Annotated in this window: 106 protein-coding genes, 4 tRNA genes, 2 rRNA genes and 1 riboswitch (2 of these 113 running past the window's edge); of the genes, 55 read left to right on the plus strand and 57 right to left on the minus strand. The window is 64.9% G+C overall.

Annotated elements, in window-relative coordinates:
• The 4 genes from QRQ56_RS29035 to QRQ56_RS29050 all read right to left on the minus strand — a co-directional run.
• A 23S ribosomal RNA gene (locus QRQ56_RS29035) occupies nt 1-826 on the minus strand; it reaches 2,020 nt to the left of the window's first position.
• Between the two features lie 408 nt (nt 827-1,234).
• Nucleotides 1,235-1,310 (minus strand) — tRNA-Ala (locus QRQ56_RS29040).
• A 33-nt stretch (nt 1,311-1,343) separates the two neighbouring features.
• A tRNA-Ile gene (locus QRQ56_RS29045) sits at nt 1,344-1,420 on the minus strand.
• A gap of 188 nt (nt 1,421-1,608) precedes the next feature.
• Nucleotides 1,609-3,097, minus strand: a 16S ribosomal RNA gene (locus QRQ56_RS29050).
• Together the 16S and 23S rRNA genes with 2 tRNA genes alongside form the textbook arrangement of a ribosomal RNA operon.
• 1,113 nt (nt 3,098-4,210) lie before the next feature.
• Between QRQ56_RS29050 and QRQ56_RS29055 the strand changes: the two genes are divergently transcribed.
• Both QRQ56_RS29055 and QRQ56_RS29060 read left to right on the plus strand, forming a co-directional pair.
• Nucleotides 4,211-6,274: a peptidoglycan DD-metalloendopeptidase family protein gene (locus QRQ56_RS29055; protein ID WP_438744614.1), complete on the plus strand. Its 2,064-nt coding sequence runs from the start codon at nt 4,211-4,213 to the stop codon at nt 6,272-6,274.
• 152 nt (nt 6,275-6,426) lie between these two features.
• Nucleotides 6,427-8,046 (plus strand): Vgb family protein, encoded by a 1,620-nt coding sequence (locus QRQ56_RS29060; RefSeq protein WP_438744615.1) that lies wholly within the window; start codon nt 6,427-6,429, stop codon nt 8,044-8,046.
• A 112-nt stretch (nt 8,047-8,158) separates the two neighbouring features.
• Here the strand turns inward: QRQ56_RS29060 and QRQ56_RS29065 are convergent, their stop codons facing one another.
• The 3 genes from QRQ56_RS29065 to clpB all read right to left on the minus strand — a co-directional run bounded on the left by QRQ56_RS29065 (nt 8,159) and on the right by clpB (nt 12,319).
• The gene (locus QRQ56_RS29065) at nt 8,159-8,452 is read right to left on the minus strand and encodes a hypothetical protein (RefSeq protein WP_438744616.1); all 294 of its coding nucleotides are present in this window, start codon (nt 8,450-8,452) and stop codon (nt 8,159-8,161) included.
• Nucleotides 8,453-8,468: 16 nt separating this feature from the next.
• Nucleotides 8,469-9,374, minus strand: coding sequence for a hypothetical protein (locus QRQ56_RS29070; protein ID WP_438744617.1), 906 nt, complete (start codon nt 9,372-9,374; stop codon nt 8,469-8,471).
• A gap of 305 nt (nt 9,375-9,679) precedes the next feature.
• Complete coding sequence (gene clpB, locus QRQ56_RS29075) at nt 9,680-12,319, minus strand: ATP-dependent chaperone ClpB (RefSeq protein WP_438744618.1); 2,640 nt, start codon at nt 12,317-12,319, stop codon at nt 9,680-9,682.
• 238 nt (nt 12,320-12,557) lie between these two features.
• On the opposite strand from clpB, the gene QRQ56_RS29080 reads away from it, so the two are divergent.
• Complete coding sequence (locus QRQ56_RS29080; protein WP_438744619.1) at nt 12,558-13,346, plus strand: MOSC domain-containing protein; 789 nt, start codon at nt 12,558-12,560, stop codon at nt 13,344-13,346.
• 123 nt (nt 13,347-13,469) lie between these two features.
• Here the strand turns inward: QRQ56_RS29080 and QRQ56_RS29085 are convergent, their stop codons facing one another.
• Nucleotides 13,470-14,222: a TIGR02594 family protein gene (locus QRQ56_RS29085; RefSeq protein WP_438744971.1), complete on the minus strand. Its 753-nt coding sequence runs from the start codon at nt 14,220-14,222 to the stop codon at nt 13,470-13,472.
• 218 nt (nt 14,223-14,440) lie between these two features.
• Between QRQ56_RS29085 and QRQ56_RS29090 the strand changes: the two genes are divergently transcribed.
• On the plus strand, nt 14,441-15,304 hold the full coding sequence (locus QRQ56_RS29090; protein ID WP_438744620.1) for an alpha/beta fold hydrolase: 864 nt from the start codon (nt 14,441-14,443) through the stop codon (nt 15,302-15,304).
• A 114-nt stretch (nt 15,305-15,418) separates the two neighbouring features.
• On the opposite strand, the gene metW is transcribed toward QRQ56_RS29090, so the two are convergent.
• Both metW and metX read right to left on the minus strand, forming a co-directional pair.
• Nucleotides 15,419-16,081, minus strand: a complete 663-nt coding sequence (gene metW, locus QRQ56_RS29095) for a methionine biosynthesis protein MetW (RefSeq protein ID WP_438744621.1) — start codon at nt 16,079-16,081, stop codon at nt 15,419-15,421.
• A 15-nt stretch (nt 16,082-16,096) separates the two neighbouring features.
• Nucleotides 16,097-17,299, minus strand: coding sequence for a homoserine O-acetyltransferase MetX (metX, locus tag QRQ56_RS29100; RefSeq protein WP_438744973.1), 1,203 nt, complete (start codon nt 17,297-17,299; stop codon nt 16,097-16,099).
• 91 nt (nt 17,300-17,390) lie between these two features.
• A riboswitch (SAM riboswitch) is annotated at nt 17,391-17,470 on the minus strand.
• Nucleotides 17,471-17,628: 158 nt separating this feature from the next.
• On the opposite strand from metX, the gene QRQ56_RS29105 reads away from it, so the two are divergent.
• Genes QRQ56_RS29105 through QRQ56_RS29115 form a run of 3 tightly spaced genes read left to right on the plus strand, consistent with a single transcriptional unit; the run spans nt 17,629 to nt 20,546 of the window.
• Nucleotides 17,629-18,474, plus strand: a complete 846-nt coding sequence (locus QRQ56_RS29105; RefSeq protein WP_438744623.1) for a chorismate mutase — start codon at nt 17,629-17,631, stop codon at nt 18,472-18,474.
• Between the two features lie 36 nt (nt 18,475-18,510).
• Nucleotides 18,511-19,611 carry a histidinol-phosphate transaminase gene (hisC, locus tag QRQ56_RS29110; RefSeq protein WP_438744624.1) on the plus strand — a complete coding sequence of 367 codons (1,101 nt, stop codon included), beginning with the start codon at nt 18,511-18,513 and terminating at the stop codon, nt 19,609-19,611.
• The gene (locus tag QRQ56_RS29115) at nt 19,608-20,546 is read left to right on the plus strand and encodes a prephenate/arogenate dehydrogenase family protein (RefSeq protein ID WP_438744625.1); all 939 of its coding nucleotides are present in this window, start codon (nt 19,608-19,610) and stop codon (nt 20,544-20,546) included. The genes hisC and QRQ56_RS29115 overlap by 4 nt, the downstream gene beginning before the upstream one ends.
• A gap of 82 nt (nt 20,547-20,628) precedes the next feature.
• On the opposite strand, the gene QRQ56_RS29120 is transcribed toward QRQ56_RS29115, so the two are convergent.
• From QRQ56_RS29120 to QRQ56_RS29135, 4 genes are all read right to left on the minus strand, one after another.
• Nucleotides 20,629-21,060: a hypothetical protein gene (locus QRQ56_RS29120; protein ID WP_438744627.1), complete on the minus strand. Its 432-nt coding sequence runs from the start codon at nt 21,058-21,060 to the stop codon at nt 20,629-20,631.
• A 34-nt stretch (nt 21,061-21,094) separates the two neighbouring features.
• Entirely contained in the window at nt 21,095-22,663 is a 1,569-nt protein-coding gene (locus QRQ56_RS29125) for a hypothetical protein (protein WP_438744628.1), read from the minus strand.
• Nucleotides 22,664-22,926: 263 nt separating this feature from the next.
• A complete protein-coding gene (locus tag QRQ56_RS29130; RefSeq protein WP_438744629.1) occupies nt 22,927-23,154 on the minus strand; it encodes a hypothetical protein in 228 nt (75 codons plus the stop codon).
• 223 nt (nt 23,155-23,377) lie between these two features.
• A complete protein-coding gene (locus QRQ56_RS29135; RefSeq protein WP_438744630.1) occupies nt 23,378-24,562 on the minus strand; it encodes a DUF2125 domain-containing protein in 1,185 nt (394 codons plus the stop codon).
• 110 nt (nt 24,563-24,672) lie between these two features.
• Between QRQ56_RS29135 and QRQ56_RS29140 the strand changes: the two genes are divergently transcribed.
• Nucleotides 24,673-25,284, plus strand: coding sequence for a gamma-glutamylcyclotransferase (locus QRQ56_RS29140; protein ID WP_438744631.1), 612 nt, complete (start codon nt 24,673-24,675; stop codon nt 25,282-25,284).
• Here the strand turns inward: QRQ56_RS29140 and QRQ56_RS29145 are convergent.
• The 4 genes from QRQ56_RS29145 to ftsE all read right to left on the minus strand — a co-directional run bounded on the left by QRQ56_RS29145 (nt 25,281) and on the right by ftsE (nt 28,631).
• Nucleotides 25,281-26,054: a lysophospholipid acyltransferase family protein gene (locus QRQ56_RS29145; protein ID WP_438744632.1), complete on the minus strand. Its 774-nt coding sequence runs from the start codon at nt 26,052-26,054 to the stop codon at nt 25,281-25,283. The genes QRQ56_RS29140 and QRQ56_RS29145 overlap by 4 nt on opposite strands.
• 23 nt (nt 26,055-26,077) lie before the next feature.
• Nucleotides 26,078-26,782, minus strand: a complete 705-nt coding sequence (locus QRQ56_RS29150; RefSeq protein WP_438744634.1) for a YdcF family protein — start codon at nt 26,780-26,782, stop codon at nt 26,078-26,080.
• A gap of 228 nt (nt 26,783-27,010) precedes the next feature.
• Entirely contained in the window at nt 27,011-27,979 is a 969-nt protein-coding gene (locus QRQ56_RS29155; RefSeq protein WP_438744636.1) for a cell division protein FtsX, read from the minus strand.
• Nucleotides 27,972-28,631, minus strand: coding sequence for a cell division ATP-binding protein FtsE (gene ftsE, locus QRQ56_RS29160; protein ID WP_438744637.1), 660 nt, complete (start codon nt 28,629-28,631; stop codon nt 27,972-27,974). The genes QRQ56_RS29155 and ftsE overlap by 8 nt, the downstream gene beginning before the upstream one ends.
• A gap of 205 nt (nt 28,632-28,836) precedes the next feature.
• Here ftsE and QRQ56_RS29165 point away from each other — a divergent pair, with 205 nt between their 5' ends.
• Nucleotides 28,837-29,721 (plus strand): MJ0042-type zinc finger domain-containing protein, encoded by an 885-nt coding sequence (locus tag QRQ56_RS29165; protein WP_438744638.1) that lies wholly within the window; start codon nt 28,837-28,839, stop codon nt 29,719-29,721.
• 49 nt (nt 29,722-29,770) lie between these two features.
• Nucleotides 29,771-30,145 (plus strand): response regulator, encoded by a 375-nt coding sequence (locus QRQ56_RS29170; protein WP_298240169.1) that lies wholly within the window; start codon nt 29,771-29,773, stop codon nt 30,143-30,145.
• 153 nt (nt 30,146-30,298) lie between these two features.
• On the opposite strand, the gene QRQ56_RS29175 is transcribed toward QRQ56_RS29170, so the two are convergent.
• Both QRQ56_RS29175 and QRQ56_RS29180 read right to left on the minus strand, forming a co-directional pair.
• A complete protein-coding gene (locus tag QRQ56_RS29175) occupies nt 30,299-31,432 on the minus strand; it encodes a DUF4175 family protein (RefSeq protein WP_438744639.1) in 1,134 nt (377 codons plus the stop codon).
• Nucleotides 31,420-33,372, minus strand: a complete 1,953-nt coding sequence (locus QRQ56_RS29180; protein WP_438744640.1) for a TIGR02302 family protein — start codon at nt 33,370-33,372, stop codon at nt 31,420-31,422. The genes QRQ56_RS29175 and QRQ56_RS29180 overlap by 13 nt, the downstream gene beginning before the upstream one ends.
• Nucleotides 33,373-33,551: 179 nt before the next feature.
• On the opposite strand from QRQ56_RS29180, the gene QRQ56_RS29185 reads away from it, so the two are divergent.
• Both QRQ56_RS29185 and QRQ56_RS29190 read left to right on the plus strand, forming a co-directional pair.
• Nucleotides 33,552-33,935, plus strand: a complete 384-nt coding sequence (locus tag QRQ56_RS29185; protein ID WP_014491654.1) for a carboxymuconolactone decarboxylase family protein — start codon at nt 33,552-33,554, stop codon at nt 33,933-33,935.
• 234 nt (nt 33,936-34,169) lie between these two features.
• Nucleotides 34,170-35,078 (plus strand): NAD(P)-dependent oxidoreductase, encoded by a 909-nt coding sequence (locus QRQ56_RS29190; protein WP_438744641.1) that lies wholly within the window; start codon nt 34,170-34,172, stop codon nt 35,076-35,078.
• 176 nt (nt 35,079-35,254) lie between these two features.
• On the opposite strand, the gene lysA is transcribed toward QRQ56_RS29190, so the two are convergent.
• The 3 genes from lysA to argH form a co-directional block, all read right to left on the minus strand.
• Entirely contained in the window at nt 35,255-36,520 is a 1,266-nt protein-coding gene (lysA, locus tag QRQ56_RS29195; protein WP_438744642.1) for a diaminopimelate decarboxylase, read from the minus strand.
• A gap of 24 nt (nt 36,521-36,544) precedes the next feature.
• Nucleotides 36,545-36,841: an LPS translocon maturation chaperone LptM gene (gene lptM, locus QRQ56_RS29200; protein ID WP_438744643.1), complete on the minus strand. Its 297-nt coding sequence runs from the start codon at nt 36,839-36,841 to the stop codon at nt 36,545-36,547.
• Between the two features lie 99 nt (nt 36,842-36,940).
• A complete protein-coding gene (argH, locus tag QRQ56_RS29205; RefSeq protein ID WP_438744644.1) occupies nt 36,941-38,332 on the minus strand; it encodes an argininosuccinate lyase in 1,392 nt (463 codons plus the stop codon).
• Nucleotides 38,333-38,433: 101 nt separating this feature from the next.
• On the opposite strand from argH, the gene tlpA reads away from it, so the two are divergent.
• The gene (gene tlpA / locus QRQ56_RS29210; protein WP_438744975.1) at nt 38,434-39,099 is read left to right on the plus strand and encodes a thiol:disulfide interchange protein TlpA; all 666 of its coding nucleotides are present in this window, start codon (nt 38,434-38,436) and stop codon (nt 39,097-39,099) included.
• 3 nt (nt 39,100-39,102) lie between these two features.
• Here the strand turns inward: tlpA and QRQ56_RS29215 are convergent, their stop codons facing one another.
• Nucleotides 39,103-39,297, minus strand: a complete 195-nt coding sequence (locus QRQ56_RS29215; RefSeq protein ID WP_438744646.1) for a hypothetical protein — start codon at nt 39,295-39,297, stop codon at nt 39,103-39,105.
• 248 nt (nt 39,298-39,545) lie between these two features.
• Here QRQ56_RS29215 and QRQ56_RS29220 point away from each other — a divergent pair.
• Nucleotides 39,546-39,632: transfer RNA gene (locus tag QRQ56_RS29220), tRNA-Tyr, on the plus strand.
• A 46-nt stretch (nt 39,633-39,678) separates the two neighbouring features.
• On the plus strand, nt 39,679-41,232 hold the full coding sequence (locus tag QRQ56_RS29225; protein ID WP_438744648.1) for a hypothetical protein: 1,554 nt from the start codon (nt 39,679-39,681) through the stop codon (nt 41,230-41,232).
• A 59-nt stretch (nt 41,233-41,291) separates the two neighbouring features.
• On the opposite strand, the gene QRQ56_RS29230 is transcribed toward QRQ56_RS29225, so the two are convergent.
• The 5 genes from QRQ56_RS29230 to QRQ56_RS29250 form a co-directional block, all read right to left on the minus strand.
• Nucleotides 41,292-42,173 (minus strand): 3-hydroxybutyryl-CoA dehydrogenase, encoded by an 882-nt coding sequence (locus tag QRQ56_RS29230; protein WP_438744649.1) that lies wholly within the window; start codon nt 42,171-42,173, stop codon nt 41,292-41,294.
• 190 nt (nt 42,174-42,363) lie between these two features.
• Nucleotides 42,364-43,308: an electron transfer flavoprotein subunit alpha/FixB family protein gene (locus QRQ56_RS29235; RefSeq protein WP_438744651.1), complete on the minus strand. Its 945-nt coding sequence runs from the start codon at nt 43,306-43,308 to the stop codon at nt 42,364-42,366.
• Nucleotides 43,308-44,057 carry an electron transfer flavoprotein subunit beta/FixA family protein gene (locus QRQ56_RS29240; protein WP_438744653.1) on the minus strand — a complete coding sequence of 250 codons (750 nt, stop codon included), beginning with the start codon at nt 44,055-44,057 and terminating at the stop codon, nt 43,308-43,310. Before QRQ56_RS29240 ends, QRQ56_RS29235 begins: the two co-directional genes overlap by 1 nt.
• Nucleotides 44,058-44,196: 139 nt before the next feature.
• Nucleotides 44,197-44,769, minus strand: coding sequence for a cob(I)yrinic acid a,c-diamide adenosyltransferase (locus tag QRQ56_RS29245; RefSeq protein WP_438744655.1), 573 nt, complete (start codon nt 44,767-44,769; stop codon nt 44,197-44,199).
• A 2-nt stretch (nt 44,770-44,771) separates the two neighbouring features.
• The gene (locus QRQ56_RS29250; RefSeq protein WP_438744657.1) at nt 44,772-44,966 is read right to left on the minus strand and encodes a twin transmembrane helix small protein; all 195 of its coding nucleotides are present in this window, start codon (nt 44,964-44,966) and stop codon (nt 44,772-44,774) included.
• Nucleotides 44,967-45,199: 233 nt separating this feature from the next.
• Between QRQ56_RS29250 and QRQ56_RS29255 the strand changes: the two genes are divergently transcribed.
• Nucleotides 45,200-46,093 carry a YihY/virulence factor BrkB family protein gene (locus QRQ56_RS29255; protein ID WP_438744659.1) on the plus strand — a complete coding sequence of 298 codons (894 nt, stop codon included), beginning with the start codon at nt 45,200-45,202 and terminating at the stop codon, nt 46,091-46,093.
• Here QRQ56_RS29255 and QRQ56_RS29260 read toward each other — a convergent pair.
• Both QRQ56_RS29260 and gluQRS read right to left on the minus strand, forming a co-directional pair.
• Nucleotides 46,020-47,309, minus strand: coding sequence for an ATP-binding protein (locus tag QRQ56_RS29260; RefSeq protein ID WP_438744661.1), 1,290 nt, complete (start codon nt 47,307-47,309; stop codon nt 46,020-46,022). The genes QRQ56_RS29255 and QRQ56_RS29260 overlap by 74 nt on opposite strands.
• 71 nt (nt 47,310-47,380) lie before the next feature.
• On the minus strand, nt 47,381-48,277 hold the full coding sequence (gene gluQRS / locus QRQ56_RS29265) for a tRNA glutamyl-Q(34) synthetase GluQRS (RefSeq protein ID WP_438744662.1): 897 nt from the start codon (nt 48,275-48,277) through the stop codon (nt 47,381-47,383).
• A 115-nt stretch (nt 48,278-48,392) separates the two neighbouring features.
• Here gluQRS and QRQ56_RS29270 point away from each other — a divergent pair, with 115 nt between their 5' ends.
• From QRQ56_RS29270 to QRQ56_RS29295, 6 genes are all read left to right on the plus strand, one after another.
• Nucleotides 48,393-49,133 (plus strand): DNA-3-methyladenine glycosylase family protein, encoded by a 741-nt coding sequence (locus tag QRQ56_RS29270; RefSeq protein ID WP_438744664.1) that lies wholly within the window; start codon nt 48,393-48,395, stop codon nt 49,131-49,133.
• Nucleotides 49,130-50,215, plus strand: a complete 1,086-nt coding sequence (locus QRQ56_RS29275) for a DUF2855 family protein (RefSeq protein ID WP_438744666.1) — start codon at nt 49,130-49,132, stop codon at nt 50,213-50,215. Before QRQ56_RS29270 ends, QRQ56_RS29275 begins: the two co-directional genes overlap by 4 nt.
• A gap of 79 nt (nt 50,216-50,294) precedes the next feature.
• On the plus strand, nt 50,295-52,070 hold the full coding sequence (locus QRQ56_RS29280) for a flavin-containing monooxygenase (protein ID WP_438744667.1): 1,776 nt from the start codon (nt 50,295-50,297) through the stop codon (nt 52,068-52,070).
• 58 nt (nt 52,071-52,128) lie between these two features.
• Nucleotides 52,129-53,106: a peptidyl-alpha-hydroxyglycine alpha-amidating lyase family protein gene (locus QRQ56_RS29285; protein ID WP_438744668.1), complete on the plus strand. Its 978-nt coding sequence runs from the start codon at nt 52,129-52,131 to the stop codon at nt 53,104-53,106.
• 214 nt (nt 53,107-53,320) lie between these two features.
• Nucleotides 53,321-53,878 carry an HNH endonuclease gene (locus tag QRQ56_RS29290; protein WP_008142962.1) on the plus strand — a complete coding sequence of 186 codons (558 nt, stop codon included), beginning with the start codon at nt 53,321-53,323 and terminating at the stop codon, nt 53,876-53,878.
• A gap of 162 nt (nt 53,879-54,040) precedes the next feature.
• On the plus strand, nt 54,041-54,379 hold the full coding sequence (locus QRQ56_RS29295; protein WP_438744669.1) for a hexameric tyrosine-coordinated heme protein: 339 nt from the start codon (nt 54,041-54,043) through the stop codon (nt 54,377-54,379).
• Here the strand turns inward: QRQ56_RS29295 and QRQ56_RS29300 are convergent.
• Together QRQ56_RS29300 and QRQ56_RS29305 are read right to left on the minus strand one after the other, a co-directional pair.
• The gene (locus tag QRQ56_RS29300; protein WP_438744976.1) at nt 54,298-54,675 is read right to left on the minus strand and encodes a cupin domain-containing protein; all 378 of its coding nucleotides are present in this window, start codon (nt 54,673-54,675) and stop codon (nt 54,298-54,300) included. The genes QRQ56_RS29295 and QRQ56_RS29300 overlap by 82 nt on opposite strands.
• A 128-nt stretch (nt 54,676-54,803) precedes the next feature.
• Complete coding sequence (locus QRQ56_RS29305) at nt 54,804-55,700, minus strand: DMT family transporter (protein ID WP_438744977.1); 897 nt, start codon at nt 55,698-55,700, stop codon at nt 54,804-54,806.
• Nucleotides 55,701-55,874: 174 nt separating this feature from the next.
• Between QRQ56_RS29305 and QRQ56_RS29310 the strand changes: the two genes are divergently transcribed.
• From QRQ56_RS29310 to QRQ56_RS29320, 3 genes are all read left to right on the plus strand, one after another.
• Complete coding sequence (locus QRQ56_RS29310) at nt 55,875-56,096, plus strand: dodecin (protein WP_438744671.1); 222 nt, start codon at nt 55,875-55,877, stop codon at nt 56,094-56,096.
• 178 nt (nt 56,097-56,274) lie between these two features.
• Nucleotides 56,275-58,179, plus strand: a complete 1,905-nt coding sequence (locus tag QRQ56_RS29315; RefSeq protein ID WP_438744672.1) for a sensor domain-containing diguanylate cyclase — start codon at nt 56,275-56,277, stop codon at nt 58,177-58,179.
• 96 nt (nt 58,180-58,275) lie between these two features.
• Entirely contained in the window at nt 58,276-58,923 is a 648-nt protein-coding gene (locus tag QRQ56_RS29320; RefSeq protein WP_438744673.1) for an HAD family hydrolase, read from the plus strand.
• 12 nt (nt 58,924-58,935) lie between these two features.
• On the opposite strand, the gene QRQ56_RS29325 is transcribed toward QRQ56_RS29320, so the two are convergent.
• The 7 genes from QRQ56_RS29325 to QRQ56_RS29355 form a co-directional block, all read right to left on the minus strand.
• On the minus strand, nt 58,936-60,189 hold the full coding sequence (locus QRQ56_RS29325) for an MFS transporter (protein ID WP_438744674.1): 1,254 nt from the start codon (nt 60,187-60,189) through the stop codon (nt 58,936-58,938).
• A 52-nt stretch (nt 60,190-60,241) separates the two neighbouring features.
• Nucleotides 60,242-61,210, minus strand: a complete 969-nt coding sequence (locus QRQ56_RS29330) for an ABC transporter ATP-binding protein (RefSeq protein WP_438744675.1) — start codon at nt 61,208-61,210, stop codon at nt 60,242-60,244.
• Nucleotides 61,207-62,202: an ABC transporter ATP-binding protein gene (locus tag QRQ56_RS29335; protein ID WP_438744676.1), complete on the minus strand. Its 996-nt coding sequence runs from the start codon at nt 62,200-62,202 to the stop codon at nt 61,207-61,209. Before QRQ56_RS29335 ends, QRQ56_RS29330 begins: the two co-directional genes overlap by 4 nt.
• Nucleotides 62,202-63,119: an ABC transporter permease gene (locus QRQ56_RS29340; RefSeq protein WP_438744678.1), complete on the minus strand. Its 918-nt coding sequence runs from the start codon at nt 63,117-63,119 to the stop codon at nt 62,202-62,204. The genes QRQ56_RS29335 and QRQ56_RS29340 overlap by 1 nt, the downstream gene beginning before the upstream one ends.
• Entirely contained in the window at nt 63,085-64,044 is a 960-nt protein-coding gene (locus QRQ56_RS29345; protein WP_438744680.1) for an ABC transporter permease, read from the minus strand. Before QRQ56_RS29345 ends, QRQ56_RS29340 begins: the two co-directional genes overlap by 35 nt.
• 29 nt (nt 64,045-64,073) lie before the next feature.
• Complete coding sequence (locus QRQ56_RS29350) at nt 64,074-65,864, minus strand: peptide ABC transporter substrate-binding protein (RefSeq protein WP_438744682.1); 1,791 nt, start codon at nt 65,862-65,864, stop codon at nt 64,074-64,076.
• 262 nt (nt 65,865-66,126) lie between these two features.
• On the minus strand, nt 66,127-67,545 hold the full coding sequence (locus QRQ56_RS29355; protein ID WP_438744683.1) for a M20 family metallopeptidase: 1,419 nt from the start codon (nt 67,543-67,545) through the stop codon (nt 66,127-66,129).
• Between the two features lie 274 nt (nt 67,546-67,819).
• On the opposite strand from QRQ56_RS29355, the gene QRQ56_RS29360 reads away from it, so the two are divergent.
• The 3 genes from QRQ56_RS29360 to QRQ56_RS29370 all read left to right on the plus strand — a co-directional run bounded on the left by QRQ56_RS29360 (nt 67,820) and on the right by QRQ56_RS29370 (nt 70,172).
• A complete protein-coding gene (locus QRQ56_RS29360; protein WP_438744685.1) occupies nt 67,820-68,791 on the plus strand; it encodes a S1C family serine protease in 972 nt (323 codons plus the stop codon).
• 22 nt (nt 68,792-68,813) lie between these two features.
• A complete protein-coding gene (locus QRQ56_RS29365; RefSeq protein ID WP_438744687.1) occupies nt 68,814-69,884 on the plus strand; it encodes a phospholipase in 1,071 nt (356 codons plus the stop codon).
• An 81-nt stretch (nt 69,885-69,965) separates the two neighbouring features.
• The gene (locus QRQ56_RS29370) at nt 69,966-70,172 is read left to right on the plus strand and encodes a hypothetical protein (RefSeq protein ID WP_438744689.1); all 207 of its coding nucleotides are present in this window, start codon (nt 69,966-69,968) and stop codon (nt 70,170-70,172) included.
• 76 nt (nt 70,173-70,248) lie between these two features.
• Here the strand turns inward: QRQ56_RS29370 and QRQ56_RS29375 are convergent, their stop codons facing one another.
• The 5 genes from QRQ56_RS29375 to QRQ56_RS29395 all read right to left on the minus strand — a co-directional run bounded on the left by QRQ56_RS29375 (nt 70,249) and on the right by QRQ56_RS29395 (nt 73,050).
• The gene (locus QRQ56_RS29375) at nt 70,249-70,908 is read right to left on the minus strand and encodes a DsbA family protein (RefSeq protein WP_438744690.1); all 660 of its coding nucleotides are present in this window, start codon (nt 70,906-70,908) and stop codon (nt 70,249-70,251) included.
• Nucleotides 70,909-70,995: 87 nt separating this feature from the next.
• Nucleotides 70,996-71,718 carry an LrgB family protein gene (locus QRQ56_RS29380; protein WP_438744692.1) on the minus strand — a complete coding sequence of 241 codons (723 nt, stop codon included), beginning with the start codon at nt 71,716-71,718 and terminating at the stop codon, nt 70,996-70,998.
• Nucleotides 71,715-72,098, minus strand: coding sequence for a CidA/LrgA family protein (locus QRQ56_RS29385; protein ID WP_438744694.1), 384 nt, complete (start codon nt 72,096-72,098; stop codon nt 71,715-71,717). The genes QRQ56_RS29380 and QRQ56_RS29385 overlap by 4 nt, the downstream gene beginning before the upstream one ends.
• 34 nt (nt 72,099-72,132) lie before the next feature.
• A complete protein-coding gene (locus QRQ56_RS29390) occupies nt 72,133-72,618 on the minus strand; it encodes a PaaI family thioesterase (protein ID WP_438744695.1) in 486 nt (161 codons plus the stop codon).
• A gap of 3 nt (nt 72,619-72,621) precedes the next feature.
• Complete coding sequence (locus tag QRQ56_RS29395; RefSeq protein WP_438744697.1) at nt 72,622-73,050, minus strand: acyl-CoA thioesterase; 429 nt, start codon at nt 73,048-73,050, stop codon at nt 72,622-72,624.
• A 97-nt stretch (nt 73,051-73,147) separates the two neighbouring features.
• Here QRQ56_RS29395 and QRQ56_RS29400 point away from each other — a divergent pair, with 97 nt between their 5' ends.
• Nucleotides 73,148-73,696, plus strand: a complete 549-nt coding sequence (locus tag QRQ56_RS29400; protein ID WP_438744698.1) for a TetR/AcrR family transcriptional regulator — start codon at nt 73,148-73,150, stop codon at nt 73,694-73,696.
• Nucleotides 73,697-73,742: 46 nt separating this feature from the next.
• On the opposite strand, the gene QRQ56_RS29405 is transcribed toward QRQ56_RS29400, so the two are convergent.
• Complete coding sequence (locus tag QRQ56_RS29405) at nt 73,743-74,234, minus strand: hypothetical protein (RefSeq protein WP_438744700.1); 492 nt, start codon at nt 74,232-74,234, stop codon at nt 73,743-73,745.
• A 205-nt stretch (nt 74,235-74,439) separates the two neighbouring features.
• Between QRQ56_RS29405 and QRQ56_RS29410 the strand changes: the two genes are divergently transcribed.
• Together QRQ56_RS29410 and QRQ56_RS29415 are read left to right on the plus strand one after the other, a co-directional pair.
• On the plus strand, nt 74,440-74,709 hold the full coding sequence (locus tag QRQ56_RS29410) for a PsiF family protein (RefSeq protein WP_438744702.1): 270 nt from the start codon (nt 74,440-74,442) through the stop codon (nt 74,707-74,709).
• Nucleotides 74,710-74,808: 99 nt separating this feature from the next.
• Nucleotides 74,809-75,894, plus strand: a complete 1,086-nt coding sequence (locus QRQ56_RS29415; protein WP_438744703.1) for an AbrB family transcriptional regulator — start codon at nt 74,809-74,811, stop codon at nt 75,892-75,894.
• Between the two features lie 130 nt (nt 75,895-76,024).
• Here QRQ56_RS29415 and QRQ56_RS29420 read toward each other — a convergent pair whose 3' ends face one another.
• Nucleotides 76,025-76,564: a disulfide bond formation protein B gene (locus QRQ56_RS29420; protein WP_438744705.1), complete on the minus strand. Its 540-nt coding sequence runs from the start codon at nt 76,562-76,564 to the stop codon at nt 76,025-76,027.
• A gap of 156 nt (nt 76,565-76,720) precedes the next feature.
• On the opposite strand from QRQ56_RS29420, the gene QRQ56_RS29425 reads away from it, so the two are divergent.
• The 3 genes from QRQ56_RS29425 (at nt 76,721) to QRQ56_RS29435 (ending at nt 77,756) form a co-directional block, all read left to right on the plus strand.
• Nucleotides 76,721-76,805 (plus strand) — tRNA-Leu (locus tag QRQ56_RS29425).
• Between the two features lie 179 nt (nt 76,806-76,984).
• Nucleotides 76,985-77,287, plus strand: a complete 303-nt coding sequence (locus tag QRQ56_RS29430; protein WP_438744706.1) for a hypothetical protein — start codon at nt 76,985-76,987, stop codon at nt 77,285-77,287.
• Between the two features lie 241 nt (nt 77,288-77,528).
• Nucleotides 77,529-77,756 (plus strand): hypothetical protein, encoded by a 228-nt coding sequence (locus tag QRQ56_RS29435; RefSeq protein WP_438744708.1) that lies wholly within the window; start codon nt 77,529-77,531, stop codon nt 77,754-77,756.
• 37 nt (nt 77,757-77,793) lie between these two features.
• Here QRQ56_RS29435 and QRQ56_RS29440 read toward each other — a convergent pair whose 3' ends face one another.
• Nucleotides 77,794-78,753 (minus strand): AraC family transcriptional regulator, encoded by a 960-nt coding sequence (locus QRQ56_RS29440; protein ID WP_438744710.1) that lies wholly within the window; start codon nt 78,751-78,753, stop codon nt 77,794-77,796.
• Between the two features lie 298 nt (nt 78,754-79,051).
• Here QRQ56_RS29440 and QRQ56_RS29445 point away from each other — a divergent pair, with 298 nt between their 5' ends.
• The 5 genes from QRQ56_RS29445 to QRQ56_RS29465 all read left to right on the plus strand — a co-directional run bounded on the left by QRQ56_RS29445 (nt 79,052) and on the right by QRQ56_RS29465 (nt 85,443).
• A complete protein-coding gene (locus tag QRQ56_RS29445; protein WP_438744712.1) occupies nt 79,052-79,294 on the plus strand; it encodes a hypothetical protein in 243 nt (80 codons plus the stop codon).
• A gap of 28 nt (nt 79,295-79,322) precedes the next feature.
• On the plus strand, nt 79,323-79,571 hold the full coding sequence (locus QRQ56_RS29450; protein ID WP_438744714.1) for a GCG_CRPN prefix-to-repeats domain-containing protein: 249 nt from the start codon (nt 79,323-79,325) through the stop codon (nt 79,569-79,571).
• Between the two features lie 332 nt (nt 79,572-79,903).
• Nucleotides 79,904-82,678: a DUF2235 domain-containing protein gene (locus QRQ56_RS29455; protein ID WP_438744716.1), complete on the plus strand. Its 2,775-nt coding sequence runs from the start codon at nt 79,904-79,906 to the stop codon at nt 82,676-82,678.
• 162 nt (nt 82,679-82,840) lie between these two features.
• Entirely contained in the window at nt 82,841-83,524 is a 684-nt protein-coding gene (locus QRQ56_RS29460) for a response regulator (RefSeq protein WP_438744979.1), read from the plus strand.
• Complete coding sequence (locus QRQ56_RS29465) at nt 83,521-85,443, plus strand: sensor histidine kinase (RefSeq protein ID WP_438744718.1); 1,923 nt, start codon at nt 83,521-83,523, stop codon at nt 85,441-85,443. The genes QRQ56_RS29460 and QRQ56_RS29465 overlap by 4 nt, the downstream gene beginning before the upstream one ends.
• Before the next feature lie 134 nt (nt 85,444-85,577).
• Here the strand turns inward: QRQ56_RS29465 and QRQ56_RS29470 are convergent, their stop codons facing one another.
• Entirely contained in the window at nt 85,578-85,868 is a 291-nt protein-coding gene (locus QRQ56_RS29470) for a hypothetical protein (protein ID WP_438744719.1), read from the minus strand.
• Between the two features lie 238 nt (nt 85,869-86,106).
• Between QRQ56_RS29470 and QRQ56_RS29475 the strand changes: the two genes are divergently transcribed.
• Nucleotides 86,107-86,331: a hypothetical protein gene (locus tag QRQ56_RS29475; RefSeq protein WP_036020653.1), complete on the plus strand. Its 225-nt coding sequence runs from the start codon at nt 86,107-86,109 to the stop codon at nt 86,329-86,331.
• Between the two features lie 70 nt (nt 86,332-86,401).
• Here the strand turns inward: QRQ56_RS29475 and QRQ56_RS29480 are convergent, their stop codons facing one another.
• On the minus strand, nt 86,402-86,824 hold the full coding sequence (locus tag QRQ56_RS29480; protein WP_438744721.1) for a GFA family protein: 423 nt from the start codon (nt 86,822-86,824) through the stop codon (nt 86,402-86,404).
• Nucleotides 86,825-87,032: 208 nt separating this feature from the next.
• On the minus strand, nt 87,033-87,833 hold the full coding sequence (mddA, locus tag QRQ56_RS29485; protein ID WP_438744723.1) for a methanethiol S-methyltransferase: 801 nt from the start codon (nt 87,831-87,833) through the stop codon (nt 87,033-87,035).
• Nucleotides 87,834-87,967: 134 nt separating this feature from the next.
• Here mddA and QRQ56_RS29490 point away from each other — a divergent pair, with 134 nt between their 5' ends.
• Complete coding sequence (locus tag QRQ56_RS29490; protein WP_438744725.1) at nt 87,968-89,515, plus strand: winged helix-turn-helix domain-containing protein; 1,548 nt, start codon at nt 87,968-87,970, stop codon at nt 89,513-89,515.
• A gap of 88 nt (nt 89,516-89,603) precedes the next feature.
• On the opposite strand, the gene irr is transcribed toward QRQ56_RS29490, so the two are convergent.
• On the minus strand, nt 89,604-90,089 hold the full coding sequence (irr, locus tag QRQ56_RS29495; protein ID WP_438744727.1) for a Fur family transcriptional regulator Irr: 486 nt from the start codon (nt 90,087-90,089) through the stop codon (nt 89,604-89,606).
• Nucleotides 90,090-90,287: 198 nt separating this feature from the next.
• Here irr and QRQ56_RS29500 point away from each other — a divergent pair, with 198 nt between their 5' ends.
• Nucleotides 90,288-90,599 carry a hypothetical protein gene (locus QRQ56_RS29500; RefSeq protein ID WP_438744728.1) on the plus strand — a complete coding sequence of 104 codons (312 nt, stop codon included), beginning with the start codon at nt 90,288-90,290 and terminating at the stop codon, nt 90,597-90,599.
• A 3-nt stretch (nt 90,600-90,602) separates the two neighbouring features.
• Here QRQ56_RS29500 and QRQ56_RS29505 read toward each other — a convergent pair whose 3' ends face one another.
• The 3 genes from QRQ56_RS29505 to QRQ56_RS29515 form a co-directional block, all read right to left on the minus strand.
• The gene (locus QRQ56_RS29505; RefSeq protein WP_438744730.1) at nt 90,603-91,172 is read right to left on the minus strand and encodes a DUF2147 domain-containing protein; all 570 of its coding nucleotides are present in this window, start codon (nt 91,170-91,172) and stop codon (nt 90,603-90,605) included.
• Between the two features lie 33 nt (nt 91,173-91,205).
• The gene (locus QRQ56_RS29510; protein WP_438744732.1) at nt 91,206-91,868 is read right to left on the minus strand and encodes a DUF3313 domain-containing protein; all 663 of its coding nucleotides are present in this window, start codon (nt 91,866-91,868) and stop codon (nt 91,206-91,208) included.
• 249 nt (nt 91,869-92,117) lie between these two features.
• Complete coding sequence (locus QRQ56_RS29515; RefSeq protein WP_438744733.1) at nt 92,118-92,756, minus strand: TetR/AcrR family transcriptional regulator; 639 nt, start codon at nt 92,754-92,756, stop codon at nt 92,118-92,120.
• Between the two features lie 217 nt (nt 92,757-92,973).
• Between QRQ56_RS29515 and QRQ56_RS29520 the strand changes: the two genes are divergently transcribed.
• The 6 genes from QRQ56_RS29520 (at nt 92,974) to QRQ56_RS29545 (ending at nt 98,912) form a co-directional block, all read left to right on the plus strand.
• Nucleotides 92,974-94,524: an ABC transporter substrate-binding protein gene (locus QRQ56_RS29520; RefSeq protein WP_438744735.1), complete on the plus strand. Its 1,551-nt coding sequence runs from the start codon at nt 92,974-92,976 to the stop codon at nt 94,522-94,524.
• Nucleotides 94,525-94,731: 207 nt separating this feature from the next.
• Entirely contained in the window at nt 94,732-95,703 is a 972-nt protein-coding gene (locus QRQ56_RS29525; protein WP_438744737.1) for an ABC transporter permease, read from the plus strand.
• The gene (locus QRQ56_RS29530) at nt 95,700-96,539 is read left to right on the plus strand and encodes an ABC transporter permease (RefSeq protein ID WP_438744738.1); all 840 of its coding nucleotides are present in this window, start codon (nt 95,700-95,702) and stop codon (nt 96,537-96,539) included. Before QRQ56_RS29525 ends, QRQ56_RS29530 begins: the two co-directional genes overlap by 4 nt.
• Nucleotides 96,540-96,541: 2 nt before the next feature.
• Nucleotides 96,542-98,161, plus strand: a complete 1,620-nt coding sequence (locus QRQ56_RS29535; RefSeq protein WP_438744981.1) for an ABC transporter ATP-binding protein — start codon at nt 96,542-96,544, stop codon at nt 98,159-98,161.
• 371 nt (nt 98,162-98,532) lie between these two features.
• Nucleotides 98,533-98,706 carry a hypothetical protein gene (locus tag QRQ56_RS29540; RefSeq protein ID WP_438744739.1) on the plus strand — a complete coding sequence of 58 codons (174 nt, stop codon included), beginning with the start codon at nt 98,533-98,535 and terminating at the stop codon, nt 98,704-98,706.
• Nucleotides 98,703-98,912, plus strand: coding sequence for a hypothetical protein (locus tag QRQ56_RS29545; protein ID WP_438744740.1), 210 nt, complete (start codon nt 98,703-98,705; stop codon nt 98,910-98,912). The genes QRQ56_RS29540 and QRQ56_RS29545 overlap by 4 nt, the downstream gene beginning before the upstream one ends.
• Before the next feature lie 10 nt (nt 98,913-98,922).
• On the opposite strand, the gene QRQ56_RS29550 is transcribed toward QRQ56_RS29545, so the two are convergent.
• Nucleotides 98,923-99,201 (minus strand): hypothetical protein, encoded by a 279-nt coding sequence (locus QRQ56_RS29550; RefSeq protein WP_438744742.1) that lies wholly within the window; start codon nt 99,199-99,201, stop codon nt 98,923-98,925.
• Between the two features lie 308 nt (nt 99,202-99,509).
• Here QRQ56_RS29550 and QRQ56_RS29555 point away from each other — a divergent pair, with 308 nt between their 5' ends.
• The 5 genes from QRQ56_RS29555 to QRQ56_RS29575 all read left to right on the plus strand — a co-directional run bounded on the left by QRQ56_RS29555 (nt 99,510) and on the right by QRQ56_RS29575 (nt 106,762).
• Nucleotides 99,510-101,735 carry a fused MFS/spermidine synthase gene (locus QRQ56_RS29555; protein WP_438744744.1) on the plus strand — a complete coding sequence of 742 codons (2,226 nt, stop codon included), beginning with the start codon at nt 99,510-99,512 and terminating at the stop codon, nt 101,733-101,735.
• Nucleotides 101,736-101,826: 91 nt separating this feature from the next.
• Nucleotides 101,827-102,147, plus strand: a complete 321-nt coding sequence (locus QRQ56_RS29560; RefSeq protein ID WP_438744746.1) for a hypothetical protein — start codon at nt 101,827-101,829, stop codon at nt 102,145-102,147.
• Nucleotides 102,148-102,371: 224 nt separating this feature from the next.
• Nucleotides 102,372-103,097: an outer membrane protein gene (locus tag QRQ56_RS29565; protein WP_438744748.1), complete on the plus strand. Its 726-nt coding sequence runs from the start codon at nt 102,372-102,374 to the stop codon at nt 103,095-103,097.
• A gap of 163 nt (nt 103,098-103,260) precedes the next feature.
• Complete coding sequence (locus QRQ56_RS29570; protein WP_438744749.1) at nt 103,261-105,411, plus strand: methyl-accepting chemotaxis protein; 2,151 nt, start codon at nt 103,261-103,263, stop codon at nt 105,409-105,411.
• 289 nt (nt 105,412-105,700) lie between these two features.
• On the plus strand, nt 105,701-106,762 hold the full coding sequence (locus QRQ56_RS29575; RefSeq protein WP_438744750.1) for an MBL fold metallo-hydrolase: 1,062 nt from the start codon (nt 105,701-105,703) through the stop codon (nt 106,760-106,762).
• Between the two features lie 147 nt (nt 106,763-106,909).
• On the opposite strand, the gene aroQ is transcribed toward QRQ56_RS29575, so the two are convergent.
• Complete coding sequence (gene aroQ, locus QRQ56_RS29580) at nt 106,910-107,341, minus strand: type II 3-dehydroquinate dehydratase (protein WP_438744752.1); 432 nt, start codon at nt 107,339-107,341, stop codon at nt 106,910-106,912.
• Between the two features lie 341 nt (nt 107,342-107,682).
• Here aroQ and hemA point away from each other — a divergent pair, with 341 nt between their 5' ends.
• Both hemA and QRQ56_RS29590 read left to right on the plus strand, forming a co-directional pair.
• Nucleotides 107,683-108,912 (plus strand): 5-aminolevulinate synthase, encoded by a 1,230-nt coding sequence (gene hemA, locus QRQ56_RS29585; RefSeq protein WP_438744983.1) that lies wholly within the window; start codon nt 107,683-107,685, stop codon nt 108,910-108,912.
• A gap of 303 nt (nt 108,913-109,215) precedes the next feature.
• Nucleotides 109,216-112,721: the 5' portion of a PAS domain-containing hybrid sensor histidine kinase/response regulator gene (locus QRQ56_RS29590; RefSeq protein WP_438744753.1), read on the plus strand. Its footprint extends 4 nt past the window's final position; only the first 3,506 of its 3,510 coding nucleotides appear in the window; the start codon lies at nt 109,216-109,218; its stop codon lies beyond the right edge, outside the window.

The following is a 112,721-nucleotide window of genomic DNA, read 5'->3' on the forward strand; positions in this document are numbered from 1 at the left end:
AGGCACCCGTTCGGTCCTCCAGTGAGTGTTACCTCACCTTCAACCTGCTCATGGCTAGATCACTAGGTTTCGGGTCTAATACAACGAACTTGACGCCCTATTCAGACTCGCTTTCGCTACGCCTTCGCCTATCGGCTTAAGCTTGCTCGTTAAATTAAGTCGCTGGCCCATAATACAAAAGGTACGATGTCACCCAGAACGTATCTTGGGCTCCATCTGTTTGTAGGTGTCCGGTTTCAGGTCTATTTCACTCCCCTCGTCGGGGTGCTTTTCACCTTTCCCTCACGGTACTGGTTCACTATCGGTCGCTGAGGAGTACTTAGGCTTGGAGGGTGGTCCCCCCGCGTTCAGACAGGATTTCACGTGTCCCGCCTTACTCGTGGATACATCATCGCATTACTCGTACGGGGCTATCACCCTCTGAGGCCCAGCTTTCCTGACTGGTTCCGATTGTCTTTGATATATCACTGGCCTGGTCCGCGTTCGCTCGCCACTACTAACGGAGTCTCTGTTGATGTCCTTTCCTCCAGGTACTTAGATGTTTCAGTTCCCTGGGTTTGCTTGAAACCTCCTATGTATTCAGAAGTCTCATACCTTCTCTTGATAACCGGAAATCCAAAACCTCACGGTCAAGGATCGTTTGATTATCTCTCGCAACCCCAAGACCAAGGTCTTGGAGTTCCGGCTATCGAAGGTGGGTTTCCCCATTCGGAAATCCATGGATCAAAGCTTCTTCGCAGCTCCCCACGGCTTATCGCAGCGTAGCACGTCCTTCATCGCCTCTCAGCGCCAAGGCATCCACCGAACACCCTTAAGGCACTTGATTGCTCTCATTATCAATGTCCACACACTCGGCAGAATGTTGTCTGCAGAATTACCTTGCGGCACGCGCCCTCGATGAACGCTATCTGCAGCCGGACAATGATTAGAAAGACCAGCTTGCTTCGTAAGATCGTTCCGATAGCGAGGCGGTCAAGCTTCGCTAAAAGGATCATTTACAACTCGCTTGTCTCTCAAGCGCAGCCTTGTGAGCTACCTTTGAAAGACGCACGAGCGCCGAAATGATCCGGAGATAATGAAGTCTCGCGTGGCAATTGCTTGCCGCACGATCCAACTCGGATCGATCTCCTCTTTACGATGTCAGAAATCACGCAAGCTGCTGTCTATCCAGACTAGCAGGATGCGAAGTGATGTTTCGCGGACGACGGTACAAGATCTCGGTGATCAAACCATCTGGTGGAGCCAGACGGGATCGAACCGACGACCTCATGCTTGCAAAGCACGCGCTCTCCCAGCTGAGCTATGGCCCCGTAACCAGAAGACGAATGCTCACTCGATGAAAGTGGTGGGCCTGGGAAGACTTGAACTTCCGACCTCACGCTTATCAAGCGCGCGCTCTAACCAACTGAGCTACAAGCCCCTAACGCATATCCTGTTAAGGACCAGGGATTCTGCAAGACTGCAGCCCCAGCGCGTGTTCGTCCGCGAAGAAAGAGAAACGAAGACGGCGAAATCCCGCCAATGCAGCTCAACGATCTGGCGATCTGTTGGCCACTGATGTTTCTAAAACGGTTCGATAGAAGCAAGCTTCTGAAGAACCATCCTTAGAAAGGAGGTGATCCAGCCGCAGGTTCCCCTACGGCTACCTTGTTACGACTTCACCCCAGTCGCTGACCCTACCGTGGCCGGCTGCCTCCCTTGCGGGTTAGCGCACCGTCTTCAGGTAAAACCAACTCCCATGGTGTGACGGGCGGTGTGTACAAGGCCCGGGAACGTATTCACCGTGGCGTGCTGATCCACGATTACTAGCGATTCCAACTTCATGGGCTCGAGTTGCAGAGCCCAATCCGAACTGAGACGGCTTTTTGAGATTTGCGAAGGGTCGCCCCTTAGCATCCCATTGTCACCGCCATTGTAGCACGTGTGTAGCCCAGCCCGTAAGGGCCATGAGGACTTGACGTCATCCCCACCTTCCTCGCGGCTTATCACCGGCAGTCTCCTTAGAGTGCTCAACTAAATGGTAGCAACTAAGGACGGGGGTTGCGCTCGTTGCGGGACTTAACCCAACATCTCACGACACGAGCTGACGACAGCCATGCAGCACCTGTGCTCCAGGCTCCGAAGAGAAGGTCACATCTCTGCGACCGGTCCTGGACATGTCAAGGGCTGGTAAGGTTCTGCGCGTTGCGTCGAATTAAACCACATGCTCCACCGCTTGTGCGGGCCCCCGTCAATTCCTTTGAGTTTTAATCTTGCGACCGTACTCCCCAGGCGGAATGCTTAAAGCGTTAGCTGCGCCACTAGTGAGTAAACCCACTAACGGCTGGCATTCATCGTTTACGGCGTGGACTACCAGGGTATCTAATCCTGTTTGCTCCCCACGCTTTCGTGCCTCAGCGTCAGTATCGGGCCAGTGAGCCGCCTTCGCCACTGGTGTTCTTGCGAATATCTACGAATTTCACCTCTACACTCGCAGTTCCACTCACCTCTCCCGAACTCAAGATCTTCAGTATCAAAGGCAGTTCTGGAGTTGAGCTCCAGGATTTCACCCCTGACTTAAAGACCCGCCTACGCACCCTTTACGCCCAGTGATTCCGAGCAACGCTAGCCCCCTTCGTATTACCGCGGCTGCTGGCACGAAGTTAGCCGGGGCTTATTCTTGCGGTACCGTCATTATCTTCCCGCACAAAAGAGCTTTACAACCCTAGGGCCTTCATCACTCACGCGGCATGGCTGGATCAGGGTTGCCCCCATTGTCCAATATTCCCCACTGCTGCCTCCCGTAGGAGTTTGGGCCGTGTCTCAGTCCCAATGTGGCTGATCATCCTCTCAGACCAGCTACTGATCGTCGCCTTGGTAGGCCATTACCCTACCAACTAGCTAATCAGACGCGGGCCGATCTTTCGGCGATAAATCTTTCCCCGTAAGGGCTTATCCGGTATTAGCACAAGTTTCCCTGTGTTGTTCCGAACCAAAAGGTACGTTCCCACGCGTTACTCACCCGTCTGCCGCTGACGTATTGCTACGCCCGCTCGACTTGCATGTGTTAAGCCTGCCGCCAGCGTTCGCTCTGAGCCAGGATCAAACTCTCAAGTTGGACTTGAACTTTGAACCGGCTGATCACAACGTTTGACGAGGTCCCACCATTTATCGACCGAAGTCGATGTGCTGCCTGCGATTCACATCGCGGGCAACGATGGTGTTTCCTTGAAAACGTGTACCGCCGAAGTCTTTCGTCCGGTCTCGATCAGCAAAGCCGAAGCTTTCCCGAAGCGAGACCCGCAAGGACTCCGCCGTCCACGTTTCTCTTTCTTCATCTTCACTTGTCAAACAGCCCGGGACCTGAGAGGCCCCAACCTTCCTGAGAGGAAGGGTTCCGACACCCTTACCGACGATGAATGAACTCCAATCGACTTGCGTCGACTGTTGTGTCACTCAACAAAGTGAGGAGCATCAGTGGCGCGTTCGCTCGCCTTGGTCAGTGACCCGGCGGCGCCGCGCTCAGTGGTTGGGGTTATAGGCCCCACCTTCCGGGCTGTCAACGCCAATCGTCAACAAATCGTCGCACAGTGGATCGTCGTAAAAAATCCAGCGATTCCAGACTATTAGCGAGGCGCGGAATACGACGATAGCGCCCGGCCGGCAAAAAATCTGAAAAAAAGTTTGGCTCTCTGCAGGCTCCGGAGGGGGCTCCAGACCCACTCCTCGACCCCTCCTCCCGCCCCCTCCAGGGCGCCCCCTGGTTTGAGCCGGGCGGACCCAGCCCCCGTCTCCGGTTGCCCCCGGGCCGGACACCCCTATCCGGCTCAGCCCCGAGCTCGGGGCGAGCTTTCTTCGTCGCCGGACGGGGCTTTTACGGCTTCCTGTTCAGGAAACTTTTTCCATGACAGGCGCCGTACTTGAGCCACAATCCCGCGGCGTTCTGATAAGAGACAAGCTTGAATCGCGGGGGTGCCAGTGGGGGCTGCCTGCGGTTTTCATGGGGTCAGAGGAAGGCGATCTTGCAGATGACGCGGCCTTCCCCGGACATTCGAAAGACATCGAGAGAGCTTTTTCCGTTCAGCTGTTCGTAATTTCGGCCGGTCCCGTCTTGGGGCCTTCTGAGCACGGACGCCTGCGCGGCTTGCCTTTTTCCGGCGATGCCCCTTCAAGAGGGCGACGCTGAGGAGGTTCGGACCGGGCTTCTTGGGTCGTTGATTGGGGGACTTGAGTGAACCACAGGACGTCACGCGGCGCTTACGGGCGTGAGACCGGGATCATCGATCTCGGCCACGAGCCGCCGCTGTCCGTCGATGGTTCGGAAGCCGCCGTGATCGACCGCCGCCGCGTCTCGGTGCAGTGGTTCAGCGGGACAATTTTGACCGGACTCTGCGGCGCAGCCCTGATCGGCGGCGCCGTTTTCGCATCCCTCGACGGCGAAATGACCTTCGCCAAGGTGCCGGAGCGGGTCGAAGGCGCGCTGCGCGGTGCATTCGGCGCCGCGGATCGCGCCGCCACCCTGCACAAGAGCGACCGCCTGCCGCCGCCGAGCGAATCCACGGCGTCCCGCAACATCGTGCGCGTCTCGACCGTCGCGCGCGTCGGCAACCGCGACGTGATGCGGGTGCGTCCCTTCGTGCGGATCGCCGGCAATCTGTCGATGACGACGAGCGATCTGTCGGCGAAGATTCCCCCGTTCAACGCCCAGCGCCTGCTCACCGATGTGGGCTCCGATCCGAAGACCGCAGCGGAAGACCCGAACAATCCCGAGGCCGTCGAGCCCGACGCCGAGGTCTCGTTCGTCACCAAGGACCTGTCGGCCGTGCTGCCGAAGGCCAAGATCTCGGCCGTGGTGGCGCTCGACGACATCCTGATGCGGGTGCGCGATGCCGCCAATTGGCGCGGCAATGGCGGGGTGCGCTACGCCTCGCTCGCCAACGCCACCGCCGACATCTCGGGCGCGACCGGCCCCTCCGACATCCGAACCGCCTATGCCCCCGAGGCCTCGCCGTCCGATCCCTATGCCGGCTTCGAGACGCGCGTGGTGCCGGAAAACGTCACGCTGCTCCCCAAGACCAAGGAGCAGATCACCGGCGGCAATCCGAACGGCGAACGCGTCCATCTGGTCAAGAAGGGCGACAGCGTCGCCTCGGTGCTGCGCGATCTCGGCGCGACGGCCGAGGAGATCAAGGCGATCACTTCGACGCTCGGCCCGCGCGGCCGCGACGGCGGGCTGAAGGAAGGCGAGAAGCTCCGCATCCTGATGGCGCCCGCCAATCCCGGTGCCCGCCTCCAGCCCTGCCGTGTCGTCGTGGCCAACGAGACCATGGTCGAGGCGATCGCGGCGTTGTCCGATCTCGGCAAATACGTCGCAGTCGACGTCTCCAGCATGAACACCGTCGCCGATGCCGCGGCCAACGCCAGCAGCGACGACGATGACGACGATGACGGCTCCGGCGTGCGCCTGTACCAGAGCATCTACGAGACCGCGATGCGCAACAAGGTCCCGATGCCCGTCATCGAGGACATGATCAAGATCTACTCCTACGACGTCGATTTCCAGCGCAAGGTGCAGCCGGGCGACTCCTTCGACGTGTTCTACGCCGGCGAAGACGAAGGCACGGCGTCGAGCGAAAAGAACGACGTGCTGTTCGCCTCCCTCACCGTCGGCGGCGAAACCAAGAAATACTACCGCTATCAGAGCCCCGACGACGGCGTCGTCGACTACTATGACGAGACCGGCAAGAGCGCGAAGAAGTTCCTGGTCAGGAAGCCCGTCAACAACGCCATCATGCGCTCCGGCTTCGGCGGCCGCCGCCATCCGATCCTCGGCTATGTGAAGATGCACACCGGCGTCGACTGGGCCACCGCCTACGGCACGCCGATCTTCGCCTCCGGCAACGGCTTGATCGAGAAGGCCGGCAACGAAGGCGGCTACGGCAAGTACATCCGCATCAAGCACTCCAACGGCTACGAGACCGCCTACGGCCATATGTCGGCCTTCGCCAAGGGCATGGAAGCGGGCAAGAAGGTCCGCCAGGGCCAGGTGATCGGCTTCGTCGGCTCGACCGGCCAATCGACCGGCCCCCACGTCCACTACGAAATCCTGGTCAACGGCCGCTTCGTCGACCCGATGCGCGTGAAGCTGCCGCGCGGCCGTTCGCTCGAAGGCCCGATGCTCGCGAGCTTCGAGAAGGAGCGCGACCGGCTCGAGGGCATGATGAGCGGCCGCGGCGGCGCCATTGCCCGCATGTCCGATGCGACCGGCGGCCCGCTGCAGGTCAGCAACCGCTGATAGCAAACGGCCAGGACCGGCCGGACATTTTCAAACACGATTCGAATTCAACGCGATCCGCGTGACGCCGCTTCGCGCCGTCACAACGTGAAGTTTCGTTTGCCAAAGCCGCCTTGGGAGCGAATACTTTCCAAAAAACGGGAGGTCTCGCCATGAAGAACAGGCTCGCCTGCGCAGCCTCGATCGCTGCGCTTTTGGCTACCACGAGCGCATTTGCCGACAGCTGGGAGGTGACGAAGCTCGTTCCCGGCTCGGCCTTTCATGGCGTGCACGGACTCGGAATCGACAAGGCCGGCCATTTGTTCGCCGGCAGCGTCGCCGGCGCCGCGCTCTACGAGGTCGATATCTCCAGCGGTACCGCCAAGGTTGCAATCCCCTCTCCCGTGGGCATGGCCGACGACATCGCCTTCGCGCCCGACGGCACCATGGCCTGGACCGGCTTTCTCGCCGGCGATCTCTACGCGCGCAAGGGCGACGGCCCGATCAAGAAGCTGGCGAGCGGCCTTCCCGGCATCAACTCGCTCGCCTTCCGCAAGGACGGCCGGCTCTATGCCACCACCGTTTTCCTCGGCGACACGCTCTATGAGATCGACGTCGAGGGCGTCAAACCGCCGCGCCAGATCATGGAGAAGATGGGCGGCCTCAACGGCTTCGAGTTCGGTCCCGACGACAAGCTCTACGGTCCGCTCTGGTTCAAGGGCCAGGTCGCACGGGTCGACGTCGACAAGGCCGAGCTCACCGTCGTCGCCGAGGGCTTCAAGGTCCCGGCCGCGGTGAACTTCGATTCCAAGGGCAATCTGTTCGTGGTCGACACCGCGCTCGGCCAGCTCGTCCGGGTCAATCCGAAGTCGGGCACGAAAACCATGGTCGCACAATTGAAGCCGTCGCTGGACAATCTCGCCATCGACGACAAGGACCGCATCTACGTCTCCAACATGGCCGACAACGGCATCCAGGAGATCGATCCGGCAACCGGCCAGGCCAGGCAGGTCATCATCGGCAAGCTCGCGCTGCCCGGCGGCATCGGCGTCACCTCGGAGAACGGCAAGGATACGATCCACGTCGCCGACGTGTTCGCCTATCGCACGGTGGACGGTGCGACCGGCGAGGTCACCGAGAAGGCGCGCATGCACGCCGACGGCACGACGCTCGAATATCCCATGAGCGCGACGGCGCGAGGCAACGACGTCGTGCTGTCGAGCTGGTTCACCGGCACCGTGCAAGTGATCGACGGCAAGACCGGCGCGACGCGCGACATGCTGCACGGCTTCAAGGCGCCGCATGATGCGATCGTGCTGGTAGACGGCAGCGTGCTGGTGGCCGAGCTCGGCACCAAGTCGCTGGTCAAGGTGAGCGGCGAGCACGGCAAGGACCGCACCACTGTGATCGGCGACCTCGAAGGCCCGGTCGGCCTCGTTCGCGGCAAGACCGACGAAGTCTACCTCACCGAGGCTTTTGCAGGCACCGTGTCCCGAATCGACGCCAACGGCGAAAAAACCGTGGTCGCCAAGGAGCTGAAAATGCCCGAGGGCATCGCGCGCGGCAGCGACGGCATGCTGATCGTGGCGGAAGTCGGCGCCAAGCGACTGATCGCGATCGCGCCCGAGGATGGCAAAGTGACCGAGATCGCTGCCAATCTCCCAATCGGCCTGCCGGGCACGCCGGGTGGATTACCGACGAATATTCCGACGGGGGTCGGTATCGGTGCAAACGGAGTGGTTTATTTTTCGTCGGACGTGGAGAATGCGATCTACAAGGTGGTCAAAAAGTAACGATGGATTGCCCGCCGCCGAAATAGGACGTGGAGACTAACAAGATCGCCGGCCCCTCGTGCATCAGGCCTATCGCGGCCGTAGGGGTTGAGTAAAAAGGTAGAGCTGCATGTCAGCTCGTTACAGTCCAGGTTCCGTCAGATTGCTTCACCATCGATATCTTGGTCTTCGAGGCGTCCTTGAGGGCGGCAAAGGCCGCCGTCTTTGCCGCATCGACTCCAGTACCCGGACTCGTCGGAGAGTTATCGCCCGTAAACTCAGCGTGATAGCCTTTTTTGATCCTGCTAATCTCAATTTTAGTCGTCGTGGGCTGGCCAATAAAGAATGTAACTTGTGATTTCAGATCGGCTTGGTTTTGCGCGTCGTCTTCATCCGTGAAATCCGCGGGGCTAGTAAACGGAGCCATTGCAATCTCCCTTGGGTTATTTCATGGGATCGTGCGCATCGCTGGCGCACTTGATCATAATAAGCCTGACGCCGGTACTGCTCGGGTCGACGGCATAGTTCGCTGGGGGGGCATTGAAGCCAGCACTCACGAGGCACTTGGTTAGCAACGCGGTTCGAGCCGCAAGAATCTTCGGATCGGCCGGGGAAAGATAGCGTTGAACGAGCTGCATGTTCTGGTCGTTCCTGTTGAACGTACCTCCCTGCAGCACCATCGCAGCGGTCTTTTTATCCGACGCCTCCAATGCCGCGTCTCCCGCTTCCGCCGTCGCCTTGATCAAACCTGCAGTAAGCGTTCCAGCACGGTAATAGTCCTCGAGATCGTGAAGCGCAGCGGTCAAGGGATAGGTGGTTGGAGGATAATCAACCTTCTTGATGATGCGGGCTGCAACGTCGTCCCGCTTAGCTTCCATCTGTGACTGGATGATCTGTATGGTCTTGCTAACCAGTAGCTCCGAATCATAAAAACCTCGAGTGGCGTTTACACCTCCCGCGAGCGCGCTCAATGTTCGGACAGTATTTGCTGGAGTGAAAACCGCTCCGGCTGTACTCAGAGCCTGCGTCGCCAAGGCTGTCGTAAAACCGAACTCGCCTCGTTCTCTCGTCAGAGCACTCTCAAAATTGGTGAATTCAGCATCGATGATATACATGCGGAGCGCTATATATTCGTTCCGATGACGCTTTCGGTCCTCGTCGTTGGTCGCGTCCCGATAGTTCAGCGCCATGGCATCCAAGGCCTTCTTCGCGCTCTCTACTTCGGTCGCAACAGGATACAGTCGATCCGGCTGCCCATCGAACGTCTTGCAACCAGACAAGGCTAAGCAGATCAACGCGACTCTGGCACTTAGCACTCGTCCACGACGCAACGCCCCCACGCTACGCATCCCACGCCCCCCTAACTCCCCGTTAACGATTGTGGCGACGACGTGACGGGTTGTTCAAGAAGATTCGTACAGCCGGAGCGATAAAGCGCTTGCCGTGTTTCATTTGCACAACACTCCTTCTGCGTGCAGCGCATCAAAATTGTAGATAGCGTGCATATGTCGGTGAGGCTGCATCAAGACGATTGCGCGGCCGGACAGCCGGGCTCCGGCATTGCCTGCGCCTGCCAGAAGACCCAAAAAAAATCGCCCCGGAGAGGCTGACCTCTCCGGGGCGATTTGTCGTTTCAGGCTTCGAAGGCCGGCGCTCAGTTCAACTTGCGCTTCGCCGCCGGCGCCTCGAACTGCGCGATCTCCGCCGTCCGCGGCGCCTTGCCGTTGAAGGTCAGCACGTTGCCTTCGGACGAGATCGCAACGCTGTCGCCGTCCCTGACATCGCCAGCCAGGATCATCTCGGCGAGCGGATCCTGGACGTGACGCTGGATCACGCGCTTCAGCGGCCTTGCACCGTAGGCGGGGTCCCAGCCCTTGGCGGCGAGCCAGTCGCGGCCGGCGGCATCGAGCGTCAGCACGATCTTGCGATCGGTCAGCAGCTTCTGCAGCCGTGCGAACTGGATCTCGACGATCCGGCCCATCTCGCTGCGCTGCAGGCGGTGGAACAGGATGATCTCGTCGACGCGGTTGAGGAATTCGGGGCGGAAATGCCCGCGCACCATTCCCATCACCTGCTCGCGCACGGCCGAGGTGTCCTCGCCCTCCGGCTGGTTCACCAGGAATTCCGAACCGAGGTTCGAGGTCATGATGATCAGCGTGTTGCGGAAGTCGACGGTGCGGCCCTGGCCATCGGTCAGGCGGCCGTCGTCGAGCACCTGCAGCAGGACGTTGAAGACATCAGGATGCGCCTTCTCGATTTCGTCGAACAGTACCACCTGATACGGCCGGCGCCGCACCGCTTCGGTGAGCGCGCCGCCCTCATCATAGCCGACATAGCCCGGAGGCGCGCCGATCAGCCGCGAGACCGAGTGCTTCTCCATGTACTCGGACATGTCGAGGCGGACCATCGCGGTCTCGTCGTTGAACAGGTACTCCGCCAGAGCTTTCGTCAGCTCGGTCTTGCCGACGCCGGTCGGCCCTAAGAACATGAACGAGCCCGTGGGGCGATGCGGGTCCTGCAGGCCCGCGCGCGAGCGGCGCACGGCGGTTGCGACCGCGCGCACGGCCTCGGCCTGGCCGACGACGCGGGTACCGAGCTGCTCCTCCATCTTCAGGAGCTTCTCCTTCTCGCCCTCCAGCATCTTGTCGACAGGCACGCCGGTCCAGCGCGAGACCACCTGTGCGATGTGGTTGGCGGTGACCGCCTCCTCCACCATCTCGCCGGAGTTCTCTTTGGCCTCGATATCGGCAAGCTGCTTCTCGAGCTGCGGGATCCGGCCATAGGCCAGCTCGCCGGCCTTCTGGAATTCGCCGCGGCGCTGCGCGTTGGCGAGTTCGACCCGCAAGCCGTCGAGCTCGGCCTTCAGCTTCTGGGCGTCGGAGAGCTTGTTCTTCTCCGCGCTCCAGCGCGCCGTCAGCGCCGCCGATTTCTCCTCGAGCTCGGCCAGATCCTTTTCCAGGGTCTGGAGCCGGGACTTGGAGCCGAGATCGCTTTCCTTCTTCAACGCTTCCTGCTCGATCTTGAGCCGGATGATCTCACGGTCGAGCGAGTCCAGCTCTTCCGGCTTGGAATCGACCTGCATCTTCAGCCGCGCCGCGGCCTCGTCCATCAGGTCGATCGCCTTGTCGGGCAGGAAGCGGTCGGTGATGTAGCGGTTGGACAGCGTGGTTGCCGCCACAAGCGCGGAATCGGTGATCCGCACGCCATGGTGCTGCTCGTACTTGTCCTTCAGGCCGCGCAGGATCGAGATGGTGTCCTCGACCGAGGGCTCGCTGACGAAGATCGGCTGGAAGCGCCGCGCCAGCGCGGCGTCCTTCTCGACGTGCTTCTGGTACTCGTCGAGCGTGGTCGCGCCGATGCAGTGCAACTCGCCGCGGGCGAGCGCCGGCTTGAGCAGGTTGGAGGCGTCCATCGCGCCGTCGCCCTTGCCCGCGCCGATCAGCGTGTGCATCTCGTCGATGAAGAGGATGAAGTTGCCCTCGCTCGCGGTCACCTCCTGGAGCACGGATTTCAGCCGCTCCTCGAACTCACCACGATATTTTGCGCCGGCAATCAGCGCGCCGAGATCGAGCGACAGCAGCTTCTTGTCCTTCAGGCTCTCGGGCACGTCGCCATTGACGATGCGCAGCGCGAGGCCTTCGGCGATGGCGGTCTTGCCGACGCCGGGCTCGCCGATCAGGACGGGATTGTTCTTGGTCCGGCGCGAGAGCACCTGGATGGTACGGCGGATCTCCTCGTCGCGGCCGATCACCGGATCGAGCTTGCCGTCGCGCGCGGCCTGGGTCAGGTCGCGGGCATATTTCTTCAGCGCGTCATAGGCGTTCTCGGCGGTCGCGCTGTCGGCCGTGCGGCCCTTGCGCAGCGCCTCGATGGCCGCGTTGAGATTCTGCGCCGTGACGCCGCCCTTGGCGAGGATCGCGCCGGCCTCGCTGGTCTTCTCCAGCGTGAGGCCGAGCAGAAGCCGCTCGACGGTGACGAAGCTGTCGCCGGCCTTCTCGCCGGCCTTTTCGGCGGCGTCGAAGGTGCGGGCGAGCTCGGGCGCCAGATAGATCTGTCCGGCACCGCCGCCGGAAACCTTCGGCACCTTGCCGAGAGCCTCCTCGGTCGCCTTCAGAATTGCGCGGGAATTGCCGCCGGCGCGGTCGATCAGGCCGGAAGCCAGCCCTTCATTGTCGTCCAGCAGCACCTTCAGCACATGCAGGGTGGAGAACTGCTGGTGCCCCTCGCGCATCGCAAGCGACTGCGCGGACTGGACGAAGCCCCTGGAGCGTTCGGTATATTTGTCGATATTCATCTTTTCTGTCCCTCGGCCTGCCCCTGGGGCCCCTAAGGCACCCCAAACGGCATCTTCATTGGGTTTCCGATTACCGCATTGACGTTTCTCAACCGGTAACGGTCGTCATTGACCGGCGTCGCCGCCGGCCTGAGGCAGATGTGGGAAGCAGATTGCGGGTGCGAAAGAGGCGTCTTCACAATTTCGTGCGCTGATCCGCCGGCTTGGCGGGCCAGGGTCGAATCCCTTAAGTAGCGCCATGACAGCAAGCCAGACCGCCGAAATCGCCGGCCTTTACCGCTACCCCATCAAAGGCCTGACGCCGGAGGCCCTCTCCAGCGCCCCCCTGCGGACGGGCCAGACCCTGCCCGCCGACCGCCGCTACGCCATCGAGAACGGCCCGAGCGGCTTCGATCCCGAGCGGCCCGAATGGAAGCCGAAAATCCAGTTCCTGATGCTCGCACGCAATGAGCGGCTTGCCGAGCTCGACAGCCGCTTCGACGACGCCACCCATGTCCTGACCATCCGCAGGGGCGGCCAGGTCGTCGCCAGCGGGGACCTCGAGACCCCCGCGGGCCGCGCCGCCATCGAGCGCTACTTCGCGGAGAATTTCCAGCCGGAGCTGAAGGGACCGCCAAAGCTGTTGTCCGGCCGCGACCACAGCTTCTCCGACGTCGCCCGCAAGGTCGTCTCCATCATCAATCTCGGCAGCGTCCGCGCCATCGAGACCATGCTGGGCGGCACGGCCGTGCACCCCTTACGCTTCCGCGCCAATATCTACGTCAAGGGCTGGCCGGCGTGGTCGGAGCTCGATCTCGTCGGCCAGACGCTCACGATCGGACAGGCGCGGCTGAAGGTGGTCAAGCGCATCGTCCGCTGCCCCGCCACCAACGTGGATCCCGTGACCGCCAAGCGCGATCTCGAGATCCCGCCGACACTCTCGCGCCATCTCGGCCACATGGATTGCGGCATCTATGCCGAGGTGATGGCCGATGGCGACATCGGCATCGGCGACACGGTTGCGATGGAAGCGCCGAAGCTGCTTTAGGCTGGTACGCTGCCGTAGGGTGGGCAAAGCGAAGCGTGCCCACGCAATTCCCACGACCGAAAGAGATGGTGGGCACGGCGCAAGTGTGCCTTTGCCCACCTTACGGCGCCGGTGCCGTCACCTTCAATTCGGCATCACATACGCATAGATCCGGCCGCGCGAGACCGGCGCCTCGCGGACGCGATTGCCGTTGTTGCCGGAGATCATGATCGGATTGCCCTGCGCATCGATGCCGGTGATGATGCCGACATGACCGCCGCGACGGCCGCGCGACATCACCGCGATGGCGCCGACCTGCGGACCGGAGACACGCGTGCCGTAATGGGCGAAGGAGTTCGCCATATCGGAGCCGGTGCCGCGATGACCGGTCTTCTCCAGCACCATGTTCATGAAGCGCGCGCACCACAGGCTGCCGCGCCCGGTCGGATTGCCGCCGACGTAACGGCGCGCCTCGGAGACGAGGCCAGATCCGCCGCCGAAGCCACCGCTGCTCGTGGCCTCGCTCGCCATGCCGCCGCTCGCGCTCATCGCCGTTCGACGGCTTGCGCGCGTGACCATTCGACCACCGCCGGTGATGACGGTTTCACCATTGCCGCTCATGGCTACGCCTGGGCTATTGGTGCTTGGATCATAGCTGGCAAAAGTGTTGCCGAATCCGCTCGTCTGGAGCTGCGCCGCGCTGCGCTCGAAGCGCGAGCTGCGTGCGTGATGGCGGTAATGATGATGTCCGGCGTGGTGCACGTGAGCGTGCCGTTCTGCGCTATGACGATGATGCGGCCGCGCCGAGGCCGGAGAAACAAATGCGGCAATCGCCGCGGAGAAGATCGCCAGCGCGACAACACAACGCGACAGGCGGTACGCAAACAACTCAAGCATTCTGCATCCTTCGTTGACACCCCACTTCCCGGTCGGCCCGTGCGACGGGCCGACATCTGTCTGGCCGTTAAGCCGCCGGATGTGGCGAGAAAAAGACGCGAGCTGCCTGCGAATGGCTGTGATGATTTTGCGCCGATGCTGTTCCAACGCTGCCGCATTGCGGACACCAGCATTAACTGCAATCCTGCAAAGGCGGCTTGAAGAGAGGGAAACGGTTAATGCCCCACGCCACGACCAGGGACGACGTCCGCATCTATTTCGAGGAAGCGGGCCAGGGAACGCCGATTATTTTTTTGCATGAATTCGCGGCCGACTACACCAATTGGGAGCCGCAGATGCGCTACTTCTCGCGCGGCCACCGCTGCATCACCTATTCGGCGCGCGGCTACACACCGTCGGACGTGCCGGATGGCGAGGTCTACACCTACAAGCATTTCTACACCGACGCGCTCGCGGTGCTCGATCATCTCGGAATCGAACGCGCGCATCTCGTCGGACTTTCGATGGGCGCCTATTCGTCGCTGCAGATCGGATTGAACGCGCCGCAACGCGCGCTGTCGATGACGCTGGCCGGTGTCGGCTCGGGCTCGGAGATCGAGAACCTCGACAATTGGCGCAAGCAGTGCCGCGCCAATGCCGAGCAGTTCGAGACGTTGGGCTCGGCCGAAGTCGCGAAGGTCACGCGCGAGGCGCCGAGCCGGATTCCCTTCCTGGTGAAAGATCCGCGCGGTCATGCGGATTTCTATGCCGCGCTGGCGCGGCACGATTCGAAGGGCTCGGCCAACACGATGCGCGGTTTCCAGGGCGGCAGACCATCGATCTACACCATGACCGACGCGATCCGTGCCGCCGCAACGCCGGCGCTGATCATCTGCGGCGACGAGGACGATCCATGCGTGGGGCCGAGCCTGTTCCTGAAGAAGCATCTGCCGGCCGCCGGGCTCGCGATGTTTCCGAAGTCTGGCCACGTGCTCAATCTCGAAGAGCCCGCGCTGTTCAACGAAAGCGTGGCGCGGTTCGTGGCGCTGGTGGAAGCAGGACGCTGGCCGGTGCGGGATGCGCGGTCGCTGGCGGCGCATTAGGCACAGGTAGAGCGGCATACTCCGTCATTGCGAGCGCAGCGAAGCAATCCAGAATCCCTCCGCGGTGACAGTCTGGATTGCTTCGTCGCAAGAGCTCCTCGCAATGACGGAAAACTACTTCCCTCCACCCCGGCTCAGCAGGAACACGCCCTGCTCGCCAAACATGTTCCACACCCACCACGGCAGATTGAGCGGCACCGGGCGGCCGTAGAGATCGAGCGCGACCGAGCGCTCCATCTTGACGTTGATCTCGTCGCAGAGCTGCACGAAATCCTTGATGGTGCAGAAATGGATGTTGGCGGTGTCGTACCAGGTCGCCGGCAGGTTCTCCGTGCGCGGCATGTGGCCGCCGATCAGGAGCTGCAGCCGCATCTTCCAGAAGCCGAAATTCGGAAACGAGACGATGGCGCGGCGGCCGATGCGCAGAAGGTTCTCCAGCACCACGCGCGGCTGCCGCGTCGCCTGCAGCGTCTGCGACAGGATCACGTAGTCGAAGGCGTCGTCGGGATAGTTGACGAGGTCGGTGTCGGCATCGCCCTGCACCACGGCAAGGCCCTTGGCGACGCAGCGGTTGACGCCCTCGCGCGACAGCTCGATGCCGCGGCCGTCGATGCCTCGGGTCTCCAAGAGCTGCAGCAGGTCGCCCTCGCCGCAGCCGACGTCGAGCACTTTCGAGCCGGGCTTGACCATGTCGGCGACGAGAACATGGTCGGCGCGATACTGACCGGGCGATCCGGTCGCAACGCCGTTCAGCGGCAGCACTTCCTGTACAGACATCGCTAGCCGTCCTCGTCAGTCGTTCTTGCCGGTGAGCCCGCGGGCCTTGCCTGCCGATTGCAGGAAGGCACGCGAGATATCCAGGAATTCGGGCACGTCGAGCAGGAAGGCGTCGTGGCCGCGATCAGTCTCGATCTCGGCGAACGACACCCGCGCGCTGGAGGCGTTCAGCGCATGCACCAGCGCGCGCGATTCCGAGGTGGGGAACAGCCAGTCGCTGGTGAATGAGACCACGCAGAAACGGGTCCTGATATCCGCAAACGCCTTGGCGAGCACGCCGTCATGATCGGCGGCGATGTCGAAATAATCCATCGCGCGCGTCAGATAGAGATAGGAGTTGGCGTCGAAGCGCTCGACGAAGGAGGAGCCCTGGTAACGCAGATAGGACTCGACCTGGAAGTCGGCATCGAACGAGAAGGTCGGCAGCTCACGGTCCTGCATGCGGCGACCGAACTTGCGATGCAGCGCCGCGTCCGAGAGATAGGTGATGTGCGCCGCCATCCGCGCCACCGCGAGCCCGCGATGCGGATGGATGCCGTGATCGGCATAACCGCCGCCGTGCCAGTCCGGATCGGCCATCACGGCCTGGCGGCCGAGCTCGTGGAAGGCGATGTTCTGCGCCGAGTGCCGTGTCGCGCAGGCAATCGCCAGCGCCGAGTACACGCGGGACGGGTAGGCCGCAGTCCATTGCAGCACCTGCATGCCGCCCATCGAGCCGCCGACGACGGCAAACAGCGTGTCGATGCCGAGCCGGTCGATCAGCATGGCCTGCGCGCGCACCATGTCGGGAATGGTGATGACGGGGAATTCCAGGCCCCAGACCTTGCCGGTAGCAGGATTGATCGAGGCCGGGCCTGTGGAGCCCATGCAGCCGCCGATCACGTTGGAGCAGATGATGAAGTAGTTCTTGGGGTCGATCGGACGACCGGGACCGACCAGGGTTTCCCACCAGCCGGATTTGCCGGTGACGGGATGCACATTGGCGACGTGCTGGTCGCCGGTCAGCGCATGGCAGATCAGGACCGCGTTGGAGCGATCGGCATTGAGCTCGCCATAGGTCTGGTAGGCGATCTGGAAAGGGGTGAGATCCACGCCGCAATCGAGCCGCAGCGGCTGCTCGGCGCCGAAATGCACGACCTGCGAGCTCGGATGATCCACCTCATGCGACCGCTCGTCGGCGCTGATCGCAGGACTCGGTATCGACTTGACGCCATCCATCTGACCATCGACCTCGTTTGCGATCAAACGCTTGATCGCCACTTGCATCAGGCCATGAAAAACCCGGCCTGAACGATAGGTTCGGCCGGGATCAGAAGCGTCCCCGGCCTGTTTAGCGAGTTTTTTAACGTGGCTGCAAGCCGGCCGGCTCAAATGACCACGGAACGGGCAAAAACTACCGTCTTGGGCGGTTTTCGTCAAGTCGCGGCCCGGATCGCCACAATTCGCCTCTGTCGCGCGGATCGAAAAGGACGTCATTTCTCTTTGCTTTCGCCGTCCTGACTGCCTAATCAGGACATCCCCCATCGGAACCATCGACAGTCCAAGCCATGTCCCAACGTCCGCCCGCGCCACCATCGCTGCAGGAACTGCGCAAGGAGATCGACGCGATCGACGAGGGCATGCATCGCCTGTTGATGCAGCGTGGCGACATCATCGACCGTCTGATCCAGGTGAAGCAGACCCAGGAGGTGGGCTCGGCATTCCGCCCGGCGCGCGAGGCCTCGATGATGCGCGAGCTCGTGCAGCGTCATCGCGGCATCCTGCCGCTCGACACGGTCGAGAGCATCTGGCGCGTCATCATCTCGACCTTCACCTATGTGCAGGCTCCGTTCTCCGTGCATGCCGACATCTCGGCCAGCGAGGCCGCGATGCGCGATTCCGTGCGCTTCAATTTCGGCTTCACCGTGCCTTACGTCGCGCATTTCAGCGCGCAGGCCGCGGTCGAGGCGGTGGCGAAATCCAAGGGCGACCTGGCAATGGTCTCGGCCACCTCGAGCCGCACGCCGTGGTGGCTGGAGCTGGAAGCGGACGGCGCGCCGAAGATCATCGCGCGGATGCCCTTCATCGAGCGTGCCGACCATCCGGCCGCATTGCCGGTGTTCGCGATCTCGCGCGTCGCCGACAGCGCCCTGGTGACCGAGGTCGAGACCTTCAGCGTGCGCGTGTCCGGCTGGAACGCCGAGGTCGCGCGCGCTTTGTCGCCGCTCGCGGAGATCGTGGCGGTGCCCGACACCGCCTTCGACGGTGCCGCATTGCTCGTCTCGGTCGCCAGCGCCAGCATCGATAAAATCAGGGCTGCCCTGATCGAGGCGGGGGCCTCGGTGCGCTCTGTGGCCCTCGTCGGCAGCCACGCAACGCGCTATACGGTGCCCCCGACCGGGGCAAAATCGTAAACCGCGCGCCGCGCCCCGCCATTTTCGGAGTTCAAGATGTCGTCCCGCCCCGTGCCGAATCCCGGCATTCTCGATATTGCGCCCTACACGCCCGGCAAGAGCCCCGTGCCCGAGCCCGGCCGCAAGGTGTTCAAGCTCTCGGCCAACGAGACGCCGTTCGGGCCCTCGCCCAAGGCGATCGAGGCGTTCAAGCATGTGGCGGACCACCTGGAAGACTATCCCGAAGGCACCTCGCGCGTGCTGCGCGAAGCGATCGGACGCACCTATGGGCTCGATCCCAACCGCATCATCTGCGGCGCCGGCTCGGACGAGATCCTCAATCTGCTCGCCCACACCTATCTCAGCCACGGCGACGAGGCGATCTCCACCACGCACGGCTTCCTGGTCTACCCGATCGCGACCATGGCGGTCGGCGCGAAGAACGTGGTCGCGCAGGAGAAGAACCTCACCTGCGACGTCGACGCCATCCTCAAGGCGGTGACGCCGAAGACCAAGCTGGTGTGGCTCGCCAACCCCAACAACCCGACCGGGACCTATATCCCGTTCGACGAGGTCAAGCGGCTGCGCGCCGGCCTGCCCTCGCACGTGTTGCTGGTGCTCGACGCCGCCTATTGCGACTATGTTTCCCGCAACGACTATGAAATGGGAATAGAGCTGGTCGCCACCACCGAGAACACCGTGGTGACGCACACCTTCTCCAAGATCCACGGCCTCGCCGCGCTGCGCATCGGATGGATGTTCGGCCCCGAGCACGTCATCGACGCCGTCAACCGCATCCGCGGTCCCTTCAACGTGTCGACGCCGGCGATGTACGCCGCGGTCGCCGCGATCGAGGACACCGCGCACCAGTCGATGTCGAAGCAGTTCACTGAGACCTGGCGCAACTGGCTGACCGAGGAGGTCGGCAAGCTCGGATTGAAGGTGACGCCGAGCGTCGCCAATTTCGTGCTGATCCATTTCCCGACCGAGAAGGGCAAGACCGCCGACGACGCCGACGCCTTTCTCACCAAGCGCGGCCTCGTGCTGCGCGGCCTGAAGAACTACGGCCTGCCGCATTCGCTGCGCATGACCATCGGCACCGAGGAGGCCAACCGCCTCGTTGTCGACGGCCTGCGCGACTTCATGGCCGGCAAGTGAGCGCCCAGGCGCACTTCCAGCGCGTCGCGCTGATCGGCTTCGGCCTGATCGGCGGATCGATCGCGCGCGCTGCAAAGCTCCAGGGGCTGGCCGGTAAGATCGTCACCACCGCGCGCTCCGAGAAGACGCGCGCGCGGGTGCTCGAGCTCGGCATCGTCGACGAGGTCGTGGCGACCAATGCGGAAGCGGTGAAGGATGCCGATCTCGTCATCCTCTGCATTCCCGTCGGCGCCTGCGGGCCCGTGGCGCAGGAGATTGCCGCGCACCTCAAGCCCGGCGCGATCGTGTCCGACGTCGGCTCGGTCAAGGGCGCGATCGTCAGGGACATGGCGCCGCATCTGCCGAAGACCGTTCATTTCGTGCCGGCGCATCCCGTCGCCGGCACCGAGCATTCGGGCCCCGACTCCGGCTTCGCCGAGCTCTTCATCAACCGCTGGTGCATCCTCACCCCTCCGGAAGGCGTCGATGCGGCGGCCACCGATCGCCTGCGTGCATTCTGGGCGGCGATGGGCGCCAAGGTCGAGGTGATGGAGCCGGATCATCATGATCTCGTGCTCGCGATCACCAGCCATCTGCCGCATCTGATCGCCTACACCATCGTCGGCACCGCCGACGAGCTGGGGCAGGTGACGGAGTCCGAGGTCATCAAATTCTCGGCCGGCGGTTTCCGCGATTTCACCCGTATCGCGGCCTCCGATCCGACGATGTGGCGCGACGTGTTCCTCGCCAACAAGGATGCCGTGCTGGAGATGCTCGGCACCTTCACCGAGGATCTGGCAAAGCTCACGCGCGCGATCCGCCGCGGCGACGGCGAAGCGCTGTTCGATCACTTCACCCGTACCCGCGCCATCCGCCGCGGCATCGTCGAGATCGGCCAGGACTCGGCGGCTGCGGATTTCGGCCGGCAGCACGGGCAACTCGGCAAGAAGCCGTAAGCCTCGTAGCCCGGAAGGAGCGCAAGCGTAATCCGGGATTCTCGCGCGGCACTGTCCCGGATTGCGCTTTGCTACATCCGGGCTACGTCCTCACCCTAAACAAGCGGCCGACGAGACCGGCGCCGACCTGCATGCAGACGCCGAGCGCCCAAGAGAATCCGAGCGCCAGGTTCCAGCCGCCATCGGCGGCTTCGTCGAACACGAACGTGTAGAGGGCGAGCAGGCCGGCTCCGGCCGCAAAGAATGTTCCTGCCGCGCTGACGAGGTCGAGCGCGGCCGAGCGGTGCAGGCTGCGCTCCTGCAGCGGCGGCCAGCGCGGGATGTCGATCCCGAGATAGGCGCCGGCCATGCCGAGCACGATGACCGCCGCCGTGAATTCGATCGTGTCGAACCAGAACAGATCGACACGCATCAGGAGCGCGGCGACGAAGGTCGCGCCAGCCGCGCCCGTCATGGCGAGGCCAAGCCGGGCGACGATCTGCGCGAACCGAAGGATCAGAAGCCCGTCAGACAATCGTCACCCTCGCTTCGCCGCACGCGCTTCATGACTAGAACGGGTAGTACCGGATCTGCGTCATGACGACGTTGTCGTCCGTCTTCGGCGCACCACCGACCCCGGCAAACGCGAACCGCTGCGTGTGGGAATACTGCAGGCCGGCTTTGAGCGTGCCGTAATTGCCCTGGTAGATGGTGTCGTAGAGTCCGGCCGTGATCTGGCGAACCTCCCTGGTGTTGCCGTTGCAGGTCGCGGCCGGCGAGCTCTCGATGCCGCAGCCGGTGTTGTTGTAGAGCGGATTGCCGTAGCCGAACGGCACCGTGCCGACATTGGCGAAATTCGCTTTGGCTTTTTCCAGGCCGGCGTAGCTGTAGAGGTCGAGGCTCGGCGTCGCGTGCCAGATCAGGCCGACGGCGGCCGCCGTGATGGTCAGCGGCAGCAGCGTCCCGTCCTGCGCCACCGCAGCGTCGGGGAATGGCGTCGCCGTGAAGCGTCCGAGCACGCCGTGCGAACCGTAGAGCTGCAGATCGAGGGTTTTCGGAATCAGCTCGGCATAGACGTGGCCGCCGAAGCTGCCGGTGTCGTAAGTGTGATTGGCGTCGTTGAAGCGATCGAACAGCTGGCGATAGAGCGCCCAGGCCTCGACATGCAGCTTGTAGGGGCCGAGCCGCGGATCCCATGCCGCCTTCACCGTGACGTCGGGCACCTGGTTCAGGCTGACATTGTTGAGGTTGTTGAAGAAGCTCCCGCCCGGCCCGGTCAGATTGACTTGGAGGTTCGGATTGAGCACGCCTTGCGGGCCGACCGCGGGCGTTCCGACGGTCGGCACGTTGCCGCCGAAGAAGGCGGTCTGGGCATTCTCGATCGATGCGGCCAGCTTGAACTCCGGTCCAATGTCCTGCCAGACGCGCAAGCCCGGTTGGCGCGCCGCCAAAAATCCCGGAACGGATTCGAAGTCGATCACGCCGGGCGCATCGACGCCGCGCGGATCGATGCCCACCTTGCTCGGCGCGTTCAGCGACCATGATTGTCCGGCGAGGAAGTGAAGGCCGAGATCGCTGCGATCGACCTCGAGGCTGAGCTGCCGCATACGCGGATTGAACGAGTTGGTCGCAACCGAGCTCGCCGTCTGTGCCGCGCCCTCGAAGTCGATTTCGCCGTAGCCGGCAAGATGCGTGTCGGCCCCCGCATTGCCTTCGGCCAGCACCGAGAAGCGGCTCTGGCGCGCCGAGAAGCGCGTTTCCGGAACGTTGAAATTGCGGCTCTGCTGATAGGGGATGAAGTTGTAGACCGAGCCGGTGTCGGAGGCGAGATTGCGCGATCGGTAGATGCCGGTGAGATCGACCCAGCCACCGAATGTCAGCGTGATGCCCTTGTAGCAGACCTTGCCGGCCGCACAGGGATCGACCGGGAGCGCCTTGTATGTCGCGGGCATCGGAGCCGCTTTCGCTTGCGCTTCAACCTGGCGCGTCTTGCGCGCTTCCGAGTCCACCCGTTGCTGCAGCTCCTTCAGCTTGGCTTTCAGCGACTGGATTTCGGTTGCGACATTGTCGTCGGCACGCGCCGCGCCCGAACAGGCAGCGGCGATGCCCAGCATCAGTCCGCAAATGATGATCCGCACTTGAACCTCCCTCTTCTTGGGAAGCAGGTTGGTTTCCTCGCGCCGTCTCCGGCAGCTGCATGCTTCCCTGGTGTGGAGTGATTGGATGTCGGCTGCTGTTATTCGCGGCGAGGCGCATCTTCTGCATCACGTTTTCCTGACGGTCCGGTTCGGAATATTTGCGTGGCCTTCGCGATCGCGTCGCCATTGTCCGAGGTTGTGCGCATTGGGCCCGGCCGGGGCGTGGCCGGGCCCGTTCGCGACGGGCAAGCGATGGACGGCGGTTATTTGCCCTTGGTCGCGCGCATCACCGTGGGACGCGGTGATTTCGGTGAGGGAACGAACGCCATCATGTCCCGCGTCGCGGGACTTGCGAGGCTGCGATCGCCATTCGGATACATCGAGGCATAGGCGGCCGGCTCCTGCATCTGCCACTGCCACTGCGCGAGCGCCGGCGTCGCGGACGCGGCCGAGATGGCGAGCGCGGCAACGAACAGCTTGGACTTGGTCATGGTAGTCTCTCCTGCCTGCGGCTCGCATCATCGTGCGGCCGACAGAAAGAGAGAGCGGCGGTTCGGGCCCCGCATTCCCGCGCGTGCAATCACGATCCGGCGAAGCCGTCGTGAGGGCGATTGCTATGAACGCCTAGCCCGGATGGAGCGCAGCGTAATCCGGGACAGTGCCGCCGCGATCAAGAACCCCGGATTTCGCTCCGCTCCATCCGGGCTACAGGAATCAATACAGCGGCGGGATCTGGCCGACCTTGACCGGTCCGAGCAGCACGGCGCCGTCGACGAACTTCAGCGGAAAGCTTCTCGCCTTCTTGCCTTCCAGCGTGCTCTCGGCGCCGATCGAATTGATGCCGGCGGCAAGGCCGGCATTGGCGTTCTGCTTGATGACCTTGCCGAGGCCGGGAACGGCGCGATCGAGCGCGCCGAACAGATTGTTGAGGTCCTGCGACTTCACGCCGGGCGCAACGCGATCAAGCGTTGCCTGCGGCACGCCCTCCTCCAGCATCTTCTCGATCCCGAGCGCCGGAATCACGCGCTCGAGCCCGGTCACCGTCATCTGCAATTCGCCGTCGAGGCGGCCGTTGACGGAGAGGCCGAGCGTGCCGGCCGCAACCGCGATCATCTCGCCCTGCTGGATTCGCGACTGCACGATCTCGATATGACCGCCGGCGGCCTGGATCTCGCGGAAGCGCTGCGGCCAGGGCTTTGGCGTGAGGTCGGACAGGCCGGTGATCCTGGCGCGCGTGTCGGCCTCGAACGGCTCTGCGAGCAAGGGATGGACGCCCTGAATGCTGCCCTGCGCGACGTGCAGCACGGTCTCGATGACAGGGTGATCGGACTTCGAACCTTCGGCGAGGCGGCCATGCAGCTCGATCTGCTTGGCACGCGCGACCGGCACCTGCAGGCTGTTGTCGAGCCGGTTGAGGCTGGGATCGTCGAACACGATGGAGGCCCGGTCCGGCACGGCCGGCAAGCCGACCACGCTGCTGCGGCCCTTGCTCCAGTTCACCACGAAGGTGTTTTGCGTGACGCCGTCGGTCAACGTCGCGGGCGCGGAGAATTCGGCGATCACGAGCTTGGGATCGTACACCTGGGCGATGACCAGGATGTTGTCGAGCTTGGCCGTGAACGGCGTCTTGCTCGCATTCTGCGAGACCAGGGACACGCTGGCGCCGGAGCACTGGACCTCGAAGCGGAACGGGAAGCCGGCGATCGAGCGCTTGGCGCAATCATAGATGCGGCCGGACTTGGCCTCCTGCGCCCGCCAGGCGTCTGCGGCCACTTCGGCCTGCGAGGCCGCATAGAACCAGAAGCAGCTCCACGCGACGGCGAGGACCAGGACGAAAACGGGTGCGATGAAAAGGCCCCAACGGGAGCGACGGCCTGCGGCAACGGTCATATTGGACATGCGGCGACCCTTTGACCCCAGATTTTGGCAAATGTAAGCGAGGCTGCGACGGGGCGAAAGGCGGAGAATTCGCTTCGCTTGGGGGCCCCATTCTGGTAGCCGTGCCCGAAATGTCGGAAATTACCCTTCCCTCCGTCACCACCGCCAAGGGCGACCTCTGGGTGTTCGGCTACGGCTCGCTGATGTGGCGGCCGGGCTTCGACTTCGAGGAGCGCGTCCCGGCGCGGCTGGTCGGCGAGCATCGGGCGCTCTGCGTCTATTCCTTCGTTCATCGCGGCACGCCGGAAAAGCCGGGCCTGGTGCTCGGGCTCGACCGCGGCGGCGCCTGCCGCGGCATCGCCTTCCGCGTCGCCGAGACAAACCGCGCCGACGTCGTCGCCTATTTGCGCGCGCGCGAGCAGGTCACCTCGGTCTATCGCGAGGTGATGCGCTCGGTCTGGCTGGAGAACGACGCGCGCCAGCGCGTCTCCGCGCTCGCCTATGTCGTCGACCGCGGCCATGTGCAATATGCCGGCCGGCTCTCGCTCGCCGAGCAGCACCGCCATGTCGTCCAGGGCCACGGCCAGTCCGGCGCCAACCGCGACTATGTCACCGCGACGGTGAAGGCGATCGAGGCCGAGGGCTTTCGCGACACGCAGCTGCATCAGCTCGCGACCATGCTTCATGGTGATACGCATTCCCTGCACGCGCCGCCGCCGGGCGAAGACCACGAAAACCGCTAGCCGCCCGTCGGCGCGTAGCTTGGCGAAGAGCCGATCAACTGCTCCTGCTCCTTCCGGCCAGCTTCGACGAGGCGGCCGGTTGCCTCCTCGATCGCACCTTGCACGCGGGAGAGAAATTCGTCCTTCGGCAGGCCCGGCGGCAACGGCGCGAGGAACTCGACCACGAGCGTGCCGGGATAGCGCATGAAAGTGCGGCGCGGCCAGAACAGGCCGGAATTGAGCGCGATCGGCAGGCACGGCGCGCCGCAGGACGAATAGATCTGCGCAAAACCGGTCTTGTAGTCGGGCGGTGCGCCTGGGGCGCGGCGCGTGCCTTCCGGGAAAATGACGAGCTGCTTTCCACTGCGCACCGCCTCGCGCGCCCGCCGCGTCATGTCGAGCAGCGCCTTCACGCCGGCGTTGCGGTCGATCGCGATCATCCCGGTCTTGACCAGGAACTGACCGAACACCGGGATCTGCATCAGCTGGCGTTTCAGGATGAAGATCGGCCGATTGAAGAAGCCGGGCAGCACGAACGTCTCCCAGAACGACTGGTGCTTTGCGACGATCACCAGCGGCCCTGCCGGGATGTTCTCGACACCGCGAAATTCCACCCTGATGTTGCAGACCACGCGCATCAGGGCCAGCGTCGCCTTGGCCCACCATTCGGCGACCGTCAGCATCGCGCGCGGCGGCAACGCGAAGGTCGGCAGCGCCACGATCGCGAGGCACACCAGCACGGCGTAGAACAGCACGTTGAACACGAGCGAGCGCAGGAAAATCAGGAACATCGCGGATCCGATAAATTTGCCGATCAATTGGCCTGTGCGGTGGCGGGCCGCTTCGGCTGCAGCCCGGGAGGCTGCTCCGACATCTCGGGCGAAAGGTCAATCCCGAAATCCTCCAGCCGTACCCGGAGCTCGGCCGCGATGTACTTGACATATTCCGACAATAGCAGCCGCAGGGTGGACGGCGAGGTCCACCACGGCTCCTCGCGCCATTTGTCGCCGACGACGGCGAATGGGATCAGCCTCGTCTGCGGCATCGCATGCGAGAACTCCACCAGCGCGCGCGGCATGTGATAGTTCGAGGTGACCACGATCAGCGACTTGAAGCGGCGGCCCTCGGCCCAGCGCCGTGCCTCCGCGGCATTGCCGCGGGTCGAGAGCGCGGTGCGGTCGAGATCGACGCAACAGGTCATGAAGGACTGGTTCTCCGGCAAGGTTCGCGAGATATCGCTCGCCGTCGAGGTGGGATGCACGCCGGAGATCAGAAGCCGCCTGCCGTAGCCGGCGGCGAGCAGCTCCATGGCGTCCGACACCCGGGAGGAGCCGCCGGTCAGGACCACGATGCCGTCAGCCTTGCTGCCGGGCGCGACCTCGGCGCCGTGCAATTGCGATAGGAACGCGATGAAGCCCGCCGCAGCGCCGACGAAGGCGAGCGCGATCGTCGACACCAATGCCGCACGCAGCCAGCCGCGCGGCAGTTTCGGCGATCGATCGTCGGTCGGCGAGGCCATGTGATGTCAGCAATCCCTTCCCTGGGGCGATTTTAAAACGTTTTGGGGCGAAGTGGAGTCCCGGTTTCCCCTCTCCCCTTGTGGGAGAGGGTGGCTCGGCGCGAAGCGGCGAGACGGGTGAGGGGTCTCTCTCCGCGAATTCGACTCGACGTTCGCGTACGCGGAGAGAACCCCTCATCCGGCGCTTCGCGCCACCTTCTCCCACAAGGGGAGAAGGAAGAAATCACCTCAATCCACATCGTTCAACGTCGCAAACAGCGTCTGGCGCGAGGCCACGGCGGTGATCGCGCCGATCAGCACGGCCTGGACCGCGAGCACGATGTAGCCGGATGGCCGCAACGAAAAGGTGCCGAGCAGCGCGGCGAACTGGTCGCCGACGGGGGTCCCGGAAAACCACCCCGCGATCGACTCGGAGAAGCCGAACACCAGCATGGCGGCGCCGCCGCCGATCACGCCGCCTTCAAGGCCGAGCCTGAGGAAATGACGCAGGAAATGATTGGCAATGTAGCGATCGCCGGCGCCGACGAAATGCAGCACCTCGACGATCGGACGGTTCGCTGCCATGGCGCCGCGGGTCGCGAACGAGACCGAGATGATGGTGGCGACGATGACGAGCGCGAGGATGCCAAGGCCGGCGAGCACGGTGGCGTTGGTCATCGAGCGCATCCGCTCGATCCAGGCGCGGTGATCGTCGACGCTGGCGCTAGGGGCGACCTGGGTCACCCGTGCGCGCAGGGCGCCGAGGTCGATCGGCGTGCCGGGCTGCACCCGCGCGATGATCATGCGCGGCACCGGCAGATCGTCCATCGACAGGCCGGTGCCGAGCCAGGGCTCGAGCAGCTTGCCGCTTTCTTCCTTGCTGAACGGCTTGACCTCGACGACGCCGGCTTGCGCGCGCATCGCTTCCGTCACCGCCGCGGTGTCGCGATCGAGATCGCGCCCCGTCTGCGGGCGGACCTGGATGGTGATTTCGCTCGCGACATCCGACTGCCATTCCGCGGCGGAGGCGCTGACCAGCAGCACGGTGCCCGTGGTCATCGAGGCCAGGAAGGTCATGATGGCGACGACGGCGACCAGCGCCCGCCCCTGGATCGAGGCGCGCGGCACGATCGGCGACATGATGCGTGCCTTGGCCGGAAGCTGCGGACGCTCCTGCCCGAGGTCGACCAGCACGCCGCGCTCGTCGGTCCTACTCATAGACGTGCAGCCGTCCCTGATGCAGCACCAGCCGCCGCGCCTCGTATTGGTCCATCAGACCGATGTCGTGGGTCGCGATGATGACGGCGGTGCCGGATTTGTTGAGCTCGATGAAGAGGCGCAGCAGGCGGCGTCCGAGCGTCGGATCGACGCTGCCGGTCGGCTCGTCCGCGAGCAGCAATTGCGGCCGCGAGATCACGGCGCGCGCGATCGCCGCGCGCTGCTTCTCGCCGCCCGACAGGATCGGCGGCAGCGCGTCCATGCGTTCGCCGAGCCCGACCCAGCGCAACAGGTCGATCACCTCCTTGCGGTAGCTCGACTCGCTGCGGCCCATGACGCGGAACGGCAGCGCGACGTTCTCGTACGTCGTCATGTGGTCGAGCAGGCGGAAATCCTGGAGCACGATGCCGATGCGCTTGCGCAAATCCGCGATCTCGTCCTTGCCAAGCTGCGAGATGTCGTTGCCGAACAGATTGACGAGTCCGCGCGTCGGCCGATGCGACAGGAACAGCAGGCGCAGCAGCGAGGTCTTGCCGGCACCGGAGGGGCCGGTGAGGAACTGGAACGAATGCGCCGGGATCTGGAAACTGAGGTCGCGCAGAATCTCCGGCCCCAGACCGTAACGCAATCCGACATTTTCGAACCGAACCACGTTCAGCTCCGTTCGAGAGGGGGGCGCGGGTCGCACGGCTCTGCTCCACCATGCGCGATCACCGGGTTTTGCCGCCGTTATGGTTTCCGGTTCGTTAACGGTCGGCCTGTAGCATATTTGGTGGCACCCTGGCCGCCCCGCTCGCTCCGACGGGGCCATCGCCGGGACCTCGTTCCAGTCCTCGCCCATGCATCAAGGCTCGTCCATGCATATCGTCTGCCCCCATTGTATGACATCCTACGCCATCAAGCTTGCGAGCCTTGGGGCAAACGGGCGGGCGGTCCGCTGTTCCCGCTGCAAGGAGACCTGGATCGCCCATGCCGAGGACGCCATCGAGGAGGCGTCCGTCCCGGCCATGGCCGCAGCCAGCCAGGCCGACGACCAGGCCGACCTTGCCGAGCAGTGGAACTCCTACGCCAAGGACGACGGCGCCGCTGATGCGCCCGTGGTCGACAGCCCCTCGATCGCGAGCGACTGGCCCGAGGAAGAGGCCAAGGACGCCGAAACGGAGGACGAGTGGTCCGCGGCCGCCCGGGCAGCCGAGGAAGAGGTCGTCGGCGCGCAGCACCAGTCCTGGTTCCGCAACCTTTACAGCCGCCGCGGTGCGCGGGTCAGCCGCCCGGTCGCCACCGCGTCGCCCAAAAAATCCTATTTCGGCCTGCCGACCGCCTGCGCCGCCATGGGCGCGCTGGTGCTGGCGCTGGTGATCTGGCGCGGCGACATGGTGCGGCTGCTGCCGCAGACCGCCGCCTTCTACAAGCTGGTCGGGCTCGAGGTGAACCTGCGGGGCCTCGCCTTCAAGGACGTGAAGCTGTCCAGCGAGACCGTGGACGGTAAGCAGGTGTTGGTGATCGAGGGCGTGATCGTCGGCGAAGGCAAGAAGGCCCTCGACATTCCGCGGCTGCGCTTCGCCGTGCGCGACGCGCAAGGCGCCGAGATCTACGCCTGGAACGCGGTGCTGGAGCAGACCGTGCTGCGGCCCGGCGAGCGCGCCTTCTTCCGCTCGCGCCTCGCATCGCCCCCGCCGGAGGGCCGCAATATCGACGTTCGCTTCTTCAACCGGCGCGACATTGCCGGCGGCAGCGTATAATCAGCTCGCAGAGTGCCGCACGGGAAGCTTCGTCCCAAGGGTTGATCCGATGCCCAAGATCCTGATCGCCGACGACGAGGATTCGATGCGCCAGCTGGTGGCGCGCGCCATCGCCATGGACGGCCACCAGACCGTCACGGCGCAGGACGGCGCCGAGGCGCTGGAGATCCTGACCCGCGAGGATGGCGCCTTCGACCTGCTGCTCACCGACATTCAGATGCCCGTCATGGACGGCATCGCGCTGGCGCTCTCCGCCGCACGCGATTTCCCCGATCTGACCATCCTGCTGATGACCGGCTTCGCCGACCAGCGCGAGCGCGCCTCGAACCTCAATGCGCTGGTGCACGACGTCGTGACGAAGCCGTTCTCGGTGGCGGATATCCGCACGGCGGTCGCGGACGCGCTGGCGGCGAAGAAGGCCTGACGCAAGACTGCGGACCTGCACTCCGCTGTCATGCCCCGGCTTGACCGGGGCATCCAGTACGCCTCGGCGGACGTTGCAGAAGCGAGTTCGCCAACGCGGGTCACTGGAGTACTGGATCGCCCGCCTGCGCGGGCGATGACACCGCGTGTGACGCTAAAAATCCTTCAGCAGCCGCTCGATGTAATCGAGCTCGATCTGCGGCCGCGAGCTCTCGCCGAGGCGACGGCGGAGCTCTTCGAGGATGCGGCGGACACGCTGGGCGTCGATCTCGCCGGGGATCTTGACCGTGTAGTCGTCGCCGAACTCACGGCCGTGAAGCGGGCGTCCCAGCGGATCGGTCTGGCTACCGCCGCTCTGCTGTCGGCCGGCGCGATTGCCGGGACCATCACCCTGACCTTCGCCATCGCCCTGCTGCATCGCCTCAGCCATCTTCTGCGCGCCCTTGCGCATCGCATCGAGGGCCTTGCCCTGCGAGTCCACGGCACCGTCGGCGTTGCCTTCGCCGAGCTTCGAGCCGGCATCACCCATGGCGCCGTCGGCGGCGTCGAGGCTGCCGTCGTCATCACCCTGGTCACCGTCCTGATCGCCGCTCTGGCCCGGATCGCCCTGCTGGCCTTTCTGCCCCTTCTGGCCCTTTTGTCCCTTCTGCGTGAGACCGCGCTTGGCCATCTCGTCCTGCAGCTTCTTCAGGCGGTCGCGCAGCGACTGCTGGTCCTGCTGCAGGTCCGACATCGACTGGTCGCCCTGCTTGCCGCGCGAGCGGTCACGCCTCGTGTCCTGGCCCTGCTTGAAGGTCTTGTCGCGCAATTGCTGCTGCTTGCGGATCATGTCGCTGAGCTCGTTCAGCGCCTGCTCCATCTCGCTCTCGCCGGATTGCCCGGGTTGCGCCATCTGGAGATTTTCCATGATCTGCGCGAGCTGCTCCAGCAAGCGCTGGGCGGCCTCCTTGTTGCCTTCCTTCGCCGCCTTCTCGATCTGCTTCAGGAGCTCGTCGAGATCGCGCTGCGTGATGACGTTGCGGTCGCGGTTGGAGGATTGGCTCCGTTCCGTCGCCCGCTTGTATTCCTCGAGTTTCTGGATGGAGTCGGACTGGTTGCCGAGGCTCTTGCCGGATTCCTTCTGCCGGAGGCTGTCGCCGGATTCCTGCATCGCCTTTTCGGCACTGTCGAGCAGCGCGTCGGGATCCTGATCCAGCTGGGCAGCCGCCGGCGAGATGCCGCCGAGCAGCAAAGCGAGGCAGGCGATCGACATCGCCCTGAAGACTGGCAAGCGCGCTAGCTTCCGCATTTCCGGTCCCGCGTGAATTGGTTGGACTTGTCGTCCCCCGCCTTGTTGGCCCGGTTGTTCGCCGACTTCCGGTAGGCCTGAAGCTGCTCGCGCAACGTGTCCTGCTGCTGGGCCAGATCCGCGAGCTGCTCGGGCGTCGCGTTCTGGGTCTTCTGTCGCAGCTCGATCGCCTTGTCGAGGATGAGCTGGACCTCCGCCGGGAACGGCTGCCGCGGCCCGAGCGGATTCTGCTCGGCGCGCCGGGCGAGATCGCGCACCTTGCCGGCCATCGCCTCGCGCAGCTTCTGCGTCAGCACCCTGAGCTCGTCCTCGCTGGCGCCGCGGTCGAGCGCGGCCTTCAGCGCATCCTGCGCCGCGCGCAACGCGGCGTTGACGCTGCCGGCGACACCGTCGTCCTCGATGGTGGTCGCGAAGGCCCACATGCTCGACACCACGTTGCGCAGCGCATCGTCGGTGCGGGCAACTTCGAGCTGGGTCGCAAGGCTCCGGAGGCCGAGATAGCAGCCGGCATCCGGCGTGAACAATTCGGGTGCGATCATCAGCGCGTCGAGCGCGGCGTAAACGTCGGAATTCTTGTTGGCGTCGAGTGCGAGGATGCGGCGCTGCTCGATCAGTGCGCGCGCGAGCGAGTTGGTGAACAGGCGCTCGGGCAGGCGCATGTTGAAGGGCTCGCTCCGCGCCTCGTTGCCGGCCTCGTCCTTGGCGGTGAGCGTCAGCGTGACGTCGGCGCCGGCATAGGGATCCTCGCTGAGATCCTTCACGGTCTGGCCGACGCCGTTGCGGGTGCGCGCGTTGGGCAGCACCAGCGGGAATTGCGGCGGCTCGAACAGCGGCCGCGCCGCGGTTTTTGCGTCGGAATTCTTGCCGTCGGCCCCCTTGCCGCCGTCCTTGGTGTCGTCGGGGCGCAGGGCGATATGCGCATCCGCGCCGGTCGCGCCGTAATCGTCCTCGATCTTGTAGGAGAGCTGGAGCCCGCCGCGCGCCTGGCGCTCGGGATCCTTGGCGAGCGCGATCGTCGGCGGGCGGTCCGGCGTTGCCGCGAACGCCCATTGCGGCTGGCCGGAGGGCGCGCGGACATGCGCAGTGCCGTCAGCGGTGATGGTGAAATGCTTTTCGTTGGTACCCTTGGGTGCGGCCTCCGCGGGAGCAACCTCCTTGAGGCCGCTGGAGACGACGACATCCAGGGCGCCGCCGGAGGAGCGCACGATCAGGGTCGAACCGGCGGGAACAGACAGCGGGCCGGAGGCCGGCAGTGCGGCGGCCTCCTTGTTGGCCGCCGACAGGATGACCGGCGGCTTGCCGGTATAAAGCGGTGGGGTCACCCAGGCATCGACGCGGATATTGGCCGGTGCCAGCACGCCGTTCCAGTCGAAGGCCGCGCCGAGCCGCATCGCGCGCTCGTCACCGGCGGCGAAGAAGGTCGCGACCAGCATCACCATGACCAGCGCGCGCAGCGCCCAGGGGTCGTGCAGCGCCAGCCGTGGATGCGGCAAACCGGCGCGGATGCGCTTGAGCGAGGCCAGCGTGCGCTCGCGCTGCGCCTGCCACAGCGCCTGCGCGACCGGATCCTGCGAGGACAGCGTGTCCGTCAGCGTGGTGGCCGGACGGTGACGGATGCCGGAGCCGCGGTCGAGCCGGCTCAGCGCCTCCTCGCGGCGCGGCCAGCGGAAGCGAATCAGGGGCAACAAAGCGGCGATCGCAACGCCGGCGAAAACGACGAGACCGACGGCACGGGCCAGGAACGGCAGCGCCAGCCAGAGGCCGGCCCAGGACGCCACCAGGAACAGGCCGACGACAGTCAGAAGCCGCGCCAGATGGGGCCAGGCACGCTCCCACGCGATGGCATAGGTGGCCCGGTCGAGGGCCTGCGCCAGCTTCAGCCGCGACAGAGCGTCACTGTTGCGGATCGGGTCTGACGGGTCGGGTGTGACGCCGTTCAATCAACTCTCCAGGTTGCCCGGTCCAGCGGAGCCTATCACAACGGCAGCACTGAGGCATCCGTTCCGGTACGGGAGAGACCCCTTTTCCCGCATAACACGAGGACGTGACTGATCCGGTCTGACCCCTTAGTTTCCGCGCGTCACCCAAAGGAAAACGCTGGGAAAGCAAGGGAAACGCCATGGACAAGAAGATGCACGACAAGGGCCTGGAAGTCCGCAAAGCGGTGCTGGGCGAGGCCTATGTCAACAATGCCCTGAAGAACGTCGACGACTTCAACCGTCCGTTCCAGGAGATGCTGAACGAATATTGCTGGGGCACGGTGTGGGGCCGCGAGGAGCTGCCGCGCAAGACCCGCAGCATGCTCAACATCGCGATGATCGCGATCCTCAACCGCCAGCACGAGTTTCGCGCGCATCTGAAGGGCGCGCTCACCAACGGCGTCTCCCGCGACGAAATCCGCGAGATCCTGATGCAGGTCGCGATCTACGGCGGCATGCCCGCCGCCGTCGACAGCTTCCGCATCGCGCGCGAGGTGTTCGCGGAGATCGACGGCAAGGCGTGAGAGGCAGCGCCAATCTCCGTTGTCGTCCTGGGGCGCGCGAAGCGCGAGCTCGGGACCCATAGCCACAGGAAGATGTGGTGGCGGGGACTCGGAGTGACCGCTTTCGCGTAACGACTCCTCCCCTGGGGTTATGGGTCCCGGGCTCATCGCTTCGCGATGCCCCGGGACGACAAGCGAGGAATAATCGTCGCTTCACGTTCAACCAACGACAAATAACAATCCCAAGGAAACACCATGGACATCGGATTCATCGGGCTCGGAAACATGGGTTTCCCGATGGCACGGCGGCTGATCGAGGCGGGACACAGGCTCGTCGTGTTCGACACGCGCAAGGAGGTCAATGGCAAGCTCACCACGCTCGGCGCGATGGCTGCGACGTCGCCGAAGGACGTCGCCGACCAGGTCGAGACCGTGATGGCGAGCCTGCCTTCGCTGCAGGCCTCGCTCGAGGTTGCCACCGGCGCGAACGGCGTGATCGAGGGCAAGCGCGTCAAGCGCTTCATCGACCTCTCCACCGTCGGCTCGGCGATGGCCGTGAAAATTCACGGCCTGCTCGCCAAGCGCAGCATCGTGCAGATCGACTGCCCCGTCTCCGGCGGCGTCGGCGGCGCCGAGAAGGGCACGCTGGCGGTGATGGTCTCCGGACCTAGGAGCGAGTTCGAGCTGCTCAAGCCCGCGCTCGACGTGATCGGAAAAGTGTTCTTCATCGGCGAGAAGCCGGGCGCGGCCCAGACCATGAAGCTCGCCAACAACTTCCTGTCGGCCACCGCGATCGTGGCGACGTCGGAAGCGGTGGTGATGGGCGTCAAAGCGGGTCTCGATCCCGCCGTGATGATCGACGTCATCAATGCCGGCTCCGGCATGAACACCGCGAGCCGCGACAAGTTTCCGCGCGCTGTGCTGCCGCGCAGCTTCGATTTCGGCTTCGCCACGGGATTGATGGTGAAGGACGTCCGGCTGGCGCTGGAGGAGATGAAGCAGCTCGGCCTGTCGATGGAGGTCGCCGATGCCGTCGGGCGATTGTGGGAGACGGTGATCGCCGCGGAAGGCGCCGAGTCCGACTTCACCGCGGCGATCAAGCCGATCGAGAAGAAGGCCGGCGTCGTCGTCGGTGGAGCGAAGGGCGGATTGGCGGGGAAGTAGCGCCAGTGTCGTCCCGGGGCGCGCAAAGCGCGAGCCCGGGACCCATAGCCACAGGAAGATATTTGGCGAAGACTCGGAGTTGCCGGCTCGCGCCCAACTTCTCCCTGGGGATATGGGTCCCCGCCTACGCGGGGACGACACCGATTTGTTGAAGCGCCGTACGTTCCCTCAGCGCCTCACAGCCACGGCGCAGGCTTGTCCATCGCGATCAGTTGCTCGACCTCGATGCGCGGGCGCACCACGGCGTATTGATCGTCCTTCACCAGCACCTCCGGCACCAGCGGCCGCGTGTTGTAGGTGCCGGCCTGCACCGCGCCGTAGGCACCTGCGGTCATGATGGCGAGGAGATCGCCGGGCTTCGGCGTCGGCAGCGTGCGATCGAGCGCGAGATAGTCGCCGGTCTCGCAGACCGGGCCGACGACATCGGCCATGATGGTGGCGGCGCCCTTCGGGGCTTGCGTCACCGGCAGGATGTCGTGATGCGCCTCGTACAGCGTCGGGCGAATGAGGTCGTTCATCGCAGCGTCGATGATGACGAAATTCTTGCCGTCGCCGTGCTTCACATAGATCACTTTGGCGACGAGGATGCCGGCATTGCCGACGATCATACGGCCCGGCTCGAACATCAGCGTGCAGCCGAGATTGTGGCTGACGCGCTTGACCATGGCGGCATAGGCGGCCGGCGCCGGCGGCGCCTCTCGGTCCATGTAATAGGGAATGCCGAGGCCGCCGCCGAAATCGACGTGGCTGATGTTGTGGCCGTCGGCGCGCAGCGTCTGCACGAATTCGGAGAGAATGCGGAACGCGGTCTCCATGCTGGAGAGGTCGGTGATCTGGCTGCCGATATGCACGTCGGTGCCGGTCACTTCGATGCCCGGGAGTTTCGCGGCGCGCGCATAGACCTCGCGCGCATGCACGATCGGGATGCCGAACTTGTTCTCGGACTTGCCGGTCGAGATCTTGGCGTGGGTGCCGGCATCGACATCGGGGTTGACGCGCAGCGAGATGCGCGCGGTCTTGCCCGTCTCGGCCGCAAGCCGCGACAGCAGCTCGAGCTCCGGCTCGGATTCGACGTTGAGGCAGAGGATGTCGGCGGCGAGCGCGGCACGCAGCTCTTGTTCGGTCTTGCCGACGCCGGAGAACAGGATTTTGTTCGGCGGGATGCCGGCCGCCAGCGCGCGCTTCAACTCGCCGCCCGAGACCACGTCGGCACCGGCCCCTAGCTTGGCCAGCGTGCGCAGTACCGACTGGTTCGAGTTCGCCTTCATGGCGTAGCAAACCAGCACCTTTTCGCCGGCGAAGGCGTCCGTGAAGACGCGATAATGCCGCTCCAGCGTCGCGGTCGAATAGCAATAGAACGGCGTGCCGACGGTCTCGGCCAGCTCGGACAGGTTCACCGCCTCGGCGTGCAGCACGCCGTTGCGATAGTCGAAATGGTTCATGGCTTAAGGCTCGGTTGTCGCGGCTTATCTCTTGCCGGGAGGTTCGTCCAACAGCGGGTCGAGGATAAACGGTTTCTTCCTGCCCTTGGCCGCCTCGGGCGCGGCTTCCGCACCACCGGTGGTGGGATTGAACAGGCTCGGCGTTTTCTGGGCGGCGGTCTCGGCGTCGGCCGGAGCTGCAACGTTGGCCGTGGGCGCGTTGGAGGCGGTCGGCGGCAGGTCCAGCGGGCCTTTGCGACCGCAGCCGGCAAGCGCAAGCGCCGTCAGGCTCAAGACAATGATGGCCCACCCCGAGCCGGCCGGGCGAAACTTTGACGTCACGACGAAATCCCCACTACGCGGGCCGCACCATACAGAGATTGGCGTGCTCTGGCGAGAGCCGGATGACCATGAAACATCAGCGAAATTTTGCCTCCAGCCCTATTTCCGCTCTTTTTCCAGCCGCTTCGCCCAGCTCTTCGCCTGGGCCGTCACGTTCTTCGGCGCGGTGCCGCCGAAGCTGGTGCGGCTCTTCACCGACGATTCGACCGAGAGCACGCCGAACACGTCCTTGGTGATCTTGGGCTCGATCGCCTGCATGTCTTTGAGCGGCAGCTCGTGCAGCGCCACGCCGCCCTCGGCGGCCTTGGCCACGATGCGGCCGGTGACATGGTGGGCATCGCGGAACGGCATCTTCAGCGTCCGCACCAGCCAGTCGGCAAGGTCGGTCGCGGTGGCGTAGCCTTCGCCGGCGGCGGCCTTCATCTTGGCCTCGTCGGGGACGAGGTCGCGAACCATGCCGGTCATGGCGCGGATCGCCAGCGACAGCGCCGCAAAGCCCTCCATGGCGCCCTGCTTGTCCTCCTGCATGTCCTTTTGATAGGCGAGTGGCAGGCCCTTCATCACGATCAGGAGACCGTTGAGCGCGCCGATGACGCGGCCGGTCTTGGCGCGCACGAGCTCGGCGGCATCCGGGTTGCGCTTCTGCGGCATGATCGAGGAGCCGGTGGTGAACTTGTCGCTGAGGCGGATCATGCCGACCAGCGGCGAGGTCCAGATCACGATCTCCTCGGCAAAGCGCGACATGTGCACGGCGCAGATCGAGGCCGCCGACAGCGTCTCCAGCACGAAGTCGCGATCGGAGACGGCATCGAGCGAGTTCGCCATCGGGCGGTCGAAGGCCAGCGCCTTGGCGGTGGCGTGACGGTCGATCGGAAACGAGGTTCCCGCCAGCGCGGCCGCGCCGAGCGGCGATTCATTCAGCCGCTTGCGCGCATCCTGGAAGCGGCCGCGGTCGCGCGCGGCCATCTCGACATAGGCGAGCAGATGATGGCCGAAGGTCACGGGTTGCGCGGTCTGCAGATGCGTGAAGCCGGGCATGACGGTGCCCGCATGCTCCAGCGCGCGCTCGACCAGCGCCTGCTGGAACGCCGCGAGCGCGGCATCGGTCTCGTCGACGATGTCGCGGACATAGAGACGGAAGTCGGTCGCGACCTGGTCGTTGCGCGAGCGCGCGGTGTGCAGGCGGCCGGCGGCCGGGCCGATCAGCTCGGACAGGCGGCTCTCGACATTCATATGGATGTCCTCGAGCGCGCGCTTGAACGCGAAGTCGCCCTTGCCGATCTCTGACAAAATCGTGTCTAGACCCTTGCCGATATTTTTCGCATCAGAGCCCGTGATGATGCCTTGGCTGGCGAGCATCGCAGCGTGAGCCTTGGACGCGGCAATGTCCTGGGCAAAGAGGTGACGATCGACGTCGATGGAGACGTTGATCTCTTCCATGATCTCATCGGGACGTTCCGAGAACCGGCCGCCCCACATCTTGTTGCTCATGATCCCCTGCTCACGCCTTGATTTGCCGCACGTTTGCCGGCCGCTGCCAGCCGTATTAAGAGGCCCCTGATAGCCATATCTGCGACCGGATGACAAACGATATGCTCGACAAGACGCCCTCCGCCACGCGCCGGGTCCCTCTCGTCATCGCCACCGTGGCGATCGGCGGCCTGGCGGGCTTTGCCGCGCTCTATGGGCTGGGCCTCGGCCGGTCGCCCGGCGGCGATCCCACCTGCAAGCCGGCGGTCGCAACGGCCTCGAGGATCGCCCCCCTCGCCCATGGCGAGCTGGCGGCGCTGACCATGGCCAGCGCCCCCCTGAAGCTGCCCGACCTCGCCTTCGAGGACGCCGAGGGCAAGCCGAAGAAGCTGTCCGATTTCCGCGGCAAGACGCTGCTGGTGAACCTGTGGGCGACCTGGTGCGTGCCCTGCCGCAAGGAAATGCCCGCGCTGGACGAGCTCCAGGGCAAGCTGTCGGGCCCGAATTTCGAGGTGGTGGCGATCAATATCGACACCCGTGACGCCGAGAAGCCGAAAAACTTCCTGAAAGAGGCCAATCTGGCCCGGCTCGGCTATTTCAGCGACCAGAAAGCCAAGGTTTTCCAAGATCTTAAGGCGATCGGCCGGGCCTTGGGCATGCCCACTTCGGTGCTGGTGGACCCGCAGGGCTGCGAGATCGCGACGATCGCGGGGCCGGCGGAATGGGCCAGCGAGGATGCGCTCAAGCTGATCCGGGCGGCGACCGGCAAGGCCGCCGCGTCGCTTTGAGGTTTAGGCCGTCACGTTGAGATTGCCGCCAACACCCGGGCCGACATTGGCGAGCGAGGGCTGACCGGCGCCGAGCAGCGTCAGGACGGTGGATTTCTCCATATCCGCGTTCTGCTTGGCCAGCGTCGCCGAGATATTCGACTGCAGCGCGCCTTGCTGAGCGGCCAGCATGGTGCTGACCATCGCCATCATGTCCATTACGCGAACCCTCGTACTGCCCGCAGCCTAGGCGCGAGGGGTTAACGGGAAGTAGAGAAATTCCGTCTGTGCCCCTGGCACGCCACCGGAAGGGGTAGATGAAAATATAAAAGCAATTATTAGTTGTTGATTCAATGCAATCCTTGATTGCCGTTTTCAACGTTATCGCGCTTATCAATTGACTCAGGCCTCAGATCGCAGATTATCACTATTGCTGGCGGCGGCGCAGGATCGTCACGGCAATGGAAGGCATCGTGGCCGAGTGGCTTATGGCGCATCCCTGTAAAGGATGAAGCGAGATCATTCGCTCCTGGGTTCGAATCCCAGCGATGCGAAGGGCCCCGCCTGTTGAGCAGGCGGGGCCAATTGCTTGGTGGAATAATGTTATTTGTATTTCAGATACCGATTTCCGATTTCCGATTTTTCGCGAGAAACGAGAAGCGTTCTCGTCGGCCCGACTGGTTGGTCCCCCAAGCTGACAACGAATTTCTTCGCTGCTTTGGCATGCTTCGCGAGCGTCCCCTCGGTGGAATCAATGGTTGGGTAGGAGAAGGTGTGATCTGTAGAGCTCGCAATGCTCTAACTTTCCCCGAAGGGATATCGGGCACCGTCTTCGGCAAACAAAAGACCAGGGTTTGGCAAGTTCAAAAGCAGTTCTTTCACGACGGCAAGTTTACGGGCAAGCTTGAGGTGCGACTGAAGCTGGGCCGGGCCGCCGGCAGCTCGTTTGAGCAGCCTTTTCATGTCCTAGTTGATGAAATTCTTTCGCGACCCGTGCGGATTCCGCACTTTGACGCTCAAGGCCAACTTTACCTACCTACGTGTGGAATACATCTAGCCGAAAAGTTTCGGCGATCGACCGTCGAAGGAAAGCTGTACGAAGAGGACAGCCCCTTTATTGCGGCTGGACGATCGGCGATCTTCATCCAAAATCAGCGAGGAAATGTGCGCAATGTGCCGCCCTTCGCAAAAGAATTTAGCCTTCCACTGGACTACGAGTCGACCGCCAGAGGCTTTGTACGGAATAGAGGGCCTCGAGTTCGACTTTTCTATTGGCGGCAAAGGTCTTGGGAACGAGACGTCCCCGTATTCCTTTGCTTGCATCCTGCAGCACTGGCAGATTTTGCCCGTCAGCTAAGAATCTATATGTTGAGACTCTGGACGGAATTGGAGTGTCTGGCATCCTGCTTGAGACTGTGCACCTGGGGCAATGTGCGTCCCGAACCCAGAGGCCCTCAAAGTCAGTTGTTGCAACAGTACCTCGACACCACTCTCAAACGAATCAAGAGGCTGGAGAATCAGGCAGCTAAAATAATCGGAACTGACGCCTATGAAATTGGCCTTTCTGCATTTGAAACCTTCCGTCCTTCCGACATTAATCGTCTGCTATCGGCAATGGAAGATCTCGACTTTCGATACAATATATCCCGAGTGATCGGCGCCTATGCAGGATTAGCGAAGGGAATAAATGCCGCAACAATTGAGAGGACAGCAGTTACAACTAACATAAACGGCAATCAAATCATCATAAGTCCAGGTCCAGCGACAATCGGCGAGGTGAATTTCATGACAGTTGGGGATAACTACAACGTCAATCAATCTCCTGGCGCAGCCGTTGGTAGAGGAAACGATGTGCGCATCGAGTCGGCATCAATCGTCGTTGGCTCTTCGAATACCGTGAAGGCAAATCAAAGCGCCTCAATTGAAGCATTGATCGAGGCGCTAAAGGCGAGCGGTCTTCCAGAGAGAGATAAATCGACCGCAGTACGTCATCTCGAAAATGTTAAGGAACAGGTAGAAGCGGAGCACCCAGACAAGGGTGTAATCGCTAATTCGTTAGACCGATTGAAATCTGTTTTCACTATGGCAAGCGTAGGCGCAGAACTCTACGAAAAGGGCAAGTCGCTCTTCGATTCATTTGGCGTACAGATTTGAACTCACGACAGGTGGGCACGGCGCAAGTGCGCCTTTGCTCACCCTACGGCACCGCCGCCTTACCGCGTCGGAACCGGCTTGGCGCCGCGGTAATCGTAGAAACCGCGCTGGGTCTTGCGGCCGAGCCAGCCGGCCTCGACGTATTTCACCAGCAGCGGACACGGGCGGTATTTGGAATCGGCGAGCCCCTCGTGCAGCACCTGCATGATGGAGAGGCAGGTATCGAGGCCGATGAAATCGGCAAGCTCAAGCGGGCCCATCGGATGGTGCGCGCCGAGCTTCATCGCCGCGTCGATCGCCTCGACGTTGCCGACGCCTTCGTACAGCGTGTAGATCGCCTCGTTGATCATCGGCAGCAGGATGCGGTTGACGATAAAGGCCGGAAAGTCCTCGGAGACAGCGACCTGCTTGCCGAGCTTGGCGACGAATTCCTTCGACGCCTCGAAGGTGGAATCGTCCGTGGCGATGCCGCGGATCAGCTCCACCAGCTCCATCAGCGGCACCGGATTCATGAAGTGAATGCCGATGAAACGCTCGGGCCGGTCGGTGGCGGCGGCAAGGCGGGTGATCGAGATCGAGGACGTGTCGGAGGCGACGATCGCCTCCGGCTTCAGCACCGCGCAGAGCTCGTGGAAGATCTTGCGCTTGACCTCTTCCTTCTCGACCGCGGTTTCGATCACGAGGTCGCAATCGGCGAGGTCGTCGAGCTTTTCGGCGGACGTGATGCGCGCCATCGCCTTGGACTTGTCGTCCTCGGAGACGGCCTTCTTGGAGACCTGGCGCGCCAGATTGCCGTTGATGGTGGCCATGCCCGACTTGAGACGCTCGGGCGAGATGTCGTTGAGCACCACGTCGAAGCCGGCGAGGGCCGCGACATGCGCGATGCCACTGCCCATCTGCCCCGCGCCGATCACGCCGACCTTCTTGATCACTGCCGCCATAATGTCATCCACCGGAACGGCGCGCATGTCGCGCCTGCTATCCCCCGAGCCGGGAGGACTGATTTAATCAGAACCTTGGCTCGAAACCTAGATTGGATCGCTTCGAAGGCGTGCCCCACGCCAAAGAAAACGCCTCAAAAAAGCAACACCGGCCGGAGTTTATACCTCCGGCCGGTGTTTTCGACGTCTTTTACTTGCCGAGCTTGCCGAGTTCGTCGGTCAGCTCCGGAACCGCCTGGTAGAGGTCGGCGACCAGGCCGTAATCGGCCACCTGGAAGATCGGCGCGTCCTCGTCCTTGTTGATCGCGACGATCACCTTGGAGTCCTTCATGCCTGCCAGATGCTGGATCGCGCCGGAAATGCCCACCGCGACATAGAGCTCGGGCGCCACCACCTTGCCGGTCTGGCCGACCTGCCAGTCGTTCGGCGCATAGCCGGCGTCCACCGCCGCGCGCGAGGCACCGACACCGGCGCCGAGCTTGTCGGCGAGCGGCTCGATGTACTTTGCGAAGTTCTCGCGGCTCTGCATGGCGCGACCACCGGAGACGATGATCTTGGCTGAGGTCAGCTCGGGACGGTCGCTCTTGGCGACTTCCTCGCCGACGAAGCTCGACAGGCCCGGATCAGCCGCTACCTGAACGGTCTCGACCGGCGCGCTGCCGCCCTCGCCTGCCGCGGCGAAGGTGGAGGTACGCACCGTGATGACCTTCTTGGCGTCCTTCGACTTCACGGTCTGGATCGCGTTGCCGGCATAGATCGGACGCTCATAGGTGTCGGGCGCGACCACCTTGATGATCTCCGAGACCTGCATGACGTCCAGCAGCGCAGCCACACGCGGCATCACGTTCTTGAAGCGCGAGGTCGCGGGCGCGACGATCGCGTCATAGCCAGAGGCCAGCGAGACGACCAGCGCGGCCAGCGGCTCGGCAAGATCGTGCGCGTAGAGGTCGCCATCGGCGAGCAGCACCTTCTTCACGCCGGCAAGCTTGGCGGCGGCGTCCGCCGCGGCCTTGGCGTTCTGGCCGGCGACCAGTACCTCGACATCGGCGCCGAGCGCGGCGGCCGCGGTCAGGGCCTTGTTGGTCGAATCCTTAAGCGACGCATTGTCGTGTTCGGCAATCAGAAGCGTCGTCATCAGAGCACCCCGGCTTCGTTCTTGAGTTTCGACACCAGCTCGGCGACGTCCTTGACCTTGACGCCCGCCTTGCGGCCCGCCGGTTCGGTCGTCTTGAGAACCTCGAGGCGCGCGGCGACGTCGACGCCGTAATCGGCGACGGTCTTCTCCGCGATCGGCTTCTTCTTCGCCTTCATGATGTTCGGCAGCGAAGCGTAGCGCGGCTCGTTGAGACGGAGATCGGTGGTGACGATCGCCGGTCCCTTCAGCTTCACGGTCTGCAGGCCGCCGTCGACTTCGCGCGTGACCTTGAAATCAGATCCGTCGACCTCGAGCTTCGAGGCGAACGTCGCCTGCGACCAGCCAAGCAGCGCGGCCAGCATCTGGCCGGTCTGATTGCTGTCGTCGTCGATCGCCTGCTTGCCGAGGATGATCAGGCCCGGCTGCTCTTCTTCGGCGACCTTCTTCAGGATCTTGGCGACCGCGAGCGGCTCGACGCTGCCCTCGGCCTTCACCAGGATGCCGCGATCGGCGCCCATGGCGAGACCCGTGCGGATCGTCTCCGACGCCTGCGCAGGTCCAATAGAGACCACCACGACTTCGGTCGCCTTGCCGGCTTCCTTCAGACGCAGTGCTTCCTCGACCGCGATTTCGTCGAACGGGTTCATCGACATTTTGACGTTGGCGAGTTCAACGCCCGATCCATCGCCCTTGACGCGGACCTTGACGTTGTAATCGACCACCCGCTTTACCGGCACTAAGACCTTCATCGATCCTCTTTCACTCAATTTGGGAGGGGGAGTTATCAACTGGCGCGGAACCTAAAGGCCCGACCTGCCCCGGTCAACGCGCGAGCGGGCCTAATTTTGGCCTTCTGAAATGCGCCGGGCTCGACGATCGGCGCGATGGTTAGCGGTTCTGCCCGGGAACCCAAAGCACGTCGCCGGCGCCATTACCGTTGGCGGCCCGGCTGGCCACGAACAGGAAATCGGACAGGCGGTTCATATATTGAATGCCAGCCGCGCTGACGGGCTCGCCGGGCCGGGCTGCCAGTTCCACGATCGCCCGTTCCGCCCTGCGGCATATGGTGCGCGCCACGTGCAGATGGGCCGCCGCGGGGGTGCCGCCGGGCAGCACGAAGGAGGTGAGCGGGGCCAGCTTGTCGTTAAGCGTGTCGATGTCGCGCTCGAGCCGCTCGACCTGGCTCGCCACCACCCGCAGCCGCTCCGCTTTGCCTTCACGCTCGGGCACGGCGAGGTCGGCGCCGAGATCGAACAGATCGTTCTGGATCCGGCCGAGCATCGCGTCCAGCTCGGGCCGGTCCTGCGCGTGGAGCCTGACCACGCCGATCGCGGCGTTGGTCTCGTCGACGGTGCCATAGGCCTCGATGCGCAGATCGTATTTCGGCCGCCGCTCGCCGGTTCCGAGCGCGGTCGTGCCGTCGTCACCGGTCTTGGTGTAGATGCGATTGAGGATCACCATCGTCAGCGCCCCATTGCCCAGACCGCGACCATCGCGATGACGATCGCGACGAACTGCAGCAGCACGCGCCAGCGCATCAGCTTTTGCGAGGTGTTGGGCGAGCCGCCGCGCATCATGTTGATGAGCCCGAGCAGCAGCACCAGGGCCACGGCGCCGGCCGCCACCGGCAGGATGAAAGTCGTCAGGAGAGATGCCATCGGGGGGTGATAACACCGTGCGCGCCGGTCCGCCATGGTGCCGCCGCAACCCCCGCCGTCATTCCGGGGCAACGCGCAGCGCGAGCCCCGGAACGACAGAGGGGCGCTTCGTGAACTGGCTTTTGGACCAATAATATCAGATGGTAGCGCGATGATTTTCGATTTGCGCCCGTTGCCTGTTCTCCTGGCCCCTCCCTACGTGCAGGGGGAGCGAGCAGCGGTGTAGGTGTCACGTGAAAGCCATCCGCTACATTTACTGCGTCGTGGAGGACGCGTTCTACACGTTCCTTGCCGACGACGGCTGGGCGATCGCGAGCCACATCGCGCTGTCGACGTTGATGGCGCTCTTCCCGTTCCTGATCGTGCTGACCTCGCTCGCCGGCTTCTTCGGCTCCAAGGAACTCGCCGATCAGGCCGCCAGCCTGATGCTGCAGATCTGGCCCAAGCAGGTCGCGGATTCGATCTCGGGCGAGGTCCACGACGTGCTGACCACCACGCGCACCGGCATTCTGACCATCGGCGCGGCGCTCTCGGTCTATTTCGCCTCCAACGGCGTCGAAGCGCTCCGGGTCGCGCTCAACCGCGCCTATGCGGTGGTCGAGATGCGGCGCTGGTACTGGCTGCGGCTGGAATCGATCGCCTACACGCTGATCGCGGCTTTCACCGCGCTCGCCATGGCGTTCCTGATCGTGCTCGGTCCGCTGCTGATCGAAGCGGCGCGACGCCATATCCCGCTGTTCGTCGAATCCAACGAAAGCATCCTGACCTGGCTGCGCTACGGCATCACCATCGGTGCGCTCGTGGTGGCGCTGATCATCCTCCACGCCTGGCTCCCGGCGGGACGGCGCAACTTCTTCCAGATCCTGCCCGGCATCGTCTTCACCATCGTGGCGTCGCTGATATCAGGCATCGTGTTCGGACAGTATCTGGCCCGCTTCGCCAACAATTACGTGACGATGTATGCGGGGCTCGCCTCGGTGATCATCGCGCTGGTGTTCCTGTATTTCATCGCCGCGATCTTCGTTTACGGCGGCGAGCTCAACGCCGCGATCATCAAGTCGCGGCTTCCACACGGCGTGTCGCTTCAAGCAGCGCAGTCGCTAGCGCCCGCGGAGACACAGGCTTGACCAGGAAGGCGTCGGCGCCGGCCTCGCGCGAGGCGGCCTCGTCCTCGCCGCGACCGGACACCCCGATGATCGGGATCTGAGCCAGCGGCGTCTCCATGGTGCGGATCCGCCTGATGGCCTCGACACCGTCGATGCCGGGCAGCACCATGTCCATCAGCACCGCATCGAACGCGCCCTGCGCGAGCCGGCCGACCGCGTCCTCACCGCGGCCGATGAACTCGGCGTGATGGCCGAGTTCGGTCAGGATGGTGTTGAGCACGACGCGGCCGAACGGATTGTCCTCGACGCTGAGAACGCGCAGCGCCGCGACCGCATCCGCTCCGGCCTCGCCCTTGGCCCTGCCCGATTTGCCCGATCCTGTGGCGTCCAGCGATACCGTCAGGGTGAATGTGGCGCCGCCGCCGCGTCGCGGCGCGACGGTGATGTCGCCGCCCATCGCCCGCGCCAACTGCTTGACCGAGGAGAGCCCCAGGCCCGCGCCGCCGAAGCGCGAGGCGATGGTGACATTGGCCTGGGTGAACGGGCGGAACAGGCGCTTGATCTCGGCCATGGTCAGGCCGATGCCGCTGTCGGACACCGCGAAGGCCACGCTGACCCGGCCTTTGGTCTTGGCCTTGGTTTGGGCTTTGGTCTTGGCCTTGCCCTTCTCCTTAGCAGGCGCGATCGCCATCGCCACGCCGCCCTGATCGGTGAACTTCACGGCATTGTCGATCAGGTTCTCGAGCGCGGCGCGCAGGCGGACGGGATCGCCGACCACGAGGCCGGGCAGCTTGTCGGAGATATCGACCTGGGCCTGGAGACCCTTGGCCGCGGCGCGGCCCGCAAGCGAATCGCCGGCGCTGCGCGCGAGCGTCCTGAGGTCGAACAGGTCCTGCCGTAGCGTGCTGCCGCTCTTCCCGGCCCCCTTGCCGGTTCGGGCGGCATCCACGAACAGCGTGGCCAGGCTCGCCAGATGCTCGGCACCGGCCTTGATGGTGTCGGCCCAGCGCCGCTCCCGTTCGCCGAGATCGGAGGTCGCGAGCAGGTCGCTGATCGCCAGAATGCCGGTCAGGGGGGTACGGACCTCATGGGCAAAGGCGGCGAGCGCCGCCTGGACCACGTCGGGCCCGGCCGCTGCGGTGCTGCGCTTGCGCGCCGCCGCGGCGGGTGCGGACCGCTTTCGGCCCCCCCGTTTGGACGTCCGCGTGGTGCGCGCTGGGCGCTTCTTCGCCGCCATGAATCCCCTTCGAAGTATTCCCTTCGGGCCCCGGGCTGTTTTTCGACCATGGCACGGTCAAATACCCGGAGTCACGGCGACGTTTCGCTAACCCCCAGAGAAACTTGACCTAATCCCACCAGCTGGCGGACGCCGGCCGGCGTGATCCCGGCCGCGCGCAAGGCGCGCAGACCGGTCGATTGGCTCGACTTCGACAGCTTCCGCCCCGCCTCGTCGCAAATCAGGCGGTGATGGCGATAGGCGGGTTCCGGCAGGCCGAGCAGGACCTGGAGCAGCCGATGGACGGACGTTGCATGAAACAGGTCCTGGCCGCGCACGATTTCGCCGACGCCCTGGAGCGCATCGTCGACGACGACGGACAGATGGTAGCTGGTCGGCGTCTCCTTGCGCGCAAGGATCACGTCGCCCCAGAGTTCCGGCCGCACCGGGAAACGCTCGCCCCCGGGCTTCTCGCCGAGTTCATTCCACGTCAGGCCGGCGACGCGCCGGCAGGCGGCCGCCATGTCGAGCCGCAGCGCGAAAGGCGCGCCTGACGCCATCAGGCGCGCCCGCTCGTCGGCCGGCAGCGACCTGGCATCGCCGGGATAGAGCGGCGCGCCGTCGGGATCGCGCGGCCAGGGGCCATCCGCCTCGCGCGCGGCAACGAGCTTTGCGATCTCGGCGCGGCTCTCGAAGGCGGGATAGACGAGGCCAAGCGCCGACAATTTGTCGAGCGCCGCGCGATAGTCGGCCAGATGCTCCGACTGCCGCCGCACGGGCGTCTCCCACGCAATCCCGAGCCAGGCGAGGTCCTCGTCAATCGCCGCCTCGAACTCCGGCCGGCACCGCGTCGCGTCGATGTCCTCGATCCGCAGCAACAGCCGGCCGCCCGTCTCGCGCGCGCGGTCGAAGTTCAGCAGGGCCGAATAGGCATGGCCGAGATGAAGCAAGCCGTTGGGGCTGGGGGCAAATCGGAAAACGGGTGGCATCGGTTGCAGGGACCTCGTCATTGCCGGGCTTGACCCGGCAATCCATCTTCCACGACTCTGTTACGATAGGAGATGGATGCGCGGGTCAAGCCCGCGCGTGACAAGTTGAGTGACCATGACCATTCACCTCGAAACCCAGTCCGATCTCGAAGAGGCCGTTCACGCGCTGATCAAGCGCGATCCGCGCCTGAAGCCGGTGTTCGAGATCGCGGGCATGCCGGCATTGCGGCGGCGCGAGCCGGGGTTCGCGGGGCTTGCCCATATCGTCTGCGGGCAGCAATTGTCGACCGCGAGCGCCGCGGCGATCTGGGGACGGCTGTCGGCCGCTTTCGATCCGTTCGACCATGAGGCGGTCGGCCGCGCCCGCGCCGACCGGCTGGGGCGGCTCGGCCTCTCCGCCGCCAAGATCAAGACGCTGAAGCATCTGGCGCGCGAGATCAGCGCGCAGCGGCTGAACCTCGACGTGCTCGCCGAGGAAGACGCCGACGCCGCGCATCACACGTTGATCGCGCTGCCCGGCATCGGCCCCTGGACCGCGGACGTCTATCTGTTGTTCTGCCTCGGCCATGGCGATGCCTGGCCGGCGGGCGACCTCGCCGTGCAGGAGGCCATCAAGATCGGCCTCGGCCTCCAGGCGCGGCCGACGGAGAAGCAGATGGCGCCGCTCGCCGAGCTCTGGCGTCCGCTGCGCGGCGCGGCGGCGCATCTGTGGTGGAGCTATTATCGCGCCGTGAAGAAGCGCGAGGGCGTGCTCGCAGGCGAGGCAAACGCCGTTTCAAACAATGTTGCTGTTGCAAAGGCCTCGCGCGTCAAGGAGAAGATGCCGGCACGGAAGAAGCCGAGGCCATCACCATGACGTCGACCGACTTCGTCGTTGCGCGCAACGACCTCGAGCAGTTCAAGCTGATCGAGACCGCCATTCCCGATGCCGCCACGCTGCCGGCGGATGCACTGCTGGTGAAGGTCGAGCGCTTCGCGCTGACCGCCAACAACATCACCTATGCCGTGATGGGCGACGAGCTGAAATACTGGCAGATCTTTCCGGCGCCGCAGGGGTTTGGCAACATCCCGGTGTGGGGATTTGGCGAGGTGATCGCCTCGAAACATCCCGCCATCGCCATGGGCGAGCGGCTGTTCGGCTATTTTCCGATGGCGACGCATCTGGTCATCGAGGCCACCGACGTCAGCAAGCGCGCGCTGCGCGACGGCGCCGAGCATCGCAAGCAAGTCTCGCCGGTCTACAACTTCTATTCCCGCGCAACGGACGATCCGGCCTTCGCCGGCCATCAGGGCGATCTGCAGGCGCTGCTGCGGCCGTTGTTCATGCTGTCCTTCATGGTCGACGACTTCCTCGCCGAGAACGACGATTTTGGCGCGCGCAGCGTGCTGCTCTCCAGCGCCTCCAGCAAGACCGCGTTCGGGCTTGCTCACCTGCTGCACACGCGCGGCCGCAAGGTGATCGGACTGACGTCAGCAGGCAATGCCGGCTTCGTCGGCTCGCTGCCCTGCTACGACGAGGTCGTCACCTATGATCGCGTCAGCTCCCTGCCGGCGGATGCGCCGGTTGCGTTCGTCGACATGGCCGGCAGCAGCGCGCTGCGGGCCGAGCTGCACCACCATTTCGGCGACCAGATGAAATGCTCGGTGCGTGTCGGTTTGACGCACCGCGCCACCGACGCTGAGGAAGGCACGCTGCCCGGCGCGAAGCCGCGCTGGTTCTTCGCGCCCGACCAGATCCGCAAGCGCGCCAAGGAATGGGGACCCGGCGGCCTCGAGCAGCGTTTTGGCGCGGCATGGTCGGGCTTTGCACCGCTTCTGGAGAAATGCCTTACCGTGGTCGAGAGCCGCGGACCGCAGGCCGTGCAGCGCGCCTATCTCGACACGCTGAAGGGGCGCATTCCGCCTGAGCAGGGGCACATGCTCTCGCTGCTCGGGTAAAGCGCTTTTGGCATGGGCTGATCCGGTATAGCCTTCGACCTCAGAGGAAACGCCGCGAAAGACGGCCACGAGGTCGCGCATGCTCGACAAGACCAAGGATCCATCTGTCTGCACCCAGGCATGGCTCGACGATTTCGAGCGCGCGCTCGGCAAGCCCGAGCCCGCCGCGCTGAATCATCTTTTGCTCGCCGACAGTTTTTGGCGCGACGTGCTGGCGCTGAGCTGGACCCTTCAGACGCTCGCCGGCCGCGAGGCGATCACGCAAGCGCTGGCTGCGCTCGCGCCCAAGGCGCTACCCGTCAAGTTCGAGATCGCACCCAACCGCGCGCCGCCGCGCCAGGTGACGCGCGCCGGCACCGGCAGCATCGAGGCGATCTTCAATTTCGAAACCTCGATCGGGCGCGGCAGCGGCATCGTCCGGCTCGTTCCCGATCCCGCCGACGGCGACCGCCTGAAAGCGTGGACGCTACTCACCGCGCTCGACGAGCTGAAGGGGTTCGAGGAGCAGCTCGGCACTTCGCGCCCGCGCGGCCAAGCCTATTCGCGCGATTTCCGTGGACCGAACTGGCTCGATCTGCGCAACACCTCGCGCGATTACGCGAAGCGCGATCCGGCCGTGCTGGTGGTCGGCGGCGGCCAGGCCGGGCTCGCGATCGCGGCGCGGCTGAAGCAACTGCAGGTCGACACGCTGATCGTCGACCGCGAGGCGCGGATCGGCGACAATTGGCGCAAGCGCTATCACGCCCTGACCCTGCACAACCAGGTGCAGGTGAATCACCTGCCCTACATGCCGTTTCCGCCGAACTGGCCGACCTATATCCCCAAGGACAAGCTCGCCAACTGGTTCGAGGCTTACGTCGATGCGATGGAGCTGAACTTCTGGACCGGCACGGAATTCGAAGGCGGCGCCTATGACGAGGCGACCGGACGCTGGACGGTGACATTGCTCCGTGCCGACGGCAGCAGGCGCACCATGCATCCGCGCCACGTGATCATGGCCACCGGCGTCAGCGGCATCGCCAACATTCCCTCGATTCCGACCCTCGATAATTTCAAGGGTACGCTGTTGCATTCCAGCCGCTACGAGGACGGCGAGAACTGGACCGGCAAGCGCGCGATCGTGATCGGCACCGGCAACAGCGGTCACGACATCGCGCAGGATCTCTATTCCAGCGGCGCCGAAGTCACGCTGGTGCAACGCTCGCCCACGCTCGTCACCAACATCGAGCCGTCGGCGCAGCTCGCTTATGCCACCTACAATGAAGGCACGCTCGAGGACAACGATTTGATCGCCGCCTCGATGCCGACGCCGCTGGCGAAGAAGACGCATGTGATGCTGACGGAGCATTCGAAGCAGCTCGACAAGGAGCTGCTCGACGGCCTTACTCGCGTCGGCTTCAAGCTTGACTTCGGCGAGGCCGGAACGGGGTGGCAGTTCAAATACCTCACCCGCGGCGGCGGCTATTACTTCAACGTCGGCTGCTCCAATTTGATCGTCGAGGGCAAGATCAGCCTCAGGCAGTTCGACGACATCGAAAGTTTTGCGAGCGACGGCGCGCGGATGAAGGACGGCTCGACCATCGCGGCCGACCTCATCGTGCTTTCCACAGGCTACAAGCCACAGGAATATCTCGTGCGAAGACTGTTTGGCGATGGCATCGCCGACCGCGTCGGCCCGATCTGGGGCTTCGGCGACGGCCTCGAGCTGCGCAACATGTATGCGCGCACCGGGCAGCCCGGCCTCTGGTTCATCGCCGGCAGCCTCGCGCAGTGCCGGATCAACTCGAAATATCTCGCACTGCAGATCAAGGCGATCGAGGAAGGGATTTTGGGGCGTGAGGTGAGCACGGCTTAAGCCCGATCATTGTGAGGAGACGATTGCGCAACGCATGACGAACAGGGAGAGACCACACATGCCAGCCATTCTCGGCAGCGGCGAGCACCGCTACCGCGTCGTCGATAATTTCGCGAAACTGCCGGACGGCTGGCAGCTCAGCGACGTCGCCTCCGTCGCGGTCGACAGCCGTGACCAGATCTACGTCTTCAACCGCGGCGAACATCCGATGGTGGTGCTGGACCGCGAGGGCAATTTCCTGCGGAGCTTCGGCGAAGGGCTGTTCTCGCGCGCGCACGGACTGCACATCGACGCCGACGACAATCTCTATTGCACCGATGACGGCGACCATACCGTGCGCAAATGCACCACCGACGGCAAGGTGCTGCTGACGATCGGCATCCCCGCAAAGCCCGCGGCGTTCATGAGCGGCGATCCCTTCCACCGCTGCACCCACACCGCGCTGTCGCCGAAGGGCGAGATCTACGTCTCCGACGGCTATGGCAATGCGCGCGTGCACAAATTCACGCCCGACGGCAAGCTGATCAAGAGCTGGGGCGAGCCCGGCACCGATCCCGGCCAGTTCAACATCGTGCACAATATCGCCACCGATGCCGACGGCTGGGTCTATGTCGCCGACCGCGAGAACCATCGCGTGCAGGTGTTCGACGGCGAGGGTAGATACGAGACGCAGTGGAACAACCTGCATCGCCCCTGCGCGCTGTGCTGCTGCGGCGGGCCGAAGAAACCGACCTTCGTGATCGGCGAGCTCGGCCCCGGCATGGCCGTCAACCGCAAGGTACCCAATCTCGGGCCACGGCTGTCGATCGTGGACGCCACGGGCAAGCGCATCGCGCGGCTCGGCGGCGAGGACGGGCCCGGCATTGCCAGCGGCAAATTCCTGGCGCCGCACGGCATCGCACTGGATTCGAAAGGCGACATCTATATCGGCGAGGTCGGCGTCACCGACTGGAAGACGAGCTTTCCCGACGAGGAGATGCCGGCCGTCGTGCGCGCGAGCCGATGCTTGCAGAAGCTGGAGCGGGTACGGGAGTAGCTGCCATGGCGGGGGGCGACGCGCAGGGTAGCCGGTTCCGCGCTGGCCGGGTCAACCCTTCGGGATCGCTGCTTTTTCAGCGCTTTTGCCATTTCGCCGCCGCATTGCGCGCACCTGAATAAGTCGCTCAACGGGCTTCACAATCCCGTCACGCTGCATGTAGTATGTCAGGACATGCTGCTTCGCAGCGTATATTGGAGGCCGGGAGCGTTACTTGAACGCACATGTCTCGCAAGGCAGTTGGCCGGTGTTGGTGCTGAATGCGGACTTCCGGCCGCTGAGTTACTACCCACTGTCTCTGTGGTCGTGGCAGGACGCGATCAAGGCGGTGTTCCTCGATCGCGTCAACATCGTCGCTCATTACGATCAGGCGGTTCACAGCCCCACGCTGCAGATGCAGCTGCCGAGCGTCGTCTCGCTCAAATCCTTCGTCAAGCCGACCACCCATCCGGCCTTCACCCGGTTCAACGTCTTCCTGCGCGATCGTTTCGCCTGCCAATATTGCGGCTCGCCCGAAGACCTCACCTTCGATCACATCATCCCGCGCAGCAAGGGCGGCCAGACCACCTGGGAGAACGTGGTCGCGGCGTGCTCGCCCTGTAACCTGCGCAAGGGAAATCTCACGCCGGCGCAAGCCAAGATGTTTCCGCGCCAGAGCGCGTTCGCGCCGACCGTGCACCAGCTCCACCGCAACGGCCGACTGTTTCCGCCGAACTACCTGCACGACAGCTGGCTGGACTATCTCTACTGGGATACGGAGCTGGATCCGTAATATTGGTCGCCGAGCACATCGTCAGCGGCATGTAAGGGCGAGATCCATTCCGATATCGCCCTCGGCCAGGACGGCAGCCAAATTCGGTGTCGACAAGCTCCCTCGACGAGAGCCAAATACCTCGTGCAACGGCTCCGTTCGATACGACCAAGGAGACGCGCCATGAGCGAAAATTGGCTTCCCTCGCTGAAGACCGACACTCCGCAGGCCGGCTTCGAACTCGCGGTCAAGCTCTCGAGGATGGGCGTGAAGATCACGCAACCCTCCGACGAAGTTCGTTCACGCCTGCGGACCGCCTATGAGCAGGATTCGGAGCAGCTCATCGCGACGTCACATGTGATCGCGGTGCACTTCCAGTGCCGTCGCGGCGGCGAACAATTGGTGGCGCTGACGTCGGCGCCTCGCTTCGAGGCTCCTCTTCAGGTCCCGAAGAGAATCGTCAGAAGGAGGGAGGAATCCTCGATGCCTTTGAGCGAGTGGATCGCGTCGCCGGTGAGGTAGACCCACTCGCCGGCTCGCAAGGTGATCGCGGAATCCGCCAGACCGAGCGATATGCTGCCTTCAAGGCAGTGCAGCATGATGTTGCCGGGCACCTTGTGCGGCGGGATTTCCGTTCCGGCCAGGACGACCAGCCGTGCCGCCTCGAAATGCTCCGATTTGACGATAGCCGCCGTCTTGGCGTCCTTCAACTGACCGCCAAGCGGCCGCAAATCGACGATCTCTCCCGGTTTCGCATGCTGTAACGCCACGATGTCCTCCCTCGCCACTGGGTGCGCCGCCCGCCAGCAATCCGCCAATCGCCGAAATCGTTCCCGGCCACGCGGCATTGCTGCCGGCTTCCGAGCGCGCGGCAACATTCTCAGCCGTACCGGCTTATTCGCCGGCTCGCAATACGTCGCGGACTGCCACCGGCATCCCCTGTTCGTCAATCGGCCGGCGCAGCCGAGCGCTGCAAGGCCAGCGTCACGCCGCCAAGCGTGAGCGCCATCGCGGTCCATTCGCGATAGCCGAGCGGCTCGCCGAGAATGATCGCGGCGGAAACCACGCCGATCACGGGCACGATCAGCATGCCGGTCGAGGCCGTGGTCGGCGGCAGACGGCGCAGCGTCTCGAACCAGCTGACGTAGCAGATGCCCATCGGCACCAGCGTCATATAGACGAAGCAGCCGAGCCCCAACGGGGTGATCGCGGTGACGTCGGGATGCTCGAACAGCACGCCGAGGACCAGCATCGCGGCGCAGCCGAGCCCGACCTGCCAGGCGACCACGACCAGGGGCGGCATCGGCAGCGGCTTGCGGTTGAGTACGTTGCCGAGCGCGAACAGGATGGCGCAGAGCAGCGCCAGCGCAATCCCGATCAGCTTGTCGGGGCCGAAAGCGAAGCCGTTGCCGCTCAGCAGCAGCGTGACGCCGGCGACGCCAAGGACGAGCCCGAAGATGTCCCGCAGGGTCGGCCGCGCATGCAGCACCGGCCAGGCGAACAGCATCGCCCAGATCGGCATGGTGTAGGCGAGCAAGGCTCCCTCGCTCACCGTGACGTATTTCATCGCGACCGTGCCGAGCCCCATCCAGGCGAACACGTTGGTGAAGGTCGCGAAGGCCAGCCGCGGGATGGCCTCTCGCGGCACGGCAAACGATTCCTTCCGGCCGAGCACCAGCGCGCCGAGGATGAGCGAGGCGCAGACGCCCGCAAGCCCGCGCGCGAACAGCGGCGGCCATTGCTGGAGCAGCAGCTTCATCAGCGGCCAGTTCAACGCCCAGCCCAAGGCCGTCACGCAGAGGCAGAGAGAGCCGATCGTCCTGTCGCGTCGCGCCGAATCCATCATTAGCGCTTAGCAGGCAGGCGCGGCCGGCTCCACCTCGGCCCGCGCATGCGGCCCATCGCGGGACAGGGAACCCGAAGCGCCCTCCGCTTGTTCAGAGTCGACGCCATGGGCGCTCGATGGACGAGCCACCAAACGCCTTGGCCGGCCGCAAGATGAAACAGGGGAAGAGCCATGCCCGCAACCGAGAGTGATCACGTCTACAAGATCCTCGACCTCGTCGGATCGTCCGAGACCTCGATCGAGGACGCGATCAAGAATGCGATCAGCCGCGCCGCCAAGACCGTTCGCGAGATGAAATGGTTCGAGGTGGTGCAGACGCGCGGCCACATCGAGAACGGCGTCGTGCGCCATTATCAGGTGACCCTGCGCGTCGGCTTCACGCTGGAGGGCTGACGCGGCGGCCATGCGGAACAGTCACGCACGGCGCGTGGTGATCATTCGTCTGAGATAAGGCGACTGGGATATCCACAGCCGTATCCGGTCGAGTACGGGTCCGCCGCAATCATCACAAATATTGCAACAGGCCGTTAAGATCAAAGTGAGAGGTTTGCACCGATTTGGAGCAAGCCTGATGGTCACGAGCCGCGAACTCGGCAAGACGCGTCTTCCGCTCTGGGCGGCAGGGTTTGTTGTCCTGATTTGCGTGGCGATCCTGGGCTTGAGTTCCTGGCGAGAATGGGAAGCGCGCAAGGCCGATCTCAGGAATGCCGAAGTCGACGTCACCAATCTGGCTCATTCACTGGTCCAGCATGCGGACGACACGTTCGAGCTCGTCGACACGCTCCTGGTCGGGCTGGTCCACCGGCTCGAGCTCGACGGAACCGGACCGGACACGATCGCAAAGCTGCAGGCCTATCTGCCGACGCGCAAATCATCGGATCGCATCCGCGGCATCTTCGTCTATGACGCGAGCGGCCAGTGGCTTGCCACGACCGAGCGTCTCGACTTCTCCAAGCTCAACAACAGCGACCGCGAATATTTCCGGCGCCACCGCGACTCGCCGGAGACCGGCACGCTGATCGGACCTCCGGTCAAGAGCCGCGCCGGAGGCCAGTGGATCATCACCGCGTCCCGCCGGATCAACGATTCCGACGGCGGCTTTGCCGGCGTTGCCCTGCTCACGATTGACGTCAGCTATTTCGTCAAGTTCTACGAGCGGTTCGACATCGGACCGAACGGCTCGGCTTCGCTGCTCAACACCAGCGGCATCATGCTGGCGCGCACCGGTGACGAGAGCGGCGCCTTCGTCGGACGCGATCTGTCCAATACGCCCTTGTTCAAGGGGTGGGACAGCCGCCCGGCCGCGGCGGTCTACTATTTCAAGTCGCCGCTCGATGGCGTGCAGCGGCTGAGCTACTACCAGCGCAGCAGCCGCTATCCCCTGGTGGTGCTGGCGAGCAAGTCGCAGGACGACGTGCTGGCTCCCTGGCGGCGCGCTGCGACCGCGCGGATGGCCTTCGTCCTCGGCCTCGTCCTGCTGATTGCGGTGATCGGCTACTATCTTGTCGGCCAGCTGCTGCAGCGGCAACGCACCGCCCAGGCCCTCATCGCCAAGGAAGCCAATTTCCGCCTGTTGGCCGAGCAATCCAGCGACATGGTGACCCGCATCGCGCTGGACAACCGGCTGCTCTACGTCTCTCCCTCCAGCGCGCGCATCACCGGCTGGCCGGCCGAAGACCTGCTGGGCACGTCGGCCCTGGCCGGCATTCACGCGGACGACATGGAGCGGGTCGATCAGGCCATCGCGGCGCTGAAGAACGGCGAAGCCGAGGAGGCGCGGTTCGTCTATCGCCAGCGCCATCGCGACAAGGGCGAGATCTGGGCCGAGGCGGCGCTGCACGTGACCCTGGCGTCGGACAGCGGCGCGATCGACGGCGTCGTCGCGGTCGTGCGCGACATGACCGAGCAGAAGGATCTTCAGGACAGGCTCGCCTCGCTGGCAACGACCGACGGCCTCACGGGCCTTGCCAACCGGCGCGCATTCGACGAGCGCCTGGCCGAAGAATGGGCGCGTGCCCGGCGCGACGGCACGCAGCTGTCGCTGTTGCTGATCGACGTCGATCACTTCAAGAAGTTCAACGACCATTACGGACATCTGGCGGGCGACGCCTGCCTGCGCGCGCTCTGCCGGATTCTATCCGCCCAGGCCAGGCGCCCCGCCGACCTGGCTGCGCGCTATGGCGGCGAGGAATTCGCTGTTCTGTTGCCGAACACCGGCCCTGACGGCTGCGCCGAGGTCGGTGAGGGAATTCGCCGGGCACTGCAGGAGCTCGCCATGCTGCACGGGCAAAATCCGTCGTCCCGGCTGGTGACTGCGAGCCTCGGCGGCGCGTCGGCTGTTCCGTCCGAGACGACGATGGACTGCAGCACGCTGGTCGCCGCCGCCGACCGCGCACTCTACGCCGCCAAGGACGGCGGCCGTGACCGGCTGGTGATGTCCGGGCAGGTCATACCATGGCCCGCGAAGACCGCGTGACGGGATCGACCGCTCACCAGGCGCCGCGCGAATTCCGCCTTCGCTCCGGCATTTGTCGTCCGCATTCGGGAAGCGTATGAATCGGAGCGCGGCCGGATGTTCGGCCACTCCGAGAGTGCTGCCGTGACCAATCGAATCAAGCTCGTCCTCTTCGACATGGACAATGTGCTCTGCGACTATGACAGGGCAAAGCGCGTCGCATGTCTGGCGGAGCTTGCGGGGACAAGCAGCGGCGCCGTCCACGCGGCGATCTGGGACAGCGGATTCGAGCTGCTCGGCGATTCCGGCGCGCTCGAGGCTGCCGACTATCTGCAAGGCTTTGGGTCACGCATCGGCTATCCCCTCTCGCTTGCGGAGTGGGTAGAGGCGCGGCGCCGCTCCATGCAGGCGGATCGCGCGATGCTCGAGATCGTCGGCCGCTTGCGACAGAGCGTCGATATTGCCGTACTGACCAACAACACCACGCTGGTGGCCGACCACATCGACACGCTGCTGCCGGAGCTGCGTCCGCTGTTCGGCTCCCGCATCTACACTTCGGCCCAGTTCAGGACGGCCAAGCCGGATCCGCGCTGCTACCGGCTCTGCCTCTCCGAGCTGCAGGCGGCACCCGAGACCGTTCTCTTCGTCGACGACCTCGCGCAGAATGTCGCGGGAGCTGAGGAAGCCGGTCTCCTGGCGCATCATCACACCACGCCGGAGGCTTTCAGGCAGGCGCTCGCAAGGCACGGTCTGCTCGCGGTGTGAGCGGACGCCGGGTCAGGCCAGCTCCGCGCCGCGCCGCTCCGGAACCAGCGCGAGCAGCGCCACGACGTCGAGCAGATAGAGCAACGCCAGAGCACCGATCGCCGTCGGAAAGCCGTAGGATGCGCTGATCAGGCCGACCACAAGCGGACCGAAGCCTGCGACCGCGCGGCCGATATTGAAGAACACGTTTTGCGCGGTCGCCCGCGCGGCGGTCGGATACAGCTCGCTCATCAGCGCGCCGTAGCCACCGAGCATGCCGTTGACGAAGAAGCCCATCACGGCGCCGCCGACCAGCAGCGCCGTGGCGGCGGTCAACTGCGAATAGACCAGCACCATGATTGCGGCGCCCAGCATGTAGACCAGGAACGCGGGGCGGCGGCCGAAGCGATCGGCCGCATGGCCGAACAGGAAGATGCCGAGCGCCATGCCGGCAACGGTGACGGAGGTCCAGACCGCCGATTGGGTGAGGCCATAGCCGAACCGCGTCGAGAGATAGTTCGGCAGCCAGATCATGATGCCGTAATAGCCGAAATTCTGCACCGAGCAGAGGATGACCATGGCGAGGCTGATCTTGGTCGTCTCTCTGTCGGCGACGAGCGAGCGAAGCGAGGCGATGGCATCCGTCGTCGTGGCCCTGTGGGCGAGGAAGATGTCGGGCTCGTGCAGCCTGCGCCGGATCACATAGGCGGCGAGCGCCGGAAACAGCCCGATCGCGAACATGCCGCGCCAGCCGATGAGCGGCAGAAGCATCGGCGTCGCCAGCGCCGCGCAAAGCACACCGAATTGCCAGCCGAGACCGACATAAGAGGTCGCGCGCGCCCGCTTGTCCGACGGCCAGGCTTCGGCGACCAGCGCCATGCCGATGCCGAACTCGCCGCCGAGCCCGATGCCCGCGATGGCCCGGTAGATCATGAGATCCCAATAGCCCTGGGCCAATGCGCACAGCCCCGTGAAGACCGCGAACAGGACGATGCTCCAGGTCAGGACGCGGACCCGTCCGAGCCGGTCGGACAGCAGGCCGAAGATGAAGCCGCCGAGCACTGCCCCGACCAATGTTGCCGTCACAAGCGAGGCCGCCTGCGGCTGCGTCAGATGGAGATCTTTCGAGATTGCCGTCAGCATGAAACCGAGGATGAGAAGATCGAACCCATCCATGGCGTAGCCCAGCGCGGATCCCCACAGCGCCCGGCGCGCGTCTGAGCTGACATCGGTGGTTTGACTCGAAAGCGGCTGCGCGTCAGCCGCGGCGAAACCGGCGTCCTGCATCTGGCTCTCGTTCCCCCTCTCCGCGCGAAGCTCTCGACATCGCCCGTCTGCGTCAGGCGAGATGGCACGCCACGAAATGGCCGCCCGCGCCTTCCTTCAGCACCGGCGCACTCTCCGCGCAGCGCGGCTGGGCGATCGGGCAGCGGGTGTGGAAGTGGCAGCCCGACGGCGGCTTCATCGGGCTCGGCACGTCGCCCTTGAGGCGGATGCGCTCGCGCTTGAGCTTGGGATCGGGCACCGGCACTGCGGACAGCAACGCCCTGGTGTAGGGATGCTGCGGATTGCGGTAGAGGTCGCTGGCCTTGGCGAGCTCGACGATGCGGCCGAGATACATCACCGCGACGCGGTCCGAGATGTGCTCGACCACCGAGAGGTCGTGCGCGACGAAGAGATAAGTCAGATTCAGCTCGGCCTGGAGATCTTCGAGGAGGTTGATGACCTGGGCCTGGATCGAAACGTCGAGCGCCGAGACCGGCTCGTCGCAGACGATCAGCTTCGGCTCGACCGCGAGCGCGCGGGCGATCACGATGCGCTGGCGCTGACCGCCAGAGAACTCGTGCGGATAGCGCCGCATGTGCTCAGCCTTCAGGCCGACCTTGACCAGGAGGCCAGCGACACGGTCCTCGCGCTCTTTCGCCGAGGTCGCAAGATTATGGATGGTGAAGGCCTCGCCGAGGATGGCGCCGACCGTCATGCGCGGATTGAGCGAGGCGAACGGATCCTGGAACACCAGCTGCATGTTCCGCCGCATCGCGCGCAGATCGTTGCCGCCGAGCTGGCGCACGTCCTGCCCGTCGAACATGACCTCGCCGTCGGTCGGCTCGATCAGGCGCAGCACGCAGCGTCCCGTCGTCGACTTGCCGCAGCCGGATTCGCCGACCAGACCGAGCGTCTCGCCGCGGTCGACCGAGAACGACACGCCGTCGACCGCATAGACGGTCCCGACCTGGCGCGACAGCAGACCACCGAGCACGGGGAAATGTTTCTTCAGGCCGCTGACGCGGAGCAAGGGCTCGCTCATGACGCGGCTCCCAGGTTCGGATCGCCGAGATGGCAGGCCATGCGGTGGCCGGGCGAGATCTCGCGCAGCAGCGGCTCCTTCTCGGTGCAGACGTTCATGGCGAACTTGCAGCGCGGCGCAAAGCGGCAGCCGACCGGCGGATTGATCAGGATCGGCACCGAGCCGCCGATCGCCTCCAGCCGCGTCTTGTGCTCGCTGTCGAGATCGATGCGCGGGATCGAGCGGATCAGCCCTTGCGTGTAGGGATGACCCGGGTCGCCGAACAGATCGTCGACGGGCGCCTCCTCCACCACCTTGCCGGCATACATCACGACGACGCGCTGCGCGGTCTCGGCGACCACGCCCATGGCATGGGTGATCAGCATCACCGCCATGCCGAAGCGCTCCTTCATGTCCTGCAGGAGGTCGAGGATCTGCGCCTGGATGGTGACGTCGAGCGCGGTGGTGGGCTCGTCGGCGATGATCAGCTTCGGCTTGCAGGCGAGCGCCATCGCGATCATCACGCGCTGGCGCATGCCGCCGGAGAACTGGTGCGGATAGTTGTGCACGCGGCCTTCGGCGTTCGGGATCTGCACCAGCTTCAGCATCTCGATGGTGCGCTCGAGCGCCTGCTTCCTGGTCACGGCTTCGTGCCGGCGCAGGCTCTCTGCGATCTGCTCGCCGATGGTCAGCACCGGATTGAGCGAGGTCATCGGCTCCTGGAAGATGAAGCCGATCTCCTTGGCGCGGATCTCGTCGAGCTGATTGCTGGTCAGCGGCACCAGATCGCGGCCCTCGAAGATGATCTGGCCCGCCGCGATCCGGCCCGGCGGCATCGCGATCAGTTTCAGGATCGACATCGCGGTCACGGTCTTGCCGCAGCCGGATTCGCCGACGACGCAGAGCGTCTCGCCCTTGTTGATGGAGATGTCGACGCCGTCGACGGCCTGGAGGATGCCGTCGTCGGTGGAGAAGTGGGTCTTCAGTCCCTTGATCTCGAGCAGCGGCGCCATCAGATCACCCGTCGCGCATCGAGCGCGTCACGCAGACCGTCGCCGATGAAGTTGATGGCGACCACCGCGACGAAGATCGCGCCGCCCGGAAACAGCGCCCAGTGCGGGCCGATGTCGAGAAAGTCCTTTGCGTCGTACAGCAGCCGGCCCCAGGTCGGAGTATCCGGCGGAAAGCCGAGGCCGAGGAAGGACAGCGTCGATTCCGCGATGATGGCGGCAGCGACGTCGATGGTACCGGCGATGATCACCGGGCCGAGCGCATTGGGCAGGATATGTCTGATGACCTGCCGCACCGGGCTGGCGCCGAGCGCGCGCGCCGCCTCGACGAACTCCTTCTCGCGAATCGACAGGAACTGGGCGCGCACGAGCCGCGCCACCGGCATCCAGCGCAAGCCCCCGATCACCAGCACGATCAGGATGAAGATGCCGCCTTCGGGCCCGAACACCTGCTTCAGCCCGTCGCGGAACAGATAGATCAACAGCAGCAGCAGCGGCAATTGCGGCAGAGACAGGAACAGGTCGGTGAGCCACATCAGGCCGTGCCCGAGCGCGCCGCGCGACATGCCGGCGAGCGCGCCGATCAGTGTCCCGATGAAGACCGAGACCAGCATCGCGGCGAGGCCGACCGCGAGCGAGATCCGGCCGCCATAGATCATGCGCGCCAGGATGTCCTGGCCGAGATCGTCGGTGCCGAAGGGATGAGCGAGCGAGGGCCCCTGCATGCCGGCGACGATGTCGATCTCGTTGATCTTGATGCGCCACACGAAGGGCCCGACCACCACGGCGAGCACCAAGATGAGGAGCAGGAAGGCGCTGACGACGGCGAGCCGGTGGCGGCTGTAACGCCGCCACGTCTCGCGCCAGGGCGAGTAGACGCGCCGCTCAGCGGAAGGAGATGCGAGGGTCAAGCCAGCCATAAAGGACGTCCGCGATGAGATTGAACAGCACGACGAGGCACGCGAAGACGAAGGTCACCGCCATCACGACCGGCGTGTCGTTGGACAGGATCGAAGAGATCAGCAGCGAGCCAATGCCGGGAATACGGAAGATCTGCTCGGTGACGATGGCGCCGCCGAACACCGCGGGCATCTGCAACGCGATCAGCGTCACGACCGGGATCATGGCGTTGCGCATCACGTGCTTGACGATGACCTTGGCCTGGCCGAGCCCCTTGGCGCGCGCCGTGGTGACGTAGTCGAGCCGGATCACGTCCAGCATCGCCGAGCGCACGAAGCGCGTCATCGACGCCGCCTGGAACAGGCCGAGCACCGCCACCGGCATGATCGCCTGGCGGATCATCTCCAGCACCCAGCGGATGCCGGTCGCCTTGATGTCGGTGGTGTAGACGAACGGCAGCCAGTCCAGCGTGACCGAGAAGATCAGGATGAAGAGGATGCCGGTGAAGAAGGTCGGCAGCGAGAAGCCGACGAAGGCGAGCGTGTTGGCGATCTGGTCGAACAGCGAATAGGGCTTCGTCGCGGCATAGACGCCGACCGGGATCGCGATCATCAGCGCCAGGAGCTGCGCCGAGCCGATCACGTAGAGCGTGGCCGGCAGGCGCTGGAGGATCAGCTTGTCGACGTCCATGCGGCTGACGAAGGAGAAGCCCCAGTCGCCGTGCAGCATGGCGTTGAGCCAATGCAGGTAGCGAAGGTAGATCGGGTCGTCGAGGCCGAACTTGGCCCGAAGTGCGGCCTGCACTTCGGGCGGGACGTTCGGATTGGTCGCCAGTTCCGAGAAGGGATCGCCGGGCGCGAGCGCCAGCACGAAGAACAGCACGGCCGAGATTCCGAGCAAGCTCGGAATCGCGATCAGCAGGCGACGCAGGACATATTGAGACATAGGGGAAGATCCCGCCTAGGTGTGCGCGATCATCCTTCCCGATACCAGTCGAACAGATTGTCGGTCTCGTTGGCCCAGCCGCTGATGACACAGACCAGATTGTTGGCGGCCGCCTCGACCTTCAGACGATGCTGGACCGGAATGAACACGGTGTCTTCCCACATCAGATCGTTGGCCTTGATGTAGAGCGCAGCCCGCTTGACCGGGTCCATCTCCATGTCGGCCGCGTTGATCGCGGCGTCATAGTCCTTGTTGACCCAGCGCGGGAAGTTGGTGCCCTGCCACTTGTTCTCCTTGGTCGCGACCGACGTGGAGAGATAGCGGCGCATGTGCTGCGACGGGTCCGGCTGGCTGAGCGGGATCTGGAACATCTCGATATCGGCGTAGAACTTCGGATAGGTGTCGGGATTGGCGACGTCGGACGAGAAGAACACCGAGGCCACCACCGATTTCAGCTCGACGTCGATGCCCGCCTTCTGACAGGCCTGCTTGATGATCGCCTGGGTCTTCTGGCGCGGACCGTTGATCGAGGTCTGGTACAGCAGCTTCAGCTTCTTGCCGTCCTTCTCGCGGATGCCGTCGGCGCCGGGCTTCCAGCCGCCGTCCTCGAGCATCTTGGCGGCCTTCTCGACGTTGAATTCCCAGGATGTGTTCTTGGAGACGAACTTCTCGGGACCGTTGAGGAAGTTCGCGGTGGTGCGGCCGGCGCGGCCGTAGATCGCCTTCTTGACGGACTCGCGGTCCACCAGCAGCGACAATGCCTTTCGCACGACGGGATCGGAGAACAGGGGATGCTTGGTCTTCATCGACGAACGCTCGCCGTCGACCTCGACGTTCGGGTCGGTGAAGTTGAGCGCGATGAACTCGGTGTCGCCGCCCACGGCATAGACGGTCTTGCCCTTGCCGCCCTTCTCCAGGCGAAGCAGCACGTCGTCCTCGACCTGGATGTTCCAGCCGAAATCATATTCGCCGGTCTGGATCACCGCACGCGCGGCCGAGACGGCATCGCCGCCGCCCTTCATCTCGATCGAATCGAAATAGGGGCGGTTGGCCATGTGATAGTCGGGATTGATCACGCCGCGGATGAGATCACCCGGCTTGAACTCGACGAACTTGTAGGGGCCGGTCCCGACCGGCGCGAGGTTGGTCGGCGCTTCCCGCGACTTGCTGCCCGTGAAGTCGGCAAACAGGTGCTTGGGGAGAATGGTGTTCGGGGCTCCGACGAAGGCGTCCGCCCAGAACGGCGTCGGCTTCGGGAAAGAGATCTTGACCGTGAGATCGTCGATCTTCTCGACGGTAAGGTCGCGATAGCTTGCGATGGTTACGGCCGCAGTGGCCGGATCCTTGATGTACTGCCAGGTGAATACGACGTCGTCGGCCGTGAACGGCTTGCCGTCATGCCACTTCACGCCGGGCTTCAGTTTCCACGTCACCGACTTGCCGTCGGCGGCGAGCAGCCCGTTCTGGATCGACGGGATCTCGGTCGCTAGCACCAGCTTCATGTTGCCGTCCGGGTCCCAGCAGGCGAGCGGCTCGTAGAACAGTCGCGAGCCGTCCTGGTCCTTGGTGCCGGTGGCGAAATGCGGATTGAGCAGGGTCGGACCCTGCCACCACAGCAGTTTCAGCGCACCGCCGCCGCCGCGCTTGGTCGGCTTGTAGGTCGAGGGGCCCTCGGCCATGGCGACGCCGCCGAGCGCGAGGATCTGGTTGGCGAGGGGAGCGGTGAGACCGACCGCGGCCATGCGCTTGATGAAGGCGCGGCGATCCATCCGCCCGTCCTTCACCTGACCGATCATCGAACGCAGTTCTTTATCCAGCATGGTTGTCCCCCGTCTGGTTCCCATCGTGATGAAGACGGCCAGCAAGAGGTGACCGCCCAATTAGCTGGCAGTAGATGGCACACCGAATGGGGGGCGCGTCAACTGCGACCGTGTGTATGCAAACGGTCTTCTGGCTGTCTGTTGGGCAAAACTGCGTCTCACAGCCCATCCGTTCGGCAATCCAGCATCAAAACATGCTGGATTGCACGCTGCACTGCGGAAAATTTGTTCGCCGGATCAGACGAAGTATCGAGGCGAAATTCTACGCCACGGACATGGTCAGCGGCGGCTCGACGTGATCCGGCAGCGGACAGACATAAGGTGTCCTGGCCGTGCGCTTCTTCAGGTCCGCCTTGGCAGTCTTGATCAGCTCCGGATCCGTCAGCGCCTTGATGCCGAGACCGGCCATCGCCTTGGCTGCCTGCACCATGGCCTTGTGGGCGTGTCCGCTCTTGCCCTGCGCCACCACCTGCCAGGTGTGGAACGGAGTACCGATCGCAACCGTGGGTGCGTGCACCTGCACGGTCGGCACCACCCAGCTGACGTCACCGACGTCGGTGGAGCCAACCAGCGGATTGCGCTTGGCATCGAGAGGCACCAGGAAGTCGGCCAGCGGCCGATCGGTCGGCTCCATGCCGATCGCGTAATAGACCGACGCGATGTCCTTGTCGCTCAGCGTCGCGCGAATCTGGCTCGCGAAACCTTCGTCCGACTCATCGAAATGCGGCGGCCCGAGCTCTTCCATCACCCGGTGCAGCGCCTGCTCCAGCGGCGTATTCGGCAGGATGTTGGAGACCGCGGAGATGATCTTCATCTCCACCTTGGTCTCGGTCATCAGCGCCGCGCCCTCTGCGATCTTGGACACGCGTCCGACCAGTTCGTTCATGCCGGGCAGATCACGGGCGCGGATCGAATAGCGCACCCGCGCATGGGCCTGCACCACATTGGGCGCGATGCCGCCGGTATCGAGCAGCGCGTAATGCACGCGCGCATCGCTCGGCATGTGCTCGCGCATGTAGTTCACGCCGACATTCATCAGTTCCACCGCATCGAGCGCGGAGCGGCCGAGATGCGGCGAGGCTGCGGCATGCGAGGTGCGGCCGGTGAAGATGAAGTCCGCGCGCGTATTGGCGAGCGAGGGCGTCACCGCAACTTCCCAGAAACTGTGCGGATGCCAGGTGATGGCGATGTCAGCGTCCTCGAACGCGCCAGCGCGCACCATGAAGGCCTTCGCGGCGCCGCCCTCTTCGGCCGGGCAGCCGTAATAGCGCACGCGGCCCGGCATCTTGTTTTCGGCGAGCCAGTCCTTCACCGCGGTGGCGGCGAGCAGCGCGGCGGAACCGAGCAGATTGTGACCGCAGCCATGGCCGTGCCCGCCGGTTTCGACCGGACGATGCTCGGCGACGCCCGCCTCCTGGCTGAGGCCGGGCAACGCGTCATATTCTCCCATGAAGGCGATGACCGGACCGCCCTCGCCCCACTCGCCCATCACCGCGGTCGGAATGCCGGCGACCTTCTCGGTGACGCGGAAGCCCTGATGATGCAGCTCGGCGAGATGCTCGGCGGCGGACCGTGCCTCGGTGTAGCACACCTCGGGCATGCCCCAGACCCTGTCGCTGAGGTCGATGAAACGCGTCTTGATCGTGTCGACGCCACGCCAGATGTCGCTGCGGTTATCCATGCTTCGATCCGTGATCCCTTGGTCAAACCAAGGGGCAATGGTTAGCAGCTTCACCGCACCGCGCCTAGCAGCGGCGGGAACACCAGCCATGCTGGCATGGCGGGAGCGAGGATGGCCCGCCGCCCGCGTTCGGCCTTTCGAAGATTTCACGCGGCGTTCCCAGGAATAGTTGGGAACGAGGCTTTCAAGACGGCCGCCCCCAGCCTAAATTATGCGTGCTTCGCGCCTCGCTCCGCAGCCATTTCGGAGCGATGCATTCAGCCAGGAGAACTCCATGCCCGCCCTGACCGAATGGAGAGTGCCGCCGGCCAACCAGCCGCGTGCGAGCGACTACGGTTTCGATCTCGACCGCGCGCTCGGATCCGTCGTCGGCCTGCACGCCATCGTTCCGCCCGACGCCTTCAGCGCCGAGACGCTGGGCACCGAACGCGCCGGCAACGGCGTCGTGATCGACGACGGGCTGGTGCTGACCATCGGCTATCTCATCACCGAGGCGGCATCGGTGTGGCTGCACCTCGCCGACGGGCGCGTGGTCGAAGGGCATGCGCTCGGCTTCGATTCCGTCACCGGCTTCGGCCTGGTGCAGGCACTCGGCGATCTCGACGTCGAGCCGTTGCCGCTCGGCAACTCGGCGGAAACTCGGATCGGCGACCGCGTCGTGGTCGGCGGCGCCGGCGGCCGCACGCGATCGGTCGCGAGCCAGATCGTCGCCAAGCAGGAGTTCGCCGGCTATTGGGAATATCTGCTGGACGAAGCCATCTTCACCCATCCCGCGCATCCGAACTGGGGCGGCACCGCGCTGCTCAACGAGCGCGGCGAGCTGATCGGCATTGGCTCGCTTCAGCTGGAGCGTGAGCGCGAGAGCAAGGCCGAGCACGTCAACATGATCGTGCCGATCGACCTGTTGAAGCCGATCCTGGAGGACTTGCGCAAGTTCGGCCGCGTCAACAAGCCGGCGCGGCCCTGGCTCGGCCTGTTCTCGACCGAGATCGACAACCGCGTGGTGGTGATCGGAATCTCCACCAACGGTCCGGCCGCCCGCGCCGAGCTCAAGACCGGCGACGTCATCCTCGCCGTCAACGGCGACAAGGTCACCAGCCAGACCGAATTCTACGAGAAGATGTGGGCCCTCGGCGACGCCGGCGTCGACGTGCCACTCACCGTCCACCACGAAGGCGTCACCTTCGACGTCACGGTGACCTCGACCGACCGCTTCAAGCTGCTGAAGGCGCCGAAGCTGCATTGATCCCGAGTTCAAGGAAGCCGCGATGAGCGAGGCCGTGATCGACGACATCGTGGCCGTGCTGCCGCCGCTGCTGAACGCGCTGGAGGCGCTCCAGTTCTTCCAGCGGCACCTGCACCCGCCGGCCTTTGCCTCGGTGATGAACGCGGTCGGCGCGCCGGACGAGGCGCTGCAGGCGGCGCGTGCCTCGATCGGGGACTGGCCTGAGCAGTTCGCCGACTTGCGCGCGCGACTGGATCGCGCCTGCGACGAAACGCTCGCCGCCTTCAACGGCATCCGCGAAGTCGAGCGCGGCCATGGCGACCTCGTCGCGGTTTTCCGCGCACTGCGCCATCTGCCGCGCGCGCAGGAGGCGCTCTATCCGCTCGCAATGCAGTTTCCACCGGTGAGCAGCTTCTTTCTCAACGTCGCCAATCGTGACAATGCGGATCTGTTGTCGCGGCTCGAAGCCGGCGCGGGCGAACACACCGGCATCTTCCACGATCACAACGAGCCCGGCAGCCGCGGCGGCTTCTCGGTCTATGTGCCCGAATATTACACGCCGGGTCGCGCCATGCCCCTGGTGATGGCGCTGCATGGCGGCAGCGGCAACGGCCGCGGCTTTCTGTGGAGCTGGCTGCGCGACGCGCGCAGCCTTGGCGCGATCCTGGTGGCGCCGACCGCGACCGGTCAGACCTGGGCGCTGATGGGTGACGATGCCGATACGCCCAACCTCATGCGCATCATGGAGACCGTGCGCAGCCGCTGGACCGTCGATGCCTCGCGCATGCTGCTGACCGGCATGAGCGACGGCGGCACCTTCTGTTACGTGACCGGGCTCGAGAGCGCCTCGCCCTTCAGCCATCTGGCGCCGGTGTCCGCGACCTTCCATCCGCTGATGGCGGAGATGGCCGACGCCGTGCGCCTGCAGGGGCTGCCCATCTTCATCACCCACGGCAAGCTCGACTGGATGTTTCCGGTGCAGACCGCGCGCCAGACGCAAGGCGCGCTCGCAGCCGCCGGCGCTGACGTCACCTATCGCGAGATCGACGACCTCAGCCACACCTACCCGCGCGAGATCAACGCGGAGCTGGTGCAGTGGCTGAATGGCGAATGAACAACCTCTCCTTAGATGCGCCGTACCGCCGCGGAACCATCACTCCGGGCCAACGTTATCTGCCGTCACCGGAGGTTCGCTATGAGAACGTTTTTTGGAATGATTTTGGGCGCGCTGCTGCTTGCTGGCGGCGTCTATGTCTACGACTCCATGCAGACCTCGTCCGTTGCTAATGGCGAAGTCGCAACCAGCAATCGCACCATCGTGAACTGGGATGTCGCGAAGGCGGATTGGGATGCGTTGCGCGATCGTGCGCACAAGGACTGGGTCCGCATCTCGCAGAAGTAACGCCCCCGACCAAATGAACAAGGCGCCGTCGCGGATCCGCGGCGGCGCCTTCGTATTGGCGGCAACGCCGCGCGCTTCAGTTCATCTTGGCCTTGCGGGCATCGGCGATGACCTGCTCGAACTCGGCCATGCTGAGCACCCCCGGCACGCGGTATTTGCCGACGATGAAGGAGGGAGTGCCCTGGAAGCCGAAGGCTTCAGCCTGCTCGTTGTTGCGCTTGAGCAGGGCGTCGATGTCGCTGCCGTGGTCGGTCAGATCGCGCTTCAGCCGGTCCATGTCGACACCCGCGGCCGCCAACAGCTCGTTGATGCGGGGTTCGGTCAGGCGCGAGCTGACGCCCATCATGGAGTCATGAGCCTGGTGGTATTTGTTCTGGAACTTGGCCGCGAGCGCAGCTCGCGCCGCCGTGACCGAGACCGGCCCGAGGATCGGCCAATCCTTCATCACCAGCCGCACCTTGCCGTCGTCCTGGATGACCTGGCGCAGCTCGGGCTCGAGCTTGCGGCAATAAGGGCAATTGTAATCGGACCATTCGACGATGCTGATGTTGCCGTCGGGATTGCCGGCAACCGGCGTGTCGGGATCGCGCAGCACCTTCGCTTCAGTCAGCACCTCGTCATCGCCGGCCGCTGCCAGCGCCGAGCCCATGCTGCCAGCGGCAAGCGCGCCGGCCCCGATCAGCGTCAACGCCGCGCGCCGCGTCGGAGCAAATACCTTGTTCTTGAATTCGGTCATATCTCGTCCCGTTTCGGTCCCATCTCCGTCGATACGGTAGGGGACCGGGAATTGTTACAGCTCATATAAGCTGTCGCGGGCCCGATGTCATCGCACCAGCAGCGTGACCGCCAGGGGGACCAGGAACGAGGTCACCAAGGCGTTCAGGCTCATGGCGATGCCGGAGAAGACCCCCGCGATCTCGTCGACCTGGAACGCGCGGGCCGTGCCGATGCCATGCGCGGCGAGGCCCACCGCGAACCCGCGCGCCCGGTAGTCGGTGACGCCGGTGCGGTTCATCAGCGGCGTCACGATGATCGCACCCATGATGCCGGTGAGGATCACCGCCACCGCCGCCAGCGAGGGATCGGCATGGAGGGATTCGGCGATGCCCATGGCAACGCCGGCGGTGACCGATTTCGGAGCCAGCGACACCACCACGTCGCGGGGAAGGCCGGCGAGCTCGGCCAGCAACACCACCGACACCACGGCCGTGACCGATCCCGCGAGCAGCGCCACCAGCATCGGCACGATCGAGGCGACCACGCGCTTGCGGTTCTCGTACAGCGGCACGGCGAGCGCGACGGTGGCGGGCCCAAGCAGGAAGTGCACGAACTGCGCGCCGGCGAAATAGCTGGTGTAGGAGGTGCCGGTCACGAGCAGGAACGCGCCGATGATCCACATCGCATGCAGCACGGGGTTGGCGAGCGGGTGGCGCCGCGTCGCCAGCGACACCGCGTCCGTCGTCGCATAGACCAGCAGCGTCACGGTCAGCCACAGCAGCGGCGACTGCGAGAGATAGACCCACAGCGAAAACGGGTTGTCCTTCATCGCGCATCCCGTTGCTGCAACAGGCGGCTGACGAGGCGAAAGGTCAGCACGGTCGCCAGCAGCGTGACGACCACCGACAGCGCGAGCACAAGGACGATCGCGATGCCGTGGGACGCCAGCAAATCGAGCTTCTGCACCACGCCGACGCCGGCCGGCACGAACAGCAGCGACAGATGCGCGAGCAGGCCCTTGCTTGCCGTCTCCACGCCGTCGTCGCGCAGCGGTCCGACGCTGAGCCAGACGAAACGGTCGCGTAGGAGGAGAATGGATAGAAGCAGCAGCAGGCCGAGCACAGGCCCCGGCAGCGGCAGGCCGACGCCGCGCACGACCGCTTCGCCGATCAACTGGCACAGCAGGATGAGACCGAGACTCGCGAGCATGATGCGCGCATCAAGAGATGCGCCGGCCCGCTTGTCAATCGCCGCGCGATGCGGGAGCCATGCGCGCGCCCTCTGGAGCCGGCCGCGGCATCATCGCCATCAACGTCCCGGTCATCGTGGCGATCAGCGTGGTGCTGCCCTTGTGCTCGGCAAACGCCCTGGCCTCGCAGAATGTGAGCGTGCGGCCGGGCTTGACCACCTCCGCCTTGAACACGAACCGCTCGCCGCGGGCCGGTGCCAGCAACGTGGTCTTGAACTCGACGGTGAGGATGTCGGCCTCCTCAGGCATCAGGGTGAAGGCGGCAACGCCGCAGGCGTTGTCGAGCCCCGCCGTGATGATGCCGGCGTGGACGAAACCGTTCTGCTGGGTGAAGGACGGCGAATGCAACATCGCCAGCTCGACCGTACCGGGCGATAGGCGGACGATCACGATGCCGAGTGTGTGCATCGCCGGCTGGCGGTCGAACATCGCGATCGCCGCCGCCCGATAGCCGGGATTTCTGGGCTCGAACGCAGCCATGGCTCAGGCCTCGGCCGGCTCGGCGAGCTGCCGGAGCGCGATCTCGCGGACGGCATCGGTGAACGGTGCCGATTTGCGCTGGCTCCGATCCATGTGCACGCCGGTGATCTCGCAGATTGCGGCGATCTCCCCGGTCTCGGCATTCGTCATGTCGTGCCGGAAACGGACCGACTTGTCGCGGACCTCGAGCAATTGGCTGCGGATCTCGACGATGTCGCCGGCGAGCAGCTCGCGCCTGTAGGTGATGTTCTGCTGCACGGCGGCCATGCCGCGGCCGGAGGCGCGCAAATAGCTCGGCGTCAGGCCGAGGCGGGCGAACAGATTCCAGTTGGCTTCGTCGAATTTGCCGACATACCACATGATGTTCATGTGGCCGACATGATCGCACTGCCACGGATAGACCGTGCCGCGATAGGTTGCCTCCTGCGCCATCGCCTCTCCCCGCTTTTGATTTTTGATACGGTAGCGTATCAGGCACGGAACGGGTTAGCAATACGGCACCGTATCAAGAGTCCGAGAGGCTTCCTTCATGAGCGATGGCAAGGGCGATGTCTGGGTCGAGGCGGGGTTTGCCGAGCTCGCCCGCTCGGGGGTCGAGGGTGTCAGGGTCGAGGTGCTCGCCAAGAATCTCGGCGTCACCAAGGGCGGCTTCTACCGCCGCTTCGCCGACCGCGCCGCGCTGCTCGACACCATGTTGCAGCGCTGGCGCGAGGGCCGCGCTGCATCGATCGCGCAGCAGACCCGCCTCGACGGTGAGGAGCCCCGCGAACGGCTGAAGGCGGTGATCCAGCTCTATTCGGAGCGGCTCAATCCGGAAGCCATGGCGATCGAGCTCGGGATCCGGCAATGGGCCCGCGCGGACGAGAACGCCGCGGCGGCGGTGGCGAGCGTGGATGCGGTGCGTCTCAAGCACGTCGCCGAGCTCTATCGTGCCACCGGCCTTGCGGCCGAGGAGGCCGACGCGCAGGCCTTCCTGTTCTACTGCTTCATCTTCGGCCAGAGCCTGCTGTTCGTCGAACGCGGTCCGCGCAAGCGATCGCAGCTGGTGGCGAAATCGGCCGAGAAATTGCTCGATTAGGTGCAAAGGCCGGAGCGTTGCTCCGGCCTCCGCATCGCGTCCAGGCTTAGGCGGCGCCCTTCAGCTTCTTGGTGCATTCGCTGTAATAGCCGCCGCCCTTCTGGATCCACTTCAGGCCGCCATTGCCGTTGGTGGTCTTGTTGGCATTGTACTGGTCGACGCAGGTGTGCATCCGCGCCTTGCCGGCGGTTTCCTTGGCGTATTTCGGATCGACCGCGTTCGGATAGATCGCGGGGCCGGCCGGCAGTGTCGGCGCGGCAGCGGGGGCCGCCTCCTTCTTCGCCTGCTTCGGCTCGGCGGGAGCGGCGGGCGCTGCGGGAGCCGCCGCCGTCGGCGCGGCGGCCGGCGTCGCATCCGCGCCGCACTGGGCCTTGCGGAAGTCATTCCACTTCGTGGTGCCGAGCGAGCCGTCCTTCTTGGCCGCTTGGTACTTGGCGCTGCACTCCTGCGAGGTCAGCGCCTGCGCCGGTGCCGACACCGTCAGCGCAGCAAATCCCGACAACGCAATCGCGCACAGCAATTTCGACTGAATGGTCATCCCTTGGTCTCCTCCTTGGTCTTCCCCCGAGGGGAAGTGAAACAAGAATTGCTATCCTAGCGTGCCGGTCATTCGCGACAAGAATGCGATGGCGCCGGCCGCCAAAATATAGTGACCGCCGCGTTCAGATTTATTCATGTGGCGTTCAGCAAGGCGAGCCGACGTTCGCAACCCCTCGCCAATCTCGCAAGATGAGTGCAACACCATGACCCTCGCCTCTCGCCTCGCCGCCGTCGCCCTCGCCTCCCTGCTCGCCAGCGGCGCCGCCTTCGCACAGACCGCCGCGCCGGCGGCCAAAACCGATGTGAAGACCGAGGCTGCGAAGGCAACGAAGGAGCGTACGGCCGAGTCGATCGAATGCTCCAAGCAGGCGGACGCCAAGGGCCTGAAGGGCAAGGAGCGCAAGAAATTCCGTCGCGAGTGCAAGAAGGAAGCAAGGGCCGGCACCGCCGCCCCCGCGGCCGACAAAAAGTAACTCCGACACGGTCTTCCGCGAGCCCCGGCGAGAGACGCACGCATTGCGGCATGACGAGCCTGCAATTGTGCGCCTCTTGCCGATTTGCGATAAGGCGGCGTGAAGCAAATCGTCGCCTCCCTGCCGTTCGAATGGCCGAGCCGTGCCAAGCTCCTGAGCACGGCGGAGACGCTTGTCATCGGCACCGCTGGAGGCCTGGTGTTTCTCCTGGCCGGCCTGCCGGGCGGGCTGATCTCGGGCTCGATGATCGCGGTCGCCATCGCCGCGATCGCCGGCCGCCAACTGGCGCTGCCTCCGCTCCTGACCCAGACCGTGCTGGTGCTGCTCGGCATTTCGCTGGGCTCGGTGGTCTCGCGCCATCTGCTCCAGCAGGTCGGCGCCTACCCCGTCACCATCGGGCTGCTTGCGCTCGCGACCTTCTGCTCGACCTTCGGCTCCAGCTATTACCTCCAGCGCGTCCACGGCTGGGACCGCACCTCGGCCTTCCTGGCCGGTAGCCCCGGGGCGCTGTCGCAGATCACGATCCTGGCGGTCGAGCGCGGCGCCGACCTGCCTGGTATCGCGGTGGTGCAGACCATGCGCGTCATTATCCTGACCGCGGCCCTGCCGATGGTGCTGGCGTTCGCCGGCATCGCCCCCTCCGCCGCGCCGTCGCTGACGACGACGATCGCCTCGCCGCTCGACCTCGTGGAGCTGGTCGCGGCTTCGCTCGCCGTGGCTCTGGTCCTGCGGCTGATCAAGTTTCCGGCGAGCTGGACGTTCGGTGCCATGATCGGCTCCAGCGTGCTGCATGGCGGCGGCTGGGTCGAGGGCGGACTACCGGACTGGGTGCGGGGCGTGGCGCTCGTCGGCATCGGCGCCCTGATCGGCAGCCGTTTCGCGCGGATGCGGATCAAGACGCTCGCCGGCCACATCAACGCGGCGCTGGGCTCGTTCACGGTCGCGATCGCCGTCTCCGCCGTTTTCGTCGGCATCGTCGCGCTCACCACGCAGGTCAAGCTCTCCGACGTCGTCGTCGCCTTCGCGCCGGGCGCGATGGACGCCATGCTGGCGCTGGCGCTGACCTTGCACATCGACCCGATCTTCGTCGGGGCCCATCATTTGTCGCGCTTCGTGTTCGTGACGATCGCAACACCGGGCATCGTGCATCTGTTCGGACGCACGCAGGACGACGTCGATGATTGAAGGGGCCCGGCGCGCGTAACGGGCTCCGCTCTCGTAGGGTGGGCAAAGGCGCATAGCGCCGTGCCCACCATCTCTCGACGACAGCGAAGACGTGGGCACGCTTCGCTTTGCCCACCCTACCGCAGCTTGCTTATTGCTTCGCCGTCCGTACGAATCCCCACGCAGCGATCGCGGCCATCAGCAGCGAGATCAGGACGTTGTAGCCGGCGAGCGAGAGGCCGAGGAAGCGCCACTGCACCTCGTCGCAGCGCACCACCTTCACGGTGTCGAGCTTTGAAAAGAGATCGCCGGCCTTGCCGAGATTGACGACGGGACCGGTGCAATCGGTCGGTCCCTTCCAGAACCCCCATTCGACGCCGGAATGGTAGGTGCCGAGACCGGCATTGGCGAGCGTTGCCAGCGCCAGGATCGCAAGCCCCGCCAGCAACAGCGGCCGCGGCGCGGCGTTTCGTGCGGCAAACGCCGTCAACGCACCGACCGGGATCGCGAGATAGTAGGCGTAGCGCTGCTCCAGGCAGAGCGGACAGGGCAGGATCTCCAGCACCAGTTGGAAGAACCAGGCGCCCGCGATGGTCGCCGCCGCAATCAGCGTGACGAGCAGCGAGGCCGTCAGCGCCGGGTTGCTGGCAGCCGGCTTGAACGCAGGTATGGCGGCACTCTGGGTCGTCACGGCAGCCTCTTCCTAGGGATCGCGCCCTCAAGCCTGTAGCTCCGGTCCATGCGGCTGTCGAGAACGGCGGGGATCACTTTGGCGCGGGTTGACCCCGCTTTGTCCATGGCTATAGTCCGCCGGCTTCGCGACGCTCCCTTCAAGGGCCGACCGAGGGCCCCTGTGGCGGAACTGGTAGACGCGCTCGACTCAAAATCGAGTTCCGCAAGGAGTGCTGGTTCGATTCCGGCCAGGGGCACCACGCTTCGCCCTTCGGGCTACGCGTGGCGCAGCCGCGCTCGACCGAAGGGCGAAGCGTGTCCGGCGAAGCCTCTTGGCGAAGACGGACTGTCTCAGCAAAGCTCCGCTCCCACTCCCTAGCCATCCCCGCATCTCCACTGTATAAACCGGTAGCTTCTTCCGTATCCCGAAGGAGCTCATATGAACAACCTGCACACGTGGCTTTCGAAACAGCACCACGGTTTGCGCACCTTTCAAACCTTTCAGCACAAGCTCGAGACGCTCGGCCGGCGCGATCCCGCCCAGCGCGGCCTGTGCCGCCTGCTCAGCGGCATCGTCGGCAGTTATGTCGAGGCCTTTGACGAGGCTCCGCTGCCGGTCGAGATCGCCGATGGCGCCTATCGCCGCCTGCTGACGCTGGTTGAGAGCCTCGATCTGCACGGAGACGCCGCGCGCCGCCTCGCCGACATCAACCGCGTGGCGACCTGCGACTTGTGGCAGTGATCGACCGGACGAACGGTCACATATATCCACATGCGTCATTGCGAGCGCAGCGAAGCAATCCAGAAATGCATCCACGGAGACAGCCTGGATTGCTTCGTCGCACCAGCACAAAATTGCTTCGCAATTTTGTCGCGGGCTCCTCGCAATGACGTGCAGGCTTGTTGCGCGACCCGAGGCATTCGACTTCGCCGCGGCAATCCCTATATCCTCTTGCAATCGACCCGATGCAGCGGACAGCTTGATGGCCAGGACACGCACGACGGACGCCGACGACCTTCCCCGCTTCTTCGTCTGGGTCCGGGGCCTCGAAGGTCCCGAGCCGCAGAAATGGACGTCGATGGATTTCGGCATCGGTGACTGGAAGCGGCCAACGGTGCTGGCCTATCTGGAGCTGCCGGTGGACGAGCGGCGCCTGTCGCTGTCGATGCTGGCGAGGCGCTATCCGCCGCCGCGGGTCGATCTCCTGTAGGGTGGATTAGCGTCAGCGTAACCCACCCGGAGATATCTCACTTCCCTCTTGCCGCGGTCGGCGTCAGGCCGAACCGGCGGCGAAAGCAGCGGTTGAAATAAGAGAGATCGTTGAAGCCGCAGGCGAAGGCGATGTCGCTGATGCGGGCGTCGCGATGGGCGAGAAGATCGGAGGCCTTGCGCAGGCGCAGCTCGGTCAGGCGGGTGGTGAAGCCAGCGCCGGCTTCGAACAGCAATTCGTTGACGTAACGCTCGGACAGACCGGTAGCGGCGGCGAGCTTCTGCGCCGAGAAATCCGGCTCATGGAAGCGCGCCTGAAGGACCGACAACACCGCCTTGAGCCGCACCGCGCGCAGCCCCCGGCGCTGCGCGGCGGCGACGACATCGCCGCGGGCGCCGAGACCGATCGCGGCGAGATCGAGCAGATGCGCGGCGATCGCCATGCCGGCTTCGTCCGCCGCGGTCGGGTGGCGCAGCAGGAGGTCGCTGTAATCCATCGCCAGCGACAGCGCACCGCCGGGCTCGAGCTCGCAGCCGACAAGATCGTCGACGCCGGGCACCATCGCCCGCAGCGTGACGACCGGCAGATGCACGTTGGTGAAGCGCTTGTGGCTGGCGCCGTCCGCGGCGAAGAACGGCTCGTCCAGCTTGAGCAGCACCATCGATCCCGGCCGCATGCTGAATTCGCGCCCGCGATGGACCACCTCCGACGAGCGATCCCCGGTATTGCGCGCGAGGCAGAAGCGGTCGTCGCCGGTCTCGACCACCTGGCGCTTCTCCCGCCGCACCGTGACGAAGCTGCCATTGCAGCGGCCGAGCATGGTGGTGCCGACGTGAATCGAATTCATGCTGGCGCGGAACGGCACGTCAGATGCGGGATCGAGCTCACCGGTGTTGGAGAAATGCTCGAACAATTCGGCGAAGCGGATGAAGCGCTGCCGGTCGGACAGATCCGGCGGCAGCATGTCGGTCGACAGCGACTTCCTGATGACGGACATCGAAAGAACTTCCAAGAAAGACTTTTTGGAAAAGGTCGCACGCGAAGCCCGCCGAAGCCTGCAGGGACGAAACTGAACCCCTGGTGAAGGCCGGCGGGGCACAGGCTATCAGCACGCCAACGTGAATCAAGCTGCGCCGGTCAGTCCAAGTCGTGACACTGCCGGCGCCGGACAGTCCAAGACGATCCGCATCAGCGAGCCCTATTCAGGCAGCGGGTGCAGCATCCCGTCACATAAGAGGACTGCGCCCGGGCAAACCGGGCGGCCCTGCCTGACGCCCGCTGGAGGAGACAACGACATGCGAACCTCTCTACCCCGGAGCCTCGCGCTCGGCGGCGTCATCGCGACCAGTCTCTGCATCGGTTACGCGCTGGGCGCGCAGCCGCACATGACCGAAGCCGTCGCGATCCTGCAATCGGCCCGCGCCGAGCTCGGCAAGGCCGAGCCGAACAAGGGCGGCCATCGCGAGAAGGCGATGGGCCTGATCGACCAGGCGATCTCCGAGGTGCGCGCGGGCATCGCCTTCGCCGCCAGCCACTGACGCAACGGCATTCGGGAGGACCCAAATCATGATGCGAACCATCTTTGCCGCAGCAGTCGCGCTTTGCGCGATCACGGGCGTTGCCGAAGCCATGCCGCTTGCCCCGCTCGGGAGCGCGACCGGCGACGTCGTCGCGATCGCCGGCGGCTGCGGTGCCGGCTGGCATCGCGGCCCCTATGGCGGATGCTTGCGGAACTACGCCAACCCCGCGGCGCATGCCTGCCCGCGCGGCTACCATATCGGCCCCGGCGGCCGCTGCCGCGGCAACGGGAAGTAGGAGACCCCTACAGTTCCCGCAGCGCCATGGCCGGGCTTGTCCCGGCCATTCACGCCTTTCCATGCCGCACAAGAGAACGTGAATAGCCGAGGCATCTGACGCGACGACGCACGTCTGCCGCGATAACGTCCTCTGCTGAATGTTCAAATACGATCGGCGGCCTCTATCTCGCGGCGATGCACTGCGGCTTGCTCGCGCGATCGCGCTTGCTACCTCAACGGGATTGTGTGCAGAATACACCTGCATTTCATGACGAAGCATTTTTTTTGAGTCCGGGGAGTGCAGCCCGGTTCAGGTCTGACACTTTTCCGGTGACAATGCCGGAGAGGCCCATGACGCATCATGATGTCGGGCGGAACGCCCAGGCCAACTCTTTTCAGCCGGAACGCAAGTCCAGCGGCGGAAATGAAGGTGGAGGCACCGCGTTGCCGAGACGCAAGCTGGTGCTGTTCGCCGATGGCACCGGCAACGCGTTCACCAAACAGGAATCCAGCGTCTGGCGTCTCTACGAGGCGCTCGATCATACCGAGCCCGACCAGATCGCGCATTACATCAAGGGTGTCGGCACCGCCGGTTGGGCACCGCTCGCCGCGCTCGACGGCGCCACCGGCATCGGCGTGCCCGGCAACGTCCGCAAGCTCTATCGCTTCCTGTGCTGGAACTGGCGGCCGGGCGACGAGATCTACATCTTCGGCTTCAGCCGCGGCGCCTTCACCGCGCGCACGCTGGCTGCGCTGATCTCGAGCCAGGGCCTCGTGCCCGCCGTGGTCGGCGACACGCCGGTGTCGCATGCGGAGATGGGGCGCAACGTCAAGGCCGCCTGGCGCGAGTACCGGCGGCAGACCGTGCCCTGGACCAGGAGCCTGCCGACCATCTGGGTCACGCGCTGGATCCGCGATGCCCTGCTCTTCATCTATCACGGGCTCTGCCGGCACCGCTCATATGCCGACGTGCGCAGCAAGATGGACGGGCGCACCGAGGTGGAGATCGCTTTCCTCGGCCTGTTCGACACCGTCGAGGCGTTCGGCGTTCCCGTCGAGGAGCTTCGCCTCGCCATCGACTGGGCGATCTGGCCGATCTCGTTCCGCAATCATCGGCTGTCGCACAAGGTCAAGCACGCCTGCCACGCGCTCGCGCTCGACGACGAACGCACCACGTTCCATCCGCTGAGGATCGACCAGAGTCATCTGGCGCAGGACCAGATCGTCAAGGAAGTGTGGTTCACCGGCGTTCACTCCGACATCGGTGGCGGCTATCCGGAATCCACGCTGTCCTTCGTGCCGCTGGTCTGGATGGTCGAGCAGCTCCAGGGCAGGCTGCGCTTCCAGGACGGCGAGATCGAACATTTCAGCGACTATCAATCGGCCATCGGACCGCTGCACGATTCGCGCAGCGGCGCGGCGGTGCTGTACCGCTACGGGCCGCGGCCTATCCTTGGCGGCGAGGATAATGGCGGGCCGCCGGTCGTGCACTTCGCCGTGATCGAGCGCATGCTGTTCGGCTGCGACGATTACGCGCCCATCATGCTTCCGGCGAACTGCCTGGTGCGGCTGCCGGACGGATCGACATTGCCGCTGCGCCCCGAAGGCGAGAACCGGGAGCTGGAGGAGCAGCGCGCGCGAGAGACCCTGAAGCAGGCCTATCTCGCACAAGCCACGGGCCCGCGGCGCGAGGAGGAGGCGAAAGCCTTCACCGCGATGAGCACGCCCGACCCTGACATGTCGAGCCTGACGCGCGATACCGTGTGGTGGCGGCGGGTTGCCTATTTCTCGCTGCTGTTCATGGTCGGCTTCATCGCCGTCTTCCCCTGGATCGCGCGAAGCCTCGTCGGCTCGTCCGAGGACGGCGGCCTGGAAGGCACCGGATTCCTGAAGCTCGTCACCGACGCCGACTGGCTGCTTGGCGCCGTCGTGGCGCCGTTCACCAACATCCTGCGGGATTTGCTGCCGTCCTATGCGAAGCCCTGGCTCGACATCGCGACCTATTATCCGGTGCTGACCTCGGCCGTGCTGCTGATCACGCTGTGGGTGTGGAAGCAGAACGCCGCGCTGCGCGACAACATCCAGGAGCGCGCGCGGCTCGCCTGGAATACGTCGCGCCGCAAGGCGAGCCGAAAGCACGTCGCGACATCGAGCTGGGCGCTCACCATCGCCAACTGGATGCGACATCATGCGGGGCCTGCGCGCACGCTGTTCGCACGGCGCCTCGTGCCACTCACCTTCCTCTTCATCATCTTCAGTTCGGCCCTGCTGATCGCATCCACCAGCTATTTCACCGGCCGCGTCGCACTCGGCCGGGTGTGCGCGCCGCCAGAGATCAAGTCCGCAAGCGGCACGCGCCTCGAGCGTGGCAGGCCCGTGCTCGACGAGCCCCTGCCTGCCGACACGGTATTCGCGACCAGCGAGTTCTGCTGGTGGAGCGGGCTTGCGGTCGAGAAGGGCCGCAAATACCGCGTCTGGCTCGACATCGAGGAGCCCTGGTTCGACCGCACCGTCATGATCGGCGTGAACGGCTTCACGACCGACCTCGCCCGCACCATCTTCCTGCCGATGCGCCGGCTCTACGGCGCCGACTGGTTCCAGCCGGTGGTCCGCGTCGGCTCGAAGGGCATGAACGACATTCCGCTCACGGCCGTGAACGTGATGCCGGCGGAAGACCTGCCGCGACGGAGGCATCCGACGCTTCCGGCCGAGGACGATTTGACCAAGGATCCCGCCCATCGCTATTGGGTTCGCGTCGAGGAAGAGCTCGACAAGAGCGATCCGCGCCGCGCGCGGCTGGAAGCGCTCGACAACTTCCTGCCGATCCCCCCGGACGACCTGCCCGCCGCCCGGGAGGTCTGGAGCAAACAAAATCTGACCGGCCGCGTCGTCGCCGAATTCGTCGCGCCCGATTCCGGCGAGCTGTTCTTCTACGTCAACGACGCCGTCCAGATGTTTCCCACCATCCTGCCGGCCGGCATCACGCCCAAATTCCTGGCGCCGTTCCAGGGGTCGCTCAGGAAATTCTACGACAACAACAGCGGCACCGCGCGGATCAGGGTGCAGCGGCTGCCGCCGCCCGTCGAGGCCGCAAAGCCGCCGAAACCGGCCGAAGCGAAATTGTAGTCCTTGCGCGCCACCGGCCTGGACCGACAGGCTGGCCCGGCGCACCGGCCTATCCCGAGCACTGGATTTTTCCGCCCCCATGATTATGGGTGTCACGGCTTCCGCGCGGCCGCTAGACTTGCCGTTGCGCCGCGGGGGACACGCGGGTGCGGGACCATGATCATGACCGAACAGGGCGAGACGGGTGACATCATCACCATCCTCCTCGTCGAGGACGACGCGCCGACCTGCTGGCGGCTCCAGGATGCGCTGGTCAAGGCCGGCTACGAGGTGCGCAGCGCCGGCACGCTCGGGGAAGCCCGTTCCGCCCTCGAAGGCGGCGCGCCGCGCGTGCTGCTGACCGACCTGCGGCTGCCCGACGGCCACGGCATCGAGCTGATCCGCGAGATGCGGCGGCGCTTTCCCGACACCGAGATCATGGTGATCTCGGCCCTCGGCGACGAGGAGAGCGTGATCTCCGCGATCACGGTCGGCGCCACCGGCTATCTGCTCAAGGACGCCTTCCCGACCGACATCGCCACCACCGTGCGCGATCTCGTTGCCGGCCATTCGCCGATCTCGGCCTCGATCGCGCGCTTCATCGTACGCCGGACGCAAGGCGCCGCGCCGAATTCGGCGGAGCCGCCGCCCGGCCCCGTGCTCAACACCGCCAGGCTGACGCCGCGCGAAATCGACATCCTCTGGGGCATCGCCAAGGGCTTCAGCTATGCCGAGATCGCGAGCCATCTCGGCCTGTCCAAGCAGACCGTGCCCGGCCACATCAAGAACATCTACCGCAAGCTCGAAGTGCATACGCGCAGCGAAGCGGTGTTCGAGGCGGTGCAGCAGGGCCTGATCAAGCTGTGAGCGAGATCGCGGCGAAGGCGACGACGCGTCCGCGGCGCCGGCTGATCGCCTCGCGCCTCGTGCCCTATCTGCTGCTCCAGGTCCTGATCGTCATCGTGACAATCCTCGGGCTCCGGCTGCTGCAGCCGAGCGATCCCGAAGACTTTGCGTTGAACGATTTTTCGGCACGGGAAGACGGCCTGACCCGCCCCGTGACGCTGCCGCATTTCACCTCGTCGCGCTATTCGCTGGCCGACCCGCCGTTCTACAGCGGCGCCTTCACATTCCGCCGCGACGATGCGGCCGCGGGCTGGTCGGTGTACCTGCCACGCTTCAGCAACGCGGTGGAGGTCGCCGTCAACGGCGTCGTCGTGCTCGATTCCCGGCGCGATGCCAACGCCAACCGGCCCGACCGCAACACGCCGCAGATCGCGGCGATTCCGGCTTCGCTGCTGCGCGATGGCGCCAACGAGATGACCGTGCGGCTGTTCGTATGGGGACCGCTCAAGGGCTTTCTCGACACCGTATATGTCGGGCCGGATGTCGCCCTGCGCCCGGCCTATGAGAGACGCACGCTGCTGTTCGTCACATTGCCGGTGGTGTTCTCGGCCTGGCAGTCGATCCTGGCGGTCATCCTCGCGATCATGTGGCTGATGCGGCGTCGCGAGCCGGTCTATGGCGTGCTGGCCGCGGCGATGGTGCTCGGCGTGGTGCAGGCGTTCGCGCCGCCGCCGGTGCCGCCGGCCACGGTCTCCCGGCTCGCCGCGGTGCTGCTGGCGTCCGCACCGATCGAGAGCGCGCTGGTCGTCATGTTCGGCGTGCTGTTCTTCGGCTGGCGCTGGCCGCGCTATGGCACGCTGCTGTTCGTGCCGGGCCTCGTCGTCTTCGTGGTCGGGCTGATCGGCGGCCCGCCGCTGCCGCGCATCCTGTTTCTGGTGCTCGGCATCCCCACGGTCGGAATTTGCCTGTTTCTGATGGCCGGCGTGACCGCGACCGCGGTCGTCCGGCGGCAGGACGCAGCGAGCTTCACGATCGGCTGTGCCGTGACCATCGTGCTGGTCTGCTGGATCAAGGACATGCTCACGGTATTCGAGATCGTCGCCAACGAGCGCATCTTCGTCTCGCGCCTGTCCTATTCGGCGATGCTGGTCGCGATCGGCGCCGGGCTGACCTGGCGCTTCGCCCGTGCGCTGAACCAGGTCGACAGCTTTGCCGGCCAGCTGGTGACGCGGGTGCGCGAGGCCGAGGAGCGGCTGAAGGCGAGCTTTGCCCGTGAGGAGGAGCGCGCCCGCGCCGCCGCGCTCGCCAACGAGCGCACGCGCCTGATGCGCGACCTTCATGACGGCCTCGGCGGGCAGCTCGTCAGCATCGTCGCGCTGTCCGAGCGGGGCCACGAGGGCGCGACCATTACCGATGCCGCCCGCGCCGCGCTGAAGGATCTGCGCCTCGTCATCGATTCCATGGACGATATCGGTGGCGACCTGATGCTCGCGCTCGGCTCCTGGCGCGAGCGCGCCAGCGCGCAATTGCGGCCGCACGACATCACGCTCGACTGGCGCGTGGCGACCCCGCAAGGCGTGCCGCTGCATCCCGAGCTCAGGCCCTGGCACGTCATCCAGATCGTGCGCATCCTCGACGAGGCCGTCACCAATGCGGTCAAGCACGCGCAGGCCCGCCGCATCGCGGTCACCATCGACACGCTCGAGGGGAACGAGGGGCCGTATGGCGTGATCAGCGTGACCGACGACGGCCATGGCTTCGCGCTGACCGGCAATGGCGAGACCGAGCAGGCGGGCCGGACCGCACGCGGGCTGCGCAACATGAGGAGCCGGGCCGCGCGCTGCGGCGCCTTGCTCGACCTGAGCTCCGATGCCTCCGGAACGCGCGTGCGGCTACAATTGCCGCAGCGTTTTCCCGACAGCGACATGGCTGCGGGCTGAAAAACCCCCTCTCCGAAACGTGTGGGGCGCACGGAGAGAGGGGACGGGCCGGGTTCATTTGCCTGCGGAGGACGGGGGGTGTTCGTCCGCAGGCCCCGTTGGCCCGAAGCGATGCAATCAACTCAACGGAAAGATCAGCGCACGCCGACGCGATTGACCGGGCCGCCGCGGTTCATCGGCGTTCCCGCGCGCACGCCGACACCGGGCGCACCGACGCCGGGTGTTGCGACCGCCGCGGCCGCGACCGGCGCTCCCGGGGCAACCACGACCGCCGCCGTCGGACGCACCACGCAGCCCTTGGGCACGCCGACGGTCTTGCAATAGACCACCGCCTGCGCCGGGCTCGTGCCCAGTGACACCGTCGCCGCGCCCGCGAGCGCCATGACCGTCAGCGCTGCGCCCAGCGCTCCAGCTCTCTTCGACATTCTTAGCTCTCCTGCTTCCCGTTCGGCGTCCCGATGCAATCACCGGGTTTCGCGGCCGAGGTGCAGCCTGAATGACAAAAGACGTCGCGCGGATACATGCCATGAAGATGGGGGTACCGCGCTCCACCGAGCCCGCCGGTGCCATGAACATGGCATGGACCCCCGCCCGGCGTCTGCGGGATGGTCCGGCCCGATTGATCCCGGTCGGGACCAACGAGGATTCCAGAAGAGGTGCTTTATGAAGATTTCGGTTCTTGCCGCGCTGCTGCTCGCCGCTGCCGCCCTGCCCGCCGCCGCGCAGTCCGGTCCGTCGGTCCAGGAGCAAATGGCCTGCCGTGGTGACGCCAGCAAATTCTGCGCCGAACACATCGGCAAGCCGCCGCAGATGAACGCCTGCCTGCGCGAGAACAAGTCGAAGCTCTCGGATTCGTGCCGCAAGGTCGTCGAATCCCGCGGCGGCTAGTCCGTCATCGTTCTACCAAAAAAGACGACAGCGAGGGCGGCACAGGGCCGCCCTCATGACGACAGCGCCGCTACTCCTGCATCATCTCGCCGCTGCCGCCGAACTCGGCCGGGAAATCCTTCAGCTTGGGCAAGCCGTCACGCATCGGCAGCACGGTCTCGGCATAGTTGACGTGAACACCGGGCGCGAATGCGAGCGTCGGGATGGTGGCGCTGAAGACGTCGATCAGACCGAGCGGCGGGTGGCTGGTCATGAGATGACCGCCGCACTTCTTGCAATATTGGCGCTGGCTGAGGGGCGTCTTGGCGAAGGTCTCGACATTCTCGCTGCCCTCGGTTACGCGCACGGCTTCAGGCTTCCACAGGCTGAAGGCGTTGACCGGACCACCCGACCACGACCGGCAGGAGCGGCAATGGCAGTAGCCCATCGCCTCCGGTGCACCCGTGACCTCGATCGTCACCGCGCCGCAGAAGCAATTTCCAACATGTTTCATTGAATCGTCTCCGTTGATGAAGGGAAAATCCTCTCCCCGCTCCTGGTCACGCGAAACCCGGTGAATATGGATGCGGGGAGAGGCGTCGGGGTGATGGGGAATCACCCCGGGGACGTTGAGGGGACCGCGCGCGTGCGGAGCCTGCGTTACCGGGCCCGGCGCCGTCCCGCGTCCTCCTTTCGGGGGACGCGACGGAAAGACGCGACCACTAGGATGACCGGCGCCAGGGAATAAGCATCGACACCCGTTGTTTGTACTGCCGGTACTCGTCCCCGAAGAGAGCGACGAGGTCGTGCTCCTCCAGCGCGATGCCGACGAAGATGTAGAGCGTGGTCACGACCGCAAACAGCAGATGGCCCGCGGTCATGGTCGGCGTCACCCAGAACGCAATGATGAAGCCGAGATAGATCGGATGGCGGACGAAATTGTAGAGCAGCGGCGTCTTGAACCGCGGCGGCGACGCCTCCTTGCCGATCAGATGGTTGGTGACCTGATGCAATCCGAACAATTCGAAGTGATTGATCAGGTATGTGCTGGCGAACACCAGGGCCCAGCCCGCGAAGGACAGCGTGACCAGAGTCACGGCAAGATCCTGATTCTCGACGTTCCATATCACCGCAGGCAACGGACGCCACTGCCAGAACAGGAGCAGCAATGACAGGCTCGCCAGCAGCACATAGGTGCTTCGCTCGACCGGCTTGGGGACGAACTGCGTCCACCATGCCTTGAACTGCTGGCGCGCCATCACGCTGTGCTGGACGGCGAAGATCGACATCAGGATGAGATCGATGACGACTGCTTCAACCATCGAGGTCTGGGTTCCGAGGCCGATGGTCATGTCGATGGTCTTGGGCACCATCAGGCCCGTGACGAAGCCGATGGCGTAGAGAATGGTGACGAAAAACACGAGATACGCCGCAATTCCGTACAAAAAGGCGATGAACCTGAAGACGCGAGAGCCCGCAACCTCCGGGCCGATCGAATGAATTTGATGATCAAGTTGGGTCATGAAAACAGCTCCGTTGTGCCAAAACGCCGGCACTTCGTTGGTTGCTCCACCATGCCCTTCGGACGGGCCCAAGGCTTTCGCGGACGATTGATTTTCGCCTGAGACCACTTTGATTTTTGCTTGAGACGGACAACGTGCGATTTCGATTTGAAAACAACGTGCTCGACGGCGACCTGCGGGAACTCACCTGCGGCGGGGCGGCCGTGCCGTTGCAGCCGCAAGTGTTCGACCTCCTGCTCTATCTGGTCGCGCAGCGCGCCCGGGTGGTCAGCAAGGATGACCTGATCACCCAGATCTGGAGCGACCGCATCATCTCGGACTCGGCGCTCAACAGCCGGATCAATGCCGCGCGGAAGGCGATCAGCGACGACGGCGCGACCCAGCGGCTGATCAAGACCATTCCGCGCAAGGGCTTCCGTTTCGTCGGCGACGTCCGGGAAGAAATGGCAGCGTCGATCGTGCCGGCCGAAGCCAGGCCCTTTCTGCCGCGCGTCGCGGACCGCCCGGCGGTCGCGGTGCTCGCCTTCGAGAACATGAGCGGCGATCCCGCACAGGACTATTTCGGCGACGGCATCAGCGAGGACATCCTCACCGCGCTGTCGAAGCAGCGCTGGTTCATGGTGATCGCGCGCAACTCGTCCTTCACCTACAAGGGGCGCGCGGTCCATATCAGGCAGATCGCGGAGGAGCTCGGCGTCCGCTACATCGTCGAAGGCAGCGTGCGCAAGGTGGGCAACCGGGTGCGCATCACCGCGCAGCTCAACGATGCCAATTCGGGCAGTCATCTGTGGGCCGAGCGCTATGACCGCGAGCTGGTCGACGTCTTCGCCGTGCAGGACGAGATCACCAACGCGATTGTCGCGGCGATCGAGCCGCAGATCCACGCGGCGGAGAGTTTTCGCGCCCACAGCAAGCCGCCCGCGAGCCTGGACGCCTGGGATCTCTTGATGCGGGCGCTGTCGCACTTCTGGCGGGTGACGAAGAGCGATCACGAGACCGCGCGTACCCTGCTCGAACGCGCGATCGCGATTGATCCGAACTACGGCCAGGCGCTGTCGCTGCTGGCGGCCAACCACATGTTCGGCGCGCATCTCGGCTGGGCCGATCTCGCCGCGGTGGCGCCGGTGGCGGAAGCTGCCGCGCTCGCCGCGGTGCGCTGCGACCATGAGGATGCCTGGGCTCATGTCGGTCTCGGCAGCGTCTATTTCTCGACGCGCAGGCTCGCGGATGCGCTATCCGAATTCGAGCAGGCGCTTGTGCTCAATCCGAACTTCTCGCTGGCGCAGGGCTATTACGCGCTGGCGCTGTCCTATGCCGGACGGTCCAGGGAGGCGTTCGACGCCGCGCAAAGGGCGATCCGGCTGTCACCACGCGATCCGTCGCTGGCGATCTATCAGGGTATCGCCGGCTATGCGCGCTTCACCGAACGCCAGTATGACGAGGCTATCGCGCTCGCCCGCGAGGCGATCCGCCACCGCGGCGATCTCACCGGCGCCTACCGCGTGCTCGCGGTCTCCGCCGGCATGACCGGCGACGAGGTGCTGGCGGAGACGGCGCTGGGCGAGCTCCGCCGCGCCCAGCCGGGCATCTCGCTGCACTGGATCGCGACCCAGCTACCTTGGGCCAATGAAGCCGATCGCGCGCATTATCTCGAGGGATTCCGGCGCGCCGGCTTGCGCTGAGGTGCGGCGCTCCACAGAAGGTCGTCATGCCCGGGCTTGTCCCGGCCATGACGATAGGGGATAGCCCTGGCCTGAAGCAGGATAAGCGCTACACGCGCTTGCGGCGCAGATGGACGATGACGTCGAGCCGCGCGATCTCGTGGCCGGGAAGCGCCTCGGGGATCTTGGTGAAGGCGAGGCCTTCGGCGACGTCGACCAGCATATCCTCGCCTTCGAGATAGAAGTGCGGATGCACCGACGTGTCGGTGTCGAAGAACGACTTGATGCCGTCGGCCGCGATCCGGCGAAGCAGGCCGGCCTCGGTGAACTGGTTCAGCGTGTTGTAGACTGTCGCCAGCGACAGATAGGCGCTCGCCGCCATCGCCTCTTCGTAAAGGCTCTCGGCGGTGACGTGACGATGGCCGTTCAGGAACAGCAACTGGCCGAGCGCGAGACGCTGGCGCGTCGGGCGCAGGCCGGCGTTGCCGAGCAATTGCAGACAGTGCTGCACGCCCGCATCCGGCGCGCATTCGAGGCCGGCGAGATCGGGTGTGCTCTCGTCAGCCGCAGGGATGTTGGTGGCCTGGATGTCCATCGATCGTTTCACCGCGCAAGGGAGCAGGATGCCCGGTACCCGGGTCCCCGCCAGTTGCTATTGGATCGCAAAAGCGGCGGCCTGACTTTGATCCGGATCAAATCCGGAAGCCGCCTCTGACCTATCGCAAGGCGGCCCGATCTATTCCCGGCCAGACTTTATGCGCGGCAGGATTTTGCCGGCATCAACGAGGCTCACATGTCCAGGCCGGTTCCCGACAAGGCAGAGGTCGCACTCGAATACCCCGACAAATTCTATGTCGGCACTTTCGAGCATTCGTCGCGGTTCGAGGCGCGGCTCGACGGCAGCGGCGTTGCGCTGGTGCTGCAGCATCCGGGCGCGGCCGACGAACGCAAATCGGTGCATCTGCACCTCAATTTCGGCCTGCTCGCCGGCATTCTGCGCGAGCTCGCCGGCAGTGTCGCTGCCATTCCTGCGGACGACATCGCGCACCGCGAGCAGCTCGCGGAGGCGCTCGATGAATTGCGGCGGGCGCTGCGGACCTCCTGAACACTATTTTGCTTTCGCCGGGATCGGCTTGGGGGCCGGCACCGCCGCCCATTCCCTGTCGGCGCGCGGACCGTTGAGATCGCCGGTCAAACCGACGAGCTGGCCGGGCACGACGTCGAGGGTCTGCTGCCAGGTCTGGGTCTGGCACAGGAATTTTATCAGGCAGCCTTTCAGCTTGAGGCGATCGGAAGATTCGCGCCAGATCGACACCGAGTAGGACTTGCCGTCCTCCGCATTATAGATGTCGCCGGCGAAGCGTCCCTCCGGCGTCGCCTGCAAGCCCATGATGAGCTGGTGGCCGAGCAGCATGCGGGCGCGCTTGTCCGGATCAGGATTCTGGGTGTCGCGATAGGGCTGGCCGCGCTTGTCGGCAGGCTCCTTCATCCAGACGATGAAGCCGCAGAGGCGGTCGCGCGACGGGCCGCAGCGCTCGAGGCGAATGCGGGCGCGGCCGTCCTCGACCAGCCAGGTGCCGCTCGGATCGGCCGGCGTGACGGCGCCGGCGCGGCCGCCGAAGGTCAGCATCACGATCGTGATGGCGATGCGGAGCACGAAGCGAAGGAGGATGTTCATCAGCAATGCCTTTCGTTGAATGAATCGCGGGCGTCAGTTCAACTGCGCCATCAGCGCCTCGGCGCCCTTGTCGAGACCGGCGGTGGCGGCCGCGAGCGCGCCGGTGGTGGCCTTGATGTCGTAGGCGGACGGATATTGCTTGGTGACGTAGGCGGAGAGCAGCCGCGAGGTCGTCGCGTCGAAGATCTCGACGCCGTAGACGACCGAGCCGGTCATCATACCCTCGCCGTCGCGCGCGGCCTGCACACCGTTGTAGACCGCGCCGGCCATATCGAAGCGCGACAGCGTGCCGAGCACCGGCGTGTTGGTGACGGCGCCGGTGAGCGTCAGCCTGACGCGCAGCGTGTTCGGTCCGCGCTCCTGCACCAGTGCGAAGCGGCTGCGCAGCCGCTCGGCGAAACAGCCCTGCATGTAGGCGGCGAGCGTCGCCTTGTCCTTGCCGGACATGTCGCCGAACTGGTGATCCCGCCCGCGATAGACCACGATGGGATCGAGGATCACCTTGTTATAGGCGCGCCAGTCGACCGGCGTGGAATAGCGGTAAGGCACCCGGCCGGAGGCGTCCGATTTGTCCGGGGCCATGTAGGCCGAGGACGCCATCTCGGAATAAGGCACGGGCGCGACCGAGGCGCAGCCGCTTATGCCTGAGCAAAGCACCAGCGTTCCCAGACCGCGCGCGGCGATCGAGCGATTCATTGCAGACTCCTCTTGGCACTGTTCGGGCGATGGCGGCCGCAGCCGCGCCAGGGACCGGGCGCGGCTGCGGGGCTCACCATGGCAAACCCGCGGCTTCGTCCGGGGCCATGTCGGAAGCTTCGGGTTGCCTCAGTGGCTGGAGTTATAAAACCGACTAGACGGTTTGTACAGTACGGAAATACGGCACTGGCGCATTTGGCCGCAGGCGCGGCTTTGGGCAGCTCACGATGAGGTTTCGTTAACGATGACTCAGGCGCGCTTGCGCCGGGTTGCAGCCTTCGCGGCCGGCGCCGCTGCAGGCTTGGCGGCGCGCGTTGCCGCCGGCTGTTCGAGGGCGGCCCATTGCGCGTCGTCAAGAAGACGCGCGAACAGCCGCTGATGCTCCTCCTTGCTGAGCGGCGACATGCCGAACAGCGAACTCAGCAGCAGTCCCATCGCACCGGCCCAGCGCAGCATGGCCAGATCCGGATCAGTGGCCTCTTCCCTGATCGCCGCCATCCGCTCCATCTCGCGCTCGCGCGGCAGCGCCATCAGATTGGGATTCTCGACCATGGCCGCAACCAGGGCCAGCGCGGCGGAATTCGGCGAGGTCGCGGCTTCGCGCACCGTCGCGAGCTGCGTCGCCAGATTTGGATTCGCGGAGGTCGCGCGCGCCTTGGCCATATAGTCGGTCGAGAACACCTCGAAATGCGCCATCTGCCGCTCGAGCAGTGCCTTCAGCACGGCTTCCTTGGTGCGGAACTGGTGCATCACGCCGCCCTTGCTGAGGCCGCTCTCGCGGGCGATCGCATCGAGCGTCAGCCGTCCGGGCCCGTCGCGCGCGATGATCGCGATCGCCGCTTCGAGTGCAGCATTGCGGGATCGTTCGGAGCGAGTGGCATTATCCATGGCGAACTTGTCTCCCGTGACACGGGAATGAATCAAGTGAAAACAGGACGCGCTGTACATTTTTTGTGCGAACGCTGTCGAGACTTTCATCTTGCGGCGCCGAACGAGACTGTGTGAGCCTCGCCACCGGATGGGGACTGGGATGGGCTGGCCACAGCTTTGCACGCCATGACGTCGCGAAGCGTTTTCGGCTGGTCGCGCTTGAGAAAGATATGACATGCCGAAACGAGTGTTGCTTGGTCTCCTCCTGGCTTGCGGGCTCGCGGCCCCTGCGATGGCGCAAGAGCCGAAAACCGGAGGCGTGATCAACGCGGTGATCCAGCCCGAGCCGCCCGGCCTGATGCTTGCGTTGATTCAGAACGGTCCGACCCAGATGGTATCGGGCAACATCTTCGAGGGCCTCTTGCGCTACAGCCCCAAGCTCGAGCCGCTTCCGGAGCTCGCCGAGAGCTGGACCGTCAGCGAGGACGCCAAGACCTACACCTTCAAGCTCAGGAAAGGCGTCACCTGGCATGACGGCAAGCCCTTCACCGCCGCGGACGTGCTGTTCTCGATGGAGATGCTAAAGCAGACCCACGCCCGCGCCCGCACCAATTTGGCGCAGGTCGACAAGGTCGAGGCACCCGACGATTACACGGTGGTGTTCACGCTGAAGCAGCCGTTCGGCCCGTTCCTCGGCATCTTCGAGGTCGGCTCGATGCCGATCGTGCCGAAGCATCTTTACGAAGGCACCGACTTCAAGACCAACCCCTATAATAATGCGCCGGTCGGCACCGGCCCCTTCATGTTCAAGGAATGGCAGAAGGGCTCGTACATCCGCCTGGTGAAAAACCCGAACTATTACGAGAAGGGCAAGCCCTATATCGACGAGATCTACTGGCAGATCATTCCCGACGCCGCCGCGCGCTCGGTGGCCTACGAGACCGGCAAGGTCGACGTGCTGCCCGGCGGCTCGGTTGAGAATTTCGACGTGCCGCGGCTGTCCAAGCTGAAGGACACCTGCGTCACCGGCGCCGGCTGGGAGTTCTTCTCGCCGCTGGCCTGGCTGTGGCTGAACAACCGTCAGGGTCCGCTTGCGGACAAGCGGGTGCGGCAGGCCGTCATGTATGCGGTCGATCGCGACTTCGCCAAGGACGTGATCTGGAACGGGCTTGGCAAGGTCGCCACCGGCCCGTCGTCCTCGGCCATCAAATACTACACCGACGACGTCAAGAAATATCCGTACGATCCGGCCAAGGCCAAGGCGCTGCTGAAGGAAGCCGGCTACAAGGGCGAGAAGATCCGCCTGCTGCCGCTCGCCTATGGCGAGACCTGGCAGCGCTGGGGTGAAGCGGTGAAGCAGAACCTCATGGACGTCGGCATGAACATCGAGACCATCGCCACCGACGTTGCCGGCGGCAACCAGAAGATCGGCGATTGGGATTACGACATCGCCTTCACCTATCTCTACCAGTACGGCGATCCCGCGCTCGGCGTCGGCCGCAACTACATCTCCAGCAACATCGCCAAGGGCCAGGTGTTCAACAACGTCGAGGGCTACTCCAACCCCGAGATCGACAAGCTGTTTGCCGACGGCGCGGTCGCGACGCCCGATTCCAAGCGCAAGGAGATCTACGAGAAGGCGCAGAAGATCCTGGTCGAGGACGTGCCGGTGGCCTGGATGCTCGAGCTGCAATTCCCGACCATCACCCGCTGCAAGGTCAAGAACCTGATCACCACGGGGATCGGCGTCAACGACGGCTTCAAGGACGCATGGCTCGACAAGTGATGAGCTGTTCTTTCACCTCTCCCCGCTTGCGGGGAGAGGTCGAATATGCGCGAAGCGCATATTCGGGTGAGGGGGAGTCTCCGCGAATCCCACTGCTGATACCCTCGCGGAGAGTCCCCCTCACCCCAACCCTCTCCCCGCAAGCGGGGCGAGGGAGTTCACCGTCACCGTGGCTCCCGGTCACGCTACAAGATATGACTCCCTAAGATGCTCTCCTTCGTTGCCCAGCGTGTCCTCAAGGGCGTGATCGTCCTGCTCGCGATCGTCGTCCTCAATTTCTTCCTGATCCGGCTTGCGCCCGGCGACCCCGCCATCGTGATGGCGGGTGAGGCCGGCGCCTCCGACCAGGTCTTCGTCAAGCAGCTCCGGGAGAAGTTCGGCCTCGACAAGCCGCTACCCGAGCAGCTCTTCATCTATGTCAAGGGCGTCACCACCCTCGACCTCGGCTTCTCCTTCCGCCAGCAGGCGCCGGTCGCCAAGCTCATCGGCGAGCGGCTGCCGGCGACGCTGCTGCTGACGCTCACCGCATTCGCGATCTCACTCGCACTCGGCGTTCTCTTCGGGACGTTTGCCGCGCGCTTTGCGGGGACGTTTCTCGACACCGCCATTACCGTGTTCGCACTGATTTTCTACGCCATGCCGATCTTCTGGGTGGCGCTGATGGGCATCCTGTTGTTCTCGGTCACCATGGATTGGCTGCCGAGCTTCGGTTACGAGACGGTCGGCGCCAACCTCACCGGCCTTGCCCACGCCGTGGACGTCGCAAAGCACCTGATCATGCCGGCGATGACGCTCGGCCTGTTCTTCATGGCGACCTACACCCGTATGACCCGTGCCTCGATGCTCGAGGTGAAGCGGCTGGACTTCGTCAAGACCGCGCGCGCGAAGGGCCTGTCCGACGCCGTGATCCAGCGCCGCCACGTGCTGCGCAACGCGCTGCTGCCGGTCGTGACGCTGGCCGGCGTCCATTCCGGCACGCTGATCGGCGGCGCCGTCATCACCGAGACCGTGTTCGCCTGGCCCGGCATCGGCCGCCTGATGTACGACGCGTTGCTGCAGCGCGACTACAATCTCTTGCTCGGCGTCTTCGTGATCTGCTCCGCCATGGTGCTGATCTTCAACCTCATCACCGACCTCGTCTATCGCGTGGTCGACCCGCGTATCGAATTCGCCTCATGAAACAGTTCTGGAAATCGATGCTGCGGAGCCCCAGCGGCGTGATCGGGCTCATCATCCTCCTGCTCGCGATCGCGATCGCGGTATTCGGGCCGATGCTGTTCCCGAACTCGCCCTGGCGCATGGTGCAGCGGCCGTTCCTGCCGCCCTTCACGCTTTCGACGGTGCCGTTCGGCACCGACGCGCTCGGCCGCGACGTGTTCGCCGGCATGATCTTCGGCGCACGGGTCTCGCTGCTGGTAGGCCTCGTCTCCACACTGGTCGCGCTGGTGGTCGGCATTCCCATCGGCGCCATGGCCGGATATTTCGGCGGCAGGGTCGACGACGCCCTGATGCGCTTCACTGAATTCTTCCAGACCATTCCGAGCTTCGCGCTCGCCATCGTGCTGGTCGCGATCCTGCAGCCCTCGATCTATTCGATCGTGGCCTCGATCGCGGTGGTGAGTTGGCCGCCGGTCGCCCGCCTCGTGCGCGGCGAGGTGCTGTCGCTGCGCACGCGTGAATATGTCCAGGCGGCGATCGTCACGGGCCAGAGCAACAGCTGGATCATCCTGCGCGAGATCCTGCCGAACGCGCTGTCGCCGGTGATCGTGCTGGCCTCGCTGATGGTGGCGACCGCGATCCTCTTGGAATCCTCGCTGGCCTTCCTCGGCCTTGGCGATCCCAATCTGATCTCCTGGGGCTACATGGTCGGCGCCGGCCGCACAGTGATCCGCCAGGCCTGGTGGATCACTGTATTTCCAGGCGTCGCCATCCTGATTTCGGTGCTCGGGCTCAATCTGATCGGCGAAGGCCTCAACGACGCGCTCAATCCGCGCCTGTCGCGGGAGGGCCGCTGATGATGACCGCCCCGCCCGCCGTCTCCATCAAGAACTTACGGATCGCGCTGCCGAAGGGCGCCGAGCGTCCGTTCGCGGTCGATGGCGTCTCGCTCGACCTGCGGCCCGGCAAGATCGTCTGCGTCGTCGGCGAATCCGGCTCCGGCAAGTCGATGTGCGCGCATGCGCTGATGGGCCTGCTGTCTGACACGGTCTCCGTCACGTCGGGCGAGATCCAGTTCGAAGGCCGCGACCTGCTCAAGCTCGACGACGGCGGCTGGCGCGATCTGCGCGGCCGGCGCCTTGCCATGATCTTCCAGGAGCCGATGACCGCGCTCAATCCGTTGATGCGCATCGGCGACCAGATGGCGGAGATGTTCGAGGCGCACGGCCTGCTGACGCCGAAAGAGCGGCGCGCGCGCGCGCTGGCACTGGCGCGCGAGGTCGGCCTGCCCGACCCCGAGCGCATCGTGCGCGCCTATCCGCATCAGCTTTCCGGCGGCCAGCGCCAGCGCGCCATGATCGCGATGGCGCTCGCGCTCGAACCCGCCGTGCTGGTCGCGGACGAGCCGACCACCGCGCTCGACGTCACCACGCAGGCGCAGATCCTCAAGCTGATCCGCAACCTCCAGCGCAACCGCAACATGGCGGTGATGTTCATCACCCATGATTTCGGCGTGGTCGCCGATATCGCCGACCAGGTCGTGGTGCTCCGCCACGGCAAGGTCGTCGAGGAAGGCCCGGCCGCGACCGTCTTCAACGCGCCACAGCACGACTATACCAAGGCGCTGCTCGCCGCCGTCCCCTCGATGGATCCGCCGGCACGAAAACCCCTCGACGACCAGGCCAAGGCAGTCGAGGTGATCGGGCTGGACAAGACCTATGTGACGTCGGGCGGCTGGTTTCGCGAGGACCGCCGCGTCGATGCCGCGCGCGCGGTCAATTTCGACATCTTCAAGGGCGAGACGCTCGGCCTCGTCGGCGAATCCGGCTCCGGCAAATCGTCGGTGGCGCGTCTCGTGATGCGGCTGATCGAGGCCGACCGCGGCACGGTGCGGATCGGCGAGACCGACCTCACCTCTCTCACCGGCAAGGCGCTGCGCACCGAACGCCATCGCATCCAGATGATCTTCCAGGATCCGTTCGCCTCGCTCAATCCAAGGCGCAAGGTCGGCCACATCATCGCGGACGGCCCGATCGCAGCGGGTACGGATCAGAAGATTGCGTTCGATCGTGCCCGAGATCTGCTGAAGATGGTGGGCTTAGACGCCGGCGCGCTCGAACGCTACCCGCACGAATTCTCCGGCGGCCAGCGCCAGCGCATTGGCATTGCCCGCGCACTCGCGCTGGAGCCCGAGATCATCGTGGCGGACGAAGCCGTCTCCGCGCTCGACGTCTCCGTCCAGGCGCAGGTCTTGAGGCTGCTCGAAGACCTCAAGGCGCGGCTCGGCCTCTCGATGCTGTTCATCACCCATGACCTGCGTGTCGCCGCGCAAATCTGCGACCGCATCGCGGTGATGCAGCGCGGCGCTATCGTCGAGCTGAAGCCGACCGCGCAGCTGTTCGCGGCGCCCGAGCATGCCTATACGCGCGAATTGCTGGCGGCGGTGCCGGGACGGAAAGAGCGCGCGCCCGCGGCGTGACACGGCGCGCTCATCGATCACCGAACTTTCCGGATGGTTCCAAAACTTGGTGACCTTCCGACGTGAAACATATTTGACTCGACGGAATTTGCTTTGCGTGAACGGTCTTGCCGATGACGGCAAGAAGCAGATTGAGACCGGTGTTCGCTCGCTCGACTAAGAGAGCCTTTGGCTGCAAGAGCCTTGCGACGAACATGATGTAGTGAGCGGCTTCTCGACCCGGCGCGTCAGGCGCCGGATGCGTTGGGATGCCCGGGTGCGCTCACGTGTTTTTGTTCCCTCGTGATCGGCGGCGCCGCTTCAAAGGCGAGGACGGCACCCTAGATCGAAATGGAATGATTGACGTCATCTGATGACGATACGGAGCCAACATGGGCGAAGTTATTCGATTTGTCTCGAAGTCCGAGCGCGAGCGAGCGCGTCTGATCCAGGAAGCGCGCGCCATCTACGACAGCATTTTCCCTTCGGCTGATCCCGCCGGCGACGGCCACGACAAGGCGCCGATGGGTCGAACGTCCGTAGGCGACGGGAGCACCCGGTCGTGATCAAGATCATCGCGGTTCTCTGCAGCCTCGCCTCGCCGAGCAATTGTCACGAGCAGCTCGTCACCTCCTCGGATTTCGCCGAAGTCTCGGTGCAGTCCTGCCTGATGGGCGCGCCGCAGCTCGCCGACTGGATGAGCCAGCATCCGGCCGAGCGGCTGGCGGCCTGGCGCTGCGTGATCGGAAACCAGGCACGCCGGGGCATTTAGCGCCATCGCGCTATCGCGTGGTGTTACTCCAGGTCGGAACCGAATTGGTCACGCCGACCGATGGCCAATTGTACGATCCAACCGAGGGCGCGGTGACCGTACCGACCGACTGTCCTGACGATCCGTAGGACGGCGTCTGCGCCGCCGGCGATGCAGCGCCACCATAATTCGGCGCCACCACGCCGGTGCTGTAATGTCGGCTCGACCGCTTCTTGGCCTCAGCCGCGAACGGCGCAGCGAGCAGTCCGGCAGAGACAAAAGCGGCAATGGCGAATTTGAAGCTTGTCATGGCTGATTGATCCATCTGCGGCACAGCGCTACCGCAGGCCAACTATACAACGCCGAAGCGCGTTCAAGGTGCCGCCCCGTTCTGGCCGGGCAAACACCTTTCCGGCATCGTTTCGGTGGGGACCTTGGCATCTCTCCTGCCTTCCTCGTTCTTTCCGAAAGCCCCGCCGAAGAACAGGACATTGGCGCCTGCTTAACCCTGTCCGCCGATCCTGGCCCGAACCCCGACATCCGGACGCTTTGCGCAACTCGCAGCAATCTTTGCTTACCTTTCCTCCCTAGGTTGTGCCCGCAAATGGGGAACCGGAGATGACGACTGTCGAGCTGCCTGCGGCCCCGCGCCCGACCGCGATGGCAGCGCGAATCCGCCTCCTTTACATTCTGTTCTTCTTCTCCGGCTTCCCGGCACTGATCTACCAGCTCACCTGGCAGCGCAGCCTGTTCCGGATCTTCGGCGTCAACACGGAATCGGTCACCATTGTCGTCACGGCGTTCATGCTGGGCCTCGGACTCGGAAGTCTCGCCGGTGGCTGGCTGTCGAAACGGGGCAACGTCAAGCCGCTCTTGCTGCTCGGGATCATCGAACTCGCGACGGCCGCCTTCGGCCTGGTCTCGCTCGGAGTCTTCGACCTCGTCGGCCGCGTCACCGTCGACATGCCATTGGCGGCGATCGCCGTCATCAATCTGCTGCTGGTGCTAGTGCCGACACTCCTGATGGGGGCCACCCTCCCAATCCTCGTGTCGTACCTCGTCAGGATATCCGGCGAGATCGGCAGCTCGGTCGGCTCACTTTATTTCGTCAATACCCTCGGCGCGGGCACGGCCTGCTTGGTTTCGGCCGTGCTCATCTTTCCCTTCGCCGGCATGCAGGGCGCGGTCATGCTCGCGGCGGGAATCAACGTCGCGGTTGGCCTCGGCGCGATCGCGGCGCATGTCCTGAGCCCTGCGCCGGCTGCTCCCGCGCCGGAGCCCGCCGCCCTCCGCACGAAGGCCCCCATTCTTCGCATGAACTTCGTCGCCGCGCTGGCGGCTGCCGGCGGCTTCATCGCGCTGTCCTATGAGATCTATCTGTTCCGCACCATCTCCTTCGCCTCAGGTTCGAGCTCGCTTGCCTTCGCCATCACTCTGGGCAGCTTTCTGATCGGCGTCGCCGTCGGAGCTCAGCGCGCGGGACAGATCTGCGCGACGCGATCTGCGCAAGAGGCGATCAAACAGGCTGCAATGGACCTCGTCTGGGCCAACGGGTTCGCCGCTGCGTTCCTACCGCTGATGACACAGCTGGCGTCAAACGTTCTCGCCCTGTTGCTCAATGAGATGATCGTGACCTATCTGATTGCCCGGCAATGGGGCGCCTTGCTGCCCTATCTGTCCCAGTTCGGCATCGGGGCAGATGCGCGCGCAGGCCAGCAGACCGCGCTATTGTATTTCTCCAACATCATTGGGTGCGCGAGCGGCGCTGTGCTGACCGGCTTCGTGCTGACGGACCATTTCGGCCTGAAGGAGATGGCCGTGCTGCTCATGATCGCGGGAACCCTCTGCGCCATGGTGCTCGCATTCTCGTATCCGGCCGCGCTCCGTGAACGCCTGCGCTTCGCCGCCATCGCGGGCGCGGTGCTCATCCTCGGCATCGGCGCCAACGCATTGTTCGCGCAACGGCTGCTGGAAAACCTTCAAGGCAAGTCGGTCGCAATCGAGGATTTCGTGCAGGTCGTGGAGAACCACAGCGGCATCATAACCGTCGACACCGACAGCACCGTGTCGGGCAACGGCATGTATGATGGCCGCTTCAATACCGACCTCAAGCACGACCGCAACGGCATCGTGCGCCCCTATGCGCTGAGCCTGTTTCACGGCGCGCCGCGCGACGTGTTGATGATCGGACTTGCTTCGGGGTCCTGGGCGCAGGTCATCGCCAACAACCCCGACGTCGCCTCGCTCACCATCGTGGAGATCAACCGCGGCTATCTCCAGATCATCGCAACGCAAGACGATGTCAAATCGCTCCTCGGCAATCCCAAGGTTCGAATCGTCGAGGACGACGGCCGCCGCTGGCTTGGCCATCATCCCGAGGCGCGCTTCGATGCTGTCGTCGTCAACACGACCTGGCATTTCCGGGCCAACGCCACCAATCTGCTGTCGACGGAGTTCCTGACGCTGGTGAAACAGCACCTCAACAAAGGCGGCATCTATTTCTACAACACCACCAATTCGCGGCGCGCCCAGCGCACCGCCTGCGCCACCTTCTCCCACGGCGCCCGCTTCCTCAACCACGTGGTGGTGTCGGAGTCGCCGATCGACTGGAATTATGAACGCTGGCGCAAGACGCTCGAGCGCTACAACATCGATGGCAAGTCCGAATTCGCAGGCGGAAGCGAAACCGACGGCGCCGTGCTCGATGCGCTGATGGCCGACTATCGCAGGGACGGTCCGATGGTGGAGGAATGTCCCCAGCTTCTCGTCGCCACAAAGGGCAATACGCCGATCACCGACGACAACATGGGAACGGAATGGCGCTACTTCCTCGACCTGGAATGACCGAAGGACAACATATTTGTCGACATTGCCACAGGATCAACCCGAATCACCCTTAGCGCAATTTGCTCGACGTCCATTCGGCACCAGCAGCATGACCGGCCCCGAACTGAAGCAACTCCGCACCGATCTCTCCGATGCTCTCGAGCGGCAGCTCTCGGCGGCCGACATGGCAAGGCTCTGCGGATTGCCGGACAAGGGCGGCAGCGACACCATCCGGCGCTGGGAGGTCAGCGGCCCGACGCCGTCGGCGACCAAGGTGTTGCGCGTGCTTGCGATGGCGAGCGAGCGCTATCCGATCCTGGAGAAGTTCGACATCTTCGATCGCCACGACGTTCGTGAGGAAGACCGCCCCGCCAAGCGCGCGGCGTTTCGCGAGCAGATGCGGGACGAGGCGCGACGCCGCCTCGGTTAACGAAACGCGCACGGACGTTACCGGGACGGCGCGAAATTAAACCTTCCTTCACCACTTCTTAAGCCGACATTAATCACGAAAACCATTTGCAGCCCAATAAGTTGGGTTAGCCGCCGCTGTGCCATGCATGTGACAGCATTTTCGTCAAAAGCGAGCTATCTGCAAAACCAACGCGGCGCGGAGAGCGCGCCGACCGGGGACATCGAGTGCTGGAGTTCAAGACGATGAAGAAGATTCTGTTTGCGACCGTTGCGCTGCTCGCGGTGGGCGCCGCTGCGCCGGCCGTCGGTGCCGATCTCGGCAACCGCAACTATTACAAGGCGGCCGCGCCGGCCTATGCCGCGCCGATCTACAATTGGACCGGTTTCTACATCGGCGGCCATGTCGGCGGCGCGTTCTCCAGCGACAACAATTTCAGCGGCCTCTCCACCGGCAACAACGGCAACGGCCGTTTCCTCGGCGGCGTGCAGGCCGGTGCGGACTGGCAGTTCCACCCGAACTTCGTGGTCGGCGTCGAAGGCCAGTATTCCTGGCTCTCCGGCAGCGTCGGCGCCGTGTTTCCGGGCGGCATCGCCTACACCAATGACCAGCGTGGCCTCGGCTCGATCACTGGCCGCGTCGGCTACACCTGGGGCCCGGGCCTCGTCTACGTGAAGGGCGGCTACGCCTATTCCGACAACAACGAGAAGGTGACCGTCGGCGGCGTGCCGGCTGCGTTCGTCATCACCGGCGATCATCGCAACGGCTACACCGTCGGCGCCGGCCTCGAATACATGTTCGCCCCGAACTGGTCGGCCAAGGCCGAGTACCAGTACTACAATTTCGGCGACGCCAGCTTCACCGCCGGCCCGCTCACGGGCACCGGCAGCTTCACCACCGACGACCACACCATCAAGGCGGGCGTCAACTACCGCTTCAACTGGGCCAGCCCGGCGGTCGCGCGCTACTGATCGTTACCACAACCTTACCAAGACGATGCGGCCGGCGATTTCGCCGGCCGTTCTTTTTTCGCCCTGCGGAACAAGCGCAAGCATTTGCGGAGATTGCGAATTTTTAACCGGCGGTGCCGATACTGCCGGCCACAAAGATAAGCAAGAGCTGGGGGAATTTTCGATGGCGATCCGTCTGGGGCTTGGCCGCTTGGGCCGTTTCGTGCCTCGCTTCAAACTGCCGACATGGGGCGTGCGCGGCAGCCTGTTCGCCGCCTTCACGGTCATCGCGGGCATGGGCCTCGTGATCGCGGCCGGCGCGGGCCTCGCCCTGCAGAATCTCGGCGGACGCATGACCGATCTGAGCGGGCGGGACATTCCGCGCCTCGCCGCCAGCCTGCAATTGTCGGCACTGAGCGCGAGCCTTGCGGCGCAGGGTCCGGCCCTGCTCGCGGCGCAAAGCGAGGATGCCCTCAACGAGCGCACCAAGAAGCTGAGGGAGCTGCAGGAACAGACCCAGCAGAAGCTCACCGAAATCATCCAACTCGGCGGCGACAAGTCGGTGGTCTCCGGCCTCGGCGAAACCATGAAGAGCATCAACGAGGCGGCGCAGAGCCTCACCAAGGCCGCCCGCGAGCGGCTGGACATCGCCGCCCTTCACGAGAAGCAATATGACGCGCTGCGTAACGCGCAAGGCGCCTTCGTCGGCGCGGCCAGCCCGGCGATGCTCGACGCGCAGACCCGCGTCAACGCCATTCTCGGCTCGGCCGATCTGTCCGCCGCGGATGCGTCCGACGCCGCGCAGACCGTCGGCCAGCTCGGCAACGTCGTCGCCAGCGGCAATCTCGCGGCCGCCGACATGAGCGCCGCGCTGTCGGCGAGCACGAGCGACAAGCTCGACGACATCCAGAAGGAATTCAAGACGGCACAGGGCCGCCTGCGCTCCAACCTCGATCTGCTGCCCGACAACCAGGGCAACAAGATGCTGCGCGAGACGGCGGAGAAGCTGCTCGCGCTCGGCACCGGCAAGACCGGCGTGTTCAATCTGCGTGAAAAAGAGCTCGACTCCATCGATTACGGCCAGACCATCCTCGACGAGACCCGCAAGCTCAATGTCGGCCTCGGCATCAGCGTGCAGCAGCTCGTCGACGGTGTGCAGAAGGAAACCAACGCCTCGACCACCCAGGCACAGCAGGAGACCTCGCTGGCCACGACCGCGATGCTGGCGCTCGGCTCCCTGATGCTGGTCGGCTCGGCGCTGTTCGTCTGGCTCTATGTCGGCCGCAACATCCTGCGCCGCATCCGTGAGCTTCAGCGCGCCATGCAGTTGCTGTCGGCCGGCGACCTCGACACCGAGATCGTCCGCTCCCGGCAAAACGACGAGATCGGCGTGATGAAGGAAACGCTGACCGTGTTCCGCGACAGCATGATCGAAGCACGGGCGCTCGCCGGCGAGCAGGAGAAGGACCGTGTCGCCAAGGCCGAGCGGGCCGCGCGCATGGAAGCGAAGATCGCCGAGTTCGAGAACACGGTGCGCGGCGCGCTCGACAATCTGGCGCAGTCGGCCAACTCGATGCAGTCGACCGCGCAGAGCATGTCGACCACCGCCGACCAGTCCAACGCGCTGGTGAACGCGGTGGCGTCCGCCGCCGAAGAGACCTCGGTCAACGTGCAGACCGTGTCGTCGGGCACCGAGCAGCTGTCTTCCTCGATCGAGGAGATCAGCAAGCAGGTCGTGACCTCGGCCGCGATCGCCAAGAAGGCGGTCGATGAGGCCGGCTCGACCGACGCCACGGTGCAGGGCCTCGCCGACAGCGCGAGCCGCATCAGCGTCGTGGTCGACCTGATCCAGACCATCGCCTCGCAGACCAATCTGCTCGCACTCAACGCCACCATCGAGGCGGCGCGTGCGGGCGAGGCCGGCCGCGGCTTCGCGGTCGTCGCCTCCGAGGTGAAAAGCCTCGCGAGCCAGACCGCCAAGGCGACCGAGGAAATCCGCGCCCAGATCGCCAGCATGCAGAACATCACCACGTCGGCGGTCGGCGCCATCCAGGGCATCGGCCGGATCATCGGCGAGATCGACAACGTGACCACGACGATCGCCGCGGCGGTCGAGGAGCAGGGCGCGGCCACCCGCGAGATCGCGCGCAACATCCAGCACGCGGCCGGCGGCACCAGTGAGGTCTCCAGCAACATCGTCGGCGTCTCCACCGCCTCCGCCGAAGCCGGCGCCGCGGCGAACGAAGTGCTGGGCGCCTCCGACGCGCTGCGGCGCGAGGCCGACATGCTGCGCGGAGAGATCGACGCGTTCCTCAACAACATGCGGGCGGCCTGAGGGCCGTCACGCGGTACCTCTTCTCCCTCTCCCGCTTGCGGGGGAGGGCCGGGGTGGGGGTGCCTCCGCGTTGGGAGTGTCTGGGGTACGCGGAGAGTATCTTTACGCGGAGACAGCCCCCACCCGGCGCTTTGCGCCGACCTCCCCCGCAAGCGGGAGAGGTGACCGAGTTCGGGGCGCGAGCGTCTCACGTCACGGAAAAACACCCCGCGGTATGACCGCCATGCGGAGACCACGGCCCGCCCTTTTTCGGCTGGCGCGCCGCCCGCGGCGGGTTTAAGCCGGTAGCATGAACGCGAAAACCGACACCGTGCAGTCCTCTGCCGAGGCGCTGCGCTATCCCTGGGAACAGCATCCGGGCCAGGACGAGATCGTCGAGGTCAGGCCCGGCGTGCTGTGGGCGCGGCTGAAGCTGCCGTTCCGCCTCAACCACGTGAACATCTACCTGCTCGCCGACGGCGACGGCTATGCGATGGTGGACACCGGCTTCGGCAACGAGGAGACCATCGAGGCCTGGACCAAGCTGTTCGACGGTCCGCTGAAGGGCATCACCATCACGCGCCTGATCGTCACCCACTCCCACCCCGACCATGTCGGGCTCGCGGGCTGGGTGGTCGAGCGGTTCGACTGCCCGCTGGTGATGTCGCAGGTCGAATATCTGCAATCGGTCTATCACCAGAACCGCGGCACCGCGGAGCGGCAGGAAGCGCAGCGGCTGTTCTTCCGCCGCCACGGCATGGACGAGTCGCTCACCGAGAAGCTGCTTGGCCGCGGCCAGGATTATCTCAAGCGCGTCTCGGTGCTGCCGCCCTCCTACCGCCGCATCTCCCACGGCGAGGACGTCGTGATCGGCACGCGCCGCTTCAAGGTGATCACCGGCGGCGGCCACGCGCTCGACCAGGTGATGCTGTACTGCGCCGACGACAAGCTGTTCCTCTCCGCCGACCAGGTGCTGAGCAAGATCTCGCCCAATGTCAGCGTCTGGGCGGTCGAGCCGGACCAGAACTCGCTCGGCGAATATCTGGCCTCGCTTGCCAGCCTCACCACCACCCTGCCCTATGACGTGCTGGTGCTGCCCGGCCACGGCGTGCCTTTCTACGGGCTGAAGACCCGCATCAAGCAGCTCGCCGACCACCATGAAGAGCGCTGCCGCCTGATCGCGGAAGCCTGCCGCGAGGTGCCGCAGACCTCGCGCGAGCTGGTGCCTGTCGTGTTCAACAAGCATGTGCTCGACGAGCACCAGATGGGCTTCGCCGCCGGCGAGCTCGTCGCCCACGTCAACTACATGATCGTCGAGGGCCGCCTGACGGCCGAGACGAAAGACGGCGTGCTGCAGTTCAAGACGACGTAGTCGATGCCGTCATGGCCGGGCATAGCCGTCCGAAGGACGGCGTCGCTTTCGCTCGCCTATGTCCCGGCCATCCACGTTCTTTCAAGCAACCATCAATTCGTGGATGCCCGGGACAAGCCCGGGCATGACGCGTTTGCGGCCAGCAGCTCACTTCATGTTCGCGATCGCGTGCAGCGCTGCGATGTAGCCGAACGGGCCGAGCCCGCAGATCACGCCGGTCGCCACGAACGAGATCTTGGAGTGGCGGTGATATTCGTCGCGGGCGTGGATGTTGGAGATGTGCACCTCCAGCACCGGACCTTCGAACGTCTTGATCGCGTCCATGATCGAGACCGAAGTAAACGACAGGCCGGCCGGGTTGATGACGATCGCGTCGGCATCCTGCCGCGCCGACTGGATCAGGTCGACCAGCACGCCCTCATGGTTGGACTGATGAAAGGCGAGCTTGAGGCCGAGCTTTGCCGCCACCTCCTCACAGCCTGCATTGACTTCCGCGAGCGTCGTCGTGCCGTAGATGTGCGGCTCGCGGATGCCGAGCATGTTGAGGTTGGGACCGTTGAGGATCATGACTCGTTTCATCGGGCGTCCTTTCGCATGAGCTTGCCGGGCGCCGATCCGCGCCTCGCCGAGCCGAAGGCTACGACATCGGCCGCGCCGGCTCAGCCATCATGGACGGAGCGCGCCCCATGGACAAAATGTCCAAGGCGGCAGCTGCGGTCCCCGGGCCTCCCGGGAGCCTCGGTCCGCCCCGGCGGGCAAGTGTTAGGCGTTTGATCCACATCAACTATCGCCCGCGAGAGAGCGCTATCAATATACCCGCTCGCCTCGCCACAAATGTGTGCTGGCGCATAGACATTGGAGCTGGAAAAGCTCTAAAAATGAGCGGCCGCCGTGGCCGGGTTCCGTTGCAGGTTTTGCCGATGGATTACAACCAGTTCTTCGATTCCGCCCTCGATCGTCTCCACGCCGAGCGGCGCTACCGCGTGTTCGCCGACCTTGAGCGCACCGCCGGCCGGTTTCCGCACGCGGTCTGGCACTCGCCCAAGGGCAAGCGCGACGTCGTGATCTGGTGCTCCAACGACTATCTCGGCATGGGCCAGCACCCGAAAGTGGTCGGCGCCATGGTCGAGACCGCGACGCGCGTCGGCACCGGTGCTGGCGGCACCCGCAATATCGCCGGCACGCATCATCCGCTGGTCCAACTCGAGGCCGAGCTCGCCGATCTCCACGGCAAGGAAGCCGCGCTGCTGTTCACCTCGGGCTATGTCTCGAACCAGACCGGCATCCCGACCATCGCCAAGCTCATTCCGAACTGCCTCATTCTATCGGACGAGCTCAACCACAATTCGATGATCGAAGGCATCCGCCAGTCGGGCTGCGAGCGGGTCGTGTTCCGCCACAACGATCTGGCGCATCTCGAGGAGCTGCTGAAGGCGGCGGACCCGAATCGTCCGAAGCTGATCGCCTGCGAGAGCCTCTATTCCATGGACGGCGACGTCGCCCCGCTCGCCAAGATCTGCGACCTCGCCGAAAAATACAACGCGATGACCTATGTCGACGAGGTCCACGCGGTCGGCATGTACGGCCCGCGCGGCGGCGGCATCGCCGAGCGTGAGGGCGTCATGCACCGCATCGACGTGCTCGAAGGCACCCTGGCCAAGGCGTTCGGCTGCCTCGGCGGCTATATCGCGGCCAACGGCCAGATCATCGACGCCGTGCGTTCCTATGCGCCGGGCTTCATCTTCACCACCGCGTTGCCGCCGGCGATCTGCTCGGCGGCGACCGCCGCGATCAAGCATCTGAAGACCTCGAGCTGGGAGCGCGAGCGCCACCAGGACCGCGCCGCCCGCGTCAAGGCGATCCTCAACGCCGCCGGCTTGCCCGTGATGTCGACCGACACCCACATCGTGCCGCTGTTCGTCGGCGATCCCGAGAAGTGCAAGCAGGCGACCGACATCCTGCTCGAAGAGCACGGCATCTACATCCAGCCGATCAACTATCCGACCGTTCCCAAGGGCACCGAGCGGCTGCGCATCACGCCCTCGCCCTATCACGACGACGGCCTGATCGATCAGCTCGCCGAGGCCCTGCTGCAAGTGTGGGACCGTCTCGGCTTGCCGCTCCGCGAGAAGTCGCTGGCGGCGGAGTAGGCTTTTCTCTTGCCTCGCCCCGCCTGCGGGGAGAGGCCGGATCGCATCGCCAGATGCGATCCGGGTGAGGGGGAGTCTCCGCGAGTCCAATTGTCACCGTCCCCGCGGAGAGCCCCCCTCACCCCACCCTCTCCCCGCAAGCGGGGCGAGGGAGAGCGGGCAGCTCGCCCCACGGCTTAACGACAACCCCAGTTCCGACCCCGGCACGGCATTTCGCTGTCGCCTCGCCCAGCCCAACGCGCTAGATTTACAGGGAAAATGAGCTTGGGCGCCGCCGGCGCCCTTTCGAGAAGTGCGTTTCCCATGATGCACGATTGGGGCGTGATCGCCGCCGCCTTCGGCTATATCGGCTTTCTGTTTCTGGTGGCGAGCCATGGTGACCGTCGCTCGCCGGCCGGGCGCGGCCGTGCCTCCGGGCTGATCTATCCGCTGTCGCTGGCGATCTACTGCACCTCCTGGACCTTCTTCGGCTCGGTCGGCTTCGCCACCCGCACCTCGACCGACTTCCTCGCCATCTATGTCGGCCCGATCCTGATGATCGGGCTCGGGGCCGGCGTCCTGCGCCGCGTGATCCAGCTGGCGAAGGCCCACAACATCACCTCGATCGCCGACTTCATCGGCGCCCGCTACGGCAAGAGCCAGGCGGTGGCGGCCACCGTCGCCGGAATCGCGATCATTGGCTCGGTGCCCTACATCGCGCTCCAGCTCAAGGCGGTGGCGTCCTCGCTGGAGACCATCCTCAGCGAGGACCAGGCCTTCTCCCACATCCCGATCGTCGGCGACGTCGCGCTGATGGTGACGCTGGCGATGGCGGCCTTCGCCGTGCTGTTCGGCACACGCCAGACCGACGCCACCGAGCACCAGCACGGCCTGATGCTGGCGGTCGCGACCGAGTCCATCATCAAGCTGGTCGCCTTCCTCACCGCCGGCATCTTTGTCACCTTCGTCATGTTCTCGCCGCACGAATTGATCGAGCGCGCGATGAAGACGCCGGAGGCGGTGCGCGCCATCAATTATTCGCCGTCGATCGGCAACTTCCTGACCATGACGCTGCTGTCGCTGTGCGCGATCATGCTGCTGCCGCGCCAGTTCCATGTCAGCGTGGTCGAGAATTCCAGCGATGCCGAGGTCGGGCGCGCACGCTGGCTGTTCCCGCTCTACCTCGTCGCCATCAATCTGTTCGTGATCCCGATCGCCCTCGCCGGCCTCGTCAGCTTCCCGTTCGGCGCGGCCGACCCCGACATGTACGTGCTGGCCCTGCCGATGGAGGGCGGCGCGGATCTGCTCAGCGTCGCCGTGTTCGTCGGCGGCCTGTCGGCGGCGACCGCGATGGTGATCGTCGAATGCGTCGCACTCTCCATCATGGTCTCGAACGACCTCGTGGTGCCGCTGGTGCTACAGCGGCGGCCGGAGGGGCGAGCCGGCGGCGCCGATTTCAGCGACTTCCTGCTGCGCTCGCGGCGGCTTGCCATCTTCGCCATCATGGTGATGGCCTATTTCTACTACCGCGCGCTCGGCAATACCCAGCTCGCGGCGATCGGCCTATTGTCCTTTGCCGCCATCGCCCAGCTGGCCCCGAGCTTCTTCGGCGGTCTGTTGTGGCGGCGCGCCACCGCGCGCGGCGCCATCGGCGGCATGCTGGTCGGATTTGCGGTGTGGCTCTACACGCTGTTCATGCCGAGCTTCATGGACTCCTCCACCGCCGGCATTCTGCTGCTTCAGCACGGCCCGTTCGGCATCGAGGCGCTGCGGCCGCAGGCGCTGTTTGGCGCCGACCTGCCGCCGCTGATGCACGGCGTCATCTGGTCGCTGTCGCTCAACATCCTGACCTATGTGCTGCTGTCGCTGGCGCGGCGGCCCTCGTCGATCGAGCTGCTGCAAGCCGATTTGTTCGTGCCCAACACGCTCGCGCCGATCTCACCGAGCTTGCGCCGTTGGCGCACCACCGTCACCGTGCAGGACATCCAGACCACGGTCGCGCAATATCTTGGCCCCGACCGCGCGCGGCATTCCTTCGAGGCCTTCTCGGCGCGGCGCAACGTGCGGCTGGAGGCTGGGGCGCCCGCCGATTTCGAGCTGCTGCAGCACGCCGAGCACTTGATCGCCTCCTCGATCGGAGCGGCCTCCTCGCGCCTCGTGATGTCGCTGCTGCTGCGCAAGCGGACGGTCTCGGCAAAGGCCGCGCTGAAGCTGCTCGATGATTCGCACGCGGCCCTGCATTTCAACCGCGAGATCCTGCAGACCGCGCTCAACCATGTGCGCCAGGGCATCGCCGTGTTCGACGCCGATTTGCAGTTGATCTGCTCCAACCGGCAGTTCGGCGATCTGCTCATGGTGCCCCCGCACATCGTCCAGTTCGGCACGCCGCTGCGCGAGATCCTGGAATTCATGGGCGTGAGCGATCCCGAGCATCAGGCCGACCGCGAGGCGATGATCGAACGGCGGCTGATCGCCTACACCACCGACAGCGAGCCCTATCTCGAGCGCTTGCCGGAACGCCACATGGTGATCGAGGTGCTCACCAACCGCATGCCCGGCGGCGGCTTCGTCATCACCTTCACCGACGTCACGCCGACCTTCGAGGCCGCCGAAGCGCTGGAGCGCGCCAACGCGACGCTGGAAAAGCGCGTGCGCGACCGCACCGAGGAGCTGACGCGGCTGAACTCCGAGCTGGCGCTGGCCAAGAGCGCGGCGGAGGACGCCAGCATCTCGAAGACGCGATTCCTCGCCGCCGCAAGCCACGACATTCTGCAGCCGCTGAACGCGGCGCGGCTCTATGTCACGAGCCTGGTCGAACGCCAGCACGGCGGCGAGGAGACGCGCCTGGTCGAGAACATCGACGAATCGCTCCAGGCGATCGAGGAGATCCTCGGCGCGCTGCTCGACATCTCCAGGCTCGACGCCGGTGCGATGGCGACCTCGATCTCGAGCTTCAAGATGGCCGACCTGATGCGCTCGCTGGAGATCGAGTTCGCACCGATCGCGCGCGCCAAGAACCTGGAGCTCACCTTCGTGCCCTGCTCGCTGCCGGTCGAATCGGACCGGCTGCTGCTGCGGCGCCTGCTGCAGAATTTGATCTCGAACGCGATCAAATACACCCCGCGCGGCCGCGTGCTGGTTGGCTGTCGCCGCCAGGGCCCGTCGCTCAAGATTTGCGTCTACGACACCGGCGTCGGCATCCCGCCGGTCAAGCGCGGCGAGATATTCAAGGAATTCCACCGCCTGGAGCAGGGCGCGCGGATCGCGCGCGGCCTCGGCCTCGGCCTGTCGATCGTCGAACGGCTGGCGCGGGTGCTCAAGCACGGCATCGCCATCGACGGCAACAGGAGCGGCGGCTCGGTGTTCTCGGTGACCGTGCCGACGGCGAAGGCGATCACCCACACCGCCGCCGTGACCAGCGCGACGCCGCTGGCGCGCACGCCGATCTCCGGCGCGCTGATCGTCTGCATCGAGAACGACGCGGCGATCCTCGACGGCATGCGCACGCTGCTGAAGGCGTGGGACGCCGAGGTGATCGCGGTCGGAGATCCCGAGGGCGCGATCGCCGCCATCGAGACGGCCGGCCGCCGCGTCACCGGCCTTCTGGTCGACTATCACCTCGACCGCGGCAACGGCATCGCCGCGATCCGCGAGATCCGCCGCCGTTTCGGCGACGGCATCCCCGCGATCCTGATCACCGCAGACCGCAGCCCTGCCGTGCAGGTCGCCGCACGCGACGAGAAGGTCGCGGTGCTCAACAAGCCGGTCAAGCCGGCCTCGCTCCGCGCTTTGCTCGGCCAGTGGCGCACGCAGCAGATGGTGGCGGCGGA

It is taken from the genome of Bradyrhizobium sp. U531 (assembly GCF_051710265.1).
Lineage (GTDB): Bacteria > Pseudomonadota > Alphaproteobacteria > Rhizobiales > Xanthobacteraceae > Bradyrhizobium.

Coding starts and splice junctions, on each gene's coding strand:
- QRQ56_RS29240 (WP_438744653.1), bottom strand. CDS start 44,057: ATGAAGGTCTTAGTGCCGGTAAAGCGGGTGGTCGATTACAACGTCAAG.
- gluQRS (WP_438744662.1), bottom strand. CDS start 48,277: ATGCCACCCGTTTTCCGATTTGCCCCCAGCCCCAACGGCTTGCTTCAT.
- QRQ56_RS29525 (WP_438744737.1), top strand. CDS start 94,732: ATGCTCTCCTTCGTTGCCCAGCGTGTCCTCAAGGGCGTGATCGTCCTG.
- irr (WP_438744727.1), bottom strand. CDS start 90,089: ATGGACATCCAGGCCACCAACATCCCTGCGGCTGACGAGAGCACACCC.
- QRQ56_RS29540 (WP_438744739.1), top strand. CDS start 98,533: ATGGGCGAAGTTATTCGATTTGTCTCGAAGTCCGAGCGCGAGCGAGCG.
- QRQ56_RS29245 (WP_438744655.1), bottom strand. CDS start 44,769: ATGGTGATCCTCAATCGCATCTACACCAAGACCGGTGACGACGGCACG.
- QRQ56_RS29535 (WP_438744981.1), top strand. CDS start 96,542: ATGACCGCCCCGCCCGCCGTCTCCATCAAGAACTTACGGATCGCGCTG.
- QRQ56_RS29165 (WP_438744638.1), top strand. CDS start 28,837: ATGCATATCGTCTGCCCCCATTGTATGACATCCTACGCCATCAAGCTT.
- QRQ56_RS29080 (WP_438744619.1), top strand. CDS start 12,558: ATGACAGCAAGCCAGACCGCCGAAATCGCCGGCCTTTACCGCTACCCC.
- QRQ56_RS29325 (WP_438744674.1), bottom strand. CDS start 60,189: ATGCAGGACGCCGGTTTCGCCGCGGCTGACGCGCAGCCGCTTTCGAGT.
- QRQ56_RS29315 (WP_438744672.1), top strand. CDS start 56,275: ATGGTCACGAGCCGCGAACTCGGCAAGACGCGTCTTCCGCTCTGGGCG.
- QRQ56_RS29455 (WP_438744716.1), top strand. CDS start 79,904: ATGACGCATCATGATGTCGGGCGGAACGCCCAGGCCAACTCTTTTCAG.
- QRQ56_RS29380 (WP_438744692.1), bottom strand. CDS start 71,718: ATGAAGGACAACCCGTTTTCGCTGTGGGTCTATCTCTCGCAGTCGCCG.
- QRQ56_RS29105 (WP_438744623.1), top strand. CDS start 17,629: ATGTCCCAACGTCCGCCCGCGCCACCATCGCTGCAGGAACTGCGCAAG.
- QRQ56_RS29270 (WP_438744664.1), top strand. CDS start 48,393: ATGACCATTCACCTCGAAACCCAGTCCGATCTCGAAGAGGCCGTTCAC.
- QRQ56_RS29530 (WP_438744738.1), top strand. CDS start 95,700: ATGAAACAGTTCTGGAAATCGATGCTGCGGAGCCCCAGCGGCGTGATC.
- QRQ56_RS29470 (WP_438744719.1), bottom strand. CDS start 85,868: ATGTCGAAGAGAGCTGGAGCGCTGGGCGCAGCGCTGACGGTCATGGCG.
- tlpA (WP_438744975.1), top strand. CDS start 38,434: ATGCTCGACAAGACGCCCTCCGCCACGCGCCGGGTCCCTCTCGTCATC.
- QRQ56_RS29510 (WP_438744732.1), bottom strand. CDS start 91,868: ATGAATCGCTCGATCGCCGCGCGCGGTCTGGGAACGCTGGTGCTTTGC.
- QRQ56_RS29285 (WP_438744668.1), top strand. CDS start 52,129: ATGCCAGCCATTCTCGGCAGCGGCGAGCACCGCTACCGCGTCGTCGAT.
- hemA (WP_438744983.1), top strand. CDS start 107,683: ATGGATTACAACCAGTTCTTCGATTCCGCCCTCGATCGTCTCCACGCC.
- QRQ56_RS29190 (WP_438744641.1), top strand. CDS start 34,170: ATGGACATCGGATTCATCGGGCTCGGAAACATGGGTTTCCCGATGGCA.
- QRQ56_RS29360 (WP_438744685.1), top strand. CDS start 67,820: ATGCCCGCCCTGACCGAATGGAGAGTGCCGCCGGCCAACCAGCCGCGT.
- QRQ56_RS29570 (WP_438744749.1), top strand. CDS start 103,261: ATGGCGATCCGTCTGGGGCTTGGCCGCTTGGGCCGTTTCGTGCCTCGC.
- QRQ56_RS29435 (WP_438744708.1), top strand. CDS start 77,529: ATGGCCAGGACACGCACGACGGACGCCGACGACCTTCCCCGCTTCTTC.
- QRQ56_RS29475 (WP_036020653.1), top strand. CDS start 86,107: ATGAAGATTTCGGTTCTTGCCGCGCTGCTGCTCGCCGCTGCCGCCCTG.
- QRQ56_RS29565 (WP_438744748.1), top strand. CDS start 102,372: ATGAAGAAGATTCTGTTTGCGACCGTTGCGCTGCTCGCGGTGGGCGCC.
- QRQ56_RS29335 (WP_438744676.1), bottom strand. CDS start 62,202: ATGGCGCCGCTGCTCGAGATCAAGGGACTGAAGACCCACTTCTCCACC.
- QRQ56_RS29230 (WP_438744649.1), bottom strand. CDS start 42,173: ATGGCGGCAGTGATCAAGAAGGTCGGCGTGATCGGCGCGGGGCAGATG.
- QRQ56_RS29135 (WP_438744630.1), bottom strand. CDS start 24,562: ATGTCCAATATGACCGTTGCCGCAGGCCGTCGCTCCCGTTGGGGCCTT.
- QRQ56_RS29390 (WP_438744695.1), bottom strand. CDS start 72,618: ATGGCTGCGTTCGAGCCCAGAAATCCCGGCTATCGGGCGGCGGCGATC.
- QRQ56_RS29400 (WP_438744698.1), top strand. CDS start 73,148: ATGAGCGATGGCAAGGGCGATGTCTGGGTCGAGGCGGGGTTTGCCGAG.
- QRQ56_RS29555 (WP_438744744.1), top strand. CDS start 99,510: ATGACGACTGTCGAGCTGCCTGCGGCCCCGCGCCCGACCGCGATGGCA.
- QRQ56_RS29170 (WP_298240169.1), top strand. CDS start 29,771: ATGCCCAAGATCCTGATCGCCGACGACGAGGATTCGATGCGCCAGCTG.
- QRQ56_RS29150 (WP_438744634.1), bottom strand. CDS start 26,782: ATGGCCTCGCCGACCGACGATCGATCGCCGAAACTGCCGCGCGGCTGG.
- QRQ56_RS29355 (WP_438744683.1), bottom strand. CDS start 67,545: ATGGATAACCGCAGCGACATCTGGCGTGGCGTCGACACGATCAAGACG.
- QRQ56_RS29410 (WP_438744702.1), top strand. CDS start 74,440: ATGACCCTCGCCTCTCGCCTCGCCGCCGTCGCCCTCGCCTCCCTGCTC.
- QRQ56_RS29225 (WP_438744648.1), top strand. CDS start 39,679: ATGTTATTTGTATTTCAGATACCGATTTCCGATTTCCGATTTTTCGCG.
- QRQ56_RS29375 (WP_438744690.1), bottom strand. CDS start 70,908: ATGACCGAATTCAAGAACAAGGTATTTGCTCCGACGCGGCGCGCGGCG.
- QRQ56_RS29235 (WP_438744651.1), bottom strand. CDS start 43,308: ATGACGACGCTTCTGATTGCCGAACACGACAATGCGTCGCTTAAGGAT.
- QRQ56_RS29275 (WP_438744666.1), top strand. CDS start 49,130: ATGACGTCGACCGACTTCGTCGTTGCGCGCAACGACCTCGAGCAGTTC.
- QRQ56_RS29330 (WP_438744675.1), bottom strand. CDS start 61,210: ATGAGCGAGCCCTTGCTCCGCGTCAGCGGCCTGAAGAAACATTTCCCC.
- QRQ56_RS29340 (WP_438744678.1), bottom strand. CDS start 63,119: ATGGCTGGCTTGACCCTCGCATCTCCTTCCGCTGAGCGGCGCGTCTAC.
- QRQ56_RS29500 (WP_438744728.1), top strand. CDS start 90,288: ATGTCCAGGCCGGTTCCCGACAAGGCAGAGGTCGCACTCGAATACCCC.
- QRQ56_RS29405 (WP_438744700.1), bottom strand. CDS start 74,234: ATGACCATTCAGTCGAAATTGCTGTGCGCGATTGCGTTGTCGGGATTT.
- QRQ56_RS29350 (WP_438744682.1), bottom strand. CDS start 65,864: ATGCTGGATAAAGAACTGCGTTCGATGATCGGTCAGGTGAAGGACGGG.
- QRQ56_RS29070 (WP_438744617.1), bottom strand. CDS start 9,374: ATGCGTAGCGTGGGGGCGTTGCGTCGTGGACGAGTGCTAAGTGCCAGA.
- QRQ56_RS29370 (WP_438744689.1), top strand. CDS start 69,966: ATGAGAACGTTTTTTGGAATGATTTTGGGCGCGCTGCTGCTTGCTGGC.
- QRQ56_RS29560 (WP_438744746.1), top strand. CDS start 101,827: ATGACCGGCCCCGAACTGAAGCAACTCCGCACCGATCTCTCCGATGCT.
- QRQ56_RS29430 (WP_438744706.1), top strand. CDS start 76,985: ATGAACAACCTGCACACGTGGCTTTCGAAACAGCACCACGGTTTGCGC.
- QRQ56_RS29155 (WP_438744636.1), bottom strand. CDS start 27,979: ATGAGTAGGACCGACGAGCGCGGCGTGCTGGTCGACCTCGGGCAGGAG.
- QRQ56_RS29480 (WP_438744721.1), bottom strand. CDS start 86,824: ATGAAACATGTTGGAAATTGCTTCTGCGGCGCGGTGACGATCGAGGTC.
- QRQ56_RS29310 (WP_438744671.1), top strand. CDS start 55,875: ATGCCCGCAACCGAGAGTGATCACGTCTACAAGATCCTCGACCTCGTC.
- QRQ56_RS29460 (WP_438744979.1), top strand. CDS start 82,841: ATGACCGAACAGGGCGAGACGGGTGACATCATCACCATCCTCCTCGTC.
- QRQ56_RS29060 (WP_438744615.1), top strand. CDS start 6,427: ATGAAGAACAGGCTCGCCTGCGCAGCCTCGATCGCTGCGCTTTTGGCT.
- QRQ56_RS29090 (WP_438744620.1), top strand. CDS start 14,441: ATGCCCCACGCCACGACCAGGGACGACGTCCGCATCTATTTCGAGGAA.
- aroQ (WP_438744752.1), bottom strand. CDS start 107,341: ATGAAACGAGTCATGATCCTCAACGGTCCCAACCTCAACATGCTCGGC.
- QRQ56_RS29085 (WP_438744971.1), bottom strand. CDS start 14,222: ATGCTTGAGTTGTTTGCGTACCGCCTGTCGCGTTGTGTTGTCGCGCTG.
- QRQ56_RS29140 (WP_438744631.1), top strand. CDS start 24,673: ATGTCGGAAATTACCCTTCCCTCCGTCACCACCGCCAAGGGCGACCTC.
- lysA (WP_438744642.1), bottom strand. CDS start 36,520: ATGAACCATTTCGACTATCGCAACGGCGTGCTGCACGCCGAGGCGGTG.
- QRQ56_RS29145 (WP_438744632.1), bottom strand. CDS start 26,054: ATGTTCCTGATTTTCCTGCGCTCGCTCGTGTTCAACGTGCTGTTCTAC.
- clpB (WP_438744618.1), bottom strand. CDS start 12,319: ATGAATATCGACAAATATACCGAACGCTCCAGGGGCTTCGTCCAGTCC.
- QRQ56_RS29450 (WP_438744714.1), top strand. CDS start 79,323: ATGATGCGAACCATCTTTGCCGCAGCAGTCGCGCTTTGCGCGATCACG.
- QRQ56_RS29345 (WP_438744680.1), bottom strand. CDS start 64,044: ATGTCTCAATATGTCCTGCGTCGCCTGCTGATCGCGATTCCGAGCTTG.
- QRQ56_RS29280 (WP_438744667.1), top strand. CDS start 50,295: ATGCTCGACAAGACCAAGGATCCATCTGTCTGCACCCAGGCATGGCTC.
- QRQ56_RS29215 (WP_438744646.1), bottom strand. CDS start 39,297: ATGGACATGATGGCGATGGTCAGCACCATGCTGGCCGCTCAGCAAGGC.
- QRQ56_RS29445 (WP_438744712.1), top strand. CDS start 79,052: ATGCGAACCTCTCTACCCCGGAGCCTCGCGCTCGGCGGCGTCATCGCG.
- QRQ56_RS29250 (WP_438744657.1), bottom strand. CDS start 44,966: ATGGCATCTCTCCTGACGACTTTCATCCTGCCGGTGGCGGCCGGCGCC.
- QRQ56_RS29305 (WP_438744977.1), bottom strand. CDS start 55,700: ATGGATTCGGCGCGACGCGACAGGACGATCGGCTCTCTCTGCCTCTGC.
- QRQ56_RS29395 (WP_438744697.1), bottom strand. CDS start 73,050: ATGGCGCAGGAGGCAACCTATCGCGGCACGGTCTATCCGTGGCAGTGC.
- mddA (WP_438744723.1), bottom strand. CDS start 87,833: ATGACCCAACTTGATCATCAAATTCATTCGATCGGCCCGGAGGTTGCG.
- QRQ56_RS29520 (WP_438744735.1), top strand. CDS start 92,974: ATGCCGAAACGAGTGTTGCTTGGTCTCCTCCTGGCTTGCGGGCTCGCG.
- QRQ56_RS29320 (WP_438744673.1), top strand. CDS start 58,276: ATGTTCGGCCACTCCGAGAGTGCTGCCGTGACCAATCGAATCAAGCTC.
- QRQ56_RS29295 (WP_438744669.1), top strand. CDS start 54,041: ATGAGCGAAAATTGGCTTCCCTCGCTGAAGACCGACACTCCGCAGGCC.
- metX (WP_438744973.1), bottom strand. CDS start 17,299: ATGGATGGCGTCAAGTCGATACCGAGTCCTGCGATCAGCGCCGACGAG.
- QRQ56_RS29575 (WP_438744750.1), top strand. CDS start 105,701: ATGAACGCGAAAACCGACACCGTGCAGTCCTCTGCCGAGGCGCTGCGC.
- QRQ56_RS29175 (WP_438744639.1), bottom strand. CDS start 31,432: ATGCGGAAGCTAGCGCGCTTGCCAGTCTTCAGGGCGATGTCGATCGCC.
- QRQ56_RS29365 (WP_438744687.1), top strand. CDS start 68,814: ATGAGCGAGGCCGTGATCGACGACATCGTGGCCGTGCTGCCGCCGCTG.
- metW (WP_438744621.1), bottom strand. CDS start 16,081: ATGTCTGTACAGGAAGTGCTGCCGCTGAACGGCGTTGCGACCGGATCG.
- QRQ56_RS29550 (WP_438744742.1), bottom strand. CDS start 99,201: ATGACAAGCTTCAAATTCGCCATTGCCGCTTTTGTCTCTGCCGGACTG.
- QRQ56_RS29065 (WP_438744616.1), bottom strand. CDS start 8,452: ATGGCTCCGTTTACTAGCCCCGCGGATTTCACGGATGAAGACGACGCG.
- QRQ56_RS29185 (WP_014491654.1), top strand. CDS start 33,552: ATGGACAAGAAGATGCACGACAAGGGCCTGGAAGTCCGCAAAGCGGTG.
- QRQ56_RS29505 (WP_438744730.1), bottom strand. CDS start 91,172: ATGAACATCCTCCTTCGCTTCGTGCTCCGCATCGCCATCACGATCGTG.
- QRQ56_RS29440 (WP_438744710.1), bottom strand. CDS start 78,753: ATGTCCGTCATCAGGAAGTCGCTGTCGACCGACATGCTGCCGCCGGAT.
- argH (WP_438744644.1), bottom strand. CDS start 38,332: ATGAGCAACAAGATGTGGGGCGGCCGGTTCTCGGAACGTCCCGATGAG.
- QRQ56_RS29385 (WP_438744694.1), bottom strand. CDS start 72,098: ATGCTCGCGAGTCTCGGTCTCATCCTGCTGTGCCAGTTGATCGGCGAA.
- QRQ56_RS29130 (WP_438744629.1), bottom strand. CDS start 23,154: ATGACCAAGTCCAAGCTGTTCGTTGCCGCGCTCGCCATCTCGGCCGCG.
- QRQ56_RS29260 (WP_438744661.1), bottom strand. CDS start 47,309: ATGGCGGCGAAGAAGCGCCCAGCGCGCACCACGCGGACGTCCAAACGG.
- QRQ56_RS29515 (WP_438744733.1), bottom strand. CDS start 92,756: ATGGATAATGCCACTCGCTCCGAACGATCCCGCAATGCTGCACTCGAA.
- hisC (WP_438744624.1), top strand. CDS start 18,511: ATGTCGTCCCGCCCCGTGCCGAATCCCGGCATTCTCGATATTGCGCCC.